Annotated in this window: 96 protein-coding genes and 1 tRNA gene (1 of these 97 only partly in view); 31 read left to right on the top strand and 66 right to left on the bottom strand. The window is 44.3% G+C overall.

The features are described from left to right. A protein-coding gene (locus ACH0AB_RS00535; protein ID WP_406876777.1) for a hypothetical protein crosses the window boundary here: on the top strand, window positions 1–442 show its 3' portion. It extends 32 nt beyond the left edge of the window; only the last 442 of its 474 coding nucleotides appear in the window; the start codon falls outside the window, past its left edge; its stop codon occupies window positions 440–442. Between the two features lie 68 nt (window positions 443–510). Here the strand turns inward: ACH0AB_RS00535 and ACH0AB_RS00540 are convergent, their stop codons facing one another. Beyond that, window positions 511–2,079 carry a TerC family protein gene (locus ACH0AB_RS00540; protein WP_406876778.1) on the bottom strand — a complete coding sequence of 523 codons (1,569 nt, stop codon included), beginning with the start codon at window positions 2,077–2,079 and terminating at the stop codon, window positions 511–513. 314 nt (window positions 2,080–2,393) lie between these two features. On the opposite strand from ACH0AB_RS00540, the gene ACH0AB_RS00545 reads away from it, so the two are divergent. Together ACH0AB_RS00545 and ACH0AB_RS00550 are read left to right on the top strand one after the other, a co-directional pair. Then, complete coding sequence (locus ACH0AB_RS00545) at window positions 2,394–3,443, top strand: esterase/lipase family protein (protein ID WP_406876779.1); 1,050 nt, start codon at window positions 2,394–2,396, stop codon at window positions 3,441–3,443. A gap of 10 nt (window positions 3,444–3,453) precedes the next feature. After that, window positions 3,454–4,554: a lipase secretion chaperone gene (locus ACH0AB_RS00550; RefSeq protein ID WP_406876780.1), complete on the top strand. Its 1,101-nt coding sequence runs from the start codon at window positions 3,454–3,456 to the stop codon at window positions 4,552–4,554. 83 nt (window positions 4,555–4,637) lie between these two features. On the opposite strand, the gene hisD is transcribed toward ACH0AB_RS00550, so the two are convergent. The 7 genes from hisD to ACH0AB_RS00585 form a co-directional block, all read right to left on the bottom strand. Further along, on the bottom strand, window positions 4,638–5,933 hold the full coding sequence (gene hisD / locus ACH0AB_RS00555) for a histidinol dehydrogenase (protein WP_406876781.1): 1,296 nt from the start codon (window positions 5,931–5,933) through the stop codon (window positions 4,638–4,640). Window positions 5,934–6,207: 274 nt separating this feature from the next. After that, window positions 6,208–6,555, bottom strand: a complete 348-nt coding sequence (locus ACH0AB_RS00560) for a gamma-glutamylcyclotransferase family protein (protein ID WP_406876782.1) — start codon at window positions 6,553–6,555, stop codon at window positions 6,208–6,210. A 16-nt stretch (window positions 6,556–6,571) separates the two neighbouring features. Then, complete coding sequence (gene hisG, locus ACH0AB_RS00565; RefSeq protein WP_406876783.1) at window positions 6,572–7,234, bottom strand: ATP phosphoribosyltransferase; 663 nt, start codon at window positions 7,232–7,234, stop codon at window positions 6,572–6,574. A 13-nt stretch (window positions 7,235–7,247) separates the two neighbouring features. Next, window positions 7,248–8,513: a UDP-N-acetylglucosamine 1-carboxyvinyltransferase gene (gene murA / locus ACH0AB_RS00570; RefSeq protein ID WP_201665802.1), complete on the bottom strand. Its 1,266-nt coding sequence runs from the start codon at window positions 8,511–8,513 to the stop codon at window positions 7,248–7,250. Window positions 8,514–8,533: 20 nt separating this feature from the next. Further along, window positions 8,534–8,791: a BolA/IbaG family iron-sulfur metabolism protein gene (locus tag ACH0AB_RS00575; RefSeq protein WP_007115578.1), complete on the bottom strand. Its 258-nt coding sequence runs from the start codon at window positions 8,789–8,791 to the stop codon at window positions 8,534–8,536. A gap of 92 nt (window positions 8,792–8,883) precedes the next feature. Beyond that, a complete protein-coding gene (locus tag ACH0AB_RS00580; RefSeq protein ID WP_050324682.1) occupies window positions 8,884–9,288 on the bottom strand; it encodes a YraN family protein in 405 nt (134 codons plus the stop codon). Window positions 9,289–9,295: 7 nt separating this feature from the next. Beyond that, the gene (locus ACH0AB_RS00585) at window positions 9,296–9,853 is read right to left on the bottom strand and encodes a hypothetical protein (protein ID WP_406876784.1); all 558 of its coding nucleotides are present in this window, start codon (window positions 9,851–9,853) and stop codon (window positions 9,296–9,298) included. 69 nt (window positions 9,854–9,922) lie between these two features. On the opposite strand from ACH0AB_RS00585, the gene rsmI reads away from it, so the two are divergent. After that, complete coding sequence (rsmI, locus tag ACH0AB_RS00590) at window positions 9,923–10,762, top strand: 16S rRNA (cytidine(1402)-2'-O)-methyltransferase (protein WP_406876785.1); 840 nt, start codon at window positions 9,923–9,925, stop codon at window positions 10,760–10,762. Window positions 10,763–10,774: 12 nt separating this feature from the next. Then, window positions 10,775–11,314 (top strand): hypothetical protein, encoded by a 540-nt coding sequence (locus ACH0AB_RS00595; protein WP_135889636.1) that lies wholly within the window; start codon window positions 10,775–10,777, stop codon window positions 11,312–11,314. Here ACH0AB_RS00595 and ACH0AB_RS00600 read toward each other — a convergent pair. Next, window positions 11,311–12,060, bottom strand: a complete 750-nt coding sequence (locus ACH0AB_RS00600) for a TSUP family transporter (RefSeq protein WP_406876786.1) — start codon at window positions 12,058–12,060, stop codon at window positions 11,311–11,313. The genes ACH0AB_RS00595 and ACH0AB_RS00600 overlap by 4 nt on opposite strands. A gap of 45 nt (window positions 12,061–12,105) precedes the next feature. Next, entirely contained in the window at window positions 12,106–13,452 is a 1,347-nt protein-coding gene (gene coaBC, locus ACH0AB_RS00605) for a bifunctional phosphopantothenoylcysteine decarboxylase/phosphopantothenate--cysteine ligase CoaBC (protein WP_406876787.1), read from the bottom strand. Between the two features lie 87 nt (window positions 13,453–13,539). On the opposite strand from coaBC, the gene radC reads away from it, so the two are divergent. Then, a complete protein-coding gene (gene radC / locus ACH0AB_RS00610; protein WP_065253360.1) occupies window positions 13,540–14,217 on the top strand; it encodes a RadC family protein in 678 nt (225 codons plus the stop codon). On the opposite strand, the gene ACH0AB_RS00615 is transcribed toward radC, so the two are convergent. The 34 genes from ACH0AB_RS00615 to ACH0AB_RS00780 form a co-directional block, all read right to left on the bottom strand. Further along, the gene (locus tag ACH0AB_RS00615; RefSeq protein WP_406876788.1) at window positions 14,214–14,783 is read right to left on the bottom strand and encodes a DUF4126 domain-containing protein; all 570 of its coding nucleotides are present in this window, start codon (window positions 14,781–14,783) and stop codon (window positions 14,214–14,216) included. The two genes, radC and ACH0AB_RS00615, sit on opposite strands and share 4 nt — an antisense overlap. A gap of 53 nt (window positions 14,784–14,836) precedes the next feature. Then, window positions 14,837–15,589 carry a TSUP family transporter gene (locus tag ACH0AB_RS00620; protein WP_406876789.1) on the bottom strand — a complete coding sequence of 251 codons (753 nt, stop codon included), beginning with the start codon at window positions 15,587–15,589 and terminating at the stop codon, window positions 14,837–14,839. A gap of 89 nt (window positions 15,590–15,678) precedes the next feature. After that, a complete protein-coding gene (gene rplQ, locus ACH0AB_RS00625) occupies window positions 15,679–16,038 on the bottom strand; it encodes a 50S ribosomal protein L17 (RefSeq protein WP_036593417.1) in 360 nt (119 codons plus the stop codon). A 20-nt stretch (window positions 16,039–16,058) separates the two neighbouring features. Then, the gene (locus ACH0AB_RS00630) at window positions 16,059–17,066 is read right to left on the bottom strand and encodes a DNA-directed RNA polymerase subunit alpha (RefSeq protein ID WP_007115569.1); all 1,008 of its coding nucleotides are present in this window, start codon (window positions 17,064–17,066) and stop codon (window positions 16,059–16,061) included. Window positions 17,067–17,095: 29 nt separating this feature from the next. Continuing rightward, a complete protein-coding gene (rpsD, locus tag ACH0AB_RS00635; protein ID WP_007115568.1) occupies window positions 17,096–17,737 on the bottom strand; it encodes a 30S ribosomal protein S4 in 642 nt (213 codons plus the stop codon). 10 nt (window positions 17,738–17,747) lie between these two features. After that, a complete protein-coding gene (rpsK, locus tag ACH0AB_RS00640) occupies window positions 17,748–18,137 on the bottom strand; it encodes a 30S ribosomal protein S11 (RefSeq protein ID WP_007115567.1) in 390 nt (129 codons plus the stop codon). Window positions 18,138–18,157: 20 nt separating this feature from the next. Further along, on the bottom strand, window positions 18,158–18,514 hold the full coding sequence (gene rpsM, locus ACH0AB_RS00645; RefSeq protein ID WP_007115566.1) for a 30S ribosomal protein S13: 357 nt from the start codon (window positions 18,512–18,514) through the stop codon (window positions 18,158–18,160). A 155-nt stretch (window positions 18,515–18,669) separates the two neighbouring features. Then, window positions 18,670–18,786 carry a 50S ribosomal protein L36 gene (gene rpmJ / locus ACH0AB_RS00650; protein WP_040403280.1) on the bottom strand — a complete coding sequence of 39 codons (117 nt, stop codon included), beginning with the start codon at window positions 18,784–18,786 and terminating at the stop codon, window positions 18,670–18,672. 19 nt (window positions 18,787–18,805) lie between these two features. Beyond that, window positions 18,806–20,143, bottom strand: a complete 1,338-nt coding sequence (secY, locus tag ACH0AB_RS00655; RefSeq protein WP_007115565.1) for a preprotein translocase subunit SecY — start codon at window positions 20,141–20,143, stop codon at window positions 18,806–18,808. A gap of 6 nt (window positions 20,144–20,149) precedes the next feature. Further along, window positions 20,150–20,590, bottom strand: a complete 441-nt coding sequence (gene rplO, locus ACH0AB_RS00660; protein ID WP_007115564.1) for a 50S ribosomal protein L15 — start codon at window positions 20,588–20,590, stop codon at window positions 20,150–20,152. Then, window positions 20,590–20,769: a 50S ribosomal protein L30 gene (rpmD, locus tag ACH0AB_RS00665; protein WP_007115563.1), complete on the bottom strand. Its 180-nt coding sequence runs from the start codon at window positions 20,767–20,769 to the stop codon at window positions 20,590–20,592. Before rpmD ends, rplO begins: the two co-directional genes overlap by 1 nt. A gap of 16 nt (window positions 20,770–20,785) precedes the next feature. Continuing rightward, on the bottom strand, window positions 20,786–21,283 hold the full coding sequence (rpsE, locus tag ACH0AB_RS00670; protein WP_007115562.1) for a 30S ribosomal protein S5: 498 nt from the start codon (window positions 21,281–21,283) through the stop codon (window positions 20,786–20,788). Between the two features lie 2 nt (window positions 21,284–21,285). Beyond that, window positions 21,286–21,636 (bottom strand): 50S ribosomal protein L18, encoded by a 351-nt coding sequence (gene rplR / locus ACH0AB_RS00675; protein WP_007115561.1) that lies wholly within the window; start codon window positions 21,634–21,636, stop codon window positions 21,286–21,288. An 11-nt stretch (window positions 21,637–21,647) separates the two neighbouring features. Next, the gene (gene rplF / locus ACH0AB_RS00680; RefSeq protein WP_007115560.1) at window positions 21,648–22,181 is read right to left on the bottom strand and encodes a 50S ribosomal protein L6; all 534 of its coding nucleotides are present in this window, start codon (window positions 22,179–22,181) and stop codon (window positions 21,648–21,650) included. A gap of 73 nt (window positions 22,182–22,254) precedes the next feature. After that, window positions 22,255–22,653 carry a 30S ribosomal protein S8 gene (gene rpsH, locus ACH0AB_RS00685; protein ID WP_065253364.1) on the bottom strand — a complete coding sequence of 133 codons (399 nt, stop codon included), beginning with the start codon at window positions 22,651–22,653 and terminating at the stop codon, window positions 22,255–22,257. Window positions 22,654–22,664: 11 nt separating this feature from the next. After that, a complete protein-coding gene (gene rpsN / locus ACH0AB_RS00690) occupies window positions 22,665–22,970 on the bottom strand; it encodes a 30S ribosomal protein S14 (RefSeq protein ID WP_036593424.1) in 306 nt (101 codons plus the stop codon). Window positions 22,971–22,988: 18 nt separating this feature from the next. Continuing rightward, the gene (gene rplE / locus ACH0AB_RS00695; protein WP_007115557.1) at window positions 22,989–23,528 is read right to left on the bottom strand and encodes a 50S ribosomal protein L5; all 540 of its coding nucleotides are present in this window, start codon (window positions 23,526–23,528) and stop codon (window positions 22,989–22,991) included. A 19-nt stretch (window positions 23,529–23,547) separates the two neighbouring features. After that, window positions 23,548–23,865, bottom strand: a complete 318-nt coding sequence (gene rplX, locus ACH0AB_RS00700) for a 50S ribosomal protein L24 (RefSeq protein WP_007115556.1) — start codon at window positions 23,863–23,865, stop codon at window positions 23,548–23,550. 7 nt (window positions 23,866–23,872) lie between these two features. Continuing rightward, a complete protein-coding gene (gene rplN / locus ACH0AB_RS00705) occupies window positions 23,873–24,241 on the bottom strand; it encodes a 50S ribosomal protein L14 (protein WP_007115555.1) in 369 nt (122 codons plus the stop codon). 116 nt (window positions 24,242–24,357) lie between these two features. Further along, a complete protein-coding gene (rpsQ, locus tag ACH0AB_RS00710) occupies window positions 24,358–24,642 on the bottom strand; it encodes a 30S ribosomal protein S17 (protein ID WP_007115554.1) in 285 nt (94 codons plus the stop codon). A 2-nt stretch (window positions 24,643–24,644) separates the two neighbouring features. Beyond that, entirely contained in the window at window positions 24,645–24,851 is a 207-nt protein-coding gene (gene rpmC / locus ACH0AB_RS00715) for a 50S ribosomal protein L29 (protein WP_007115553.1), read from the bottom strand. Continuing rightward, window positions 24,851–25,264, bottom strand: a complete 414-nt coding sequence (rplP, locus tag ACH0AB_RS00720; RefSeq protein ID WP_007115552.1) for a 50S ribosomal protein L16 — start codon at window positions 25,262–25,264, stop codon at window positions 24,851–24,853. The genes rpmC and rplP overlap by 1 nt, the downstream gene beginning before the upstream one ends. A 5-nt stretch (window positions 25,265–25,269) precedes the next feature. Then, window positions 25,270–26,022 (bottom strand): 30S ribosomal protein S3, encoded by a 753-nt coding sequence (rpsC, locus tag ACH0AB_RS00725; RefSeq protein WP_007115551.1) that lies wholly within the window; start codon window positions 26,020–26,022, stop codon window positions 25,270–25,272. Between the two features lies 1 nt (window position 26,023). After that, window positions 26,024–26,353, bottom strand: coding sequence for a 50S ribosomal protein L22 (gene rplV, locus ACH0AB_RS00730; RefSeq protein ID WP_007115550.1), 330 nt, complete (start codon window positions 26,351–26,353; stop codon window positions 26,024–26,026). A gap of 10 nt (window positions 26,354–26,363) precedes the next feature. Then, on the bottom strand, window positions 26,364–26,639 hold the full coding sequence (gene rpsS / locus ACH0AB_RS00735) for a 30S ribosomal protein S19 (protein ID WP_007115549.1): 276 nt from the start codon (window positions 26,637–26,639) through the stop codon (window positions 26,364–26,366). 11 nt (window positions 26,640–26,650) lie between these two features. Beyond that, window positions 26,651–27,481 carry a 50S ribosomal protein L2 gene (gene rplB / locus ACH0AB_RS00740; RefSeq protein ID WP_007115548.1) on the bottom strand — a complete coding sequence of 277 codons (831 nt, stop codon included), beginning with the start codon at window positions 27,479–27,481 and terminating at the stop codon, window positions 26,651–26,653. Between the two features lie 10 nt (window positions 27,482–27,491). After that, complete coding sequence (rplW, locus tag ACH0AB_RS00745) at window positions 27,492–27,815, bottom strand: 50S ribosomal protein L23 (RefSeq protein WP_007115547.1); 324 nt, start codon at window positions 27,813–27,815, stop codon at window positions 27,492–27,494. Then, the gene (gene rplD, locus ACH0AB_RS00750) at window positions 27,812–28,414 is read right to left on the bottom strand and encodes a 50S ribosomal protein L4 (protein WP_007115546.1); all 603 of its coding nucleotides are present in this window, start codon (window positions 28,412–28,414) and stop codon (window positions 27,812–27,814) included. Before rplD ends, rplW begins: the two co-directional genes overlap by 4 nt. Before the next feature lie 14 nt (window positions 28,415–28,428). Next, on the bottom strand, window positions 28,429–29,067 hold the full coding sequence (gene rplC, locus ACH0AB_RS00755; RefSeq protein WP_007115545.1) for a 50S ribosomal protein L3: 639 nt from the start codon (window positions 29,065–29,067) through the stop codon (window positions 28,429–28,431). A gap of 54 nt (window positions 29,068–29,121) precedes the next feature. Further along, window positions 29,122–29,433, bottom strand: a complete 312-nt coding sequence (rpsJ, locus tag ACH0AB_RS00760) for a 30S ribosomal protein S10 (protein ID WP_007115544.1) — start codon at window positions 29,431–29,433, stop codon at window positions 29,122–29,124. Between the two features lie 334 nt (window positions 29,434–29,767). Next, on the bottom strand, window positions 29,768–31,333 hold the full coding sequence (locus ACH0AB_RS00765; RefSeq protein WP_099808448.1) for an Rne/Rng family ribonuclease: 1,566 nt from the start codon (window positions 31,331–31,333) through the stop codon (window positions 29,768–29,770). Between the two features lie 87 nt (window positions 31,334–31,420). Beyond that, the gene (locus ACH0AB_RS00770; RefSeq protein WP_406876790.1) at window positions 31,421–31,804 is read right to left on the bottom strand and encodes a hypothetical protein; all 384 of its coding nucleotides are present in this window, start codon (window positions 31,802–31,804) and stop codon (window positions 31,421–31,423) included. After that, on the bottom strand, window positions 31,804–32,451 hold the full coding sequence (locus ACH0AB_RS00775; RefSeq protein ID WP_406876791.1) for an HAD family hydrolase: 648 nt from the start codon (window positions 32,449–32,451) through the stop codon (window positions 31,804–31,806). Before ACH0AB_RS00775 ends, ACH0AB_RS00770 begins: the two co-directional genes overlap by 1 nt. Next, window positions 32,444–33,541 (bottom strand): RluA family pseudouridine synthase, encoded by a 1,098-nt coding sequence (locus tag ACH0AB_RS00780; RefSeq protein WP_406876792.1) that lies wholly within the window; start codon window positions 33,539–33,541, stop codon window positions 32,444–32,446. The genes ACH0AB_RS00775 and ACH0AB_RS00780 overlap by 8 nt, the downstream gene beginning before the upstream one ends. 835 nt (window positions 33,542–34,376) lie before the next feature. On the opposite strand from ACH0AB_RS00780, the gene ACH0AB_RS00785 reads away from it, so the two are divergent. After that, the gene (locus ACH0AB_RS00785; protein WP_406876793.1) at window positions 34,377–38,168 is read left to right on the top strand and encodes an Rne/Rng family ribonuclease; all 3,792 of its coding nucleotides are present in this window, start codon (window positions 34,377–34,379) and stop codon (window positions 38,166–38,168) included. Between the two features lie 105 nt (window positions 38,169–38,273). Here ACH0AB_RS00785 and ACH0AB_RS00790 read toward each other — a convergent pair whose 3' ends face one another. Next, window positions 38,274–39,191 carry a DUF808 domain-containing protein gene (locus ACH0AB_RS00790; protein WP_204155649.1) on the bottom strand — a complete coding sequence of 306 codons (918 nt, stop codon included), beginning with the start codon at window positions 39,189–39,191 and terminating at the stop codon, window positions 38,274–38,276. A 402-nt stretch (window positions 39,192–39,593) separates the two neighbouring features. On the opposite strand from ACH0AB_RS00790, the gene ACH0AB_RS00795 reads away from it, so the two are divergent. The 3 genes from ACH0AB_RS00795 (at window position 39,594) to ACH0AB_RS00805 (ending at window position 43,349) form a co-directional block, all read left to right on the top strand. Beyond that, entirely contained in the window at window positions 39,594–40,445 is an 852-nt protein-coding gene (locus ACH0AB_RS00795; protein ID WP_406876794.1) for a DsbC family protein, read from the top strand. Between the two features lie 173 nt (window positions 40,446–40,618). Next, window positions 40,619–41,956, top strand: a complete 1,338-nt coding sequence (locus ACH0AB_RS00800; protein WP_406876795.1) for a homoserine dehydrogenase — start codon at window positions 40,619–40,621, stop codon at window positions 41,954–41,956. 214 nt (window positions 41,957–42,170) lie between these two features. Beyond that, window positions 42,171–43,349, top strand: a complete 1,179-nt coding sequence (locus ACH0AB_RS00805; protein WP_050324664.1) for a thiolase family protein — start codon at window positions 42,171–42,173, stop codon at window positions 43,347–43,349. Window positions 43,350–43,435: 86 nt separating this feature from the next. Here the strand turns inward: ACH0AB_RS00805 and ACH0AB_RS00810 are convergent, their stop codons facing one another. Continuing rightward, window positions 43,436–44,077 (bottom strand): DUF1294 domain-containing protein, encoded by a 642-nt coding sequence (locus tag ACH0AB_RS00810; RefSeq protein WP_406876797.1) that lies wholly within the window; start codon window positions 44,075–44,077, stop codon window positions 43,436–43,438. Between the two features lie 496 nt (window positions 44,078–44,573). On the opposite strand from ACH0AB_RS00810, the gene ACH0AB_RS00815 reads away from it, so the two are divergent. Then, the gene (locus ACH0AB_RS00815; RefSeq protein WP_050324662.1) at window positions 44,574–45,407 is read left to right on the top strand and encodes a DUF2382 domain-containing protein; all 834 of its coding nucleotides are present in this window, start codon (window positions 44,574–44,576) and stop codon (window positions 45,405–45,407) included. 158 nt (window positions 45,408–45,565) lie between these two features. Beyond that, on the top strand, window positions 45,566–46,150 hold the full coding sequence (locus ACH0AB_RS00820; protein ID WP_406876798.1) for a DUF2382 domain-containing protein: 585 nt from the start codon (window positions 45,566–45,568) through the stop codon (window positions 46,148–46,150). A gap of 172 nt (window positions 46,151–46,322) precedes the next feature. On the opposite strand, the gene ACH0AB_RS00825 is transcribed toward ACH0AB_RS00820, so the two are convergent. From ACH0AB_RS00825 to ACH0AB_RS00855, 7 genes are all read right to left on the bottom strand, one after another. Further along, on the bottom strand, window positions 46,323–47,240 hold the full coding sequence (locus tag ACH0AB_RS00825; protein ID WP_060995632.1) for a LysR family transcriptional regulator: 918 nt from the start codon (window positions 47,238–47,240) through the stop codon (window positions 46,323–46,325). 136 nt (window positions 47,241–47,376) lie between these two features. Continuing rightward, on the bottom strand, window positions 47,377–48,699 hold the full coding sequence (gene paeA / locus ACH0AB_RS00830) for a polyamine export protein PaeA (RefSeq protein ID WP_050324660.1): 1,323 nt from the start codon (window positions 48,697–48,699) through the stop codon (window positions 47,377–47,379). Between the two features lie 231 nt (window positions 48,700–48,930). Next, complete coding sequence (fadA, locus tag ACH0AB_RS00835; RefSeq protein ID WP_007115528.1) at window positions 48,931–50,103, bottom strand: acetyl-CoA C-acyltransferase FadA; 1,173 nt, start codon at window positions 50,101–50,103, stop codon at window positions 48,931–48,933. Between the two features lie 30 nt (window positions 50,104–50,133). Continuing rightward, on the bottom strand, window positions 50,134–52,290 hold the full coding sequence (gene fadB / locus ACH0AB_RS00840) for a fatty acid oxidation complex subunit alpha FadB (RefSeq protein ID WP_406876799.1): 2,157 nt from the start codon (window positions 52,288–52,290) through the stop codon (window positions 50,134–50,136). 314 nt (window positions 52,291–52,604) lie between these two features. Beyond that, complete coding sequence (locus tag ACH0AB_RS00845) at window positions 52,605–52,985, bottom strand: 5-carboxymethyl-2-hydroxymuconate Delta-isomerase (RefSeq protein WP_309592719.1); 381 nt, start codon at window positions 52,983–52,985, stop codon at window positions 52,605–52,607. Between the two features lie 11 nt (window positions 52,986–52,996). Then, window positions 52,997–53,467, bottom strand: a complete 471-nt coding sequence (ybaK, locus tag ACH0AB_RS00850; protein ID WP_007115525.1) for a Cys-tRNA(Pro) deacylase — start codon at window positions 53,465–53,467, stop codon at window positions 52,997–52,999. Between the two features lie 207 nt (window positions 53,468–53,674). Further along, window positions 53,675–54,175 (bottom strand): c-type cytochrome, encoded by a 501-nt coding sequence (locus ACH0AB_RS00855; RefSeq protein ID WP_406876801.1) that lies wholly within the window; start codon window positions 54,173–54,175, stop codon window positions 53,675–53,677. A gap of 538 nt (window positions 54,176–54,713) precedes the next feature. Between ACH0AB_RS00855 and rpsU the strand changes: the two genes are divergently transcribed. Then, entirely contained in the window at window positions 54,714–54,929 is a 216-nt protein-coding gene (gene rpsU / locus ACH0AB_RS00860; protein ID WP_007115522.1) for a 30S ribosomal protein S21, read from the top strand. A gap of 131 nt (window positions 54,930–55,060) precedes the next feature. Next, window positions 55,061–55,507, top strand: coding sequence for a GatB/YqeY domain-containing protein (locus ACH0AB_RS00865; RefSeq protein WP_050324656.1), 447 nt, complete (start codon window positions 55,061–55,063; stop codon window positions 55,505–55,507). Between the two features lie 61 nt (window positions 55,508–55,568). Here the strand turns inward: ACH0AB_RS00865 and ACH0AB_RS00870 are convergent, their stop codons facing one another. The 4 genes from ACH0AB_RS00870 to ACH0AB_RS00885 all read right to left on the bottom strand — a co-directional run bounded on the left by ACH0AB_RS00870 (window position 55,569) and on the right by ACH0AB_RS00885 (window position 58,737). Beyond that, complete coding sequence (locus ACH0AB_RS00870) at window positions 55,569–56,198, bottom strand: Maf family protein (protein ID WP_406876802.1); 630 nt, start codon at window positions 56,196–56,198, stop codon at window positions 55,569–55,571. An 18-nt stretch (window positions 56,199–56,216) separates the two neighbouring features. Further along, window positions 56,217–56,702: a rod shape-determining protein MreD gene (gene mreD / locus ACH0AB_RS00875; protein WP_060995642.1), complete on the bottom strand. Its 486-nt coding sequence runs from the start codon at window positions 56,700–56,702 to the stop codon at window positions 56,217–56,219. A gap of 11 nt (window positions 56,703–56,713) precedes the next feature. Next, complete coding sequence (gene mreC / locus ACH0AB_RS00880) at window positions 56,714–57,541, bottom strand: rod shape-determining protein MreC (protein ID WP_065253382.1); 828 nt, start codon at window positions 57,539–57,541, stop codon at window positions 56,714–56,716. A gap of 164 nt (window positions 57,542–57,705) precedes the next feature. Beyond that, on the bottom strand, window positions 57,706–58,737 hold the full coding sequence (locus ACH0AB_RS00885; protein WP_128679945.1) for a rod shape-determining protein: 1,032 nt from the start codon (window positions 58,735–58,737) through the stop codon (window positions 57,706–57,708). Between the two features lie 617 nt (window positions 58,738–59,354). Here ACH0AB_RS00885 and gatC point away from each other — a divergent pair. From gatC to ACH0AB_RS00920, 7 genes are all read left to right on the top strand, one after another. Further along, entirely contained in the window at window positions 59,355–59,657 is a 303-nt protein-coding gene (gene gatC, locus ACH0AB_RS00890) for an Asp-tRNA(Asn)/Glu-tRNA(Gln) amidotransferase subunit GatC (RefSeq protein WP_060995645.1), read from the top strand. 57 nt (window positions 59,658–59,714) lie between these two features. After that, the gene (gene gatA, locus ACH0AB_RS00895) at window positions 59,715–61,211 is read left to right on the top strand and encodes an Asp-tRNA(Asn)/Glu-tRNA(Gln) amidotransferase subunit GatA (protein ID WP_406876803.1); all 1,497 of its coding nucleotides are present in this window, start codon (window positions 59,715–59,717) and stop codon (window positions 61,209–61,211) included. Window positions 61,212–61,222: 11 nt separating this feature from the next. Beyond that, entirely contained in the window at window positions 61,223–62,719 is a 1,497-nt protein-coding gene (gene gatB, locus ACH0AB_RS00900; protein ID WP_406876804.1) for an Asp-tRNA(Asn)/Glu-tRNA(Gln) amidotransferase subunit GatB, read from the top strand. A 46-nt stretch (window positions 62,720–62,765) separates the two neighbouring features. Further along, window positions 62,766–62,842 (top strand) — tRNA-Pro (locus ACH0AB_RS00905). A gap of 175 nt (window positions 62,843–63,017) precedes the next feature. Further along, entirely contained in the window at window positions 63,018–63,293 is a 276-nt protein-coding gene (locus ACH0AB_RS00910) for a hypothetical protein (protein ID WP_076775191.1), read from the top strand. A 98-nt stretch (window positions 63,294–63,391) separates the two neighbouring features. After that, window positions 63,392–63,889: a L,D-transpeptidase family protein gene (locus tag ACH0AB_RS00915; protein WP_406876805.1), complete on the top strand. Its 498-nt coding sequence runs from the start codon at window positions 63,392–63,394 to the stop codon at window positions 63,887–63,889. A gap of 195 nt (window positions 63,890–64,084) precedes the next feature. Then, window positions 64,085–64,693, top strand: a complete 609-nt coding sequence (locus tag ACH0AB_RS00920) for a nitroreductase family protein (RefSeq protein WP_406876806.1) — start codon at window positions 64,085–64,087, stop codon at window positions 64,691–64,693. Between the two features lie 275 nt (window positions 64,694–64,968). Here the strand turns inward: ACH0AB_RS00920 and ACH0AB_RS00925 are convergent, their stop codons facing one another. Both ACH0AB_RS00925 and ACH0AB_RS00930 read right to left on the bottom strand, forming a co-directional pair. After that, window positions 64,969–66,516, bottom strand: a complete 1,548-nt coding sequence (locus tag ACH0AB_RS00925) for a CYTH and CHAD domain-containing protein (protein ID WP_406876807.1) — start codon at window positions 66,514–66,516, stop codon at window positions 64,969–64,971. A gap of 143 nt (window positions 66,517–66,659) precedes the next feature. Further along, window positions 66,660–67,295 carry a glutathione S-transferase family protein gene (locus ACH0AB_RS00930; protein WP_406876808.1) on the bottom strand — a complete coding sequence of 212 codons (636 nt, stop codon included), beginning with the start codon at window positions 67,293–67,295 and terminating at the stop codon, window positions 66,660–66,662. A gap of 144 nt (window positions 67,296–67,439) precedes the next feature. Here ACH0AB_RS00930 and rlmD point away from each other — a divergent pair, with 144 nt between their 5' ends. Continuing rightward, complete coding sequence (gene rlmD, locus ACH0AB_RS00935; protein ID WP_406876809.1) at window positions 67,440–68,951, top strand: 23S rRNA (uracil(1939)-C(5))-methyltransferase RlmD; 1,512 nt, start codon at window positions 67,440–67,442, stop codon at window positions 68,949–68,951. Here rlmD and ACH0AB_RS00940 read toward each other — a convergent pair. Continuing rightward, window positions 68,948–70,132 carry a DUF1615 family protein gene (locus ACH0AB_RS00940; RefSeq protein ID WP_406876827.1) on the bottom strand — a complete coding sequence of 395 codons (1,185 nt, stop codon included), beginning with the start codon at window positions 70,130–70,132 and terminating at the stop codon, window positions 68,948–68,950. The genes rlmD and ACH0AB_RS00940 overlap by 4 nt on opposite strands. 550 nt (window positions 70,133–70,682) lie before the next feature. On the opposite strand from ACH0AB_RS00940, the gene ACH0AB_RS00945 reads away from it, so the two are divergent. From ACH0AB_RS00945 to ACH0AB_RS00960, 4 genes are all read left to right on the top strand, one after another. Then, window positions 70,683–73,100 (top strand): RelA/SpoT family protein, encoded by a 2,418-nt coding sequence (locus ACH0AB_RS00945; protein WP_406876810.1) that lies wholly within the window; start codon window positions 70,683–70,685, stop codon window positions 73,098–73,100. 26 nt (window positions 73,101–73,126) lie between these two features. Further along, window positions 73,127–74,017 carry a bifunctional DNA-formamidopyrimidine glycosylase/DNA-(apurinic or apyrimidinic site) lyase gene (gene mutM / locus ACH0AB_RS00950; protein ID WP_406876811.1) on the top strand — a complete coding sequence of 297 codons (891 nt, stop codon included), beginning with the start codon at window positions 73,127–73,129 and terminating at the stop codon, window positions 74,015–74,017. Between the two features lie 234 nt (window positions 74,018–74,251). Continuing rightward, window positions 74,252–74,662 (top strand): hypothetical protein, encoded by a 411-nt coding sequence (locus tag ACH0AB_RS00955; RefSeq protein WP_406876812.1) that lies wholly within the window; start codon window positions 74,252–74,254, stop codon window positions 74,660–74,662. A gap of 232 nt (window positions 74,663–74,894) precedes the next feature. Continuing rightward, window positions 74,895–75,794: an alpha/beta hydrolase family protein gene (locus ACH0AB_RS00960; RefSeq protein ID WP_406876813.1), complete on the top strand. Its 900-nt coding sequence runs from the start codon at window positions 74,895–74,897 to the stop codon at window positions 75,792–75,794. A gap of 33 nt (window positions 75,795–75,827) precedes the next feature. Here the strand turns inward: ACH0AB_RS00960 and ACH0AB_RS00965 are convergent, their stop codons facing one another. The 4 genes from ACH0AB_RS00965 to ACH0AB_RS00980 all read right to left on the bottom strand — a co-directional run bounded on the left by ACH0AB_RS00965 (window position 75,828) and on the right by ACH0AB_RS00980 (window position 80,166). Further along, window positions 75,828–76,559 carry an RluA family pseudouridine synthase gene (locus ACH0AB_RS00965; protein WP_313379085.1) on the bottom strand — a complete coding sequence of 244 codons (732 nt, stop codon included), beginning with the start codon at window positions 76,557–76,559 and terminating at the stop codon, window positions 75,828–75,830. A gap of 147 nt (window positions 76,560–76,706) precedes the next feature. Then, a complete protein-coding gene (gene hemL, locus ACH0AB_RS00970) occupies window positions 76,707–78,032 on the bottom strand; it encodes a glutamate-1-semialdehyde 2,1-aminomutase (protein WP_406876814.1) in 1,326 nt (441 codons plus the stop codon). Window positions 78,033–78,345: 313 nt separating this feature from the next. Further along, window positions 78,346–79,272 (bottom strand): polyphosphate kinase 2, encoded by a 927-nt coding sequence (gene ppk2, locus ACH0AB_RS00975; protein WP_406876828.1) that lies wholly within the window; start codon window positions 79,270–79,272, stop codon window positions 78,346–78,348. A 582-nt stretch (window positions 79,273–79,854) separates the two neighbouring features. Next, on the bottom strand, window positions 79,855–80,166 hold the full coding sequence (locus tag ACH0AB_RS00980) for a YqfO family protein (RefSeq protein ID WP_406876815.1): 312 nt from the start codon (window positions 80,164–80,166) through the stop codon (window positions 79,855–79,857). A 219-nt stretch (window positions 80,167–80,385) separates the two neighbouring features. Here ACH0AB_RS00980 and ACH0AB_RS00985 point away from each other — a divergent pair, with 219 nt between their 5' ends. Together ACH0AB_RS00985 and ACH0AB_RS00990 are read left to right on the top strand one after the other, a co-directional pair. After that, window positions 80,386–80,820 (top strand): YeeE/YedE family protein, encoded by a 435-nt coding sequence (locus ACH0AB_RS00985; protein WP_406876817.1) that lies wholly within the window; start codon window positions 80,386–80,388, stop codon window positions 80,818–80,820. A 23-nt stretch (window positions 80,821–80,843) separates the two neighbouring features. Continuing rightward, complete coding sequence (locus ACH0AB_RS00990) at window positions 80,844–81,272, top strand: DUF6691 family protein (protein WP_406876818.1); 429 nt, start codon at window positions 80,844–80,846, stop codon at window positions 81,270–81,272. Window positions 81,273–81,280: 8 nt separating this feature from the next. Here ACH0AB_RS00990 and ACH0AB_RS00995 read toward each other — a convergent pair whose 3' ends face one another. Next, entirely contained in the window at window positions 81,281–81,943 is a 663-nt protein-coding gene (locus tag ACH0AB_RS00995; protein ID WP_406876819.1) for a TetR/AcrR family transcriptional regulator, read from the bottom strand. A gap of 236 nt (window positions 81,944–82,179) precedes the next feature. Here ACH0AB_RS00995 and ACH0AB_RS01000 point away from each other — a divergent pair, with 236 nt between their 5' ends. Beyond that, entirely contained in the window at window positions 82,180–83,907 is a 1,728-nt protein-coding gene (locus tag ACH0AB_RS01000) for a GMC oxidoreductase (RefSeq protein ID WP_406876820.1), read from the top strand. A gap of 46 nt (window positions 83,908–83,953) precedes the next feature. Further along, complete coding sequence (locus ACH0AB_RS01005) at window positions 83,954–85,396, top strand: coniferyl aldehyde dehydrogenase (protein WP_406876821.1); 1,443 nt, start codon at window positions 83,954–83,956, stop codon at window positions 85,394–85,396. Between the two features lie 139 nt (window positions 85,397–85,535). Here the strand turns inward: ACH0AB_RS01005 and ACH0AB_RS01010 are convergent, their stop codons facing one another. Then, a complete protein-coding gene (locus ACH0AB_RS01010; RefSeq protein ID WP_406876822.1) occupies window positions 85,536–86,780 on the bottom strand; it encodes an oxygenase MpaB family protein in 1,245 nt (414 codons plus the stop codon). A gap of 347 nt (window positions 86,781–87,127) precedes the next feature. Here ACH0AB_RS01010 and ACH0AB_RS01015 point away from each other — a divergent pair, with 347 nt between their 5' ends. Then, entirely contained in the window at window positions 87,128–88,780 is a 1,653-nt protein-coding gene (locus ACH0AB_RS01015) for an MFS transporter (protein WP_406876823.1), read from the top strand. The last annotated feature ends 124 nt before the right edge of the window (window positions 88,781–88,904 follow it).

An 88,904-nucleotide genomic window follows, 5' to 3' on the forward strand; every position in this document is an offset into this window, starting at 1 on the left:
CTTACTCACTACGAGCCTATTGACCGCCTGTATGACTGCGCCTACTTTGCCCGCCAAGCCAACGCCTTCAACAGTCACCCAGCCCGCCAATGCCACTCGCACGGTCACGCTTGCGCTGGGTCAAAACATCTTTGTTAAAGAACACCAGCTAAATCTGACTTTTGATAAAGTGCTCAATGATAGCCGCTGTGCCACAGGTGTACAGTGTATTTGGGCAGGCAATGCCACGGTAGCGGTTACGGCTATGACCACCACCGCTCGCCCACAAACTCTCAATCTATCGATTGGGGATTTGCGCGGTGACTTGCGTCAAACACAGCGTTTTGCCAATATGGATATTACCTTGACTGCGCTATCATCCACGCCTGTATCTAGTCAATCTGCTGCCACATCAACGAGCAATTTGCCTACTATCACCTTGACGATTAAGCAAATTCCTTAATTGTTATATCCCTAAAAAAGTAATAAAAAAGGGGTTAATTGCCCCTTTTTTTATACCCAATCAGTGATTTAAACCGTTGCTACCATCGGGGCTTCACGTTCAACTTTTAATTTCAAAATGCGCGATGTTGAAGTTTCTAGAATGGTAAACTTATAGGCACCGATATCAATGGTTTGATTGACTTCTGGGACATCGGTCAACTGCGAAATCAAATACCCGCCAATGGTGAACTGATCGGCATCGAGTAGCAAATCTGGATCGTCAAGCTCCAAACGTAGTTGGTGTAAGCTTGCTGTGCCTTCCACAATCCAATAATCGTCATAGGGGATAATTTCTAAAGTTTCATCTTCATCAGGGAACTCACCTGCAATCGCCTCTAGCACATCAAGCGGTGTCACTAGCCCTGCAACTTGACCATATTCATCAATCACCATCGCCAAATTACCTTTGGCTTTTTTGAGCATATTGAGCAGCTTTAGATTGTCAATGCTCTCTGACACAAACACAGGCTGCTGCTTGTTAAGTAATGGTTTAATGGCGGTTTCAATATCTGCGACATTGTTATCGAGCAAATCCAAAAAGTCTTTGGCGCGTACTACCCCAAGCACTTTATCGATGGTATCTCGGCACACAGGGAACAAGCTATGCGGCGTATCAAGCAATTGCGCGCGCATTTCTTCGCGGCTACCGTTGATATTGACCCAAGAGATATCATTGCGCGGCGTCATGATGGTATGTACATCGCGCTCATTAAGCGCTAATACGCCACTAATCATATAACGCTCTTCTTGCGCAAAGGGCATACTATCAAAATCAAAATGTTCTGAATTATTCTCTGGGGTGACCGCTTCTTCGGTTTTACCACCCATTAAACGTAAAATCGCATCCGCGGTACGGTCACGAATTGGAATTTGATTTTCATATTTGGTTTTATTGCGTTTTGCTACTTGGTTAAACGCTTCAATTAAAATTGAGAACGCAATCGCCGCGTATAAGTAACCTTTTGGCATATGAAAGCCAAGTCCTTCGACAATCAAGCTAAAGCCAATCATCAGTAGGAAACTTAAGCATAAAATCACCACGGTCGGGTGACGACCGACAAACTCGGTGAGCGCTTTAGACGCAGCCACCATCAATGCCATGGCAATGACCACCGCCGCCATCATGATTTCAAGATGTTTTGCCATGCCTACAGCAGTAATCACCGCGTCAAACGAGAACACCGCATCTAAAATCACGATTTGTGCGACAACCGCGATAAACCCAGCTTGCACTTTGCTTTGGTTGGTATGCTCAGGTTTTCCTTCTAGCCGCTCATGGAGCTCAGTGGTTGCTTTAAACAGCAAGAACACCCCGCCCACCAATAAAATAATGTCGCGAACCGATAAATCAAAACTTCCCCACGTGACAACAGGATCGGTTAAGGTAATGAGCCATGACATAATCGATAATAAGAACAGCCGCATGACCAATGCCAAGCCAAGTCCTAAATTTCGGGCTTTAGCGCGCTGGTGCGGCGGGAGTTTATTGGCTAAGATGGCAATAAAGACAAGATTATCAATACCTAAAACAATCTCAAGAATGACAAGCGTCGCAAGGCTAAGCCACGCTGACGGGTCAGATAGTAGTTCTAACATAGTGGGTCAGTTATTCTCTTGTTATGAGGGGCAAAAAATAAAAAACAGCAAAAACGAAAAATCAGCCGTTACCTTAGCAAATCATAGCAAAAAATCAATGACAATTTGTGTCTGCTTTTGTAGATGGCACGCCAATTGTGCCAATACATCACTTGATATTTAACCTTACCCAAACCCTACATAGCTACTGCATCAACTGACTTTGCCAAAAAATATACTGACCAGTCATTTAATCTGATTCACAAATTGTTGATTTAGGTTAAATTAATCCATAGGACAGCGAAACTTCATTATGACTTTACAAGGATCGGTATATGTCAAATCATCGCTTTATGCGCCGTGCCGCCAAAGGATTGCTTTTTTCTTCCATCGCATTTTCTGCATCTTCTTATGCCTCAAGTTATTACAACTGTGCCAATGCCACTGGCTGTGTCGCAGTCACCACCCTCACCGCCACCTCAAATTATGCAAAAACCAAATACCCTATCGTACTTGCTCATGGGCTTGGTGGCTGGAGCAAAATGTTTGGTTTGGTCGATTATTTTAATGGCATTCCTCAAGATCTCACCAAAAATGGCGCAAGTGTGTATGTGACCAAGACATCAAGTGTCAATGACACCGAAGTGCGCGGTGAGCAGCTACTCCAACAAATCAAAACCATCATTGCCATCACCGGCAGCCCGAAGGTTAACTTAATCGGTCATAGCCACGGTGGGATTGATATTCGCTATGTGGCGGGGGTTGCGCCATCGCTAGTCTCGTCTGTGACGGCGATTTCTAGCCCTGAGCAAGGCTCAAAAATGGCGGATTGGACGGTCAAAATGGTGACTGAAGGCAGCGCGGCTGATGGCTTACCGGCTGGCGAATTTAATACCGCCTCTTTAATGGCAATCAAGTTTTTTGAATTGGTGGGCGGTGTGATGGACATCGGATCTGGCGTGCCACTCAATCAACTGCAGCAGCAAGATGGTTGGGCAGCCGTCAATTCACTCACCACCAATTACGCAGCCAAATTTAACCAAAAATTCCCTGCAGCCATGCCGACCAGTTATTGTGGATACCCAAAAGACACGGTGGTCAATAATGTACGTTACTACTCATTTAGTGGCGCCCAAACTATGACCATGCTTGTCGATCCGTCTGATACGGTGTTGGGGTTGACAGGTTTATCATTCAATGGCGAAGCCAATGATGGTCTTGTCTCACCCTGCTCAAGTCGTCTCGGTGAAGTGATTCGTGATAACTATAAAATGAATCATATGGATTCAGTCAATCAGGTATTTGGCATTGTCAGTTTGCTAGAAACCAATCCATTGACTGTCTATCGCAACCAAGTCAATCGCTTAAAAGGTCAATCGTTGTAAGCTTATGCCTATGGTTCCTTCAAACAACCCTAACACAAACCAACGACCGATAAACTGGCTAATAATCGTATTAGCCAGTGGCATCATCGCATTATTGATAGCCTGCATACTGTGGTTAAAACCTAAGGACGCTGTTAAAACAGCCAATCCTTTGCCGCATGATGCTGCTAGTACCATGCCATCGGGTGTATTGCCGTCCCATCAAACCGCAACGCTCGCCAATGCATCCTCCGTCACCGCAAACGCTAACGCCTCACCCACATCGCTGCCCAAATCGCTACAAGGCACCCAGGTCGATGGCGAAATTATTATCGATGAAAATAAGCAATTGGTGGTGACCGCAGGTTTGCGCCGACTGTTTGATTACTTTTTGTCCGCACAAGGGGAAGAGCCGTTAACCCAGATTGAACAACGGGTGATTGCCTATATTCGTGAACATACGCCTGAGCCTGCCGCAAGCCAAGCGGTTCAGATTTTTCAAAATTATCTAACCTATTTGACTGCTCTCAGCCAGCTAGATAAGCCTAAAGTACAGCAAAACCCCAATGTCAGCGCATTAGATTTATCTGCGATTAACAACCAATTACGCGCAGTACAACAGCTGCAAGCCCGCTATTTTGACGCCAAAACCCGTGAAGCCTTTTTTGGGGATGAACAAGCTCTCAATGACTACAACATGACGGTCGTCGAAGCCAACCAAAACGCGCAACTGAGCAATGACCAGCGCCAAGCCATCATTGATAAGGCACAAACTGCCTATATCGCCAGTGTTAAAGACCCAAATCTACAGACAAAGCTAACCCAGCAGCGCAATATTGACAAGTTATTAGCGCAAACGCAGCAAATGCAGCAGCAAGGGGCAACGCAAAGCCAAATCAATGCCATGCGTAGTCAATACGTCTCCCCTGAAGCGGTCAAACGGCTTGAGCAGCTTGACCAATCCGAAGCGGCATTTGCGCAGCGTGTGGCAACTTATCAGACACAGTCTAACCAAATACTGAGCAAATTGGGTAATGTGCCGCAAGCACAGCAACAAATTGTGGCGTTACAGCAGACGATGTTTACGCCTGAAGAACGGCTACGCCTAGATGTATTGACAAAGCAGCGTTAACTTCCTCGTTAAAATGAGTTAAATGAATTAAACGCCCCGTTGAATTGCCATAAGCTGTTGAATTACCACAGGCGCTTTTGAACCTATTTCACGCGGTAACGGGCTGAGCGCGCGTGTGCATCCAAGTTTTCTTCAACCGCCAATATATCGGCAGTTTTTGCCAGCGTTTGGCTACCTTGCTCGCTACAATAAATAATCGAAGATTTCTTTTGAAAATCATATACGCCGAGCGGTGAACTAAAGCGTGCAGTACCTGACGTTGGCAATACATGATTAGGGCCAGCGCAATAATCGCCAATCGCTTCAGGGGTATAGCGCCCCATAAAGATAGCGCCCGCATGGCGCACATCTTTGACCATTGCCTCTGGGTCATCTACCGATAATTCCAAATGCTCCGGCGCAATGCGGTTAATAACCTCAATACCCTCTGCTCGGTCTTTCACCAAAATCAGCGCGCCACGGTTGGCAATCGCCGCTTTAGCAATTTCAGCTTTTGGCAAATCTGCTAAGGCTTTTTCGATTTCCTGCGCAACTTTTTTGAGTAATGGCTCAGATGGGGTGACAAAAATTGCTTGCGCAACGGTGTCATGCTCAGCTTGCGACAATAAATCCATGGCTAACCAATCAGCTTTATCATTTGCCACACCTTCGGCATATACCAGTACTTCCGAGGGGCCGGCAATCATATCAATGCCCACTTGCCCAAACACGGCGCGTTTGGCGGCTGCCACGTATTTGTTGCCAGGTCCTGTGATTTTATCGACTTGCGGGATGGTGTTAGTGCCGTAAGCCAACGCTGCCACCGCTTGCGCGCCCCCAATGGTAAAGACTTTATCGACACCCGCCAAATAAGCGGCTGCCAATACCAAGGGATTTAGTTCACCATGAGGGGCAGGCACTACCATGATAATTTGCCCGACCCCTGCCACTTTGGCGGGTAACGCATTCATTAAGACGCTGGATGGATAACTTGCCAGCCCACCTGGCACATAGATACCCACTTTATCGAGTGGTGTAACTTGTTGCCCAAGCGTATTGCCTAGCGCATCTTGATACGTCCAGCTTTCTTGCCGTTGGCGCTCGTGAAAAGATGTGACGCGTTGTGCCGCCAGTTCAAGCGCTTGCTTAATTGTAGGGTTTAACCCATCAAATGCTTGTTTGAGCTTTTCTTGTGAAATCTCTAGCTCAGCAAAAGTTTTGGCAGGATGGTTGTCAAATTGTTGGGTCAGCTTTAACACCACCTCATCCCCACCCTGACGCACTTGTACGATAATATCGTCAACCGTAGCCAGTAGCGCTGGATCATTTACCGTTTCAAAAGCAAGCAGCTCTGTCAATTCCTGCTCAAAACTCGCTTGTTGGCTATTTAACAATCGCATGGTATTCCTCTAAGAATAAAAAATGACTAACCCATAGCATAACAAATTTCTTCATGGATGAAAGCGGCTTTTTAGCCTGCACAGCCATTCGCCAACCCATCAAAATTGGCGCATCAAAATCGACGCATCAAAATCGGCTAAACTGAGCCAACCGGTCACCGCTTTTAGTTTTCGCCCAGTTAAAAAAAGACGTTTTAATAACGTCTTTTTTTAATCTTCAATGTTTTCATTTTCAATGTTTTCATCTTCCATGTTTTAATCGGCATAGCCAGCTTTAATAATGCTGTAAATTGTCGAGTGCATACACAAAGGTTTGGATTTTCGCACCATTGTCAAGCGTGGCTGTTACTTCAATGCGCTGATAGGCTTCACCTTCAAACTCATCTAGCCGCTTCCAATGATTGACCAAATCATCCGACGAAAACACCAAGCCCGCTATCATGTCGCCTTGTTCATCGGGGATGACTGCAGGAAATCCTAGCGCCGAGCCCCAACCGCCATCTGGCATCAAATGCCCACGAATAGTCGCAGGCTGCCAACTGCCGTTGTTGATAGGTGTCATGATGGTGTGGTTGTCGCGATTGGGCGCTAACGTGCCATACACAAAAAGATGCTGCATCATGGTGATTTTTGAACCGTTACTGGGTGTTATCAGCGATGCTTTGCTTAAAGCTTTCGATGATTGGCTCAAGCAGCGCAAATTTACGTTTATAACTGACCTGATTGACAATCAAACGCGAAGAGACTTGGCAAATCTCTTGGCGCGGCTCTAGACCATTGGCTTTTAAGGTATTACCGGTATCAACCACATCCACAATCAAATCACCCAAGCCCACCAATGGCGCAAGTTCCATGGAACCATATAATTTAATCACATCCACTTGTTCACCGCGACTGGCAAAAAACGCGCGCGTCACATTGACATATTTGGTAGCAATTCGAAGACGACGACTGGGTAATTGTAGCCCCACTTTACCTGCCGTCATCAAACGGCATTTGGCAATTTGTAGGTCAAGCAATTCATATAAATTGCTTGAGCCATGTTCCATCAGCACATCTTTACCCGCCACACCAAAATCTGCCGCCCCATGCTCCACATAGGTTGGCACGTCACTGGCACGTAAAATCAAAATCCTCACATCAGCATGCGTGGTTGGGAAAATCAGTTTACGTGATTCTTCGGGGTCTTCAAGTAGTTCGATACCTGCCTTTTTTAGCAGGGGCAAGGTATCTTTTAAGATTCGCCCTTTGGATAACGCTAAGGTAAGACCGTTATAATTGGCATCATTTGCTTGTATCATTGTCTTATACCTGTTATTCGCCTTTTACCCGCTCAATGGTGACGCCCAAGCCGCGCAGTTTATCTTCCACATACTCATAACCACGGTCGATGTGGTAAATGCGCTCGATACAGGTCTCGCCCTGGGCTGCCACCGCTGCCATTACCAATGACATAGAGGCGCGTAAATCGGTTGCAATGACAGGCGCGGCATTGAGTTTATCGACGCCTTGAACAACGGCAGTATGACCATCGACCTTGATATTTGCGCCCATACGTTGCAGCTCAGGGACATGCATGTAGCGATTTTCAAAAATATTTTCAATAATGGTACTGGTACCTTCTGCAATACAGCAAACTGTCATGAGCTGGGCTTGCATATCGGTTGGGAACGCAGGGTGTGGTAATGTGCGGATATCAACGGCTTTTGGACGACCCGCCATTTTGACATTAATCCAGTCGCTGCCAACGGTGACTTGGGCGCCCATTTCTTCAAATTTTTTAAGCACGGATTGCATTAAGCTTGCTTCAGTTTTTTTGGCAGTCACTTCGCCGCCTGTCATCATGGCAAGCGCAAGATATGAGCCTGTTTCAATACGGTCTGGTACTACTGAGTACTCACAGCCATTCAATTTGTCAACGCCTTCAATGGTCATATAAGCGGTGCCAATGCCTTCAATTTTTGCGCCCATTTTGACAAGCATATTAGCCAGATCAACCACTTCTGGTTCACGCGCACAGTTTTCTAGGTGCGTGGTTCCTTCCGCCAATGCCGCTGCCATGATGGTGTTTTCAGTGCCGCCAACCGTGACCATATCAAAGGTGAAATGACAGCCTTTTAGCCGACCGCCAGCGGGTGCTTTGGCTTTGACATAGCCATTTTCAACGGTGATGGTCGCTCCCATCGCTTCCAAGGCTTTTAGATGTTGGTCGACAGGGCGTGAGCCAATTGCGCAGCCACCGGGCAGCGACACTTCAGCCTGCCCAAAGCGCGCAAGCAGCGGTCCCAATACCAAAATCGATGCACGCATGGTTTTGACCAGCTCATACGGGGCATAGTAGCTATTGATGGTACTGGTATCGCAGGTCACCGTATCGCCGTTCTTTTCAATGGTGATACCCGTTCCCGCAATCAATTTGACCAAGGTATTGACGTCTTTGAGTGTCGGTACATTGTGCAGGGTGACTGGGGTTTCTGCCAAAATCATTGCCGCAAGCAAGGGTAATGCCGCATTTTTTGCACCAGAGATGACCACTTCACCTTTGACCTGGGTGCCACCCGTGATTAAAAATTTATCCATGTGTTTCTCCTAAAAATGGCTTATTGCGCAGCTTGTTTGGCTTGCATATCATGCCACTGGGCATAGGTCAACGCTTGGATATTGAGTGCATGGATTTCACCTGACGCAAATTTATCAGACACCAACCCCAATACGGCTTGTTGACGCGCGACAGCACGCTTACCCTCAAAGCTGTCATCCACCACGCGCACATCAAATTTGTTGCCTTGATTGGCGGCTTCGATTTTGCCACTCGGAAAATGGGGTTGTAGTAAAGTAATTAAATCTTGTGCGTTCATGGGAAATACCTAATAAAAGAGGGGTAAAATTATACTATTTTGCTGCGTAGCATAGCATAATTTTTGCTAAGTTTATACGTTATACAAAATGCTTAATTCACGCTAAAAGCGTCCTTGATCCACGTAGGCGTTGGCATAACAGCCTGCCCTGCAGTTGCAGCGCCTTCATAACTTACCACATCAAAGCGAATGTCAAAGTTATCAAATTGCGGATGCGCTTGTAAAAAAGCTGCGGTGGTTTTAATGATTTTACGTTGTTTGGCGGGGGTGATACTGTCTAAACTTGTGCCAAATTGGCTGGCTTTTCGTTGACGCACTTCGACAATGACGAGGCAAGGAGGTTTTTGCGTCGGCTCAAGCATCACCAAATCAAGCTCGCCCAAGTTTTTGTAGTGCCAGTTTTTGGCAAAAAACGTTAAACCTTGCGCTTCAAGGTAGTGTTTGGCGAGGGTTTCATAATAGTCGCCTTGGCGCTGTTTTGGGGCGGTGAGTTTCATTGTTGGGTTATTTTACTGTTGCAAAGGTTTTTTCTAAAGCGGCACAAGTTGGGTATTTTTGCTGTAATTTTGCCAAATAATAGGCTTGGTTGTTGTCGATAAAGCCATCCAAAATCCCTGCATAATTTTGACCAATCCCACATCGTTTCTGTTGTCGATTCCAACTGACCGGTATTACCAACGGTTTTTGTAAAATCAGCTGGTTGTTTTGACAAGTCAGCTTTGCCACACTATCAATGCGATAATTATGCGGTTTACCCCCATCATAATGACTGGCTAATGCCACAACGATATCGTTGGGTTTTAGTGAGCTAATGGCAAAAACACCTTCAAAACGCTGCGCCGATGGCAAAATAAGCCGTTGACGCCACGTGCGAAATGCCCAGTGATAATCGGTGAATTTTAAGCCAAAACCTTGCTTAGATTGGCTTTCACGTTGCAATTCACCGCCTTTTTCGATACTGGCAATTCGTCCGACCAACACATCAGCCGGGGATGAGGGTAAACAAGCCTTTGCGGTTGAAATTAAACTTACACTTAAAATAGCAAAGCAAATTGTTTTCATGACAAATCCTTTTTTCCGCAGAAAACACCTTATAATAGCACCAATATTTAGCAAAATTTGAGAAAAATCATGCAGCAAAACGGCACACTCTATATCGTCGCTACCCCGATTGGTAATTTATCCGATATCACCGCCCACGCCATTGACTGCCTAAAAACCGTTGATATCATCGCCTGTGAGGACACCCGTACCTCGGGCAAACTGCTCAACCACTTTAACATCCCCACCAAAACTTGGGCTTATCACGACCACAATGCCGAAGTACAGACCCCTAAACTGATTGAGATATTACAGTCAGGGCAAAGTATCGCCCTTATCAGTGATGCCGGCACCCCACTCATTAGCGACCCTGGTTTTCGACTGGTGCGCGCCTGTCACCAAGCCGGTATCAAAGTCTCGCCGGTTGTCGGCGCCAGTGCTGCCATAGCCGCCTTATCGGTCGCAGGATTACCTTCAGACAAGTTTTATTTTTATGGCTTTTTGCCTGCCAAAACCGCAGGACGACAAAGCGAATTGACTAAAATCAAGGATTTAACCGCCACGCTGATTTTTTATGAAGCACCCCATCGTATTGTTGAGTGTATTGATGATATGATTACGGTGCTTGGCGACAATCGACAAGTGACGTTTTGCCGTGAGATAACCAAAACGTTTGAAACCATTTATCCGTCAACGCTTGGTGAACTAAAGAAGTTTGTTGCAAGCGATGCCAATCAGCAAAAAGGGGAAATGGTACTGGTGGTCGCTGGCGCAAGTGAATTACAGAATCATGATAATCAACACGATGAATTGCTAAAACGACTATTGCAAGATTTGTCGGTGAAAAAAGCCGCACAGCTCGCCAGCGATATCACAGGGGCTAAGAAAAATGCCTTATATGAACGTGCTTTGCTTTTACAAGGTAAATAAGGATTTGAGAGAATGGTTTTAAATTTCGAGTCAATCCATGAATATGGAACGACTGACAGCCTTGATATAATTAATGGTTATCTTGAAGCATTAGCCCACTTCAATACGCCCCAAAGTGATGTTGGTTACACTTTCTTTATTCAAGAACTACCATTTAAAGATTTAAATTTAGAAACAGTAAATAAGTATTATGAGCTAGTTGATACTTATGAAGTTTGCTCAAAATTTGAAGTGTATAAGAACCTTGATGAAATTCAAAAAATAATTTCTCAAACTATTTGTCATGAAGCTTTTAGTTTTTTAAATTATATTTCACTCAAAAGTACAATAGATTCCTTTCCTGTTGGTATGGTCACACAGGATTGGCGAAGAGTAAACTATTCAGATCTTTTAACCGAAAAAATCCTAAATGCAACTCAAGCCAACGAAATTTTAATACCAACAGAATATAGCATCAGAGCGACTGGTAAATGGTACGAAATCCATTGGAAAGATATTTTCTTAAAAAATTCAAGGGCAACTTTCATTTTACATTTAGGTTTTTCAGATTAAACGGTAAATGCTTTAAACAAAGCGTTGATACCTAATAATAATAAAATCACTAATGTCATATTTTTGAACATTTTTTGTGAGATTTTATGACGAAAATAAAACCCGATATACAAACACAACAACGACAACAGCGTCGCCACGCCAATCACGCCCAATTCTGTCGTTGGTAGGCTCACAAAGCCTTGCCACAGCACGATGAGCTGAGCGATTTTGCCGACCACATAGCACAGGTTACTGGCTTTAATCAGATCGGTTTTGGGGTCTAGGCTGTCTTCGGTAGCCGATAGCAAATACATCACCAGTAGCGGCGACATTGCATTGGTCGCACCGCCGAGCACGCCTGCCACCAGCCCACTGAAGATTAAACTTGGTTGATTATTGGGCAGTCGAATATTTTTGCCCGTTTGACTTGCCAAAAACTGGGTCAGCACATATCCGACAATCAATAGCCCAAGGCCGATCAGCAAATAATGCGGTGCGATGAGAAACACCAACTTTGTGCCGATCAGACTGCCCACAAAACTAGTAAACACCAATAGCCAATATTTTTTGAGGTAGTAGCCAATATTGCCACCCTCCAAAAACACCACCAAGTTAATCACCAAACACGGCACGACCGTCAGCAGCAGCACATGCGACATCGGATAAAAACTTGCCAATGCTGTGGTCGCAATCAGCGTCACGCCAATCCCTGTCAGCCCATGAAACATACTGGCGATGGCAAATATCGCGGGGATCATGAGCATCGAAAGCATAACGCCTTGCTGAACGGAAAAAATCGCCATCAGCGACTATCTTACCAAGGTAAATTTACTCGCTAATTGCTTACCGATTAAGCTGACCAGCTGACTGGCAATTTTATCTTTACTGGCTTTTTCTAGTGTCACCCCTGCTGCTTTATCCCTAAAAAACACCGTCATGGCATTGTCATCACTGCCAAAACCAATATCGTTGCGGGACACATCATTACAAGCAATCATATCTAAGTTTTTGGCGTCAAGCTTGCCACGAGCGTATTTTTCTACATCTTGGGTTTCTGCCGCAAATCCTACCACAAAAACATCAGGGAATTCTTTGGCAATGGTCGCCAAAATATCAGGATTTTTCACCAAATCCAGTGCCATCTGATCTTGCGTTTTTTTAATCTTTTGCGGCACGACATCACGCGTGCGGTAATCAGCGACCGCAGCCGTGGCAATAAAAATATCGGTCGCTGTCCTGACAGGTTCGACTTCGACATCATTGCCGAATTCATCATGGTCATGATGGTGATGATGCTCATGGTCATGATGAGGGTGGTCATGGTCGTGATGGTGGTCATGGCACTCACATATATCGTCACTGGCGCATTGGCGAGCAGTCATTAGCATTTCTTCAGCCGATAACACATCGATACGATTGACCAGTAGTGGCGTTGGTAGGGGCACTTTACCCCCAACGATCAAGGTCACCCTCGCGCCTGCATTACGGCACGCTTTTGCCAGCGCAAATCCCATTTTGCCCGTGGAATGATTGGATAGATAGCGCACAGGGTCGATGGCTTCAATCGTTGGACCTGCGGTGATTGTCACATTTTTACCCGCCAATACTTGTGGGGTGATTTGCGCTGCGATGAAATATTGCACGTATTCAAGCAACTGCTCTGGCTCTGGCAATCTTCCCTCACCGATATCACCACAAGCTTGCTCACCGCTGGCTGGTTGGATGATTTCATAATCATAATCGGTTAACGTCTGCAAATTAAGTTTGACCGATGGATGTTGCCACATTTGCTGATTCATAGCAGGCGCCACTAAAATCGGGGCAGCGGTAGCAAGGCAGACGGTAGTGAGTAAATCATCCGCTATTCCCATGGCCAGTTTGGCAATCGTATTCGCGGTAGCAGGCGCGATAATCAGTAAATCCGCCCATTTTGCCAGTTCAATATGCCCCATTCCCAGCTCAGCGCTCTCATCCAACAAGTCGATATGCACTGGGTTACCCGTTAAGGCCTGCAGCGTTAACGGTGTGATAAAGGCTTGTGCGCTTGCCGTCATAATAACACGGACGTCATAGCCATTTTTAATCAATAGTCGGGCAAACGAGGCGGATTTGTAGGCAGCAATACCGCCTGTAATACCAAGAAGGATATTTTTCATAAGATAAAAGCACTAAAAAATTTTGCCTATAGTAACAATTTTCCGCCATTTTAGGTATGATTAATCATCATTTATTAGGAAATGCCTATGGCAATCAAAGACTGGCACCAAGACGAGCGCCCCAGAGAAAAGCTACTGCAAAAGGGCGCTGAGAGTCTATCAGATAGTGAGATTTTGGCAATATTCTTACGCACAGGCACCAAAGACCAATCCGCCATCGAACTGGCTCGTGGCTTGATTGAGAAATTTGGCAGTCTGGCTCAGTTACTATCTGCGCCTAGTGAAGCAGTCATGGCGTGTCACGGTATCGGCATGGCAAAATACGCGCAGATTTTGGCAAGCCTTGAGATGGGCAAACGCTACCTTGCCAGCCAAGTCAAACAAGCCCCTACCCTTAACGCCAGCCAATTGGTCAAAGACTATCTGACTACGCAGCTGCGACCGCTCAATCGCGAGGTGTTTGCGGTGCTGTTTTTGACCAATCAACTCACCTTAATCCAGTATGAGGTATTATTCACAGGCGGTATTTCATCGTGCTCAGTATGTGTGCGGGAAGTGCTGCGCTGTGCGTTAAAATACGGGGCAAGTCAACTTATTATCGCCCATAATCACCCAAGCACCTCTGCCACAGCGTCACAAGCAGATCTAGAAATTACCCGCAGTTTGGCAAAAGCGTGTCAGCTTGTCGATATGACTTTGATTGACCATATTATCGTGGGTCAAGATGGCACGCTTTCTTTACAAGAAACAGGCAAGATGCCTTAGCGTTTGACGCGGTTTTTAACCATTATTACCACCCAAATCATCATCAGTAAACCGATGAGTAACACAATCATCGCAAAAATGGGTGAAAAAATCGACAAAGCCGACAGCCCTATCGCTGTCCCGGTCTCTGCCACTGAAACAGCAGGATTTGCCAAACCGCCCGTCGTCGCAGTCGAAGCCACGCGCGTGGTGGCAGCTGTACCTTTTATCGTAGCCGCAGCGCCGCCGCCAGCAATAATCGCTAGCGCCCAAGTCATGGCAGGACTCATATCGGTCAATGTTGAAGCCATGACCAATGTTCCTGCAATCCCTGCGAGCGGTACAGCAACGGTATCTAACAGATGATCAACCAACGGGATTAAATAACTGATCGACTCTGCAATACTGGCTACGCCTAAAATAATTAACGCAGGCGTAGAGCCTACCCACTGCCAGCTGTCATTAAGGGGAATAATATGAAAATATGCCGCACAACTGAGGGCAAACAGCGGTACAAACACACGAAACCCGCTACTTGCCGCCAAGCCAATCCCAAGAAAAATACTTAAAATCATTTCAGTTGTCATATGTTCTATAGTCTAAGTATGAATAATGTTACCACTATCATAAATAAAAATTATTAAGAAAAAAACACATATTTAATTAGCATCGCGAAACACATCACCACAATCACAGGTCGAATAAACTTAGTGCCCCCTTTAACGGCCATCCTTGCACCCAATGAAGCACCAATAAACTGCCCCACCATCATAGCAACTCCCACTGACCAAAGCACTTTTCCACCCAACACAAAGAACATCAATGATGCGGCATTGCTGGTAAAGTTGAGTAATTTGGCATTGGCAGTCGCGGTAATCATATCCAAGCCCCGCATGGTGATACCGCCTAGCGCAAAAAACATCCCTGTACCAGGGCCCAAATAGCCATCATAAAAACCAATTAAGGGTGACATCCCATATTGCCATTTATTTTTGCTGATTCGTGGTGCAGATTTGACCTCACCAATATTGGGTGCAAACAGATAATAAATACCAATAAGCGCGATTAAAAAAGGAATGCCTTTGGTTAATAGCACTGGCGGAGAAAGTTGCACAGCCATAGCGCCTAGCACAGCTCCGACAAAACAGGCGATAAGCGAACGCCAAATTTGCTTAGGGTGAATTTTGCCTTTGCGTATCATGGTAATAGAGGCAGAAAGCGAACCTGCAGTCGCTTGCAGCTTGTTGGTGCCCAAGGTATAAAGCGTAGGAACATTTGCCATTAACAGGGCAGGAATGGTCAATAAGCCACCACCCCCTGCCATGGCATCTAAAAATCCTGCAATCCCTGCGACCAACGTTAACATCACTAGCATATCAAAACTCAGCTGCATCATATTTCCAAAGGTAAATTGAAGATTTATCACTATAAACAAAAAAACCCCATAAGCGCGAACCTATGGGGTTTTTTTAATCAGTATGATTAGTCACGGTCTACTAATTCAACGTATGCCATCGGTGCAGCATCGCCATCGCGATAACCACATTTGATGATACGTAAATAACCACCTGGACGCGCTTTGTAGCGTGGGCCTAGTGTCGTGAATAATTTACCTACAGTCGCTTTATTACGTAAGCGGTTAAACGCTAGACGACGGTTAGCAACTGAATCTTCTTTTGCCAAAGTAATTAGCGGCTCTGCCACACGGCGAAGCTCTTTAGCTTTAGGAAGAGTAGTTTTGATGAGTTCATGTTCAAATAGTGAGTTGGTCATATTTTGGAACATGGCCTTACGATGGCTGCTGGTACGACCCAACTTAACTCCACTGTTACGATGTCGCATGGTCAAACTTCCTTTAAATTTTAACGGCTACGGTAAGAGAAGCGGTCATCAACACGTAAATCAGCAGGTGGCCAATTTTCAAGGCGCATACCAAGCTCTAAGTCTTTAGAAGCAAGGACGTCTTTGATTTCAGTTAATGATTTCTTACCGAGATTTGGGGTTTTTAACAACTCAGTTTCGGTGCGTTGTACCAAATCGCCAATGTAATAGATATTTTCCGCCTTCAAGCAATTTGCTGAGCGAACCGTTAATTCTAAGTCATCCACTGGGCGCAGTAGCACAGGGTCAACTTCTTCTTTTTCCTTAACAGGTTCTGGGGTGGCTTCCGCTTCAAGGTCAACAAATACGGCAATTTGCTGCTGCAAAATCGTTGCTGCTTTGCGAATCGCTTCTTCTGGATCGATGGTACCATTGGTTTCAAGTTCGATAACCAAACGGTCTAAGTCAGTGCGCTGTTCAACACGGGCATTTTCAACTTGATATGCCACGCGTAAGATTGGGCTATAGCTAGCATCCAATTTTAAACGACCAATAACTTTGTTATCACCAGAATCTTTACGTACATTGGCAGGTTCATAACCACGACCTACTGCTACACGCAAACGCATTTTTAAATGACCACGATCACTTAATGTACCTAAAACTAAATCAGGATTGATAATCTCTACATTGTGAGGTAACTCAATATCTGATGCTAGTACAGTGCCTGGACCTTGTTTGTCAAGGGTCAAGAATACTTCATTTTGATCATGCAATTGGATCGCTAAACCTTTTAAATTTAACAATAGATCTAGCACATCTTCTTGCAACCCTTCAAGGGTTGAATACTCATGATCAACGCCTTCGATTTCAGCTTCGATTACAGCTGCACCAGGCAATGAAGATAATAGAATGCGACGTAGGGCATTACCTAACGTATGCCCAAAACCTCGTTCTAACGGTTCGAGCGTGACTTTGGCGTGTGTTTCATTGACCGTGTCCACATGAATGGCATTCGGTGTAAGAAACTCAGTAGCATTTAGCATCATTTGTCACCTCGACTTTATAGTAAAATTAATTATTTAGAGTACAACTCAACGATTAAGCTTTCGTTGATTTCGGTTGGTAAATCAGCACGCTCTGGCGCTTGTTTAAAAGTACCTTGCAATTTGCTATGATCAACTTCCAACCATACGGGTGTACCACGTTGACCCGCCAATTCAATTGCGTTTTTAATACGTAATTGTTCTTTGGCTTTTTCGTGTACGGCAATCACATCACCATCTTGTAATTGGATTGAAGGAATGTTCACACGAACAAACTCATCACGACCCGCTTTTTTTACTAGAATAGCACGGTGGCTAACTAATTGGCGAGCTTCTGCGCGAGTTGCACCAAAACCCATACGATAAACAACGTTATCGAGGCGACGTTCTAACATTTGAAGCAAGTTTTCGCCAGTTGCGCCTTTCATACGCGCAGCTTCTTTATAGTAGTTTGAGAATTGACGCTCTAACACACCATAAATGCGTTTTACTTTTTGTTTTTCACGAAGCTGTGCAGAATACTCTGACGTTTTGCTACGTGGATTACCATGTTGACCAGGGGCGCGGTCAGCTTTTTTGGTTTTTTCTTCGTACGCTTTTACACCTGATTTTAATTGTAAATCAGTACCTTCACGACGAGAAAGTTTTAATTTTGGACCTAGATAACGGGCCATGAAAGTCTCCTTATACGCGACGTTTTTTCGGTGGACGAGTTCCGTTATGAGGAATCGGGGTTATATCGCTAATGCTGTTTATTTTATAACCCAATGCACCTAAGGCTCTTACCGCAGACTCACGACCAGGTCCTGGACCTTTAACCAAGACATCAACATTCTTGACACCATATTCTTGTGCTGCTTTACCAGCCACTTCAGCCGCAACCTGTGCAGCAAATGGTGTAGATTTACGTGAACCACGGAAGCCTTGTCCACCAGCGGTGGCCCAAGCCAAAGCATTACCTTGACGATCGGTAATCGTTACAATGGTGTTATTAAAAGACGCATGGATGTGCGCTACGCCCTCAGCTACCGAGCGGCGAGTCACTTTTTTGCGACTACGAGTGTCTTTTGCCATCTTTTAGCTTCCTAAGTTAATTATTTTCTGATTGCTTTACGTGGACCCTTACGAGTACGCGCATTTGTTTTTGTGCGTTGACCATTTACTGGTAAACCGCGACGATGACGCAAGCCACGATAGCAACCTAAGTCTACTAAACGTTTAATATTCATCGAGATTTCACGACGCAAGTCACCTTCAGTCGCATATTCTGCAACTTGGGTACGGACAGCATCAAGCTGAGTATCATTTAGTTCACTGATTTTAGTAGTTGGCGCAATGTTTACCGCTTCTAAAATTTTAGCAGCAGTGGTACGACCAATACCAAAAATATAAGTGAGTGAAATGATAGCGTGCTTGTTGTCCGGAATGTTTACACCGGCAATACGAGCCATTGACATTTCTCCAATTATAAGGAAAAGATGAGTTAATCATCTACTGATGTAGCATTTTGAAACACTTGGTTATCTACAAATGTGTCAAAATAACGACAAGTAGCGGATAATACAGTATCAGCTACCTGATTTCAAGTCCAATCTAACAATTTAGATTAACCTTGACGTTGTTTATGACGCGGTTCTGCACTACAAATAACGCGAACAACGCCTTTGCGGCGTACAATTTTGCAGCTACCGCAGATTCTTTTTACAGATGCTTGAACTTTCATTTTCAGCTCCTAGTAGTAGTTATGAATGCTTGACTTCCATGGTTTGCATCAGCGAATAATCATGGTATTGGTGCGTCATTAAGTGCGCTTTAACTTGGGCAATAAAGTCCATAATCACGACCACACTAATCAGTACTGAGGTACCGCCTAGATGAAACGGAATACCAAACGCAGATTGCAATATCATCGGCATCAAACAAATAATTGTCATATAAATCGCACCAATAAAGGTTAAGCGATTTAATACATGATCTAAATAACGTTGAGTTTGTAAACCTGGACGAATACCTGGAATATACGCTCCACTTCGTTTCAAATTCTCTGATACTTCTTTTGGACTAAATACCAACGCGGTATAAAAATAACAAAAGAAAATAATCAAGGCTGCAAAAATTACCAAATACAGTGGCTGACCCGGTGATAACACTAATGCCATATTCTGCAAGAAACTTTGAAAAATATTAGGATTGGGGGATTGACCCACCCATTGTCCCAAACTCGCTGGGAATAACAACAATGAACTAGCAAAAATCGCTGGAATAACCCCTGCCATATTAATTTTTAATGGCAAATGCGATTGCTGCTGTGCATATATTTTTCGTTCTTGCGATTGCTTTTGGGCATAGTTGACTGGGATACGGCGCTGTGCACGCTCAATAAATACAATCCCTGCCACCACCGCTAACGCCAATAAACTAAATATCAACAAGGCAATCATATTCATTTGACCTTGCTGGACAGAGTTAATCGACTGCGTGACCACTTGTGGAAAAGTCGCTACGATACCCGCTAAGATTAGCATTGAAATACCGTTACCAATACCACGTTCAGTAATCTGTTCACCTAACCACATCAAAAACATCGACCCTGCAACCAACGAGGTTACCGCAGGAATATAAAAACCAAGACCACTGGTCAATGTAAGATTCTGACTAATCAGACCTGTACACATACCAATTGATTGAACCAAAGCTAAGGCAAGGGTTAATTGGCGTGTATACTTGTTGATTTGGCGTTGACCGGCTTGACCTTCTTTTTTTAATGCATCCAGTGATGGTATAACTGCTGTCATCATCTGGACAATGATTGAAGCAGAAATATAAGGCATAATCCCGAGTGCCATGACTGACATCCGCTCTAATGCCCCACCAGAAAACATATTAAACAAACCTAAAATAGTATTTTCATTGGTTTGAAAAAATTTCGATAAGCTTTCTGGATCCATACCAGGAATAGGTACGTGTGAACCGAAACGATAGACGACTAAAGCACCCAACAAAAATAGTAAACGATTAAATAATTCATCGTACTTACGAATAAATGCTAGAGGATTCATCGATGTTGAATGCTTAGTCATGTAGGATTACTCCTCAACAGTACCACCAGCTGCTTCAATAGCCGCTTTAGCACCTTTAGTCACTTTAACACCTTTAAAAGTATATGCTTTGGTTACGTCACCTGAAAGGATGATACGAACACGTTGCATATCGTGGCGAATGATATTCGCTGCTTTTAAAGACTCAACGCTTACCACGTCACCATCAACTTGGTTCAATTCTGATAAACGCACTTCTGCCGTTACCATTGCAAGTTTACTGGTGAAACCAAATTTTGGCAAACGACGGTATAAAGGCATCTGACCGCCTTCAAAACCTGAGCGAATACCAGAACCTGTACGTGAGGTTTGACCTTTGACACCACGACCACCGGTTTTACCGATACCAGAACCGATACCACGACCACGGCGAAGTTTATTTTTTCTTGAACCTTCAGCTGGGCTCAATTCATTTAAACGTAGACCCATTATACTTCCTCCACTTTAACTAAGTAGTTAACGCGGTTTACCATACCACGGGTCGAAGGGGTATCTTCAACTTCGACAGTATGTCCAATACGACGTAACCCTAAACCTTTCAAACAAGCTTTATGGCTTGCTAGGCGATGGGCACTCGATTTTACTTGAGTAACTTTCATTTTTTTCATGTTAGCTCACCTTAGCTTAGCCCAAGATTTCTTCAACTGATTTGCCGCGTTTTGCCGCAACTTTTTCAGGAGAAGACATTTCTTTTAACCCGTTGAAAGTTGCACGTACAACGTTAGCGGCATTGGTTGAACCATAGCATTTTGCTAATACGTTTTCTACACCTGCAACTTCTAATACTGCACGCATTGCACCACCCGCGATAACACCGGTACCTTCAGAGGCTGGTTGCATATACACGCGGCTTGCACCGTGGCTAGCAGTAATAGGATGCTGAAGGGTTGTACCCGCTAAATCAACGGTAATCATATTACGTTTGGCAGCTTCTAGTGCTTTTTGAATCGCTGCAGGCACTTCACGCGCTTTACCACGACCAAAACCAACACGACCATTGCCATCACCTACCACTGTGAGTGCGGTGAAAGAAAAGATACGACCACCTTTTACAACTTTAGATACACGGCCAACTGTGACTAAGCGCTCTACTAAACCGTCTGTTTGTTCAACTTTTGCCATGATTAGAACTCCAATCCATTTTCACGAGCGGCTTCAGCTAATGCTTTAACACGACCATGATATTTAAAACCGCTACGATCAAACGCAACTTTAGTAATACCGGCAGCTTTAGCGCGTTCTGCAATTAATTTACCAACGGCAGTTGCAGCTTCGATGTTGCTAGTTTGACCAGCACGTAAAGTAGTATCTAACGTTGAAGCTTGGGCTAACACTTCACCACCCGTTGGTGAGATAACTTGTGCATAAATGTGGGTGTTAGTACGATTAACAGATAGACGATTTACGCCTAAACCACGGATATGTGCACGGGTTTTTTTCGCTCTGCGAAGGCGAGCAGCTTTTTTATCAAACATGTCATTTCACCTTATTTTTTCTTAGCTTCTTTACGAGCGACATACTCATCGCTATAACGAACGCCTTTGCCTTTGTAAGGCTCAGGTGGGCGATAGCCACGAATGTTTGCTGCTGCTTGACCTAGCTTTTGTTTGTCGCTAGATTTTAACACGATTTCAGTCGCAGTTGGGGTTTCAGCAGTAACACCTTCAGGTAGTACATATTCGATTGGGTGTGAGTAGCCTAAGTTTAGGTTAACTTTATTGCCAGCAACAGCGGCTTTATAACCAACACCAATCAATTGTAGACGACGTTCGAAGCCTTCAGTAACACCTTTAACCATGTTGCTTAATAATGCACGAACTGTACCAGTGTGCATCCAACCGTCTTTAGTGTCAGATTTTGGTGAAAGAATAATTTGATTATCTTCCTGTTTTAGCTCGACCAAATCATGCAGGCGTAAAGTTAGCGTACCTTTGCTACCTTTAACTTCAACCTGCTGACCGTTCAAAGTAACACTTGTACCATTTGGTAGTGCTACAGGGGCTTTAGCCACACGAGACATACGGGTAATTCCTATAAAAGTGATAAAAAAACGAACAGGCACAACAAACTATGCCTGTCCCTCTTAATGTTGATTAAGCTACGAACGCAATAACTTCGCCGCCTAATCCAGCTGCACGAGCTTCACGGTCGCTCATGATGCCTTTACTGGTAGAGATGATTGCTACACCTAGACCTTTTTGGACACTTGGTAGTGCATCTTTACCACGGTATTGACGTAAACCTGGACGACTATAACGTTTAATCGTTTCAATAACTGGTTTACCTTCAAAATATTTTAACTCGATAGTTAATTCAGTTTTACCTGTACCAACTTCTTGAGTTTCTGCGGTTGCAACATAACCTTCTTTCACTAGCAAATCAGCAATTGATTTACGTAGTTTTGAGTTTGGCATAGTCACAGACGCTTTTTGAGCCATTTGTGCATTACGGATACGAGTCAACATATCAGCAACGGTATCTTGCATACTCATATTGTTTCCCCTTACCAGCTTGCTTTATGAACGCCAGGTACATCACCTTGCATTACTTTTTCACGAATCATGTTACGTGAAAGACCAAATTTACGGAAATACCCATGTGGACGACCTGTCAATGCACAACGGTTACGTAAACGTACTGGTGAAGCGTCACGTGGCAGTGCTTGTAATGTAAGCATGGCGTCCATACGTTCTTCATCAGTTGCGTTAATGTCGCTGATAATTGCCTTAAGCTTTGCACGCTTCTCAGCATATTTAGCAACAGTCGCTTCGCGTTTAAATTCGCGATTAATCATACTTTTCTTTGCCATATTGCCTTATCCTTGCTGTTAGCCCTTGAATGGGAAGCCGAATGCTTTAAGCAATGCACGACCTTGATCATCAGTTTTTGCGGTAGTCGTAATGGTAATATCTAAACCACGAATACGGTCGATTTTGTCAAAGTCAACTTCAGGGAAAACGATTTGCTCTTTGATACCTAGTGAATAGTTACCACGGCCATCAAATGCTTTATCTGTAAACCCGCGGAAGTCACGAATACGTGGAATAGCGATTGAGATTAAACGATCTAAAAATTCGTACATCTGTTCGCCACGTAACGTTACTTTACAGCCGATTGGCCATTCTTCACGGATTTTAAAGCCTGCAACTGATTTGCGAGCTTTGGTTACTACAGGTTTTTGACCGGCAATTGCCGTCATATCCGCTAATGCGCCTTCAAGAACTTTTTTGTCTTGCGCTGCATCACCCACACCCATGTTTAGGGTGATTTTGGTGATTTTAGGGATTTCCATAACGTTGGCTAAACCAAGCTCTTGCTGAATTTTTTGCTTAAGCTGTTCGTTATATTGTGTTTTAAGTCTTGCCATTACTGATACCCTTAGATGGTTATGCAGTCGCCACAACTTCACCAGATGAACGATAAACGCGTTGTTTTTTGCCTTCGTCATTCAATTGGTAAGAAATACGATCTGCCTTTTGGGTTGCTGCATTATAAATTGCAACATTTGAAATGTGTAAAAATGCTTCTTTCTCGATAATACCACCTTCAACGCCAGTCTGTTGGTTTGGCTTTTGGTGTTTTTTAACGATGTTGATGCCTTCAACTTTTACACGGTCTTCTTTTACTGCTAGTATTGTACCTTGCTTGCCTTTATCTTTGCCAGCAATTACAATCACTTGGTCGCCTTTACGTAATTTTGCCATGTTTTCCTCACAATACTTCTGGGGCTAATGAAACAATTTTCATAAATTGTTCGCCACGTAGTTCGCGGGTTACTGGTCCAAAAATACGTGTTGCAATTGGTGCTTTATTGTTGTTCAACAACACAGCTGCATTATCATCAAAACGTAGTACTGAACCGTCAGGACGACGTACACCAAACTTCGTGCGTACGACTACCGCGTTCATTACATCACCTTTCTTGACACGACCGCGTGGAATTGCTTCTTTCACAGTCACTTTAATGATGTCGCCTACTGATGCATAACGACGATGTGAGCCACCTAGCACTTTAATGCACATAACTCGTTTTGCACCACTGTTGTCTGCAACTTCCAGCATTGTTTCAGTCTGAATCATCGCGTTACTCCATAAATTGGCAAAACAAGTCTTTGCCACAATAAGCCATTTTTAAGGTGGCGTATTGTAGCAGTTACTGACTTGCTTTGCAATTATAACTATCTATTTAAGTTAAATTAAATATTAACTGCTTTTTCTACGACGTCTACTAACACCCAAGATTTGGTTTTTGATAGTGGACGTGTTGATTTGATACGAACTGTATCACCAACGCCACACTCATTGTTTTCGTCATGAGCATGTAGTTTGGTAGAACGGCGAATCATTTTGCCATATTTGGCATGACGAATACGACGCTCAACAAGTACAGTAATGGTTTTATCCATTTTGTCACTGACAACTTTACCAGTGACTGTACTTTGTTCAGTAGCGTTAGCTTGGTTGGTATTTTGCTCACTCATGATTAAGCCCCTTGGTTTTCGGTGTTCTGTTTTTCAGAGATAAGAGTCTTGATTTGAGCAATCGTACGACGATTTGCTTTAATCTCATGGGTGTTGCCTAACTGACCAGTGGCTTTTGCCATACGAAGACGAAATGTTTCTAATTGCTTTTCGTCTAGTAATTGGGTCAGCTCTTCGACTGATTTGTCTTTAAGTTCACTGATCTTCATTACATTATCGTCCGTTTAACAATGGTGGTTTTGAAAGGCAACTTGGCAGCTGCAAGCGTGAACGCTTCAGTTGCTAGCTCGTCAGAAACCCCTTCGATTTCATAAAGCATTTTGCCTGGTTTGATTTCGCATACCCAGTATTCTACTGGACCTTTACCTTTACCCATACGAACTTCTAGTGGTTTTTCGGTAATTGGTTTGTCTGGGAATACACGAATCCAAATTTTACCACCGCGCTTGATACGACGTGAAATCGTACGACGAGCAGCTTCGATTTGACGTGCAGTCATACGACCACGTTCTACTGATTTAAGTCCGATTGTACCAAAAGATACGCTACTACCACGGTGAGCTAACCCCGTATTACGTCCTTTTTGTACTTTACGAAACTTGGTACGTTTTGGTTGTAACATATCGATTAACCTCTGTCTTTAGCTGGACGCTCACTACGTGGGCGGTCGCTACGATCATTACGAGCACGACGTTTTTGAGGTGCACGTGCTTGCTTTTCTTCTTTGACTGGATTATATACACGGTTCATGCCGTCAAGCACTTCACCACGGAAAATCCAAACTTTTACACCGATAGTACCGTAAGTGGTTTCTGCGCGTACATTTGAATAGTCAATGTCAGCACGTAATGTATGCAAAGGTACACGACCTTCACGATACCACTCTGAGCGAGCAATCTCAGCGCCGCCAAGACGACCTGATAGCTCAACTTTGATACCTTGTGCGCCAGCTTTCATACTGTTTTGAACAGCACGTTTCATAGCACGGCGGAACATGACACGACGTTCAAGTTGTGAAGCAATACCATCAGCCACTAGACGTGCGTCTAAGTCTGGTTGGGTGATTTCTTCAATGCTAACTTGTGCTGGCACACCCATTAATTTGGTAAGTTCTTTTTGTAGGCTTTCAATATCTTCGCCTTTTTTACCAATGATGATACCAGGACGTGCAGTGGCGATAGTGATTTTAGCTGCGCCCGTAGGACGTTCGATGCTAATACCGCTGATCATCGCTGCTTTAAGCTTTTTCTCTAAATATTTACGAACTTGTAAGTCGTTGATTAAGTATTCAGAGTATTTTTTTGGATCTGCATACCAGTTAGCGTTTGATTTACGGATTACGCCAAGACGGATGCCGATTGGATGAACTTTCTGTCCCATATTATGCTCCTACCTTAACTGTGATGTGGCAAGTACGTTTGCTAATACGGTCAGCACGACCTTTGGCACGTGGTAAAACACGTTTTAACGTAATACCTTCATCCACATAAATGGTAGAAACACGCAATGTATCGATGTCTAAACCATTGTTATGCTCAGCGTTAGCAATCGCAGATTCTAAGCATTTTTTAACCAATTTAGCGGCTTTTTTGTTGCTAAAGGTTAAGATATCTAATGCACGCTCGATTGATTTGCCGCGAACTTCGTCAGCAACTAAGCGTACTTTTTGTGCCGAAATGGCGGCACCGCGTAATTTTGCAGTTACTTCCATGATGAGCACCTTATTTCTTAGATTTCTTGTCAACGCCGTGACCACGATATGTACGGGTTGGGGCGAATTCACCAAGTTTATGACCAACCATTTGCTCGTTTACGATAACAGGTACATGTGTACGACCGTTATGAACAGAAATAGTTAAGCCGACCATTTGTGGCAAAATCATTGAGCGACGTGACCAAGTTTTGATTGGTTTGCGTGAGTTAGTTTCTAACGCATTCTCAACTTTGGCAAACAAGTGCGCATCGATGAATGGACCTTTTTTCAATGAACGAGGCATGAAATTATTCCTTATTTCTTATTGACGCGACGACGGCGGATAATCATGTGGTCAGTACGTTTGTTAGAACGTGTTTTAAGGCCTTTAGCCTTTTGACCCCATGGGCTGGTTGGGTGTTTACCGAAGTTACGACCTTCACCACCACCGTGTGGATGGTCAACTGGGTTCATTGCAGTACCACGAACGGTAGGACGAACGCCACGCCAGCGGTTTGCACCTGCTTTACCCAATGATTTAAGGTTATTTTCAGTGTTTGATACTTCACCGATAACCGCACGACAATTTACGTGGATACGACGAGTTTCGCCTGAACGTAAACGAACGATTGCATAGATACCATCACGACCCAATAATTGAACCGCAGCACCTGCTGAACGAGCGATCTGTGCACCTTTACCGATTTTAAGTTCGATATTGTGAATCACTGTACCCACTGGAATGCTACGTAGTGGCAAGCAGTTACCTGGGCGAATTGGTGCAGTTTCACCAGAAATAACGGTATCGCCTTGTTGCAATTTTTTTGGTGCGATGATGTAACGACGCTCACCGTCTGCATATTTAAGTAGTGCGATGTGTGCAGTACGGTTTGGATCGTACTCAATACGCTCTACAACAGCAGGAATATTGTCTTTGTTACGTTTGAAGTCAACAACACGGTAATGCTGTTTATGACCACCACCGATATGACGGGTAGTGATACGACCGTTGTTGTTACGACCACCAGTTTTGCCTTTTGACTCTACTAATGCTGCATAAGGACGACCTTTATGAAGGTGTGGATGCACCACTTTCTCGACAAATCGGCGACCTGGTGATGTCGGTTTGGCTTTTACGATAGGCATTGTGTAATCCTTATTCGTTGTCAGCAGCAGGTTGTTCTGCTACGTCGGCTACTTGAACATCTTGACCAGCTTTTAAGGTCACATAGGCTTTTTTGAAGTCTTGACGACGACCTACCGTGCGACCAAATCGCTTTGTCTTACCTTTAACATTTAAAGTGTTAACTTTAACTACTTCAACACCTTCAAACATTAATTCTACGGCTTTTTTAATCTCTTTTTTTGTCGCGTTGGTGTCAACTTTGAACACTTGCACACCTAAAGTATCGCCCAAGATTTGAGATTTTTCTGAAAATACAGGTGCTTTTAGTACCTGATATAGTCTTGCGTTATTCATGCTAACACTCCCTCAATTTCTTTGGCGGCTGCGACAGACATGATGACTTTGTCAAACGCAATTAGGCTAACTGGATCAACTTCAGTGCTACCTAGTACGCTGACGTATGGAATATTGCGAGCAGCTAAGTAAAGATTTTCGTCAACTTCATTGGTAACGATTAATGCTTTAGGGGCATTTAAGTCTTTAAGTTTAGCGATAAGCTCTTTAGTTTTTGGTGCTGAAATGCTGATGTCATCAACCAATACTAAACGGTCTTGACGAATCAATTCAGCAAGAATGCATTGCATGGCACCACGGTACATTTTACGGTTCACTTTTTGTGACCAATCTTGTGGTTTGGCTGCAAATGCGCGACCACCACCGACCCAAATTGGGCTACGGATGGAACCTGCACGTGCACGGCCAGTACCTTTTTGACGCCATGGTTTTTTACCACCGCCAGATACTTCACCACGCGTTTTTTGAGCACGGCTACCTTGACGACCACCCGCTAAATAAGCGGTAACTACTTGGTGTACAAGTGCTTCGTTGAATTCACGACCAAATGCTACGTCTGATAGCTCAACCGCCGAACCTGTTACTGTATTTAGATTCACGTTAATCCCCTTGATTAAGCTTTAACTGATGGACGTACGATAACGTCGCCACCGTTGGCACCAGGAATTGCACCCTTGATAACTAGGATACCTTTTTCAGCATCAACTGAAATCACTTCTAAGCCTTGTACGGTCACACGTTTGTTACCCATTTGACCTGGCATTTTTTTGCCTTTAAATACACGACCCGGTGTTTGGTTTTGACCTGTAGAACCCACAACGCGGTGAGATACTGAGTTACCATGTGTCCAATCTTGTGAACGGAAGTTGTGGCGTTTGATACCACCTTGGAAACCTTTACCTTTGCTGGTACCAATTACGTCAACGATTTGACCTACTTGGAACAAGTCAGCAGCGATTTCACTACCTGCTTCGCGGCCTTCAAGTTCGCTGTCTTCGACGCGAAATTCCCAAGTGCCACGACCTGCAGCAACACCAGCTTTTGCAAAGTGACCTTTTTGAGCTGCATTAACACGAGAATCACGACGTTCACCAGTTGTTACTTGGATAGCTTGATAGCCGTCTGTGTCTTGTGTTTTGATTTGAGAGATACGGTTGGCAGTAACTTCAACAACAGTTACAGGAATTGAAACACCTGCTTCTGTGAAGATACGAGTCATGCCGCATTTTTTTCCGACTAAACCGATCGCCATGTTGTTAACCTCTTAATTTTTACTGTTATTCAATATAGGTGTTACCCTAAGGGGTTAGCCTAATGCGATTTGTACATCAACACCCGCCGCCAAATCTAACTTCATCAGTGCATCGACTGTTTTGTCAGTAGGCTGAACGATATCTACCATACGTTTAAATGTGCGGATTTCGTATTGGTCACGGGCATCTTTGTTCACGTGTGGTGAGGTTAAGATGTTAAAGCGTTCAATGCGAGTTGGTAGCGGTACTGGACCACGAACTTGTGCACCTGTGCGTTTTGCGGTATCAACAATCTCTTGAGCTGATTGGTCAATCAGACGATGGTCAAAAGATTTAAGTCTGATACGGATTTTCTGGTTAGCCATGCCAGTAAGCTCCTAATATAAAGTTTGATATGGGTTAATTTGCGTTGGGTGTTAAGCTGTTATTGAGTAAACACCTAACTTGTATTTTTTACCTGTTTTTGACAGGCACTTTTTGAAAATAAAAAAATTTCAGTCCCACTCAAACTATTAACTTGCAATACATAGATAGCATTATTAATAGTCGGTGAAACTGTCTTCTTTAATTTCGTGTCGCAATCAATGGAGCGACTGTATTAAAGGGCTTATTCTTTTATGAATTGACGAATCATCTTCGTCGCCCTGCAATAAGTTAAGTGGGCTGTATTATACCGATTTTTTGGGTAAAAGCAATAGGCTAATCTAGCAAAATATCATATTGTTCTTGATTAAAACGGTTATCACTCTCCAAGTTAATCGGACGACCCAGCAAATATTCCATCTCTGCCACCGTATCCGCTTCAATGGTTTCAAGCAAATCAATCACCCCGCTATTTGCGACCACGGTAAATTTCTTAGGGGCATTATAGGTTCTGGCGCAGCGCATCAATTCGCGGAAAATCTCCAAACACACGGTTTCGGCACTTTTAACAAAGCCTTTACCGCCACAGGTTGGACACGGCTCACAAAGTTGTTGTTGTAAGCTCTCTCGCGTGCGTTTGCGAGTCATCTCTATCAGACCAAGCGCTGAGACTTCGCTGATGTTGGTTTTGGCATAATCGCGCTTTAATTGTTCTTGCAGGCTTGCTAGCACGTCATCGCGGTGTTGTTGCTCTTGCATATCGATAAAGTCAAGAATGATAATCCCGCCCAAATTACGCAGTCGCAGCTGACGGGCAATGGCATGGGTGGCCTCTAAATTGGTTTTATACACCGTATCTTCAAGAGAACGCCCTCCGACAAATGAACCGGTATTGACATCAATGGTGGTCATGGCTTCGGTTTGGTCAATGATAAGATAACCGCCTGATTTGAGATTAACACGGCGATTGAGCGCGTCTTTTAAATCCTCTTCTACGCGGTGTACATCAAATAACGCCTGCTCGCCTTCATACAATTGAATACGTGGATATATCAGTGGGACAAATTCTTTGGCAAAATGACGAATAGCGTCAAACACTCGGGCGTTATCGACCGTCACTCTTTCAGTCTGCTCACCAATCAAATCTCGAATCGCGCGCAAAGGTAGCGACAAATCTTGATAAATCAGCTCAAAACGGCGATGGGTCGGCGTTTGTTCACGGCGGGCTTGTACCATCCGCCAAAGCTGCAGTAGATAATAAATATCTTCTTCAAGTTTGGATTGCGGGATATTTTCGGCAGCGGTACGGGCAATCAATCCGCCTTGCAGATTGACTTGGTGCATCAGCTCGCCAAGCTGAGTTTTTAACCGTTCTCGCTCATCGCCATCAATCCGCTGTGAAATCCCGATATGTTCACCATACGGCAAGTACACCAAATAACGCGAGGGCAATGACACATCCGTCGTCAGTCGTGCGCCTTTACTGCCTAATTGGTCTTTAATCACTTGTACCAAGATACGCTGTCCTTCATACAAGCGGTTTTCTATCAACTCGCTAGGCGGTGGCTGATAGGTGGTTGTGGTCATCGCAAGCGTAGTGGTGTCAGGGTCTAAGGTGTTGTCAATCGCGGGATTTTGCGGTTTTGGCGGTTCAATGGCTGAGAGCTTAGGACGCAGGGTCTGCATATCATTGACGTGCAAAAACGCGGTGCGCGATTGCCCAATGTCGATAAACGCCGCCTGCATGCCTGGCAGTACGCGCACCACTGTGCCAAGGTAGATATTGCCCACTGAGCCAAGTTTGCTATGGCGTTCGATAAAAATTTCGTTCAGTATCCCATCTTCGAGCACAGCGACTCGGCTCTCAGATGGGCTGATGTTGATGAGTAGTTCTTCGGTCATTGTAAACAGCTTTTTAAAATTTTTAGTTGCCGTTATTCTACTAGAGTTTTAGTAGTTTCAACAAATTTATAAAATTAGATAATTAGGCTAGTTCATGCTGACTAACTTCTCATACCCTTCATTTGGTGGATTTTTTAAAAACGCTATCCATTCAAAAATAACAGTTCTAAACTCGTGCTTTGTTAATGTTGTTTGATTTTCAGTATCATTTTCATCCATTAAAGAGTAAATCTTAAATTTATCATCTGTAATTGTAATATCAACACCCCAATAGCTTGAACTAAAATCAATATCAAAAAGCTTATTGGAATCTAGTTGTGATAATATCTCTTTTGCAAACTCTAAATTATAGCTAAGCTCTCTTAAATAACAGTACAAAGCATTGATTGGTTCAGTATTATATTCAAACTCAATATCATGTATTCGTTTATGCCAAACTTCCACAAACCTTGTTGTAAATTTAATTTCCACTAAAACAAACTCAATTTTAATTGCTCAACTGAATCTACAATGAGAGTGGGATTTTCTTTAGCCAAAACATCGGCTTTTTCACATCCGTAACTTACAGCAATGCTATCCATCTGTATTGCATTTGCCATACGGATGTCATGAATACTATCACCGATAAAAACAGCGTCTTCAATTCTTGTGCTTGTTTCTACCAAGATTTGCTCAAGCATTAAGGGATTGGGCTTGCCTGCGGTTTCGTCAGCAGTTTTGGTAGTTGTGAAAAACGCTTCAATTCCAGAGTTTGGCAATACTCGCTCCAGACCTTTACGTTTCTTGCCTGTTGCAATGGCTAAGGTTTTGCCTTGGGCGTGTAAATCTGAAATAAGTTCTTTGACACCATCAAACAATTTGTCATTGTCGCAATGCTTGACATAATATTCTGAGTAAGTGGCTAAAAGTTCATCATATTTATCGCTGTCATTGGGAAATAGCATGGGAAACGCATCGACTAACGCAATGCCGATAATAGATTTTGTGGCTTCATCGGTGACGGTTAAACCGTGCTTTTTAGCAGCATAGCGCATGGCATCGACGATTAAGCCAACCGAATCCATCAGCGTGCCATCCCAATCGAAAATGATTAGGGATTTGTTTTTCATGTTAATCATGTTGATTCTCTAGCAAATTTTGCATATCGACTGGCAATTCGGCTGTAATCGTTTCATATTCCGGAATTTCGAGTTGATAGGCATGCAAGCACAAACGGCGCACGCTTTTATCGCCTTTAGCCACATTCGGATTGTATTTATCATCACCCAATAATGGATGCCCGATACTCGCCAAATGCACCCGAATTTGGTGGGTACGCCCTGTCAGCGGTTTGGCTTCAATTAAGCTGACTTTTTGACCATTTAACTCAAATTTTTGCAACACGTTAATTTGGGTTTGGCTTGGCTTGCTATCTTCGGATTTTACATCTACTTTGACACGGCGTTCACCGCTTTTGCCTTCTTGTGTGGCAGGCAACGTGTATTTTAGTAGCGGTTTATCAATGGTTTGTGTTTCGCTACTTATCCAACCTACCACCAAACACAGATAGGTTTTTTGCAAGGTTTTTTCTCGCAAATGCTCTTGTAAAGTTTTAAGGGTTGAGCGTTTTTTGGCAATCATCAGTAAGCCAGAGGTATCTTTGTCAATGCGGTGTACCAACTCAAGGTATTTTTTACCCGTTACTTCTCGCATGGCTTCAATCACGCCAAAACTCTCGCCACTGCCGCCATGCACCGCCATACCCGATGGTTTATTGAGCACGATTAAACCCTCATCTTCATATACAATGCGCTCAAGCAAGCTCTGGGCAAAGTCAGGGCTTATCACGGGTTTTTCACGCGTGGCAAGCTTGATGGGTGCAATGCGCACCACGTCATTACGCTGCAGTTTATCGTGGGGTTTACAGCGTTTGCCATTGACACGGATTTCGTCGGAACGAATCATGTTATAGACGTGTGAGCGCGGCAGTCCTTTAAGACGACCCAACAAAAAATTATCAACACGTTGGTCATGCTGCTGGCGCGTGACGGTCAAGTAATTGACTTTAGCAAAATCTAAAATATCGTCATCTGCAGACTGCGGTTGTTTACTAGGCGGTTGTTTACTAGGCGTGCGTTTTGGGGTTTGATGAGCCGATTGTTGCGATGGGGTGTCGCGTTTTTTGTTAGGATGGGCGGGACGTTTGGGAGACTGCGAGTGCTCTGTCATATTTTGATAGCCGTTTACATAAAAATTTGCTATAGTTTAGCAGTTTAGTGCCTGTGCCGCTATGAATTCGCGCCATCAATTCGACTTAAACCCTGTTAAGCTTCATTTCAAAGTAGTGTATGCGGGATAATTAAACTGTCGCTTTTGGTGTCGCCCATACAGCCGAAATTTATTCATGGCAGTATGACTCACGATAGGGCGCACTAAACTGCCAATATTTATAGATTTTAAGACTGATTTTAATCAATATCAGCACACGACATACGAGTAACGAAGATAATTGTCATTTGAAAACATGTTCAAATAGTTTGTAAAGATTAGTGATATATAGAGATAACAGATAAATGGTGGGTTTTGTGCCTTACAACCACAAAACTGCTGGTAACGATTAGCGTATTATGCGCCTAGGTAAATGAACTCAGTAGTTGCGATTTTGAGATAAACGTTTACGGTTTTGGATGATTTACCATTTTAAATTGCCCACGCCTTTGTAAAACCTAACTTATCAGGCTTGCCATTTAAAGCGAAAACTAACGCTAACACTTTTTGACCAATAGGGAAAAAGGGTTCATTCATTTGTCCTAAAACGCACATTGTTTTGGGCAACAACCCCCAATCCAGCATGATGGCTGTATTTACCTAACAGGCTTACAACCTCGCTATGGCAATAATCCAACTTAATCATGCAATTTTTGGTGAACAACAAACCTTGTTATCAAGCCACTTACGCTTGCTATCAGCGAGTCTATTCAAAACTGTTTGACGTTGTTTCATCAAATGTTTGATAGCAACATTTATCTACGCTCGTATGTTTTGTGTGTTTAGGAGAAAACACATGAAGCGCATCCTCATCAATGCTACCCACGCTGAAGAAATCCGTGTTGCCCTGTGCAATGGCAATCATTTGTATGATTTCGATTTAGAAAACCGTACCCGCGAGCAAAAAAAAGCCAATATTTATAAAGGTCATGTGACCCGTGTCGAGCCATCGCTTGAAGCGGTATTTGTGGAATACGGTTCACAACGTCAAGGTTTTTTACCGATTCGTGAAATCGCCCCAGAGTATCTAGCAGGCGACCCTCGCTCTACCACTAACATCAAACAACTGATTAAAGAAGGCGATGAACTCATCGTTCAGGTGGAAAAAGAAGAACGTGGTAACAAAGGCGCTGCGTTATCTACTTTGATTTCATTGGCGGGTCGTTATTTGGTATTGATGCCCAACAATGCGCGTGGCGGCGGTATCTCTCGCCAAATCTCTGGTAAGTTGCGCGATGAGATGAAGCAAGCGTTAAGTGATCTAAGACTACCCAAAGGCATGAGCGTTATCATCCGTACCGCAGGGATTGGTAAAACCACGGATGAATTACAACAAGACCTTGACCATTTATTAAACATTTGGAAAGGCATCCAACAACAAAGCCAAAAATTTCCCTCACCTCGCCTGTTGCACCAAGAAGCTGGCGTAGTCACCCGTGCCGTACGCGACTACTTGCGTGATGATATCACGGAAATTTGGGTCGACAATGAATACGCCTATAATGAAGCGGCGAATTTTATTGAAGCGGTGATGCCGCAGCAAGCGAATAAACTGCGCAAATACACTGACTATGAGCCGATGTTTGCCCGTTTTGGGATTGAAAAACAAATCGAAACCGCCTACCAACGTGAAGTACGTTTGCCAAGCGGCGGTTCAATTGTAATTGACCAAACTGAAGCCCTCGTATCAATCGATATTAACTCATCAAAAGCCACCAAAGGCGCGGATGTCTCAGAAACGGCGTTTAATACCAATTTAGAAGCAGCAGATGAAATCGCCCGTCAATTACGCCTGCGTGATATGGGTGGTTTGATTGTTATTGACTTTATTGACATGGCAACTGATGACCACCAAAAACAAGTGGAAAATCGTCTCAAAGAAGCCACTAAAAACGACCGCGCGCGTATCCAATTCGCTGAAATTTCACGTTTTGGACTACTTGAAATGAGTCGTCAACGCTTGCGCCCATCACTTGAAGAAGCGACAGGTTACCTCTGCCCGCGTTGTCACGGTACCGGTATGATTCGTGACTTGCGTTCACTTGCCTTATCAATCATGCGTCAAATCGAACAACGGGCACTACAAGAACGTCATGGCGAAATACAAGCCGAAGTGCCAACTGACATCGCGGCATTTTTACTCAACGAAAAACGTGAAACGCTGGTGTGTCTTGAGCAAGAAAGTGGCACGCGCATTACTATCTTGCCACATGCCCATCTTGAATCCCCCGAGTTTAATATCACTTATAACAGTGACGGGTTTGCGCCATCGAGCTATGAGCGTGTCGCCGAAAGCCAACAACAAGAATATAAAGACCGTGGCTACGATACGAGCAACTGGCACACCGATGACAATGAAGTCAGCCGTGTAGCGCCGACAGGTAATCATAATGCCTGGAGTAATGCTAGCAACGCCGCCAATACCACGCCTAACCCTGCAACGCCATCCAACAAATCTCAGCAAACTGCCAACAATACGACTGCCCCCAAAGCTGCCGCGCCACAACCCGTGCAGCCGGCTGCCACTGTCCCTGCAACTTCTGCAGTCGCTTGGCTATCGAACTTGTTTGCCCCTACCCAGCAAGCCCAAGTCACCCCACACTTTAGTGGTCAAGATGCTGCTTCGGCGATTGAAAGTCTTGTCAATACCGGCGCGCAAAGCTTGGGGGTGCAAGGTCAAATCAATTACGCGGCATTGACGGCAAGCATCCCTGCGGTGACAGCTAACACCAATGAAACTAGCGCCAATCCTTATCAAGAAGCGTCTCAACAACCTTCGGCCACGGCTGAATCAAGCGATAAAGATGCTGAGCGCCGTAAACGTGGTAACCGCAAACCAAAGGCTAAAAAACCAAACCGTTATCAATCTGAAACGAGTGAGACGGAAGTTTCATCACAGGACACTGACAGCAATAAAGACAAGTCAAATGATGCGTCAAAAACTGCTAAAACTAGTGAGCTGCCAAAACGCGAGCCGAATAGTCGCCGTGACAGCCGCGGGGTCAAAGAACGTCGTCCAACACTAGCGAATGAAGATAGTAACGCGGCTGTAGTCAATGATGTGACAGCGACTGATACCGCTGTTGCCCCTGTCGATGGTAGAAAAAACAACCAATCCAGAGCAGAAAAACCGAAAGGCACCAAACAACGTGACCCCAACAGTGTGCAAGTTCAAGTATTTAAAACTGAACAACAACAACCTATAGCTGCGGTTGAAACAACGCATCTCTCGCTAGATGATAGCAAAGGGGAAATTGCAAAACCTGAGGCGCAGCCAATAGCATCAGCTTCGATGCCCGAACAGGCAATTCAGACGCCAGTTAACCCTAGCAACGTTACAGTGTCCAATGACGAGGTAGCAGAGCTTGCTAAAGCATCGACACCATCTGCGCCATCAGCTGAGCCAGTCACTGCACAGCTGGCAGTGACACCGAGCCAAGGTCGTGCCAAAAATGACCCACGCGAAGTCTATAAGGCTTATCAAGCGCAATTTAGCCCAGTTGCCTCTGTAGTGAGCACTTCGGTGACAAAAATTTCAGGTACGGTGAGTCAGTTTATTAACCAGTACTTAGATAATGCCGCTGAAAAAATGGCAAGCGACAGCGTGGTTAGCTGCTTTATCCAAGCCATCGATGCCTTTAATCATCAAGCTGCTACTACCACTACCCCCGCAAAAGATAATGTCGTAGTGGCTGAACAACAGCGTTTTGGGCAGTACTTTAGAAATTATGGCTATGCCAGTCTATCCGCGCAAAATTTGGATGATTATCATACGGCCATTTTGCCAGCCAGTCAGTTCCAACGCCAAGCAGGCAAAACTGACGCTGCACTACCAGCGGTAACTAAACGCGCCATCAATGACCCACGCGGTTCTTTGGTTAATACTGCTGTCGCTCAAGCGCCGACTGATTCAAACCCGTCAGTTGCTGAGCCTATCTCGAATGAAACTGACAGTGGCAAAGGTCAAGTAGAAGCAGCCTCAACTCAATCAGCGTCGCCTAACCAAAACCATCTGTCCTATCAAGCAGGTAGCGTAGGCGCATGGATTGTGGCGCGTTTGGGCGAGCAAGGTCATGCTTTGATTGGGCAAGGTAAATTGGTCGAAGCTTACTTGCAAGCACACAATGCGCCAGTCGCTAACCGACCAACCGAGCCGGTCTCTGTGACAACAATAGCAGATGACGCTACAGCCAATCAGGACGTTGACTTAGTGCCAACAGCTGATGAATCCGCAGTAGCCTTTAATACTGACAGCGAAGGTGTTGAAGCAACGGACGTAGAAGATAGCGCAGAAGCAGCGGCGCAAAAACGTAAAACCACACCGGTAAGTTATAAGAACATGATTGAAAGTGTGGCAGAACAAATGAAACCGGCAACCGTTGGTATGCTGACCTTGGCAACCCCAAAAGCACCAAAAACCCGTACGCGGAAAGCTAAGGCGAGCGAAAAACCAGCAGCCAAACCCAAAACGCGTACCAGTAAAAAGGTGGAAAATGCCGTGGTTGTCACTAAAAAATCAACGACCACCGCCCAAACTGACGTAGCGCCCTCTCACGATGAATCGGAAGCGCCGCAGCACAATCAGTAAATCAATCTTGTTTGCGTGCCTGTATAGCAATAAAAAAGCAGTTCAACATGAACTGCTTTTTTATTTTAGCTACAAATTTTAGATACAATGAATTGGCGGGCTTGTTTAATGGGCAGGCTTGTTACGAATTTTTGAGATGACTGTCATGATCGCAACTACCACTAAACCTGCTACCAAACCAACCAGTGCATTTAATAAGTTGGTGGTTAAGCCTGAAAACGCCCCTGACAAGTCACCTAAATGCTCAATCCCATGATGTAACGCACCAAAGCCATGCGCCAAAATACCACCACCGACCAAGAACATCGCCAAAGTACCGGCGATTGATAGCACTTTCATCAAAATAGGCGCAAAGGCTAATAACGCCTTACCTATGCTTTGTGCCGCTGATGACGACTTTTGCTGCAAGTGCAACCCCAAATCATCTATCTTGACAATCATAGCTACAAAGCCATACACACCCACTGTCATGATGAGTGAAATTACTACCAGTGTTATCGCTTTATCTAGTAAAGGCACCGTTGCCGCAATGGTGCCGAGGGAAATCACAATGATTTCAGCCGATAAAATAAAGTCCGTTCGCACTGCCCCTTTGATTTTCTCTTTTTCATGCGCCACCAAATCTATGCTTTCATTGGCATTGGCTGCTACCCGCTCGGCTTGCTCAGGGTCATTACTACCAGAGTGGGGCCAAAATTTGTGCACCACTTTTTCTGCCCCTTCATAACATAGATATAAACCACCAATCATCAATAACCCGGTCACCAAGGCTTGCGAAATTGCACTAATAATTAAAGCCAGCGGCACCAAAATCGCTTTATTGACTAAAGAGCCCTTGGCGACACTCCACACCACAGGCAACTCGCGATCGGCTTTTACCCCTGATACTTGATTGGCGTTGAGTGCCAAATCATCGCCCAACACGCCCGCCGTTTTTTTGGCAGCGACTTTTGTCATTACTGATACATCATCTAGGATGACGCTAATATCATCGAGTAAGGTTAACAAACTAGCAATTGCCATGATAAATTCCTAAAAAATAGTAAAAGATGAAAAAATAATAATAGTTATTAAACTAGCTGAAGATTTGTTAGTTTACAAATTTGTCATTTAAACACAATGTTTAAATTGTATTGCAACTTATCAAAAGTTATTTGCCTAAACGTTGAATTTTTTCAATCAACCCAGTTAAACAAACTCTCAGTTATACAACCTTTCAATCCATTAATACAACTTGGCTTTGAGCCGATTACTTTTAACGCACTAAAAGATTGAAACAAGCATAAAGATTGAAACGGGCAAAAATGTGAGCCCCGACCTAGTAGACCTGGTAGATTGTTAACAATAAGTTGACAGGGGTAGCGCTCATATACCATAACAATATGGTAAAATAAAAACCTATATTAACGTTCTGTGGGTTTTCTCATGCTCATTCGTTTTGCAACTTATCCTGCTAAAACCTCATTAGCCACCCGTTTAATTACCAGTGTCATCGCCGTGGCTGGCATGGTTGGTTTGGCAGGCTGTGATAATGCCCAATCGCGCACACCTGCCAAGTCTGAAAGTCAGAAACATGAAGCAACTAGCAGCTCAGCCACTGTGGCAAAAGTGGCAAAAAATGAATCACAGCTACAGCAAATGCTGGCGGCAAATTTAGCCAAATCAGGTATCACCGCCAAAATCACCTCGGTGACAGCGACCAGTATGCCAAATATCTATTGGGTCAAAGCCGAAGGTTTACCGGCGTTTTTTACCGATGCGACAGGTCAATATGTAGTACAAGGCGATATCATCAAAGTCGGTGGTGCCAAACCTGAGCATATCTCAGCGAACTTGCAAGCGCAAGATGCGAAAGCCAGCCTTGCCACCATTGATAAAAAAGACATGATTATCTTCCCCGCTAAGGGGCAGACGAAAGCCGCAATCTATGTGTTTACTGATACAGATTGTGGTTATTGCCGTAAATTCCACAGTGAAATTGATGAAGTAAATGCACTGGGTATCGAAGTGCGCTATCTACCTTGGCCACGTAGTGAACAGACCATGCCAATCATGGAAAAAATCTGGTGTAGCAGTGACCGCAAAAAAGCCTTAACCGATGCCAAATTGGGCATGCCTATCAACGCACCGACTTGCAGTAACCCCGTACGTAAAATTTATGAGTTAGGCGCAAATTTGGGTATCAATGGCACCCCAGCCGTGTTTGACACAGAAGGTCATCAACTTGGCGGTTATGTGCCACCTGCTGAATTGGCACAGGCGCTCAACCTCAAATAAGTTCACCCCTGATGGAATACAAACCAGCTAGTACTCATTAGCTGGTTTTTTTATTTTAATTTTTTTGGGCAATTGGATTTTATACCTTACCAATCACAAGTTAGCATGGTATATTTAGCTAGCCAATTTTTAAACTTTTATTTTTATATTTTTGACATTTGAGAATTTTTTTTATGAATAATCGACCTATTCAATTAGCGATTTTAGGGCTTGGTACTGTGGGTACTGGGGTGGTTGAACTACTACAAAACAACCTTGATGAAATGACGCGTCGCACAGGACGTGAGATTAAAATTACCCACGTAGGCACGCGTCGCAACCGTACCGATATCCCAACAGACATCAAACAATCTGCCGATTTGCTTGATATCGTTCAGCAAGATGATGTGGATATTGTGGTGGAATTGATGGGCGGTACCACCACGGCTAAAGAGGTGATTTTAGCGGCAATCGAGCATGGCAAACATATTGTGACTGCCAACAAAGCCTTACTGGCAGAACATGGCAATGAGATTTTTGCCAAGGCAGATGCCAAGGGCGTCAAAGTGTCGTATGAAGCCGCGGTTGCCGGCGGTATTCCGATTATCAAAATCTTACGTGAAGGCTTAGCTGCCAACAAAATCGATTGGCTTGCGGGTATCATCAATGGTACAGGCAACTTTATCATGACTGAAATGCGCGATAAAAAGCGGGACTTTGCAGATGTCCTCGCTGAAGCCCAAGCGCTGGGTTATGCCGAAGCCGATCCGACATTTGATGTCGAAGGGATTGATGCTGCGCATAAATTGACGCTGCTTGCGTCAATTGCATTTGGTATCCCACTACAATTTGACAAAGTTTACTGTGAAGGTATTACCAAAATCACCCAGCAAGATGTGCGGTATGCCAATGAGCTTGGCTACCGTATCAAGCATTTAGGGTTTGCCAAACGTCGTATTTTAGACAGTGGCGAAGAAGGTATTGAATTACGTGTACACCCGACTTTGATTCCAAAACAGGTGTTACTTGCCAATGTGAATGGGGTAAAAAATGCCATCATGGTTGACGCAGAGCCTGTCGGACAAACCTTATATTACGGTTCGGGTGCCGGCGCAGGCGCGACCGCATCCGCTGTGATGGCAGATGTGGTGGACATGGTACGCGCCCTTGCTGAGACCAATGATTCAACCGCCAATTTGGTGCCGCATCTGGCGTTCCAGCCTGAGACACTCAATAACACACGCATCTTATCAAGTGATGAAATGATCACAGGCTACTATCTGCGTCTACAAGTCAAAGATGATTTGGGTGTACTAGCAGAAGTCACCCGCATTTTAAGTGAGTCTAAAATTAGTATTGATGCAATCTTGCAACAGCCAGCACATGATGATACTAGCACTGATTTGCCTGTCATTATTATGGTTGACCCCGTTGTTGAGCGCAATATGAATGAAGCGATTGCCAAAATTGAAGCGTTAGATACCGTGACAGATAAGGTGGTGCGCATTCGGTTGGATGAGTTAATGCAGTAAAATTTAGGTAGACTTGACTGAGATATTTTACAGTATTTTCAGTAGTTTAATTTACATTTTAACTATGATAATATGAAATGTATCGCATTAGCAAAACTTAAAACATCTATTGTGATTGGCATGGTTGCCGTTTACAACCCTGTTTATAGACCCTAGTGATTTAGGTCGTAGTTTGCTTGTGACAACAGAAACCCTAACTCAAAGGAAATTTAATATGGAAAATTCAGTCGTAATCGTAGATGGCGTTCGCACCCCAATGGGTGGATTCCAAGGTGATTTGAACGAAGTATCAATGCCAGAGCTTGGTGCAACCGTCATTAAAGAAGCCGTTAACCGTGCTGGCGTAAAACCAGAAGAGATTGACGAAGTTATCATGGGTTGTATCTTAACCGCAGGTGCAGGTCAAAGCCCAGCGCGTCAAGCGATGCGTAAAGCAGGTATCCCAGATGCCACAGGCGCAGTCAATGTCAACAAACTTTGTGGTTCTGGTATGAAAGCCATTATGCTAGGTGCCAACTCAATTCGTAGTGGTGAGTTTGATATCGTGGTAGCAGGTGGTATGGAATCAATGACCAACGCCCCTTATGTGCTACCAAAGGCACGTGGTGGTTATCGCATGGGAGATGGCGAGATCAAAGACACCATGTTCTTAGATGGTCTTAAAGATGCTGATACCGGCAAGTTAATGGGTGCATTTGCGCAAGAAATGGCAGATAAACGGGGTATCACACGTGAGGCGATGGATGCATTTGCTATCGAATCGCTAAAACGCGCCAACACCGCCATCAATGAAGGTCACTTCAAAAACGAAATCGTTCCGGTTACTGTCAAAACTCGTAAAGGCGATGTAGTCATTGACACGGACGAACAACCCGGTAAAGCCAATGTAGACAAAATCCCAACCTTAAAACCCGCGTTCTCAAAAGATGGTACAGTCACTGCCGCTAACTCAAGCTCAATCTCTGATGGGGCAGCCGCCGTTGTATTGATGTCAGAAGACAAAGCCAAAGAAAAAGGCTTAAAACCACTTGCACGTATCGTTGCCCAAGCCACTCACTCACAACACCCAAGCGAATTTACTATCGCACCTATCGAGTGTGTGAAAAAAGTTTTAGCAAAAGCTGGCTGGAGCAAAGAAGACGTTGATCTTTGGGAAATCAATGAAGCATTCGCCATGGTAACCATGCTTGCTATGCAAGAAAATGACCTTGATCATGCTAAGGTTAATATCGAAGGCGGTGCTTGTGCATTGGGTCATCCCGTGGGGGCATCGGGTGCGCGTATCGTAGTCACACTCATCAACTCACTCAAACGCACAGGCGGTAAAAAAGGCATTGCTAGCCTATGTATCGGTGGCGGTGAAGCGGTTGCCTTAGCGATTGAATTAATCTAATTGTCTCATGCTAAAAAAAATCCCTAATCTATATTAGGGATTTTTTTACTCAACGATCGATCTATAACAATCAATCTATCAAGCAATCATCTGATTTTTAGGTTGATATAACTTATGATTGCCAAAGCTAAAAGATTACCCATCACTGTCAAGTAAAAAGCCCTACGAAATTCTGGTTTGGTTGATTTATGGCGCAATAACCAATGGGCAAACGCCGCCCCTACCCAACCCCCAGCAAAAGCTAATTTATGGAGTGACGCTTCTTGCACGCGCCAATCTCCATTTTGTGCAGCTTTTTTATCATGCGCGTATAGCAGATAGGTCGCCAAACTTATCGCAAAATACCAACCAATAATCCATAAGGGTAAGTGCTTAACCAGCACAACAGCGGTCAGTAACATAAAAAACAGCACCCCAATAGCCACCCACGTGAGTAATGTTTGATTTTTAAGGCCGTTTTGAGCTTGACGAACTTGGCGGGCATTTTGTTGGGCAACTTTTTGTCTGACAAACGTCTGTTGCTGCACATTGACAGCACAGGGTTTGCCATCTCTACCTTGCCCTATTTCAAAAACTACCGCTTCATTAAGCACAGGACGCTGGTTCGCTCGGTATTCGCTGATATGAAAAAAAATAGCTGGGTCTTGCCAATTGTTATCGGTTTGCTCAATAAACCCAAAGCCTTTGTCATCTTGCCAGCGGATTATTTTGCCTTGATATTTTGTCATTAAAAATCACCTAATATATATGTTGATAACTCATTATTTATTATAACTTATCTTTTATAACGCCTTATTGGGCGGGCAATGGTGTTTCGCGCTAAGTGCTCTACCCGACTTTTTTCTATGTTTTTAATTTATTGCTAAAAGCCAATTTTTTTTACGCTTGGTTGCAAAAGTTACTTAAGACAACTGCCAATTACACCCTCTAAACAAAAATTTATCAAATCCTACTACTTAATGGGAGCTTTTTTCAGTAATCTTGTTTGCAAGTCGAACGATTAAGCGTATGACATTTTTCATCGTTTTTATCATCGGCGATTTCAACAATCAAGCATCTGTTTCAACAACCAAGTAGCTGTGAAACATCTAATTTGTTGAATTTTAAAAATTTTATTATAACAATTTTCATTTAACTATAAAAAACTATCTTATATTTATTTAGTTTTTAACTTAACTACCTTAATAAAAAATAAACAATAAGATATCTAAAGGAGATTTTTCCATGGCAAGTTTAATACGTTTACGCGATATCCAAGACACCCACGTTGACCTTTTAGGTAACGATTATTTTGATCCAACTGGTAAAACCGCTTATGGCGCCAATGGCGACAAAGTGGGTAGTATTCAAGGTGCTTTAGTTGATGAGAGCACAGGCCGTATTCGCTACTTCATTGTTGATGTAGGTGGCTGGTTTAGCTCGAAAGAAGTTTTAGTACCAGCGGGTTTAGCTCGTATTCAAGACGACAATGTATACTTTGATTCGCTCAGCCGAGATACTGTTGAAACAATGGATAGCTACGATCCTGACTACAACTACAGTATTGAAGAACAAACGGTTCGTGACCGTCACGTATTTGACCGTGCTGCCACACCTGTTAAGCTTACTGATAACGATTACCAATCACCTAATACATTACAGTTACTTGAAGAACGCATTTCAGTCAATAAAGACAAAATCGTAGCGGGGTTACTAAAAGTTGGTAAACACGTTGTGTCTGAGCCACGCACTGTCAACGTTGAGTTAACTGAAGAACAAGCGCATATCCAGCGTACGCCAGTTAACAGACCTACTGACCGCAGCATCGGTGATAATGACAATGCTACTATTGAGGTTGAACTTGAAGCAGAACGTGCAAATGTCAACAAGCAAACTTACGTGACTGAAGAAGTTAACGTAGATAAAGTGGCACAAACTCGCACTGAGACCTTTAATGAAACCGTTCGCCGTGAAGAGTTAGATGTACAAAAAGATGGCGTTGAGCGTGTAACGGGTGTTGATACCGTCGATGGTAATGTATCACCTGCAATTGATCCAAATGCGCCCCGTAAACTTTGATAATTAATATCATTAGAATTAATTACTATAAAGTTTAACTTCTGCCAACGGTATTGCCATTGGCTAGAAAAAGGCAGATGATTTCATCTGTCTTTTTTGTGGTTGTTATATATTATTACAGGATTTTGGAACAATAACTTTGCAATGGAAAACACTTTATGAAAAACCCGATGATGAATCCTACTGAATCGCATACCCATGATAACTATACTCATGATAACCATGATAACATTGTCAAAACCGTCGATCTTCGTGAAGATACCACTAACACCTTAGAGCTATTAGCTGAACGCCCCCAAGTGCAAATTGAGCGATTTATCAAAGACAATATTAAATTATCAAAAAAAATCATCAGCCAAACGGTTAACGTTCCTGTAACACTCAATCAAGAAGTTTTGGTGATTGAACATGTGTTTGCCCAGCCTAGCCCCTCTCAAGATAATTTAGTTAGCGTGGTTACTAATAACGTCAATGTGCCACAGTTGATGGTGAATGGGCAAGCGATTACTTTAGGCGATACCCCGATTGAGATTCCTCTACTTCAACAAACAGCGAAAGTGAATATTGAAACCATTGTGGCGGAAAAAGTACAGTTAATGACCCAAAATGTCAGTCATGAAACGCAAATTCCCGTGACATTGCGTCATGAAGAATTGGTCACTGAAAAAGTTGAATACGATGAGCCAACAGTATTAGCAACAACGCATATCGCTCCTGAAGAGGTTAACCTAGCTTCAAAGTAATTCCTTTCTACTTTGTTTGGATGAGCTCGCCTTAGCTTCTGTTGGCGTGTCTTTTGTTGGTGTGTCTTTTGTTGGCACGTATTGGTATGTAATTTGGGTGTGGCATACATCAACATAAAAGTAAGGTCAAAATGTCACACCCAGCATTTTTAATTGATTAGGTTTAAATCAATTAGGCTCGATGATGGGCAGGTATTGTAGATTTATGGCTAATCTCTGGCAGTAAATCCAAAAACCCTTGGATATAAGCCACCTCTTTACTTGTGGTACGGGTCGCCGCATAAAGCTGGCAAAACACACCTTCCCCCAGCGCCCTTGATATAACCCAGCCTTTTTTTTCGTATTCATTCACTACCCAATTCGGTAACGAGGCAACCCCTCGTTCACTCGCAACCAGCTGAATTAACATCGCTGTCAATTCTGTGGTTCTTAGTTTCTTGGGCGCAAGTCCTGCAGGCGCAAAAAAATGCGCGATGATATCGAGTCGTTTGGCTTCCACAGGATAGACGATGAGCGTTTCATCAATCAAATCTTCTGGCAAAATCGGCGATTTTTTATCGACTAATGGGTGTGTGGGTGACAACACCAAGCGACTTTCATATTGAAATAACGGCAGATAGCTGATTCCCTCCAAGGGTAAGCGACTGGCTGTGATAAGCACATCAATTTCTTCATCGAGTAACATTTGGTGAGGCTCAGGTTCAAAGCCTGAGCTAAAGTCCAGCTCAACGTCTTGCCATTCCCTGCGATAACGATTAAGAATAGGCATCAACCAATCAAAACAGCTATGACATTCCGAGGCCAAACGTAATTGTCCCGTTTGACCACGACCCAGTCTTTTAAGGTTGGCGGTGGTACGATTAAATTGCGGTAGCACACTGTCCGCAAGTTTGAGTACTTCTTTGCCTGCTGGGGTAAAGCTTAGCGGTCTTGAGCGGCGATTGACGAGGCTAACACCATAATAATTTTCGATTTCTTTGAGCTGATGGGACACCGCTGATGCCGTGACATACAAGTCCTCAGCCGCGGCAGCAAGCGAACCTTGCTCACGTAGTGCGGTCAATAATTGAAGGTGGCGGATTTCAAGCATAAAATAATTTTACCGTTTGCCAAGCCCAAAAGAAAAAAGTTCACGATTTGGTGAAACCATGAACTACTTTAACAAGAAACGTGAAAAAAGTTAATCAATTTCAAGTCAAAGCGGCCGTATTACTCAATCACTTTGACTAACTATCACTGATAATGTGCTCTTCTTCATCTTTGAAATTACGCGTCACAAGTAACTGGTCAATTTTATGATGATCGATATCGACTACTTCAAATTTATAACCTTGATATTCAACAAAATCTGCAGGACGGGGAATTTTGCGCAGTTTATACATCATAAAACCCGCTAAAGTTTCATAATTATCCCAATCGGGAAAATCTTCGATACCGAGCGCATGTTTGACATTTTCAATCGGTGTGGTACCTTCAATCAGCCATGAGAATTCATCACGCTGGATAATCTGCTGCTCATCTTCAATCGGTGCGACCCAATCTCCCATCACTGTCATCATGATATCAGATAACGTAATGACACCGACAATGAGCGCATACTCGTTCATCACCACAGCAAACTTTTCTTTACTGGAGCGAAAACGATCTAGCAGCTCGGATAAGGTTAATGTATCGGGGATGATTAATACATTACGAATCGTAGTTTCATTGAGCAAAATTTGCGACTGGTTACTAAGAAGTTTTACCAAAATATCTTTGGTATCGACATACCCAATCACTTCATCAATATGGTCTTTACATACCAAAAATTTTGAATACGGGTAATTGGCGATTTTTTGGCGAATACTTTGCTCAGACTCGCCAAGGGTGAAATAAACCACATCCTCACGGGTGGTCATGCTAGAGGGCACATTACGTTCTTCAAGCTCAAAAACGTTTTCGATAAAGTGATGTTCTTGCTTGAGCAATACTCCCGCTTGCGCCCCTGCATCCACCACGGCAGAAACATCATCAAAGGTGATATTTTCTTCTCTTACCATGTTGATTTTGAAAATTCTAAAAATCAGATTTGCCAGCCCGTTGATAATCCATGCCAGCGGCTTAAATACTTTGATTGACAACAAGACAGGCTCAATCACCGCTAACGCCACGCGTTCTGGGTTAATCATGCCAATGCGTTTGGGAATCAAATCAGCAAACAAAATAAACAACAAAGTGACTAGCAAAAATGACATTATAAAACCGATATTATCAAGCATTTTGCCTTGATAAAATGGCGAAATAAGGTCAATAAAGTAGGGACGAAGCGCAGACTCACCGACAATACCGCCCAAAATTGCCACGGCATTTAGCCCTATTTGTGAGGTAGCAAAAAATTCGGCAGAATTTTCTTGTAAATGTAGAATTTTATTGGCGCGATTGTCACCCGATTCTGCCAACAGCTTTAGCTTGATGCGCCTAGCACCTGCCAAGGCAATTTCGGAAATGGAGAAAAAACTGGAAATCAACACTAATATACAAATAATTAGTAGATTTTGGAATAAACTCACAATACACCTATATTTATCTATTTTTATCTAGACAACATAACAGATTTGGCAAAAAATTTCTTAGACTTTATGGTAAAGCAATAGTAGTAAACAAACATTGATAAAGAAACGGTAATAAAGAAATATGATAAGAAAAAGGGATAAGGAAACATTGGTAAAAAAATGGGTAAAAAACTGCACGCGTAAAAAAACCCTTGATTAAAATCAAGGGTTTCTTTAATAACAAAATAATTATACACGTTCAATAATGGTGGCAATCCCTTGACCCAGACCAATACACATAGTGGCAAGACCGAGTTGGGTGTCTTGTTGCTCCATCACATTTAGAAGTGTGGTGGTGATACGCGCACCCGAACAGCCTAGTGGGTGACCTAACGCAATAGCACCACCATTTAGGTTAACGATGTCTAGTTTGTCTTGTAGGTTTAAGCCCTTAAGAACCGATAAGCCTTGTGCGGCAAATGCTTCGTTTAGCTCGATGGTTTGCATATCGTCGATGCTCATGCCAGCGCGTTTTAAGGCTTTTTTGGTGGCAGGCACTGGCCCATAACCCATGATAGCGGCATCACAGCCTGCAACTGCCATACCGCGAATACGAGCGCGCGGTGTTAGACCTAAATCTTTGGCTTTTTGCGCAGACATGATAAGCATCGCAGACGCACCGTCAGACAAGGCTGATGACGTGGCAGCTGTTACGGTACCGCCTTTAGGATCAAATACGGGGCGTAATGCCGCAAATGATTGCATGTTGGCATCAGGACGAATCACTTCATCGATGGTGCAAAGTTGTAGGTTACCGTTTTCGTCATGACCTTCAATGCCGATGATTTCGTTTTTGAAACGACCTTGCTGTGTCGCTTCCCAGGCACGGCGATGTGATTCTACACCAAACGCATCTTGTTCTTGACGGCTGATGTTATTCATACGTCCAAGCATTTCAGCGGTTAAACCCATCATGTTAGAGGCTTTTGCATAGTATTTTGAAGCCTCTGGATTGATGTCAATACCGTGCATCATACCCACGTGACCCATATGCTCAACACCGCCGATAATGAACACATCACCTTGACCTGTCATGATTTGTGCCGCTGCGGTGTGAAGCGCTTGCATGGATGAACCGCATAAACGGTTGACCGTTTGACCTGCCGTAGTACGTGGTAACTCAGCCAATAAACCGATGTTACGACCGATGTTCATACCTTGTTCTAGGGTTTGGTTGACGCAGCCCCAGATGACATCTTCTACAAGTTTGGTATCAAACGGGTTACGCGCTACCAAAGCTTTAACAAGCTCCGCAGACATGCTGTCAGCGCGTACATTGCGGAACATACCATTTTTTGATTTGCCCATTGCGGTACGAACGCCATCGACAATCACGACATCTTTTGGACTTAATGTAGTCATTCTATTCTCCTTAAAATTTATAATCGTCGATTACGCTTGTGGGTAAAAAGTTTTACCATTTGCCGCCATATCACGAATCATTTGTGGCGCTTCATAGGCTTTACCTAAGCTTGCGTATTTGTCGCAAAGGGCTAGGTAATTTTGTAGACCGATTTGGTCGATGTAACGGCATGGACCACCACGGAATGGCGGGAAGCCAATACCCATAATCATCGCCATGTCTGCTTCTGCAGGCGTCGATACGATGTTGTCCTCTAAACAGCGAACCGTTTCATTACATAAGGCAATCATCAGACGATCGATGATTTCTTGGTCTTCAAACTGTTTTGGCGCATCGATAAATGGTTTTAATAATTCAACGGTTTGTGGATCGGCAGTTTTAACTGGCTTGCCTTTTTTATCCGTTTCGTATTTGTAGAAACCAACGCCATTTTTTTGACCTAAGCGATTGGCTTCAAATAATATCTGACCGCTCACTTTATAGTCTGGTTTCATACGGTCTGGGAAGCCTTCAGCCATCACTTCTGCCCCATGAACCCCTGTGTCGATACCCACAACGTCCATCAAGTAGGCAGGACCCATTGGCCAACCAAATTTTTCCATGACTTTGTCGATTTGAACAAAATCAGCACCTTGTTTAATCAATAAGTCAAACGCACCGAAGTAAGGGAATAATACGCGGTTTACTAAGAAGCCTGGGCAGTCATTTACCACCACTGGCACTTTACCCATTTTTTCTGCTAACGCGACCGTAGTCGCTACCGCTTCTTCACTTGATTTTTCACCACGAATTACTTCAACCAGTGGCATACGATGGACTGGGTTAAAGAAGTGCATGCCGACGAAGTTTTCTGGGCGCTCTAGTACCGATGCAAGATAAGTAATTGAAATGGTAGAAGTGTTAGATGCCAAGATTGCATCTTTTTTCACCAAACCTTCAACTTCTTTTAATACCGCGTGTTTAACTTTTGGATTTTCAACAACCGCTTCAATCACGATGTCAGTCTCACCAAAATCACCGTAGTTTAGCGTAGGACGGATACGGCTTAAGGTTTCGCCCATTTGTGCTGGGGTTACTTTACCGCGTGCCATACCGCTTGATAGGTGTTTGCTGGCCTCTCTCATACCCAAGTCAAGTTGCTCTGCCTTGATGTCTTTCATGATGATGGGCAAGCCTTTTGAGGCGGCTTGGTAAGCGATACCGCCACCCATGATACCTGCGCCCAATACAGCAGCTTCTTTAATATCATGCGCTTTGGCGCTGTGAGTTTTAGCAAGTTTACGAACTGCTTGGTCGTTTAAGAATAGACCGACTAGGCTTTCTGCTTGTGGGGTTTTTGCTGCTTTTGCAAAACCTGCAGATTCAATTTCTAACGCTTTGTCACGTGGTAGGTTCACCTGTCTTTCGATGGACTCTAAGGCAATTTTTGGTGCTGGGTACTGGGCTGGATTGGCTTTTGAGAACAATACACCTTTGGCTGAGTTAAATGCCATCGCTTGTTCTAGGGCGTTTAATTTGACTGGATTGATTTTTTCGTCATGGCGTGCTTTCCAATCTAGATCGCCTGCGATACATTTTTTGACTAAATCAATCGCTGAAGCCTCTAACTGGTCAGCGGCAACAACCGCATCCACCATACCGACTTTCAATGCAGCGGCTGGTTTTTGTGCTTCGCCAGTTGCGATGATTTCAAGCGCATTATCGATACCGATGATACGTGGCAAGCGCACTGAACCACCAAAGCCTGGGAAGATGCCCAATTTAACTTCGGGTAAACCGATGCTCGCTTTGTCACTCATGACACGGTAGTCACACACCAACGTCATCTCTGTACCGCCGCCCATGGATGCGCCATTGATTGCCGCAACTTTTGGAAAAGGCAAATCTTCAAAACGGTTGAAGGTTTTGTTGATGTCAAATACCCACGAAGCAATCTCGCCTTCTGGTTTTTTGAAGTTACCAACAAATTCAGTGATGTCTGCACCAGCTATGAAAACTTTTTTTCCTGAAGTAACGATTAGACCTTTAACGTCTGAAGATTGTTCTAATGCCGTGACTGCTTCGCCAAATTCTTTGATGGTGGCTTGGTCAAATTTATTAACGCTCTCAGTTTGATTATCGTAGTTTAATTTAGCAATACCGTCTTCGAGTAGCGATACCGAGATGCTATTTCCTTGATAAATCATTGCTAACTCCTTGAGTTATGTTGAAATCAACGGGGAAAACCGAAAAATGATGTTTTGCACGATGTCTTTATATGATGTCTTTAAAAGATGCTTGTGAAAAGATGCTTATTAAAATTTTTACATACCGCAGACAAAACAAAATCTTGACTAGTTTACTATGTTTGCGATAAGTTGAGAATAACGCAAATGACTGTTTAGTCATTGGCTAGCAACGGGGCCGCTGCTGCGGGTTTTGTTGCCAAACTTACTATCTTACCAGTTGGCAAAAGTCAGCAAAATGTGCTTAAAGTAGCCAATTTTTATCACTAACCCCTCTATTTGAATTCGACATACTGCTTGACATAATTGGCGCTTAGCGTGGTGGAGTTGACGCAAATCTGTAAACTGCCAACAGGCACCTCACTTTCGAACTCCTGCAGATGCGCTTTGATAGCATCGGCAATCCGCTGCGCCAATGATTGAATGGTAGCGTCATCCCGCCCTGGCATCAGATAAAAATGCGCCATAACAAAGGCTTCATCTCCGCTATCGCTCAGTCCCACCAATACGTGGTTTGGGTAGTAGATACGTGATTTGATATCACTTTGTAGCTTAAAGTTGCCAGACTGCCATAGCGTATCATTGACCCGTGCTAATAGGTTATCGGGCTGACTAATAAGATGGTCGTGACTCACTTCAATAATGACATTGGGCATGGTGTTATCCTTTACTCTTGAATTAAATCTGCAAATTTGGCGTTTACTGCGCCTGCTAAATCCGACGGTGACAACTCAATCTCTAAGCCGCGTCTACCGCCACTACAATAAATGGTCGCAAAGTGTTGTGCCGATTGATCGATGACCGTGGGCAGGCGTTTTTTTTGACCGAGCGGGCTTACCCCACCTAGCACATAGCCTGTGGTACGTTCTACCAATTTGGGGTCTGCCATTTGGGCTTTTTTACTGCCAATGGCTTTGGCGATTTTTTTTAGGTTTAGCAAATGCTCAACAGGCAGTATCGCAACAGCGAGTTTGTCGTTGTCATCTTGCACCACCAAAGTTTTAAATACCCGCTTTGGCTCAACTTGTAGTTTTTCTGCTGCTTCAAGCCCATAGCTTTCACTATGAGCGTCATGATGGTATTCATGTAATTGGAAGTTGATTTTTAGTTTTTTGGCAAGATTAACGGCAGGTGTCATAGCGGTTTCTTAACAGGGTTTGGTGATTGAACATAGTCATTCATCATAACCAAACTGCGGGTTAAAACAAAGCACATTGGGTATAAAAAACGTATAAAAAAACCAGCCAACTATTTTGCTAGTGACTGGATTTAGTAAAGTGCTAGATACTAGTTGTTGCATAGGCTTGAATGTATAGCCTTTATTTTATAAATGGCGCATTACCCATTAGCTTGCTTTTGAGACCATATAATCAACGGCAGCTTTTACTTCATCATCAGAGGCTTGACTACCGCCTTTGGCTGGCATTACACCGGATTTTCCTTGATAGCCGCCGATGGCGTGTTTATAAAGCGTGTCTTTACCTTGCGCAATGCGAGGTGCCCAAGCGGCTTTATCAGCAAATTTTGGTGCGCCCATCAAGCCTGCTGTGTGACAAGTGGTACATACACTACCAAACAATTTTTCACCAGCATCAGCAGAAACTGGGGTAGCGGTTGCTGTCGTCGTGGTGGCAGCGGCTGAGGCGGCTGTTGGTGGTACAAATGAAGCAGGCTGTGAAGCCACTGGCATGGGATGGTTTGCACGAGCGATTTCACCTTGCTGTGCGGCAATTTCTTCGGTTGGTTTGCTTTCGGCTGACTCATGCTTACTACATGCGCTCATGGTAAGACCCAAGGCAAGCATAAGACTGGCTAGCGTGGCATTGCGTGTTGATATCGGTAGCATAACCTTTTCCTTTCAAATAAGGTGAAATCTAATTTCACATCAATGTATAAATTTTTAATAGCCCTACAAACTGTTTTTGCATGGTAATGTTTTACGTGGTAATGCCGACTGGCAAATGGCTAGTACGACATTTAGCGGTATGTTGTTATCACATGAGAATTAGTGACTATATTAGCATTACTGCGGTATGAATAAAATAACATTTTAAAGCCACCTTGCTAAATCATTACTATCGTTGTGTATTTTGTTACGCTAACCGGCAAAAATTTTTTACTGGTTAGATAAAACAGGGCAATTGGCTAAGAGAAGGCTTTTCTGATTTAATAGGTTATTAAAAAGCTAAAATTTACATTGACTTACATGGGGTATTTAGTTAAAATTCGCACCTATTTTTATCCTAATCTGAGCTGATGCCAAACCATGGGTAGGTTGGCTAATAATCACCTATACAGCCAGATTAATGTTCCTGACCCACTAACCCCGCTTTGTTGATAGCACGGTAACTATCTATCAATAAGCCTAGACTTAAGGAGTCTACATGCCAGCAGTAAAGGTAAAAGAGAACGAACCTGTAGATATCGCAATTCGCCGCTTTAAACGTGCTTGTGAGAAAGCCGGTATTTTAGCAGATGTACGTAAACATGAGTTCTATGAAAAACCAACTCAAGAACGTAAACGCAAAAAAGCAGCTGCGGTAAAACGTTACAAAAAGAAAATGTCACGTGAATCAGTACGCACGACTCGTCTTTACTAAGGTAATTTGTCGACAGACAACCCAATACCAGTAAATGATAAAATCCACTTTGTTAAGTGGATTTTTTTATGCTATGTTGCTAACCACAATTTTAAAAACGCCATTAGCTAACATTAAGGAGCGTTAAAACCATGACTACCATAAAAGACACCCTGACCGATGTGGTCAAAACCGCCATGAAAGCGCGTGAGCTTGAAAAAGTTAAAGTGCTACGCAGCGTACAAGCGGTGATAAAACAAATCGAAATTGATCGCCAACTAACGCTCGATGATGCAGGTGTACTAGACATCTTACAAAAGCAAACCAAGCAGCGCCAAGAGTCGCTCGCGATTTTTGCCGCCAATGGTCGGGAAGATTTGGCACAAAAAGAACAATTTGAGATTGATGTGATTAGTCAATTCTTGCCACAACCCATGAGTGAAGCAGAAATTGCCAATCTGGTAGCTGCTGAAATTGCTGAGCAAGGTGCCACTTCAATGCAGCAAATGGGCGCTGTGATGAATGCGTTAAAAGTCAAAACCGCCGGTCGCGCTGACCCTGCTTTGATTTCAAAGTTGGTCAAAGCGACATTGGCTTAATCCATACATCCTAAAAAAAGCCGTAAGATTTGTGCTTACGGCTTTTTTATTGGGTAAATTTTTACTGATGCGGCTGCATCACTTGAGAAAGCAAGTCCAACGTTTCCACCAACGGCAGTCCAACCACATTGCTATAACTACCATCAATTGCTTTGACCCATGCAGCGCCCAGCCCTTGAATGGCATAACCGCCTGCTTTGTCTTGTGGTTCGCCCGTATGCCAATAATACGCCATCATGCTGTCAGTGAGTGCGATAAATTTGACATCGGTTCTCACCACAGTGCGCTCAGCATAATCCATCTGCCATTGACCGCCACGCTGCGCCAGTCGGCTCACTTGCACTGCAGTCCATACTTGGTGCGAGGCATTGCTCATTTGCCGCCACATCGCACAAGCATCGGCAAAATCTATAGGTTTTTGCAGCACTGCCCCATCCGGCAATACGCCAATGGTATCGGCGGTAATCACCACACACTCGGTCATAGCCTTTGGCAAAACTTGTAAAGCGGCTTGCGCTTTTTGACTCACCATACGCCCAATATAGTCTATCGCCGATTCTTCTGCTAGCGGTGATTCATCAATGCTGACTGCCGCGCAAGTATGTGGCACCGCAACTTGATCTAACAACTCACGCCGTCTGGGTGAGGTGGACGCCAAGATAATCGGTATAGTGGCATTAAATTGATACATAATAACTTCTCAATACGCTTATCGCGTATAACGCAGCATAACAGCGACTAATAGTGGCCAAATTAAGGTACTCACGGCAACGGTATAAAGTAATTGGGGTGCAAACACCCCTTGGGTAAATAAATGTAGAAAAATTAACCCAAATTGATAAATCAGCAAACAGGCGCCAGCAAGTAACCATACCAAGTTCGAGGACAATTGGCGTAAATAACCACTGACAAACTTAATAAAAAACGCCACCAGCACTGCACATAAGGCTTGCTGACCGATTCGGCTATCTGTGAGTAAATCAGCAAACAGACCAACCACAAACGCCAATCCCATGCCAATTAAAGTCGGTTGAAATATCAGCCAAAAAATCAGCATCATGATCATCCACATCGGACGAAATAGCGCAATCTCTGCCGACAGCGGATACACACTGAGTACCGATGCAATGATAAAACTGATTGCCATCACAATATATAAATGCTGTTTGGTTTTTTTGCGCTGAACGACGACCATAATCAGTGATTTTATACCTTTTGCTGAAGCAATAAAACATAAGACGTATTGATAAAATTGGCAGCGGGTTTCACCATAATCTTGGCATAGCCGCCTGCTTGCTCGGCTTCTACTTTTGCCACCCGCCCAACAGGAAATCCGGCAGGAATACGACCACCAAGCCCTGATGAAATCAGCTCATCGCCAATGCGTACATCCGACGCCTTAAAGATATAATCTAGCACCAAATACTGCGGATTACCTTTGCCCGATACGATGGCTTTTTGCCCGGTACGTTTGATAGTCACTGCCACCGATTGTTGGTCATCACTGATTAACACCACACGGCAGGTATCGGGATAAACATTGACGACTTGTCCAAGAATGCCGTTTTCATCAATCACCGTTTGCCCGACAATCACTCCGTCTTTGCTGCCTTTATTGATGACCACCATTTGCCGCAGTGGATTGCTATCGGTACCAATGACATGCGACAACAGCAAGTTAAACTGGTCTGGCGTGGTGGCGGATAAAATCCCTTGCAGTCGGGCATTTTGCGCGACAAGATAGTCTTGCTGCTGCAACTGCGCTTTGGCGTGGACAAGCTCAGCTTTTAACTGCACATTCTCACGGCGTAACGCTTCTTTTTCGGTCATGGTACTATCAAGCCAGCCTGCAAAAAAACTTGGGTAAGCCGATACTTGATAGATAGGCTGCATGGCGGCATGGGTCGCGGTACGTACTGGCTGAAACCAACTGCTATTTTTACTATCCAATAACATCAGCACAATCGCCGCAAACACCACAATAAGGGTCTTGCGAATGGCAAGTGGTTGTTGGGTAAAAATGGTAAGTGACATAGGTAACATCCAAGTAAAATCTGTGGCAGTCAATACAGCGCGCGATAACAAGCCATCAGGATAGCAAAAATCTTTTAAAAAAAGCTATCGTAAAATCATCTTGTCAATAAAGCAATAAAACCGCTATTAAAAAATAGCGGTTAACGGTAACACATCAGTTAACATCAGACAAAAATCATATTCAATGCTTTGTTATTGATAAACTCTAACGCTTTACCACCCCCACGGCTGACACAAGTCAGTGGGTCTTCAGCTACCGTGACGGGCAAGCCTGTCTCGCGTGAAATCAGCTCATCAAGATTACGTAATAGTGCGCCACCACCCGTTAATACAATACCACGCTCTGCGATATCGGCTGATAATTCAGGCGGGGTTTGCTCAAGCGCCGCTTTGACGCCTGAGATGATACCAGTAATAGGGTCGCTTAAAGCTTTTTGGATTTCGGCGGATGTCACCACAAATGATTTAGGCACGCCTTCTGCCATGCTACGACCACGTACTTCCACTTCCAAGGGGTTTTCAGGATCTTCAATTGCCGTCCCTACTTCGGTTTTGATGCGTTCAGCCGTGGTTTCACCAATCACACAGCCATGGGTACGGCGGACATGAGTAATAATCGCCTCATCAAACACATCACCGCCGATACGGATGGAGTCGGCATACACACAGCCTGATAGCGCAATCACCGCAATCTCTGTGGTACCACCCCCGATATCCACCACCATCGAACCGCTGGCTTCATGCACGGGTAATCCTGCGCCAATCGCAGCTGCCATCGGCTCTTCAAGTAATAAGGCTTTGTTTGCGCCTGCTGATTCAACTGCTTCACGAATCGCACGACGTTCTACCAAAGTAGATTTACAAGGCACACAAACAATCACGTTTGGATTGGCCAAAAAGCGTTTCACTTTCACTTTGTTGATAAAATGCTTGAGCATTTTTTGGGTCACTTCAAAATCGGCAATCACACCGTCTTTGAGTGGACGAATCGCAGTGATATTATCTGGGGTACGACCTAGCATTTGTTTGGCATCAAGACCGACGGCCGCAACGGTAGGATTTTGGGTACGGTTACTACGAAGCGCAACAACCGTTGGTTCATTGAGGACCACACCTTTACCTGGGGTGAAAATTAACGTGTTGGCAGTGCCAAGGTCGATGGCGATATTACTTGATAAAAATCCGAAAAGGCTCATGTATCATTTCCCAGTGATAACAAAACTACACTGCAAGCAAAGCAGAAATTAGCGGGGTGTCTAATCGCATATCGAGTCAACAACGCATTTTTTAAAAGCGTTTATTTAAAAGCCTTTAATGCCGATGTTTCTAATGCCCATGTTTCAAAACCACCCTATTGTGCCCACTAGCAAAAAATCTGAAGCAAGCTGCTTACCGCTGCTGTATTTTACATAAAAAATAGCAAGAAACTCTTAACGATTCACAGTTAAAAGGCTATCTTTTTAGATAAAAAAGGTGACGATGATTTTAAAGAGGTTTAGGCAATAGTGACTTTAATGCGATTAATTTGCGTTTAGTAAGAATAGTGCTAGATTATAGCGGTAAAATATCGCAAAATATAGTGATTTAATCACATTCTATCTTTATTCACGAATTTTTTGTGACAAATTATTTAGGTCACATCACCCTATTTTTTCAAATTTGTTATTAAAAGTAACTAAACTTATGCAACTGTTTTTATCAGGTTTTAGCCTCTTTTATTATAGCCTGCTGCTATAATTGGCTGGTTTAAAATCGCATCGAACATTTGCCTTGTTTGTCCGTTTTATTTTTGTTTGTACTTAAGGAACTCATCATGTCGCAGACGCTTTCAACTGATGAAATTATGAACATCGCAAAACTTGCTCGACTTGGCGTGACCGCTGAGCAGGCAGATAGTTATGCCAATGACCTAAGCAAAATTCTATCGATGATGGATATTTTGGCAGAGGTCAATACTGACAATATCGCCCCGCTTACCAATGTCCATGATATGACCCAGCCACTGCGTGAAGATGTTATTGGCGGTAATGGGGTCGAAGTCAATCGTGAGCTAAATCAGTCCATTGCGCCGAGCGTCGCTGATGGTCTATACCTTGTGCCACAGGTCATTGAATAAGCCACAGCGCATCGAATAACTTGTCAAATTTTTGTTAATTAATTATAAGTGAAAATTATGTCTGAACTACATACGTTTTCGGTTGCCCAATTGGCCGCAGGTCTAAAAAATAAAGACTTTAGCAGTACCGAACTTACCCAACATTTTCTTAATCGGATTACCCAGCACGATAAAGCCATCAACAGCTTTATCACAGTCACGCCTGAACAAGCGTTAGCGCAAGCCGCCGCTGCCGATAAATTATTGGCAGAAGGTAAAGGCGCAGACTTGACGGGCGTGCCACTGGCTCATAAAGACATTTTTTGTACCCAAGGCGTTTTAACCACTTGTGGCTCAAAAATGCTAGAAAATTTTGTAGCGCCTTACAACGCTACTATCGTTGAAAACTGCCAAAATGCAGGCTTAGTCATGCTTGGCAAAACCAGCATGGATGAGTTCGCGATGGGCTCGGACAATGAGTCATCATACTTTGGCGCCGTGCACAACCCCTGGGATATCAGCCGCGTACCAGGTGGTTCATCGGGCGGTAGCGCAGCGGCGGTTGCGGCAGGTTTTGCACCCTTTGCCACAGGCTCAGATACCGGCGGCTCGATTCGTCAACCTGCGTCATTTTGTGGTTTGACAGGGATTAAGCCAACTTACGGACGTGTCTCACGTTATGGCATGGTGGCGTATGCGTCAAGTTTTGACCAAGCTGGCAGCTTTGGTAAAACTGCAGAAGATTGTGCTTATTTGCTTAACGTGTTATCAGGTCATGACAGCAAAGATTCAACATCCGCCAACAAAGATGTGCCCGATTTTGTCGCTAGTTTGACCAGCAAACGCCAAGCCAATGCCAGCCATGATAAACCGCTTCAAGGGTTACGCATCGGTATCCCAACCGAGTATTTTGCTGATGGCTTAAATAGCGAGGTTAAAGCCAGTGTAGAAGCGGCATTAAAACAATACCAGGCCTTGGGTGCAAGCTTGGTAGATGTGAATTTGACCAAACCAGAAATCACCCTTGCCACTTATTATTTGCTCGCCCCTGCCGAAGCTTCATCTAACTTATCGCGTTATGATGGGGTGCGTTATGGCTACCGCTGTGATAGTCCAAAAAACTTGGAAGATTTATACACCCGCTCACGTTCTGAAGGCTTTGGTGCCGAAGTACAGCGCCGTATTTTGATGGGTACCTATGCGTTATCAGCGGGTTATTTTGATGCTTATTATGTCAAAGCGCAAAAAGTGCGCCGCCTCATCAGCCAAGACTTTGCCAAAGCATTTGAAAGCTGTGATGTCATTGCCACCCCAACTGCGCCAACGACGGCTTATAAAATCGGTGCAAGCCTTAGCCCTGCCGAAATTTATATGGGGGATGTTTATACCATTGGCGTGAATTTAGCCGGTTTACCTTCATTAAGCCATCCGGTGGGTTTTGATGGTGACAATCTGCCTGTGGGCTTACAGCTGATTGCAAAAGCATGGGACGAAGAGACGCTACTGCAAACTGCCGATGCGTATCAGCAAGTCACTGATTTTCACCAACAACTATCGCCCATCGCCAAAGCCTAAGGAGCCTTGTTATGACAAACGAAAATAAACCGCAAGCGCCTTTAGTGGATGGCTATGAAGTGGTTATCGGTATCGAAATCCACTGCCAACTCAACACCAATACCAAAATTTTCTCATCGGCTTCCACCCTATTTGGGCAAGAACCCAACACCCAAGCCAATATTGTTGACCTAGCCATGCCAGGGGCGCTGCCCGTACTCAACAAAGATGTGGTAGAAAAAGCGGTGATGTTTGGGCTTGGCGTCAATGCTGAAATTGGTATGATGAATGCCTTTGACCGTAAAAATTATTTTTATCCCGACTTGCCAAAAGGCTACCAAATCAGCCAAATGGCGCACCCGATTGTCGGTACAGGCTATATCGACATCGTGGTCAATGAAGGTGAAAAAAACGAATACCCCAAACGTATTCACATTACCCGTGCCCACTTAGAAGAAGATGCGGGCAAATCGGTGCATGATGCGGTACCACAGATGACAGGCGTGGATTTAAACCGTGCCGGTACGCCGCTGATTGAAATCGTCTCAGAGCCTGATATGCGCTCAGCTGCCGAGGCGGTTGCCTATGTCAAAGCCATTCACCAGTTGGTCACTTGGCTTGGTATTTCTGATGCCATTATGGCGGAAGGCTCATTCCGTGCCGACTGTAACGTCTCCGTGCGAAAACCCGGCGCTGACTTAGGTACTCGCTGTGAGATTAAGAACCTTAACTCGTTTCGCTTTATTGAGCGTGCCATCACGGTGGAAATCGAGCGTCAAATTGACTTGATTGAAGACGGGGGCAAAGTCATACAAGCCACTCGCCTGTACGATCCCGACAAAGACGAAACGCGCTCAATGCGTACCAAGGAAGAAGCCAATGACTACCGCTACTTCCCAGACCCTGACCTTTTACCTGTGCATATTGATACTGCAACTTTTGAACAAATCAAAAACGCCATGCCAGAATTGCCAGTGGCACGTCGTGAGCGTTTTCAATCGGCGCTTGGCTTACCTGAATATGATAGCCGTATTTTAACCGCTAGCCGTTCGCTCGCTGATTACTTTGAGCAAGTAGTGGCAAAAGTCGGTCATGATAACGCCAAACTGGCTGCCAACTGGATAATGGGTGACCTGCTCGGTGCGCTCAACAAAGATGAAAAAACCATTGAGCAAAGCCCGATTTCTGTCGCCCAATTTGCCAAACTGCTAGAGCGTATCAAAGACAATACGCTATCAGGCAAGCTGGCTAAACAAGCCTTTATCGCCCTATTCGCTGGCGAAGGCGGTGACGATGAAACAGCCGTGGATAAAATCATTGCCGATAAAGGTTTGAAACAAGAAACCGATACAGGCGCGATTAAAGCGATTGTCGAAGACGTGTTGAAAAACAACCAAGCGATGGTCGATGAGTACAAGTCAGGTAAAGAAAAAGCCTTTAACGGTCTTGTCGGTCAAGTGATGAAAGCCTCGAAAGGTAAAGCCAACCCGGCTCAAGTTAATCAGCTGTTAAAAGAACTAATTGGATAAGTTTGTATTGCAAATTCTGTCATTTTTGATAGAATAGTACACCTTTCGGGGCGTAGCGCAGTCTGGTAGCGCACTTGCATGGGGTGCAAGGGGTCGCGAGTTCGAATCCCGCCGTTCCGACCAAATTAAAAAGGCTTACGTTTTCGTAGGCCTTTTTCTTTTTTAAGTTTTTGTTATACCTATTGTTACAGTATTTTTACGTGAATGTGAAAATAGTTTTTTTGTTTTGATAGATAATTTTTTGATAAAATTTTCTCACTATTTGGCTGTATTTATTTGACTGTATTTTTGAAAAATCATGAGTTCGAGCATTAAATCATTCCTTGCTAAGTATAAACTGACAAATTTGGCTGCGGCTTTGGTATGGGTGGTTTTACCACTCACTGCGCAAGCCGATAGCGTTCATCGAGCACAAACCAACAAAGATGCGATTGTACGTTCTTGTCCCAATCGTCTATGCCCCGTGGTGCAGACCCTGCCCAAAGGCGTCAAGTTTAGCTGGGTATTAGCCAAAAATGGCTTTGTGAACATTGCCGATTCTACCTTGTGGGTATCCACTGCTGACATCAAATAACTGGTTGTATGTTTTCAAATTTTTCTTAAAAAGCCTGTCATGAATATGATGGGCTTTTTTGTTATGATAGTCTAAGCTTAATGTTAAACGAGTCGATTATGTGTTACCCAAGAATCATTATTTCAATAAAAAAACAACAACTTACTTTACATCTGAGCCCCACCCAATCACAAACTTACCCCGTCTCTACTGCCAAAAATGGTATTGGACAACTACAGGATACTGGCTGTACACCGCTCGGTGCGCACCTGATTAGCGAAAAATTTGGTGATAATTTACCTATCAACAGTGTTTTTGTGGCACGTCAATTTACCGGCGAAATTTATGACGATCATTTGGCAACTACATTCCCCAATCGAGACTGGATTTTGACACGGATTTTGTGGTTAGAGGGAAATGAAACGGGCTTTAATAAAGGCGCCAATGAGCAAGGGGTGTGTGATACCAAGGCGCGTTACATTTACATTCATGGCACGCCCAATACCGAGCCGATGGGCATTCCGCTTTCTCATGGCTGTATCCGTATGCGCAATCAAGACATTATCACACTCTATGACCGAGTGGATATTGGTACAGCGGTCGAAATTTTGCCGTAAATTTATCAAAGTTAACCTTAATAATAATTTAGAAAATATTAACCCATGTAATTATTGGTTAAAAAAAATTACAAAATAGCTTTTTTTTATTTAGGTTTTAGGCATATAATAACCGTGTCACATCAATCGGCTTTAACTTTAATTAATATTAATAAGGTAGATTGATTATCAAATAACAATGAAAAGGAGCTGATTATGTCAGTCGAAACATTACACACTATCGCAGAAACTCGCCGTTCTATCTATATGCTCAATGACCAATTACCTGTATCAAAAGATGAGGTGATTAAACTGGTTGAACATGCCGTGTTACATACCCCCTCTTCATTCAACTCACAATCAAGCCGCTTGGTGGTATTGTTTGGTGAAGACCACCAAAAACTTTGGCAAATCACCGAAGATTTGCTACGCGCGATGGTGAATGATGATGAAAAATTCAAATCAACTGCCGATAAAATGGCCATGTTTAAAGCCGGTGCAGGGACTATCTTGTATTTTGAAGACCAATCAGTGGTTAAAGGCTTACAAGAACAATTCCCGCTGTATGCGCATAATTTCCCAGTATGGGCAGAACATACCAGTGCGATGCACCAATATGCGATTTGGAACGCCTTAGCTGCGCTCAACATCGGTGCAAACTTACAGCATTACAATGGCGTGATTGATGAAAAAGTGGCGCAAACATGGAACATTGATAGCAACTGGAAACTCATTGCGCAGATGGTATTTGGTGGTATCGCCGCCCCAGCAGGTGAAAAAACCTTTGAACCTATCGAAAAACGCTTAAAAGTTTACGGAAAATAATTTTCCAATACGCGTTTTGATAGGCGTTACAATAAAAGCAAAAAGCCAATATCTGACGATATTGGCTTTTTTATATAAATTTGATTGCCATTAACTAAAAAATTAGCTCAGTAAAAACCCGACAATATACCGCATATTATCTACTGTCGGTATCGAAATTAGCGGCTAAATGCTCATCCATAACTGACCTAACTAGTCATACAGTGATTGACTGATTAGTGCTTTCTGCAGAGGCAATTTTCTTTAATTCACATGCCTACAATCAAGCCAAACTACTACCAAAACTTTGGCGCATTTTTAACCGTTTTTAGACTCACCGCGCATTGCTCGCTACTGGCTTGCTCACGTCCGCTAAACCAACCCACCGCAAATAGTGCATTTGGGTCGGTTTTGGCTTTTTCCAAATAATTGGCATGACCGACCACATTGTCATTGTATTCACCGAGTACGTCTTGTGCAGGCTCTAAGTATTGCAAGAAAGCATTGAGCTCAGCTGCTTTTTTCCCTTTTTTGCCATTGGTTTGGCTGGCAAAAAGCGGCGCAGCAAACTCACTGACATAACGCAGGCTTTTTAGGTCTTTACGGACACCATGCTGGCTTTCTGTATCGAGACTGGCAAATTTATCACTTGCCACAGCAATCGCGGTAAATAGTTTTTCCAACTTTTTGGCAACAGTGGCTTTGGCTTTTGGGTTGTCCGCAGGTACGGCTAAATGGGTAAAACCAATCAGCTCTAACAACAGAATTTGAAAATCATTGGCTCTGACGGCATCAATCGGCATGATATCGACTGCCGTTGACCACTCGACATGCGGTGCACCGACTGACTCTAGCAGGGGCTGGGTTTTTATTTGCAAGATTTCTTTATCACGATACTCCCCTAGCAGGCTAAAGGTTTGTTTGAGTACCATCAGCCAATTTGGGTCGATATAATCTTGGGCAAATTTGAAATGTTTGAGGGCAGTACGTAAACGCCGAATGCCGACACGCAGTTGGTGCACTAAGTTGCCATCGGGACTGCCTTCAGCAATTGCAGAGGCGTTGGGCAAAATCTGCACGAGGCAGTTATTGACCACTGCCTGCAAAAACGCAAATTGGCTGATGCCTTTGTGTAATTGCAGCACAGCCAAATCCGCTTTGACAGGCTGGGCAAATTGCTTATTCGCGAGTAGCAAACTACCCCGCTGGGCTTTGGTAACGGTTGATAAATATAATTTGTATTTTTTGCACCAAGTTTTAGCTACCTCAATCAAATCACTTGGGTCACCTTCAAGAAGCTCAAATTCAATTTCATGAATATCCGATTGGGTTAACCCGTGATTATTGACGGATTTTTGTGAGATTAGGCTACCTATGCCAACTTTGCCGATATCATAAGCGATTTCGATGCGGCTGTTATTTTTCTTAATTTGGCGAGAAGTGCGTTGGACATCGGTAAAATATTGCACGGTTAAGGCTTGAGCGAGCTGGTCGAGCGGCATGATGCTAGTCAGCTGCGCTACGACTGTTGGCTCTGTAATCAGTGAAACATCGGGCACAAGGCTGCTAACATCAAGGGTATCTGGCGTACCCGTCAGGCTCAGCACGGTATTGAGCTCAACGCGTTTGGCAACGCCGTCACCCGCTGTTTTGAGGGTTTGTACCCACTGGCTGTCTTCAAAGCGGATACGCAGGGCGATGCCTTGTTTGGCAAGATGTTGATTGGGGGTATCAAAATAATACGCCGATAGCCGCTGTTGCCGCGCAGTTTTGGTGTCGATGTTTTTTCTTAAGACGCCTTGTTGATAGCTTGGGACAGCAAACTTGAGTTCTAGTTCGTGCATGATGGTGTCGATTAACCTATATAGCTAACGGATAAAACACCATCATAGCACAACTTTGCTTTTTAAAAATAACCACTTGGCTCATTTGTTAATGGTAAAATTTTAAAGCATTTAAAGAATGCCCTATGATAAGGGTTGACAAGTTATGAGATTACATCCAAACCTTCTTCTCTGAGCGATTTTTGTACCGCAGGTTGTGACTCCACGTTGTTAATCAGTTTTGCCAAATTCCGATACCCAGATAAATCCAATTTTAGCAAATGCGCCCAGCGCAAGGTGACATACAGATACACGTCAGCAATAGTAAACTCACCTGACATATAGTCTTTATCAGCCAAGTTATCATTGGCGATTTTAAAAATTTCAATGACCCGTCGTTGCGCTTTTTCAGCGACTTTAGGCTGCAAGTCTTTATCATCGATAAATGCCCCAGCGTCGAATAAAGGCAAAAAGGCTTTATGCACATCCGCATTGGCGTAGCTGAGCCATTGGTGCGCTTTGGCTTTTTGTTTATCACTGCCTTTACCAAAAATATGCGCTTGGGGGAATTTTTCGTCAAGGTAGTGTAAAATCGCCACATTTTGCGCCAAATAAAAATCGTCCGCTTCTATTGCTAGCAGTGGCACTGTTCCTTGTGGATTTTTGGCAAGATAATCTGGCTTTTTTGCATCTGCATGACTGATGAGCTGTAAGTCGTAATCCACCCCTGTCAGGTTAAGCGCCGTATGCGGGACAAATGAACACGCGCCTTTGAATCCGTATAATTTTAATTTTTGCATGATTTTCTCTTTGGGTTTGCTAATAAAGTAAAGTCAGGTATTGATATAAAAAAAATCCATTTTAAGCTATCATAACCGCAAAATTTTGATGAATTTTGTAATAAATATTTACACTGACCCTCGATTAAATAGGTTTTTTAATAAATGTCAAACGCTACCGCTGACCAAACGTCGTCTTCGCAACTCACCAAAAACCCAAGCAAAAAAATCAAACCCACCGCGCGGGTGCGTAAACGGTTGCAAGACGCCCCACCCGTGACCCTAACAGTGACCAACCTTGCCCATGACGGACGTGGTGTGGCAACTTACGGTGACCAACCCGACCATCACCTCGATAAGCATGGCAAAAAAGTATTCGTCAGCTTTGCGCTGCCCAACGAGACCGTGAGCGTCAAAATCACAGGCTCACGTAAAAGTATGGAAGAAGGTGACGCGGTCGAAGTGTTGGCAAACCCAAACCCTGACCGCACGACCCCGCCTTGCCCGCATTTTGGGGTGTGTGGTGGCTGTAGCTTACAGCACTGGCAACCCGAGGGGCAGATTCAATTTAAGCAATCGGTATTGGCAGAGCTGCTCGAACACCAAGCCCATATCCAGCCTGAATACTGGCTTCCCCCATTGGTGGCTGACCGTTTGGGCTACCGCACCAAGGCACGTATGGGCGTGCGCTATGTCGAGAAAAAAGGCACGGCATTGGTTGGTTTTCGTGAGCGCGCCAGCAATTTTTTGGCAAATTTAAACGAATGCCATGTGCTTGACCCGCGTGTCGGCTTTGAAATTGAACCGCTAAAAGCGCTTATCAGTTCGCTTGACGCCCGTGACCATATTCCACAGCTTGAGTTAGCGATGGGTGAAACACTTGATGATGTTATCGATAGCAAAAAATCCATCGCCGTCATTGTCCGTCACATGGTGGATTTAGGTGAGCATGATATCGCAAAACTGCAAGCTTTTTTTGCTGAGCGTAACTGGCAGTTATTTTTACAGCCCAAAGGTAGCGACACGGTACATCGTATTGACCCATTATATGAAAATAATGCCCATGCGCGCCCATCAAGCCTGACCGTACCACCGACGGGCGGTTTGTTTTATCGTTTGCCCGAGTTTGATGTGACGTTTGAATTCTCGCCACTGGATTTTACCCAAGTCAATTTGTCAGTCAATCGTAAAATGACCAAGCTGGCAATTGATTTGTTAGATTTGCAGCCAGGCGAGCGAGTGCTTGATTTGTTTTGCGGTTTGGGCAATTTTAGTCTGCCACTGGCGCGTCAAGTGGGTGAAACCGGCTTTGTGATTGGAGTGGAAGGTAGCAGTGAGATGACCGAACGCGCCAAAATGAATGCCACCGCCAACGGCTTGCACCATACCGACTTTTTTGCCCAAGATTTGACTAAAGATTTTTCTGCTGAGCCTTGGGTTGGGCAAGTCGATGCGCTGCTGATTGACCCACCCCGCTCAGGCGCCTTAGAAGTGATGCAGTATCTGGATAAATTCAATGCCAAACGCATTGTGTATGTGTCGTGCAATCCGATTACGCTTGCCCGCGATACCGCCGTGCTGCTTGACAAAGGCTACAAGCTCACCCATGCTGGGGTGATGGATATGTTCTGCCATACAGGACATGTGGAAAGTATTGCACGCTTTGAGAAACGCTAAAATTTAGCTTTATTCATACAATTTAAATAGCGTACGTTGACTTTGTCGGCGTACCATTTGGTATTGTAGTCACGGCTGAGTTTTGCGCCAGAGATGACCACCTGTGGCATGATGGCGGCAGGGGCATTTTTGCCAGTTTTCATTTTGTAAAGACTACCGATGGTGCGATAGGTTTCGGTATTTTCAAAATCTTGGCTTTTTTCTTTTGCCAAGTCCATACGCACTTGTCGCTCTGTTAGGCTAATCATGCCTTGTTGTATCATTGATATCAGCGCCTGCTCACTTTGGCTGATATTGGCACTGATTTTATTGCCTTTTTCATAAATCAATAAATCGCCATCATAGTCTATTTCGGCTTTGGATAACTCTTTTAGCATTTTTTGGAAAGCCGCATTACGGCTTGAATACATCCCTGAGTTGTAGTCAGCGAAGCGATAAATCGGGTCTTGATAATTGGCTTTATACAGTAACAAGCGATGGATACCATAGTACAATCCGCCATATTGGCTATATAGGTCTTTACGCAGTTCAAGGTTATTGCCATTCATACGGCGATGGTCACGCGCATAACTTACTTGCACCTGCATTGAGCCTAACGTGGTAATCGGGTCTAATTTTTCTTCGATATCCCCGCCCACCAATTTGGTGACGCTGTTCAGCTTGCTGGCATAATATTTGCTTGAAAAATACGCAAACATCTGATGATAAATGTCGTCAAGTTCTTCTTCGGTTTTGACTTTAGCGATTTGTTTTTCAAAGCTGTTATCGGGCGTAGGCTCAGTTTTTAGCATGGTGCGAAAATATGGGGCAAGCGTTGAGCCCAATTTTTCTTCCAACTCCTCATTCATCGCTTTTAGGCTTGATTGCCCCAAATTTGCGACGGGCGGATTGGCTTTAAAATTAGACTCTTGGTCGATAATGGCGACAGCGGTACAAATATTTTGCGCGTTTTTTTCTATTTTTAAGGTGTCAAAAATTTGGTTGATGTCTTGTGCCCAGCTTTTGCTATCTTGTCCACGTTTGGGCATCAGTTTGGCAATTTGTGTGGCACCAATGGGCGAGTTAGCGTCAGTTTGGGTTTGAAAATACTCACACCCTGTCAACCCAAGCGATAAAGTCAGCGTTATCGCCAACATTGACAGGGTTTTACCAAAGTTCGCAAGGCTTTCTGAGCGGGTCATGGTAAAATCTGACGCTATAGTAGTCGCATTTGTAACAAAATGAGATGGTAATTTCATTAAACTCACCTATACTGAACAAGATAGTTTATCTTAATTTGGATTGAGATTCACTCAAATCGCTGATTTTGTCGCTGCCTAACACTCATTTGAGTGGTACAAAAATTTTATCGACGGGTTGACTTGCAATTGTTTGCTAATAGACACATCTTAATAAAATTAACACATGAGTAAGCGTAATAAAGTTAGTGTTAAATGGCTAAACATGGGCAACCCTAAAACGGTTAAGATATATAAAGTGGCTATGGCATTTACTTTATTTTAACCTTTAACATTTATTTCGAGGGTTAACACGCCCAAAACCAACGCACTATCATAGCTAAAACGCGCTGCTATAGCGACTACTCTGTCATATTTTATTATTGCTAGCGCAGTATCAAATCAAACTTAATCACACAAAAATTCACAGGGAAAGTGAGTTGATAATTTTAAATGAACAAGGTTAGTTTTTTTGCTCTTTGAGGAAATCTGGTAAGTAAGGTGTAGAATTGACATGGTAAAAATACGAGAAAGTTTGCCGCTCTTGGATGGAAAAGACGTTGATCATGATAGTACCACGATGATTGCGAGTATCACTGCCAGCCAGCGTCATTTCACCCATACTGACTTGCCCATTCTCTCTGAGCCTGCCAGTCACATCATCGATGAGCATACCATTGATACCGAAGCTTGGCTGGCATCGATGGCAAAACGCGCTCATCTCACTGAGCTGCCTGAGCTGACCAAAGCCTGTCAACTACTCAAAAATCAAGATTTAAGTACCGAAAGCAACCGCTCTAATGCGTTTTTGACTGGGATTGGGATTGCGGATATTTTGGGTTATCTGTACCAAGATGAAGATACACTCGTTGCTGCGATGTTATACCGTGCTGCGCGTATCCAAATTTTTACCCCCAAACAAATCCAAGCCACCTTTGGCGATGAAGTCGCAGAGCTGGTTAAAGAAACCCTAGCGCTGGGGCGACTGTCCGATTTGATAGAGAACAACAAGCGCTTAGAAGACCACTTTAACAACAACCAGCGCGAGCAGTTATCGGGCATTTATAACATGCTCATCTCAATGACCAACGATGTGCGCGTGGTGTTAATCAAATTGGCTGAGCGTACTTTTGCGATGCGAGAGCTGTCGTATGCTAGTCCTGAGCGTCAGCAACGGGTCGCCCGTGAGGTCATGACAATCTACGCGCCGCTAGCGCATCGTATGGGTATTGCCCAGCTTAAATGGGAGCTTGAGGACTTATCGTTTCGTTATCTTGCGCCTGACCGCTACAAAGAAATCGCCAAATTACTCTCTGAAAAACGTAGCGAGCGCGAAACCTATATCGACCGTGTTGCCCAACAACTGCGCGAGGCGTTAGCTGCACAAGGGATTGACGGGGAAATCACCGGTCGTGTCAAACACATCTATTCGATTTATCGTAAGATGAAACTCAAATCATTGTCGTTTGACCAGTTATATGACATCCGCGCACTGCGGGTACTGGTGCATAACAACGCCGATTGTTATCACGTATTGGGGCTGGTGCATGGTTTATGGCGCTATATCCCCGAACAGTTTGATGACTATATCACCAACCCAAAAACCAATGGCTATCGCTCGCTACATACCGCCGTGATTGCCGAGAACAAATCGCTGGAAGTACAAATTCGTACCTTTGACATGCACTATGAAGCTGAACTTGGCATGTGTGCACACGTCAACTACAAAGAAGGCACCAAAAACAAAAAAGACGACTATCTGACCAAAAAAATAAGCTCACTGCGTCAGTTATTGCTCAATCAAGAAAATGCTGACAATCATGACCCCTTAAAATTTGTATTAGATAAACATGTTGAGCATGAGCATGGCGAGCTCGATGAAGAAGAACAAGTCGTTGATTTTGGTGAATTTGAGCGGATTTATGTGTTTAGTCGTGATGGCGATATCATCGAATTGCCCAAAGGCTCAACCGTACTTGATTTTGCTTATCATGTGCATACCCATGTCGGTAATCGCGCCCAAGCCGCTCGCGTCAACAAACGCTATGTACCGCTCACCTATCAGCTCAAAACAGGCGAACAAGTTGAGATTATTACCAAGCAATCACGCGAACCAAACCGTGATTGGCTAGTGGCATCCTTAGGTTATATCAATACCAGTCGCGCTCGCAGCAAACTGCGCCAATGGTTTAATAAGCAAGACCGTGATAAAAATATCGAAACAGGTAAGCACATACTAACCAAAGAATTGGCGCGCATGTCGGTACACCCTAACAGTATCGATTTAAATGATTACGTCAAATTTTTTAATGCCAAAAACAGTGATGATATTTTGGTAGGGCTAGTCAATGGCAACGTTGAATTGCATAATTTGACCGGTCATATCAGTCGTCATCTAGATTTAGAACCCGAAGTCACTGATACTGAGCTTATCCCCAGTATTCACCCCAAAGCCACAGGCAAGCTAGATGCGTATAAAATCGAAGTCGATGGCTTGGATAACATTGCTATTCACTTGGCAAATTGCTGCTCGCCCGTGCAAGGTGAGTCAATTGCAGGGTATATCACCCAGTCCAATGGCGTATCCGTCCACCGCAGTGATTGCGTCGAATACGAGCGACTGGTGGAGCGTGAGCCTGAACGCGCCATTAGTGCCGCTTGGTATGGCAATAAAGGCAAAAGCCAATTGGTACAAATATACCTTGAATCGTATGACAGACGTGGCTTGCTCAAAGATCTTACCCAAATCATCGACCAAGAAAATGTCAATATCCGCCAAGTCGACACCCTAAGCGGGGATGATGATATCGCGCGGTTGAATTTTACCATAGAAGTGACGGGGTTAAGTCAGTTGTCTAAGCTGCTCGCAAAACTAGAGCAGCAACATGGTATTATTTTGGCGCGTCGTATCGTCAATAACAACAAGTCTTAATGCTTTAAATAGGAGTCACACGGCATATGCCAGAATTGCCCGAAGTGCAGACGACAGCGACGAGTCTGCAACCTTTGCTCAATCAAACCGTTGAAAAAGTCAGCGTCTTTCAGCCCAAATTGCGCTGGGCGGTGCCTGATGACTTGGTGAGTTTGGTAGATTATCAACTTATCGACATTGAGCGCCGAGCCAAATATCTGATTCTCACCTTTAAAGGCGCCGCGGCGCAAAAAAAACTGCTCATCCACTTGGGGATGTCGGGTAGCTTACAGCAGCATCCTGTGGGGTTTGACAAGCGTAAACACGATCACGTGATTTTGACATTTAATAATGGTAAAAAACTCACCCAACTGCATTATCATGATCCACGGTGGTTTGGCATGTTACTGTGGCTGGATGACTATGAAGACAAGCTGATTACGCATTTGGGGGTGGAGCCGTTGTCAGACGATTTTAGCGCTGACTATCTATATCACCATATCCACAATCGCAAAAAACCGATTGAGCGCCCCATCAAATCGGTGATTATGGCGCAAGAGATTGTGGTCGGTGTGGGCAATATCTATGCAACCGAAAGCCTATTTTTATCAAAAATTCATCCGTTGACCCCTGCTCATCTTATCAGCCACGAACAGCTCATCACCTTGGTCGCCCATATTCGACAAGTCCTACAAACATCGATTGAAAAAGGCGGCTCAACGTTAAAAGATTTTACCGTAGCGGATGGAAAAACGGGATATTTTCAGCAGACGTTACTGGTGTATGGGCATAAAGGCGGTGATTGTCCGAGCTGTGGCACTACCATCGAAAATGTCAAAATCAATCAGCGGGCGAGCACGTTCTGTCCCACTTGCCAGCCGCTGATAACCCACAAAAAAACAGTGAAAAACCCCCTCAAAAAACTGCTTAAGAAATAACCGCTCTCCATTAACGTAAAAAAACCTGCGGCAAAGACAATTTTACTTGATAATTCTTGGCAAAATTGATGTAATGTTCCTGAACTATTCAGCAACAACCTAGCAAAACTTGTTAGGTACAACCTGTCAGTCAACCCCAGTTATTTGGTTATCTAGTTGCCTAATTAATTATTTAGTTAGTTAGTTAGCTAGTTACCTCGTTAATAGTGGCTTGCTGCCAGTTAGGAACCTGCTATGAAACTATTAAATACGATTGCGTCAGCCGTAGCCTTGATGGTTGCAACGACGACTTGCAGCTTTGCCGCTACTGAAATTGATGAAAAAGATTTTGGTCCAACCTATGGCTCCATGGTCGCTGATACCATTGTGGGTAAGCCATTGGGCGCATTGGCAGTGGTGGGCGGCGTGATGACGGCGATTGCCAGTATGCCATTTACCATCTATAACGATGAAATCGATCAGGTAGAACGCAAGCTGATTCTTGAGCCACTGGCGGCACTCGATCGCTGCTTGGGCTGTACCCCTGCTGAAGACCAATATTTTCGCTCACAGCGCCCTAATAATAACCAAGTGCGCGTCACCGTTGATGGACCTTCTGAGATTTTAATCAACACCAACCAAAAAGTTGTCGTTAAAACCCCTTAGCTTTTTCGTCAACGATTCAAACAAGCAATTAGCCGCCGCTGATTGCTTTTTTTATGACTGTTATGTTCATGATAACTTTTTTGCACCCATAAATTGTTTGCTATAGTCGCTTTTAAACGAGTCTGCTCATCATTTGTCAACATTTGGCTGAGTGCTTGTATAAAAAGCGCTCGTATAAAAAGCGCTCGTATAAGCTTGTATAAAAAGTTGATTGCCAAGGAAGATAACCGTCATGTCGAACCTAAATCTAAAAACACCGTCACAACTCACCTCAACCTCTACGCAGCAAACCATTCAAATAGCCACCAAACACCCTGCCACACTGGCGGCGACTGTGTTTCGACCCGATACGGTTAAAGCCGCCGTGATGATTGCGCCCGCAACAGGTATCAAACGCCAGTTTTATCAAAATTTTGCGCAGTATTTAATGGAGCATGGCTATGGCGTCATTAGCTATGACAATGAAGATATTGGCGAGTCGATGCAAGGCGACCTCAAGCACTCTAATGCGTCATTGATTAGTTGGGGACGCTACGATATGACTGCGGTGCTTGATAGGCTGATTCAAGAGTTTCCCAACACCACCTATCATCTGGTCGGTCATAGCGCGGGCGGTCAATTATTTGGTTTAATGCCCAATCATCACAAGTTCACATCCGTGTTTAACGTTGCCTGTTCGTCGGGGCAAATCCGCAATATGGCGATGCCATATCGTGCCAAAGCCATGTGGTTTATGGATGTATTTATTCCCTTGTCCAATGTGTTGTTTGGCTATACCCAATCAAGCAAGATTGGCATGGGCGAAGACTTGCCCAAAAACGTCGCCAAACAGTGGCGAGATTGGTGCAATGGCGCAGGCTATATCAAAACCGCCTTCGGTAAAACAGTGAAAACCCACTATTACAATGAGGTTAACTTGCCTGCTATGTGGGTGAATGCACCCGATGATGATATCGCAAATGATAAGAATGTCGCCGATATGATTCGGGTGTTTCCCAACATGCAAGCCACCACCCAAACGCTACAACCCAAAGATTATGGCTTACAGCATATCGGTCATATGAAGTTTTTTAGCCGACAAAACCAGCTACTTTGGCAGCAAACCCTTGATTGGTTACACCAACATGGGTAATTAACAAAGTTAGCTTGTTAAATTCCCACGCGGTTAAAACGGCACGGGGCTTTCCCATTCCATCCACACACCCGTATTGGGATGCTTTAAACGCAATTTGCGCGCATGTAAGCAAAGCCTAGGCGATAAATCAAACGCTTGACCGTCTAATACATCTTGCGCGTAGATGGGGTCGCCAAGCATCACATGCCCGATATGCAGCATATGCACGCGTAGTTGATGACTGCGCCCTGTGACAGGATACAAGGCGACACGGCTAACTGCCTTACCCTCACGCAGTTCGTGGTGCAAGGTTTCATATTTCGTATAGGCGCGTTTATCCCAATTCATATCGACGATATGCTTGGGTTTTTGTGGTGGGTCGTAGCGCACGGGCACATCGATTTCGCCTTGCTGCGGCGGCGTTCCCCAGACCAGCGCTTGGTATTCTTTGCTAGGAATACGGTCGATAAATTGTTTGCTGATATGGCTTTGCGCCTCGTTGTGACGCGCAAAAATAATAATCCCTGAGGTGTCCATATCAAGTCTGTGAATAAGTTTGACGTTGGGGTCGGCTTTGAGCAAACGAGATTGCAAGCTTACTTTGAGTTCTTTACCATCCACGGATAACAGCCCATGTGGTTTATCAATCACCCAAATGTCGTCATCGCGATAGAGGGTGACAGCTTTGGCAAAGTCGTCAAAGAATGACTGCGGCTGCTGACTTTCTTCAAGATTACGCTGTGCAATGGATGCTGGGGTTAACGCTTGGGGGAGTTGTCGCATGGGTGGTTTTTATTCTCTAAAATCTATTTGAACGAAAATTGATAGTATTTAAATCACTATTCGCGCTTTGACCTTTGGCAAACTTTGCCAAAGGCAACTGTCCAAACGCAATTAAAAATCCTTTGGCAAATTTTTTATGTGCAACCGTTATGCTTTCGCCATTATCGCAAAGACTTCTTTTGCCGCTTGCAAGGTCGCATCCAAGTCTTCTTGCGAATGCTCACTACTTATAAAGGCTGCCTCAAAGGCGGATGGCGCAAGATACACACCGCGATCGAGCATACCGTGGAAGAAGATCGCAAATTTTTGCGCATCGCATTGGCACACCTCTTCAAAGTTTTGTGGTAGCTGGTTGTCAAAAGCGCCATCAGTAAAAAACATCCCAAACATACCGCCACAGCGCGTGGTTTTAAAGCCAATACCCGCATCCTTCGCCAACTGTTCAAGATTATCAGTCAAGTAAACGACTTTTTCACTTAATGCGTCATAAAAACCCTCAGCCGTGAGCAAATCAAACATGGCAATACCGGCACGCATCGCCAGTGGATTGCCTGATAAGGTGCCTGCTTGGTACACACCGCCTAACGGCGCGATACATTCCATAATCTCACGTTTACCACCAAACGCCCCGACTGGCAGACCTGCACCGATGATTTTACCAAACGTGGTCAAATCTGGTGTGATACCAAAATGGGCTTGCGCTGACTGTAAGCCAACCCTAAACCCAGTCATTACTTCATCGAAAACTAGCACAGCGCCATGTTCGGTACACTCGGCACGCAAGGTATCGTGAAATTCTTGCGTGGGTACAATCATGTTCATGTTGCCGGCGATAGGCTCGACAATTACACAAGCGATGTCATTGCCAAATTGCGCAAAGCAGTCCTTAATGGCTTGCGGGTCATTGTAACGAATGGTGATAGTATGTTTGGCAAAATCTGCAGGGACACCTTTTGAGCTTGGTTCACCGATATCTAACATGCCTGAACCCGCTTTGACCAGCAGACTGTCGCTATGACCGTGATAACAACCTTCAAATTTGACAATTTTGTCGCGCCCTGTATAGCCCCGTGCTAGACGAATCGCAGACATGGTGGCTTCAGTACCTGAGCTGGTCATACGGATTAATTCAACACTCGGAATCAATTCGCAGATTTTGTCCGCCACCGTGGTCTCAAAGGTGGTGGGGGCACCAAAGCTTAACCCGTCATCTGCCGCATTTTTGACCGCTTCGATAATATGGGGGTGCGCATGACCCAAAATCATCGGTCCCCATGAGCCCACATAATCTATATAGGGTTTGCCTTCGGTATCATACATTTTGCTGCCACGGGCACGGCTGATAAACACAGGCGTACCCCCCACGCCTGCAAACGCCCGCACAGGTGAATTTACACCGCCAGGGATATGGGCTTTGGCTTGTCTAAACAGTAATTGGTTGGTTGTCGAGTTGTTTGAGTTATTTGAATTCATGGGACGCTCAGCTAGATAAATTTTTGCCTATTTTAACAAAATTCGGGGGTATTGAATACGCTTGCCGCCTATCTTGAATTTAGCTGGCTTGAATTTGGCTGGCTTGACTTTGGCTGACGAAAAATAGGGGCTCGTTGATAAAAAAATGTGATTTTGGCTTTTTTGATATGTCCCTATCTTTTGGCAGTAATGGTTTGGCAGCAATGGTAGCCACCTACTTGCTGCTATCTTTATATTTAAAAACCCCAATGCCATGCACTGGGGTTATTGTGTTGTTGTTTTGCGGTTTTTGACCCATTATTTTACTGGGCAATTATTTGTGGGCTTTAAACGAGATATTGGGTACTGCCAATTCGTTATATTCGCCTTTTTCATATAAAGCCCCGGCACGACCCACAATCAAGGGGTCAACTGTCCCCACGACTTTAGGGTCTTTATTGTCGTAAGGTAGTTTGCTTAATACATAGCGCATCGCATTCAAACGCGCGCGTTTTTTATCGGTTGACTTGATGACAATCCAAGGCGATTCTGCACTGTCGGTGTTAAAGAACATGGTTTCTTTGGCAAGGGTGTAATCATCCCATTTGTCGAGTGATGCTTTGTCAATGGGTGAGAGTTTCCATTGTTTGAGCGGATGGGCTTCACGCTCGGCAAAACGGCGGCGCTGCTCTTCACGACTGACTGAGAACCAAAATTTGATTAAATGAATACCTGAGCTAATCAGATGTTTTTCAAACTCTGGGACTTGGCGCATAAAGTCATTGTATTGTTCTTCGGTACAAAAACCCATGACACGCTCGACACCAGCACGGTTATACCATGAACGGTCAAATAGCACGATTTCGCCGTTGGTCGGTAGGTGCTGGACATAACGCTGGAAGTACCATTGACCGGCTTCTTGCTCGGTGGGTTTTTCCAGGGCAACGACTTTGGCACCGCGCGGGTTTAAGTGTTCCATAAAGCGTTTGATGGTACCGCCCTTACCTGCGGCATCACGACCTTCAAAGATGATGACGATTTTTTGCCCGCTATCTTTGACCCATTTTTGCAGTTTTAATAGTTCAACTTGTAGCTCGTATTTTTGGGCTTCATAGTTTTTGCGTGACATACGGTTTTTGTAGGGATAACCGCCTTCACGCCAGTTGTCCGCCAATTCGTCGTCTTTATTGATTTTGCTTTGCACACTAGTGGTTTGGCTACCAAATAATTTTTTGACTTCGTTGATTTCATCATTGGACATGCCATTGATCAGCGCTTGCAAGTGCTCTGCCATTTTCTCGACATTGCCTGTGGTTAGGTCTTTATTCATGATGCTTTCGATGGCGCGTTTTTTGGCATTGGCTTTTTCACTCACCCCTGCTTGCTGCGACTGCTCAAGCAACACTGTAGGGTCGGTCTCATAAGGTTGGTCAATGCGCTCGGTCGCTGGTGTTTTAGTACTGCGGCGCGCTGGGGTGTTGGTAGATAAGGTCTTTGTAGCTAGGGTCTTGGTAGGCTGCGACTTTTGGGGCTTCGCTTTATCCGTTTTGGCATTGTCAGTTTTGGTACTGTCAGTTTTGGCGCTATTTACCGCTGTACTATTGGGGGGATTTGCCATGTCTCACTCCTTAAATTCAATGGTCGGTTGATGGGTCGAAATAAAGTGTAACAAATTATTTACTATTGACTATAGACCATTTAAAACCAAGCCACAATCGCTTTTTGCCCTATATTCTGGTCATACTTTTCACTTGTCGTCGAGCCAAAAAAGGCGTTTAATAACCTTAGGCATGTAAGTAGATAGGTAAGCGAATCAGTCATCGGGTGAGGATAAACTGGATGACTAAATATCTTCAAGCTTTAGCACATCATAAGCGGGGGTTTCATACGGGTGTGCCTGTTTTAACGCTTGCACTACCGCTTTGATGCGCTCATCTGCAACCACCATCTCGACTCGCCATTCTTCGATTGTTTGTAATTGATTGGTGGTACCAATAAAGGCTTGATTGCCTACCAATGGCATAAACTGTCCTGTACCCAATACCTGCCAACAGCAATACTGATAATTGCCAATCTGCCCTGCCCCTGCGTCAAACAAGGCTTGCTTTACAGCCTCTAGATAATCGGTCGGTATATATGTGGTGAGTTTATACATTGGTTGCCTTATTAAACTGTTAAGCCGTTAAGCCCTATCATCATGGTTTTGTATTTGTTTTAATCTAGCTTTAATCTAACATAGTTTTTTTGCAAAAAGCGCGTTGGTCGTCGGTTTTTCGTTGATTATTCTCCTGTTTTAAAAAAATTTACCCTTAAACGCGCTATATATTATACAATATTGTATAATATATATTATTGTGAAATGCTTAGGTGGCGTATGTTGTTATTTTCTATTGCAGATTATAGTCATCCATTGGTGGGTGGCGTGTTGATTGGGCTTTCTGCGGTTATGCTGTGGTGGAGTATTGCCAAGATTGCTGGCATCAGTGGCATTGTCGCCAGTCTTTGGCAGCCAAACTCACCCGATTTTGCTTGGCAATTGGCGTTTTTTGTGGGCTTGCTAGTATCGCCTTGGGTGGTTGGTCGGTTATTTGGTTTGCCAACCATTGAGGTAACCTCATCGCCTTGGCTGTATATTATCGCAGGTTTGCTAGTGGGTATTGGTACGCGGATGGGCTCAGGGTGTACCAGTGGTCATGGTATCTGTGGCAATGCGCGCTTTTCACCCCGTTCACTGCTGGCCACCATTACCTTTATGTCCGCAGGGTTTGTGACGGTGTTTATCGGTCGTCATTTGTTGTCATTGATTTAATTGAGACGTTAGGGGGATATATCATGCGAAAAGAAATTGTGTTATTGATCAGTGCTATCTGTGGGTTGGTCTTTGGTACGGGTTTGATTGTCAGTGATATGGCAAACCCAAAAACCGTGCAAAGCTTTCTTGACCTTGCAGGTGAGTGGAATCCTGAATTGATGTTTGTGATGGTTGGCGCGCTCATTGTCGCCACCATCGGTTTTAACTTAAGTCGCTTAAAAAAGACCAGTCTATCGGGTGCGCCGTTTCCACCGATTCGCCGCGGTATTGATATGCGCTTGGCGAGTGGGTCGATGATATTTGGTGTCGGTTGGGGCATCGCTGGTATCTGCCCTGCCCCTGCGGTGGTTCTCATGGGCATGGGCATCTGGCAAGGGGTAGTGTTTTTTGTCGCCATGCTAGTGGGTATGGGAATAGTGATAGCGTTTGATAAAACCCAATCAGCTTAGTCATCAGTTTAGTCATCAGCAGGATGAAATAACCGATAAAACCCGCCCGCCATGAGCCAGCTTGCTAGTTGCTGTGGCGTTTCTGTTTGCCCTTGCCGCACCCAATGAATATAGGTGTGATACAGCATTCCTGAGGCAAATACCAGATTGTACTCCCCGCTTTTATCCTGATGTGGCGCGGTCATAGCTTGGCAAGTCAATGACTGCTTTTTGCGGTATTCGACAAAAATTTTGCTATTAAGTAGCGTATCTAAAATCAGCCCTTCAAAGCCTTGATTGAGCAAAATCTTGGTTGATAACTCAAACTTGCTTAGATAGTCAAACACTTGTCGCAAAAACGCATAAAACTCGGACTCGCTTGCCGCCGTCAAGTCGATAAAAGGAAAATCATGCTCAATCTGCGCCAAATAGTCTTTGAGTAGCGCAAGTTTGCTATCGTAATTGCGGTAATACCCCATGCGACTCACGCCCGCCTTTTGGGTCAGCTCGGTGACGCTGATATCAGCAAATGGGGTGGATTCCATAAATTTGAGCAGCGCTATAGCGAGCGAACGTCTGACCACGGTGTTGGCATTACCCATGATATGCGCCTGCTGTCCAAAATCACTCAAACTCGACTCAATACTCGTACCTGTGGGCGATGGAAGCGGTGTGAAGGTTGGCTTTGGCACGCGTTAATCCTTTCAACTCAATCCTTTACTTAATTTATCAAAACAAAACGAACCCAAATGTCACAGTTGCAGCAGCCTGCTGAAAAATTAGTATATCCTAATCAGGTAGCTGGTTGAACTGTTTAGCGGTAAACCGCTGTTATACAAAGACAGATATAGCCAAAAAGTCACTGCAAAGTAGTCCGCGGCAGGTCAGCTATAAGGACAACTATTAAGGACAATAAGGAAAGCGATACATGGAAGGTCAATCATTTGATACGGATTTTTTGGTCATAGGCTCAGGCTTTGGCGGTAGCGTCTCGGCGATGCGACTGACCGAAAAAGGCTATCGCGTGATTATCGCCGAGCAAGGCAAGCATATTTCTCCCGAGACCATGCCCAAAACCGTGCGCGATATCAAGCAGTTTTTGTGGTTGCCTGCGCTCAAATACAAAGGTTTTTTTTCGCTTCAGCTATTTAAGCATGTCATGGTGTTGCATGGTAACGCAGTGGGCGGTGGCTCAATCACTTATGCCAACACCTTATTACAGCCAGAAGACAAAATTTGGCAACAAGGTAGCTGGGCAGGGCTTCACGATTGGCAAGCGGTGATGCCACAACATTATGAGACCGCCAAACGCATGCTAGGCGTGAGCCAAAACAAAAAAATCGGCAACGCAGATTTGATGCTACAAAAAATGGCAAACCTGAGTGGCTTGGGCGATAGTTTTTATCTCACCGATGTGGGTGCCTACTTTAGTGAACAGGATAAGTATGCTCACCCTGCTGTCAATGGTGACCCGTATTTTGGCGGCGCAGGTCCTAAGCGCAGTCCTTGTATAGGCTGTGGTGGCTGTATGGTGGGCTGCCGTTATGGCGCCAAAAATACCCTAGATAAAAACTACCTGTATTTTGCCCAAAAAAATGGCGCTACCCTGCTCGCTGAAACCAAAGTCACGGATATAGTACCGATAGCTGATGCTAGCAAATCGCCAAGCGACCCTGCCTATCAAAACGGTTCGCAAGGCTATCGGGTGACGCTGCAATCGGCGGATAAAGGGGAGTATCAAATCACCACCCAACAAATTGTACTGTCAGCCGCCAGCCTCGGTAGTCAAAAACTGCTGTTTGAGCAGCGCCATAAAGGCAATATGCCCCATATTTCCCCTTATCTGGGCAAGCGTATCTATACCAATGCTGAGTCCTTGCTAGGCGTACGATTTTTGGATGAGCAACATGGCGCCATGAGCGATGGCGTGGCTATCGGCTCTGGGGTTTATTTGGGCGATGGCACACACATTGAGGCGACACGTTATCCTGAAGGTTTTAATATTGCCTCCTTTTTGGCGACGTTAAGCAATTATAAAAACGGCAAAAAAATGTCGCTACTGGCTTGGTTATGGTGTCTTATAGCGCAGTTTATCGTCAAGCCCCGTCAGGCGTGGCGTGCATTTCGACCGCATAATATGGCAAAACAAAGCCTTATCTTGCTATGTATGCAAAGCACGCCCTATGAGCTTGAAATGCGCTATCAAAAAAGCCCGTGGTGGCGGGCTTGGTTGGGTAGTCGCTACCAGATGCAAACCTATGGGCCTGCCATCCCTGCCTTTATCCCCGAAGCAAGCGCGTTTGCCGAGCAGATGGCAACCCAAATGGGGGGAGTCGGTTATGGCGTGTTGTCGGAAGTATTTTTGAACATCCCAACCACCGCGCATTGTATGGGTGGGATTTCGCTGGGTAATTCTGCAGCAGATGGCGTGGTCGATAAGTACCACCGATTGTTTAATTATCAAGGGTTTTATGTCTGCGATGGCAGCAATATCTCGACCAACTTGGGCGTCAACCCAAGTCTCACCATAACGGCGTTGACAGAGCATGCCATGAGCCATATTCCGCACAAATCAACCCAGTCACCGTACCCTGCGGATACCACCAGGCAAAACGTGACGCTCGTTCAAAAAGATGCTAGCAAGATACCGGCTTAACTGCTATGTTGAGTTAAAATTTAACTAAATGATTGGAATAATACACATGACACCTCAAGACAACTCAGATGCAACTAATTCGGATGCAACTATCAATACCATGCAGCAGCAGTTCGACATCATGCGAACGGCTAGCCGTCAAGACCAATATGTTGATTGGTCAATTCGTAGTGCGCGGCTAAAAAAATTAGAACAGCTGGTGATGGACAACCAAAGCGAGATTATCACCGCTATTCATGCCGACTTTGGACAACGCCCAGCGGCTGAAACCACCATGCTTGAACTATTCCCAACGCTTGAAGCCATTCGTTATACACAAAAGCACGGCAAGGCTTGGTCTGCCAAACAGCCCGTCAAAACTGGGATTTGGTTTTTGCCCGCTCGCAGCTATATCCAGCCGCAGCCGTTAGGACTCGTAGGCATTATCGCACCTTGGAATTATCCGTTGTATTTGGTGATTGCGCCACTGGCTGCCGCATTGGTGGCAGGCAATCGTGCGATGCTCAAAGTCTCAGAAGCATCGCCGAACTTTGAGCGGTGGCTGGCTAATGCGTTACCCAAGTATTTTGCCGCAGACGAAGTGACTTTGATTACAGGGGATGTCGAAGTCGCGCAAGCCTTTAGCCGCTTACCGTTTGACCATTTGTTTTTTACTGGCTCTACCGCAGTGGGCAAACATATCATGAAAGCCGCTGCACACAATTTGACCCCTGTCACCCTTGAGCTAGGCGGCAAATCTCCTGTCGTGGTGACACCGAGCGCTGATGTAGCAAAAACTGTCAACCGCGTATGGACAGGCAAAACCATGAACGCAGGGCAAACCTGTATTGCGCCTGATTATGTGTTGATGCAGGCGGATAAAAAACACGCCTTTATAGAACAATCAACCGCATGGCTTGACGCCCACTACCCCAATCTCGCAGACAACCCTGACTATAGCTTTGTCATCAACACCAAACAAGCCAGCCGCGTGCAAGGTTATCTCGATGAAGCCAAACAGCGCGGTGCCACCATCATTCCACTGACCGATTATGAAGTGAATATCGAGACTGGATTTTTCCCACCGATGATTGTCACCGATTTACCAAGCGATGCTAAACTGCTGACAGAGGAGATTTTTGCCCCTGTATTGCCACTGGTGTCTTACCAAGACTTGACGCAGGCAGTGGCGTATGTGAATGAGCGTGACCGCCCACTGGCGCTGTATGTGTTTGGCGAGGACAAAGCCGACACCGACTACGTGCTCGCCCATACGGTGAGTGGCGGCGCGTGTATTAACGAAACGATTTTTCACATTGCCCAGCAAAATCTGCCGTTTGGCGGTGTCGGGGCATCGGGGATGGGGCGTTACCACGGCAAATATAGCTTTGACACCTTCTCTCATCCAAAAGCGGTGTTTAAACAAAGTCACCTTAACTTCGCGCATTTGCTTCAACCACCGTATGGCAAGACCTTTTGGAACATGATGAAGGTGATTTTAAAAGCCTAGTGATTGCAATGCTTAGAGAAGCTTGTATGGATAACATTGCCTAGATAACCCAGCATAGACGACCTTGCCTAGATAACCTTTACTGTCGCTCTTGTAAATTAGTAACGTCGTATGTGCTAGTTGATTGGTATGTGCTAGCTCATTGGTAATAGTTGTCGTGCTTTTTGAGCCACCAGTTCATATTATCTTGGCGTTTGGCGCGAAATTGCTCCAATCTTTTGGCAATAGCCGCATTGTGTGCTCGCGCCGTATCAAGCCCAAACACAATCGGCACACTAACAAGCACGCCATAGCGCCATTTTGGGCTAGGCAGTCCCAAGCCATCGCCAATATCATCACCCACTAAAGTCCGTGTGACACTGGCATTGACGCGCTCAACCAGCTGTCCACGTCTGTTATCCTCACCCATAATTTGCGAGGGTAAATCATGCAGCGCTTTGGCGAGAGGTTTACCAAATTCAAAATCTAATTGCTGGGTTGCCAAATAGCTATAAAGCCATGCCCACGCCTCGGTTTCATCTTCAGGAATCCGCGCCAGCTCAATCCCCATCCACCAACTTGCCAGTTGCCATAAGTGCATGATGCCTTGGGACTCTTCGGTGCTGATTCTTGCCCCCAGTAATTTTAGTCCGCGCATAATGAGCAGCGAAAACTGCAAGTGGGTTGCCACCATATCGGTTTGGTTAATGGGTACCCCCCAGTAGCCACTGTCCCAATCATGACTGCATAATTGTTGTCTTACCAGACCGTGTATCTGGCGCACTTGCAGACTTTGTCGCCAGCCTTCTGTGCCAATTGCCAATGGGGGTTGCTGGTTGCGGCTAATCGCTGGGTACTCAGACACTGCCAAAATATACGCATAGGTTCGCATCAGCCTCGGCAATGCATCATGCACTAACGCCCCTGTTTTGATGAGTGGCAATGAGAGCGCAGGGATACTATACCCTGCCATTAGCGCCACATTACGCAGTAACCAAATCAGCATCAACGGATAGCGCCGATAGGCGATTGCGCCAATCTCGGCAAGCTTGGCATCATACCAACTCGGATATTGGCAAAACTGCTGATACAGCGCCTCAAACGCGGGCTGTTGCAATAACGCTTTGGCTGCCGATACATTACTTGTTTGCGCTATCCCTTGCTCATGCAAAATCAATTGCTGCAGGGGTTTGGAGAATTTGATACCGCTGGATAACAGCACATCGACAGGCTGATCTGCGACACCATACCCCTGCTGCATCTGTTGCAATAAATCCTTTGACACCTCAAAATCACGGGGCAATAAAAATCGTTTGATACGCTGCAACACTTGTAAATCAGCATGGTGGTCAATGTCAGTATTGCGCCCCAGCGTCGGCAAATCGGTTTGATAAAGCGGGTTCATAGCAGTGATGAATCAGTGATGAATGAATAGATAGCCTAGCGCATTTTGACAACTAAAAAATACTTATGTGCCAAAAAAAAATCGAATTTTTTTGTTTAAAAATGTTAGACCTTAATCGACTGGGTGTATTTACTGACTGGATAAATTTAATTGTAGCTTGCCTGATGGGCTTCAATGACCTGTGGAATAATGATTGATTGAATAATGACAGGTTGGGTAATGATGGCTAACATAGCGCTAGTCCATTTCACATTTATAGAACTATTTTGTCGCTGACGCTAAGCCTATTTTTGATTACACTATAGCCAACCTCTCTTGTCTTAACAGTATCAAAATCGAGCTACCCTTTGAAATCACCTAGAATCTTAGAAACACCACCCAATTGGACCGAAGATGAAAAACCCGCGTTACCCGGTTCCCCGCCGAGTATTGCTCACTCTCGATCAAAAAGCATTGTGTACTTTGTCATCGGCGTTTTTATTGCAATTTGTGGTGGCTTGGGCAATGGCATTATTACCGCCAATTTACCGCAAATCCAAGGCGAATATGCACTGACACCCTCACAAGTGGCTTGGATACCTGCTGTGTATGTGATGGCAAATGTCAGCGCCAACCTGCTGCTATTTAAAGCGCGTCAACAATTTGGATTACGCTGGTTTTCTGAAATATCCCTGCTGATGTTTATGCTGGTGATGTTTATTCATATATTTGTGCAAAACTATCCGATGGCTTTACTGGTGAGGGCGATAGGAGGCTTTGTCGCGGCGCCGTTATCCTCACTCGGGCTTTATTATGTGATGCAAGCCTTTTCCAGTAAGTATCGCCTGCAAGGTTTGTATATTGGCTTTGGGGTCAGTGCGCTGGCGATTCCGTTGGCTTGGATAATCTCCCCTTATTTGGTCAATGTGAACGACTGGACTCGGCTTTACACCTTTGAGTTTGGTTTGGCGCTGTGTTGTTTTGCGATGGTGGTCGCCGTCAAGTTGCCACGAAGTTTACGTATCGAAGTGTATGAAAAGAAAGACATTCTCACCTTTTTGTTATTGGCGCCCGGTTTTGGGTTGCTGTGTGGGGTGTTGGTACAAGGGCCTATTTTATGGTGGGAAAACTCACCGTTATTGGCGTATATGCTCATTGGTGCTTTGGCGCTGTTGATGTCAGGCTTTTTCTTTGAGCATTACCGCAAAAATCCTTTGATTATGACCCGCTGGCTGGGGAGTTTTGCGTTATTGCGTTTTGTAGTAGGCGCTTTTTTACTGCGTTTGATTATGTCTGAGCAAAGTTATGCGGTGGTGAATTTTTTAAAATCCCAAGGTCTCATGTCCGACCAGTTTGTGGGTTTTTATACGGTCATATTTTTTGGTATGTTGGCAGGTTTGATAGTCAGCGCCCTGACCTTTTCACGCGATCATTTGATTCCGCCGATGGTGGTGGCGACTTTGCTCGTAGCGGTTGCCAGTGTGTATGATGCCAATATGCTCACCAGTGACGTGCGACCCCAAAATTTTTATCTCAGTCAATTTGCAGTCGCGTTTGCAGGCTCACTGTTTATGGGTCCATTGGTATTGATGGGATTTGGGCTGACGCTGCGACAAAGCGTTAATCATGTCATCACCTTTATCATATTGTTTGGTGCGACCCAAAACTTTGGCGGGCTGGTAGGCTCGGCTTTTTATAGCACCCTGCAACAGCAGCGCACCCAGTATCATAAACAAAGTATTTTACAGCAAATGCAATCGACAGATGCCACAGTAACCCAGCGGCTTCAACAATACCAAGCAGGGTTTAAACCCGTCATCACCGACAACAATTTATCGCAGCAACAAGCCCAACAATCCCTCAACCAAATTGTTACGCGAGAAGCGCAGATTAAAGCGTATGGCGATATCATTACTGTGAACAGTTACATTGCCACGTTTTTATTTGCTTGGGGTATGATTAATATCGCCCGCAAAAAATACATTGAAAATCGGCAAAAAGTAGCAATTAAGCAAACATAGACTGGATATGCTAGAGAGTCTAACAAGGCGACCTAATTAGATAACTGTTTTTAGATAACTGAAGTTACGCAGCCCTTTAAAAAAGCGCTATCATAACAAAAAAAGCAGTCAGCGAGAGTAAACA

Source organism: Moraxella sp. 179-F 1C4 NHS (assembly GCF_045370505.1).
In the GTDB taxonomy this organism is placed as follows: domain Bacteria; phylum Pseudomonadota; class Gammaproteobacteria; order Pseudomonadales; family Moraxellaceae; genus Faucicola; species Faucicola tetraodonis.

Excerpts from the sequence above, each read along its gene's own strand:
- ACH0AB_RS00540 (WP_406876778.1), bottom strand. The coding sequence starts at position 2,079 with ATGTTAGAACTACTATCTGACCCGTCAGCGTGGCTTAGCCTTGCGACG.
- ACH0AB_RS00545 (WP_406876779.1), top strand. The coding sequence starts at position 2,394 with ATGTCAAATCATCGCTTTATGCGCCGTGCCGCCAAAGGATTGCTTTTT.
- ACH0AB_RS00550 (WP_406876780.1), top strand. The coding sequence starts at position 3,454 with ATGGTTCCTTCAAACAACCCTAACACAAACCAACGACCGATAAACTGG.
- hisD (WP_406876781.1), bottom strand. The coding sequence starts at position 5,933 with ATGCGATTGTTAAATAGCCAACAAGCGAGTTTTGAGCAGGAATTGACA.
- ACH0AB_RS00560 (WP_406876782.1), bottom strand. The coding sequence starts at position 6,555 with ATGATGCAGCATCTTTTTGTGTATGGCACGTTAGCGCCCAATCGCGAC.
- hisG (WP_406876783.1), bottom strand. The coding sequence starts at position 7,234 with ATGATACAAGCAAATGATGCCAATTATAACGGTCTTACCTTAGCGTTA.
- murA (WP_201665802.1), bottom strand. The coding sequence starts at position 8,513 with ATGGATAAATTTTTAATCACGGGTGGCACCCAGGTCAAAGGTGAAGTG.
- ACH0AB_RS00575 (WP_007115578.1), bottom strand. The coding sequence starts at position 8,791 with ATGAACGCACAAGATTTAATTACTTTACTACAACCCCATTTTCCGAGT.
- ACH0AB_RS00580 (WP_050324682.1), bottom strand. The coding sequence starts at position 9,288 with ATGAAACTCACCGCCCCAAAACAGCGCCAAGGCGACTATTATGAAACC.
- ACH0AB_RS00585 (WP_406876784.1), bottom strand. The coding sequence starts at position 9,853 with ATGAAAACAATTTGCTTTGCTATTTTAAGTGTAAGTTTAATTTCAACC.
- rsmI (WP_406876785.1), top strand. The coding sequence starts at position 9,923 with ATGCAGCAAAACGGCACACTCTATATCGTCGCTACCCCGATTGGTAAT.
- ACH0AB_RS00595 (WP_135889636.1), top strand. The coding sequence starts at position 10,775 with ATGGTTTTAAATTTCGAGTCAATCCATGAATATGGAACGACTGACAGC.
- ACH0AB_RS00600 (WP_406876786.1), bottom strand. The coding sequence starts at position 12,060 with ATGCTCATGATCCCCGCGATATTTGCCATCGCCAGTATGTTTCATGGG.
- coaBC (WP_406876787.1), bottom strand. The coding sequence starts at position 13,452 with ATGAAAAATATCCTTCTTGGTATTACAGGCGGTATTGCTGCCTACAAA.
- radC (WP_065253360.1), top strand. The coding sequence starts at position 13,540 with ATGGCAATCAAAGACTGGCACCAAGACGAGCGCCCCAGAGAAAAGCTA.
- ACH0AB_RS00615 (WP_406876788.1), bottom strand. The coding sequence starts at position 14,783 with ATGACAACTGAAATGATTTTAAGTATTTTTCTTGGGATTGGCTTGGCG.
- ACH0AB_RS00620 (WP_406876789.1), bottom strand. The coding sequence starts at position 15,589 with ATGCAGCTGAGTTTTGATATGCTAGTGATGTTAACGTTGGTCGCAGGG.
- rplQ (WP_036593417.1), bottom strand. The coding sequence starts at position 16,038 with ATGCGACATCGTAACAGTGGAGTTAAGTTGGGTCGTACCAGCAGCCAT.
- ACH0AB_RS00630 (WP_007115569.1), bottom strand. The coding sequence starts at position 17,066 with ATGATGCTAAATGCTACTGAGTTTCTTACACCGAATGCCATTCATGTG.
- rpsD (WP_007115568.1), bottom strand. The coding sequence starts at position 17,737 with ATGGCCCGTTATCTAGGTCCAAAATTAAAACTTTCTCGTCGTGAAGGT.
- rpsK (WP_007115567.1), bottom strand. The coding sequence starts at position 18,137 with ATGGCAAAAGACACTCGTAGTCGCAAAAAAGTGACTCGCCGCTCGGTA.
- rpsM (WP_007115566.1), bottom strand. The coding sequence starts at position 18,514 with ATGGCTCGTATTGCCGGTGTAAACATTCCGGACAACAAGCACGCTATC.
- rpmJ (WP_040403280.1), bottom strand. The coding sequence starts at position 18,786 with ATGAAAGTTCAAGCATCTGTAAAAAGAATCTGCGGTAGCTGCAAAATT.
- secY (WP_007115565.1), bottom strand. The coding sequence starts at position 20,143 with ATGACTAAGCATTCAACATCGATGAATCCTCTAGCATTTATTCGTAAG.
- rplO (WP_007115564.1), bottom strand. The coding sequence starts at position 20,590 with ATGGGTCTACGTTTAAATGAATTGAGCCCAGCTGAAGGTTCAAGAAAA.
- rpmD (WP_007115563.1), bottom strand. The coding sequence starts at position 20,769 with ATGAAAAAAATGAAAGTTACTCAAGTAAAATCGAGTGCCCATCGCCTA.
- rpsE (WP_007115562.1), bottom strand. The coding sequence starts at position 21,283 with ATGGCAAAAGTTGAACAAACAGACGGTTTAGTAGAGCGCTTAGTCACA.
- rplR (WP_007115561.1), bottom strand. The coding sequence starts at position 21,636 with ATGTTTGATAAAAAAGCTGCTCGCCTTCGCAGAGCGAAAAAAACCCGT.
- rplF (WP_007115560.1), bottom strand. The coding sequence starts at position 22,181 with ATGTCTCGTGTGGCTAAAGCCCCTGTAGCACTACCAAATGGTACAAGT.
- rpsH (WP_065253364.1), bottom strand. The coding sequence starts at position 22,653 with ATGAGTATGCAAGATACCGTTGCTGATATGTTGACTCGTATCCGTAAT.
- rpsN (WP_036593424.1), bottom strand. The coding sequence starts at position 22,970 with ATGGCAAAGAAAAGTATGATTAATCGCGAATTTAAACGCGAAGCGACT.
- rplE (WP_007115557.1), bottom strand. The coding sequence starts at position 23,528 with ATGGCAAGACTTAAAACACAATATAACGAACAGCTTAAGCAAAAAATT.
- rplX (WP_007115556.1), bottom strand. The coding sequence starts at position 23,865 with ATGGCAAAATTACGTAAAGGCGACCAAGTGATTGTAATTGCTGGCAAA.
- rplN (WP_007115555.1), bottom strand. The coding sequence starts at position 24,241 with ATGATTCAGACTGAAACAATGCTGGAAGTTGCAGACAACAGTGGTGCA.
- rpsQ (WP_007115554.1), bottom strand. The coding sequence starts at position 24,642 with ATGAGTGAGCAAAATACCAACCAAGCTAACGCTACTGAACAAAGTACA.
- rpmC (WP_007115553.1), bottom strand. The coding sequence starts at position 24,851 with ATGAAGATCAGTGAACTTAAAGACAAATCAGTCGAAGAGCTGACCCAA.
- rplP (WP_007115552.1), bottom strand. The coding sequence starts at position 25,264 with ATGTTACAACCAAAACGTACCAAGTTTCGTAAAGTACAAAAAGGACGT.
- rpsC (WP_007115551.1), bottom strand. The coding sequence starts at position 26,022 with ATGGGACAGAAAGTTCATCCAATCGGCATCCGTCTTGGCGTAATCCGT.
- rplV (WP_007115550.1), bottom strand. The coding sequence starts at position 26,353 with ATGGAAGTAACTGCAAAATTACGCGGTGCCGCCATTTCGGCACAAAAA.
- rpsS (WP_007115549.1), bottom strand. The coding sequence starts at position 26,639 with ATGCCTCGTTCATTGAAAAAAGGTCCATTCATCGATGCGCACTTGTTT.
- rplB (WP_007115548.1), bottom strand. The coding sequence starts at position 27,481 with ATGCCTATCGTAAAAGCCAAACCGACATCACCAGGTCGCCGATTTGTC.
- rplW (WP_007115547.1), bottom strand. The coding sequence starts at position 27,815 with ATGAATAACGCAAGACTATATCAGGTACTAAAAGCACCTGTATTTTCA.
- rplC (WP_007115545.1), bottom strand. The coding sequence starts at position 29,067 with ATGGCGATCGGTTTAGTCGGAAAAAAATGCGGCATGACTCGTATCTTC.
- rpsJ (WP_007115544.1), bottom strand. The coding sequence starts at position 29,433 with ATGGCTAACCAGAAAATCCGTATCAGACTTAAATCTTTTGACCATCGT.
- ACH0AB_RS00765 (WP_099808448.1), bottom strand. The coding sequence starts at position 31,333 with ATGACCGAAGAACTACTCATCAACATCAGCCCATCTGAGAGCCGAGTC.
- ACH0AB_RS00775 (WP_406876791.1), bottom strand. The coding sequence starts at position 32,451 with ATGATTAACATGAAAAACAAATCCCTAATCATTTTCGATTGGGATGGC.
- ACH0AB_RS00780 (WP_406876792.1), bottom strand. The coding sequence starts at position 33,541 with ATGACAGAGCACTCGCAGTCTCCCAAACGTCCCGCCCATCCTAACAAA.
- ACH0AB_RS00785 (WP_406876793.1), top strand. The coding sequence starts at position 34,377 with ATGAAGCGCATCCTCATCAATGCTACCCACGCTGAAGAAATCCGTGTT.
- ACH0AB_RS00790 (WP_204155649.1), bottom strand. The coding sequence starts at position 39,191 with ATGGCAATTGCTAGTTTGTTAACCTTACTCGATGATATTAGCGTCATC.
- ACH0AB_RS00795 (WP_406876794.1), top strand. The coding sequence starts at position 39,594 with ATGCTCATTCGTTTTGCAACTTATCCTGCTAAAACCTCATTAGCCACC.
- ACH0AB_RS00800 (WP_406876795.1), top strand. The coding sequence starts at position 40,619 with ATGAATAATCGACCTATTCAATTAGCGATTTTAGGGCTTGGTACTGTG.
- ACH0AB_RS00805 (WP_050324664.1), top strand. The coding sequence starts at position 42,171 with ATGGAAAATTCAGTCGTAATCGTAGATGGCGTTCGCACCCCAATGGGT.
- ACH0AB_RS00810 (WP_406876797.1), bottom strand. The coding sequence starts at position 44,077 with ATGACAAAATATCAAGGCAAAATAATCCGCTGGCAAGATGACAAAGGC.
- ACH0AB_RS00815 (WP_050324662.1), top strand. The coding sequence starts at position 44,574 with ATGGCAAGTTTAATACGTTTACGCGATATCCAAGACACCCACGTTGAC.
- ACH0AB_RS00820 (WP_406876798.1), top strand. The coding sequence starts at position 45,566 with ATGAAAAACCCGATGATGAATCCTACTGAATCGCATACCCATGATAAC.
- ACH0AB_RS00825 (WP_060995632.1), bottom strand. The coding sequence starts at position 47,240 with ATGCTTGAAATCCGCCACCTTCAATTATTGACCGCACTACGTGAGCAA.
- fadA (WP_007115528.1), bottom strand. The coding sequence starts at position 50,103 with ATGACTACATTAAGTCCAAAAGATGTCGTGATTGTCGATGGCGTTCGT.
- fadB (WP_406876799.1), bottom strand. The coding sequence starts at position 52,290 with ATGATTTATCAAGGAAATAGCATCTCGGTATCGCTACTCGAAGACGGT.
- ACH0AB_RS00845 (WP_309592719.1), bottom strand. The coding sequence starts at position 52,985 with ATGCCCAATGTCATTATTGAAGTGAGTCACGACCATCTTATTAGTCAG.
- ybaK (WP_007115525.1), bottom strand. The coding sequence starts at position 53,467 with ATGACACCTGCCGTTAATCTTGCCAAAAAACTAAAAATCAACTTCCAA.
- ACH0AB_RS00855 (WP_406876801.1), bottom strand. The coding sequence starts at position 54,175 with ATGCTACCGATATCAACACGCAATGCCACGCTAGCCAGTCTTATGCTT.
- rpsU (WP_007115522.1), top strand. The coding sequence starts at position 54,714 with ATGCCAGCAGTAAAGGTAAAAGAGAACGAACCTGTAGATATCGCAATT.
- ACH0AB_RS00865 (WP_050324656.1), top strand. The coding sequence starts at position 55,061 with ATGACTACCATAAAAGACACCCTGACCGATGTGGTCAAAACCGCCATG.
- ACH0AB_RS00870 (WP_406876802.1), bottom strand. The coding sequence starts at position 56,198 with ATGTATCAATTTAATGCCACTATACCGATTATCTTGGCGTCCACCTCA.
- mreD (WP_060995642.1), bottom strand. The coding sequence starts at position 56,702 with ATGGTCGTCGTTCAGCGCAAAAAAACCAAACAGCATTTATATATTGTG.
- mreC (WP_065253382.1), bottom strand. The coding sequence starts at position 57,541 with ATGTCACTTACCATTTTTACCCAACAACCACTTGCCATTCGCAAGACC.
- ACH0AB_RS00885 (WP_128679945.1), bottom strand. The coding sequence starts at position 58,737 with ATGAGCCTTTTCGGATTTTTATCAAGTAATATCGCCATCGACCTTGGC.
- gatC (WP_060995645.1), top strand. The coding sequence starts at position 59,355 with ATGTCGCAGACGCTTTCAACTGATGAAATTATGAACATCGCAAAACTT.
- gatA (WP_406876803.1), top strand. The coding sequence starts at position 59,715 with ATGTCTGAACTACATACGTTTTCGGTTGCCCAATTGGCCGCAGGTCTA.
- gatB (WP_406876804.1), top strand. The coding sequence starts at position 61,223 with ATGACAAACGAAAATAAACCGCAAGCGCCTTTAGTGGATGGCTATGAA.
- ACH0AB_RS00910 (WP_076775191.1), top strand. The coding sequence starts at position 63,018 with ATGAGTTCGAGCATTAAATCATTCCTTGCTAAGTATAAACTGACAAAT.
- ACH0AB_RS00915 (WP_406876805.1), top strand. The coding sequence starts at position 63,392 with ATGTGTTACCCAAGAATCATTATTTCAATAAAAAAACAACAACTTACT.
- ACH0AB_RS00920 (WP_406876806.1), top strand. The coding sequence starts at position 64,085 with ATGTCAGTCGAAACATTACACACTATCGCAGAAACTCGCCGTTCTATC.
- ACH0AB_RS00925 (WP_406876807.1), bottom strand. The coding sequence starts at position 66,516 with ATGCACGAACTAGAACTCAAGTTTGCTGTCCCAAGCTATCAACAAGGC.
- ACH0AB_RS00930 (WP_406876808.1), bottom strand. The coding sequence starts at position 67,295 with ATGCAAAAATTAAAATTATACGGATTCAAAGGCGCGTGTTCATTTGTC.
- rlmD (WP_406876809.1), top strand. The coding sequence starts at position 67,440 with ATGTCAAACGCTACCGCTGACCAAACGTCGTCTTCGCAACTCACCAAA.
- ACH0AB_RS00940 (WP_406876827.1), bottom strand. The coding sequence starts at position 70,132 with ATGACCCGCTCAGAAAGCCTTGCGAACTTTGGTAAAACCCTGTCAATG.
- ACH0AB_RS00945 (WP_406876810.1), top strand. The coding sequence starts at position 70,683 with ATGGTAAAAATACGAGAAAGTTTGCCGCTCTTGGATGGAAAAGACGTT.
- mutM (WP_406876811.1), top strand. The coding sequence starts at position 73,127 with ATGCCAGAATTGCCCGAAGTGCAGACGACAGCGACGAGTCTGCAACCT.
- ACH0AB_RS00955 (WP_406876812.1), top strand. The coding sequence starts at position 74,252 with ATGAAACTATTAAATACGATTGCGTCAGCCGTAGCCTTGATGGTTGCA.
- ACH0AB_RS00960 (WP_406876813.1), top strand. The coding sequence starts at position 74,895 with ATGTCGAACCTAAATCTAAAAACACCGTCACAACTCACCTCAACCTCT.
- ACH0AB_RS00965 (WP_313379085.1), bottom strand. The coding sequence starts at position 76,559 with ATGCGACAACTCCCCCAAGCGTTAACCCCAGCATCCATTGCACAGCGT.
- hemL (WP_406876814.1), bottom strand. The coding sequence starts at position 78,032 with ATGAATTCAAATAACTCAAACAACTCGACAACCAACCAATTACTGTTT.
- ppk2 (WP_406876828.1), bottom strand. The coding sequence starts at position 79,272 with ATGTCCAATGATGAAATCAACGAAGTCAAAAAATTATTTGGTAGCCAA.
- ACH0AB_RS00980 (WP_406876815.1), bottom strand. The coding sequence starts at position 80,166 with ATGTATAAACTCACCACATATATACCGACCGATTATCTAGAGGCTGTA.
- ACH0AB_RS00985 (WP_406876817.1), top strand. The coding sequence starts at position 80,386 with ATGTTGTTATTTTCTATTGCAGATTATAGTCATCCATTGGTGGGTGGC.
- ACH0AB_RS00990 (WP_406876818.1), top strand. The coding sequence starts at position 80,844 with ATGCGAAAAGAAATTGTGTTATTGATCAGTGCTATCTGTGGGTTGGTC.
- ACH0AB_RS01000 (WP_406876820.1), top strand. The coding sequence starts at position 82,180 with ATGGAAGGTCAATCATTTGATACGGATTTTTTGGTCATAGGCTCAGGC.
- ACH0AB_RS01005 (WP_406876821.1), top strand. The coding sequence starts at position 83,954 with ATGACACCTCAAGACAACTCAGATGCAACTAATTCGGATGCAACTATC.
- ACH0AB_RS01010 (WP_406876822.1), bottom strand. The coding sequence starts at position 86,780 with ATGAACCCGCTTTATCAAACCGATTTGCCGACGCTGGGGCGCAATACT.